Raw genomic sequence first — 114160 nt, 5'->3', positions numbered from 1 at the left:
ACACCATCGGCGTCGTCGCCATCCTCGGCGTCACGTACACCTGCGACTACGAGCCCGTCGCCGAGATCGCCGCCGAGCTCGACCGGATCCAGGCCGAGCACGGCTGGGACGTCCCCATCCACGTGGACGGTGCGAGCGGCGGGTTCGTGGCGCCCTTCCTCCACCCCGACGTGGTGTGGGACTTCCGGCTGGAGCGTGTCGCCTCCGTCAACACCTCCGGCCACAAGTACGGGCTCGCGCCGCTGGGAGTCGGCTGGATCGTCTGGCGCACCGCCGACCTGCTCCCCGCCGACCTCGTCTTCAACGTCGAGTACCTCGGCGGCGACATGCCGACCTTCGCCCTCAACTTCTCCCGCCCGGGCGGCGAGATCATTGCGCAGTACTACCTGTTCCTGCGCCTGGGCCGGGCCGGCTACCGGCGTGTCCAGGCGGCCTGCGCCGACACCGCCCAGTACCTCGCCCGGCAGATCGCCGACATGGGCGACTTCACCCTCCTCTACGACGGCCAGGGCGCCCTGCCCGCCGTCTCCTACACACTCGCCGACCCCGGCACCGCCGGATTCAGCCTCTACGACCTCTCCGACCGGCTGCGCATGCGCGGCTGGCAGGTGCCCTCGTACCCGCTGCCCGCCGACCGCGACGACACGGTCATCCAGCGCGTCCTCGTCCGGCACGGCGTGACCCGCGATCAGATGGCCCTGCTCGTCACCGACCTGCGCGCGGCCGTGGAACACCTGAAGGCCACGCCCCCGCCCGCACCGGCCGCCGCGCCGCGGTCCGGCTTCCACCACTGACACCGGGCCGGCGTACGGGGCCGGCGGACGGGGCCGCGCGGGCCGGGCCGAAGGCTGCGGGTGCCCGCCGGAAGCTGCCCCGGCGGACTCCCTTGATGATCCGGGTCCGCGAATGACACCGTGGTGATCATGAGTGACCATTTCGAGGACCACCGGCGCCTGCTGTTCGGCACGGCCTACCGCATGCTGGGCAGCGTCGCCGACGCCGAGGACATCGTGCAGGACGCCTGGCTCGCCTGGCACCGCACCGACCGCACGGCGGTCGAGAACCCCAGGGCCTACCTGGTGCGCACCGTCACCAACCTGAGCCTCAACCGGCTCAGGTCGGCCCAGGTCGTCCGCGAGGCGTACGTCGGACCCTGGCTCCCCGAACCCCTCCTCACCTCGCCCGACATCGCCGAGGAGGCCGAACTCGCCGACACGGTGTCCATGGCGGTCCTGGTCGTACTGGAGACCCTGACCCCGACCGAGCGCGCGGTCTTCATGCTCCGCGAGGTGTTCGGGTACTCCTACGCCGAGATCGCGGAGGTCGTCGGGAAGTCCGAGGCGAGCGTGCGCCAGTCCGCGCACCGGGCCCGCGAACACGTCCGGGCGCGCCGCCCCCGCTTCACCGCCAAGGCGGCCGAGCAGCGCGAGATCGTCGAGAAGTTCCGGCAGGCCTGCCTCGGCGGGGACCTCGGCGAGGTGCTCACGGTCCTCGCCCCCGACATCGTCTCCTGGGCCGACGGCGGCGGCGTCGTCACCGCTGCCCGCCGCCCGCTGCACGGAGCCGACCACGTGGCCCGCTGGTGGCTCGGCGTCCTGGCCAAGTCCGATGCCCGCGACGGGGCGATGCGCCCCGCGGAGATCAACGGCGAGCCCGGCCTGCTGCTCGTCCACAACGGCGCGACCGTCGGCGCCATGACCTTCGAGGCCGCCGACGGCCGGATCACCGCACTGCGCGTCACCGTCAACCCGGAGAAGCTGCGAGGCCTGCAGCCCTGACGGGACCCCGACGACGGGGCCGGGCGACCGCTCCGCCCTCTACCGCGCGCCGAAGTTCTGGGTCCACCAGGGGCCACCCGAGCTCTGGTGGATGCCCACCCCGATGTCCTTGAAGGAGCAGTTGAGGATGTTCGCCTTGTGGCCCGGGCTCTTCATCCAGGAGTCCATGACCGACTGGGCCGTCTGCTGGCCCCGCGCGATGTTCTCCCCGTACGTCGACCAGCGGTACCCGGCCGCGGTCGTCCGGTCGCCCGGGTCCTTGCCGTCGGGGCTGGTGTGATCGAAGTAGTCCCGGGCCGCCATGTCGTCGGAGTGCCCCTGAGCCGCCGCACGCAGCTGCGGGTCCTCCTTGAGGGGCCCGCAGCCGGCCGCCGCGCGCTCGTTGTTGACCAGGGCCACGACCTGACCGGCCATGCCCGAGGGCGGGGCAGGCGCCGGCTTGGCCGCCGAGGCCTTCGGGCTCGGGGACTTGCTCTTGGACTGCGTCGGGCTCGGGCTCGCCGACGGACTCGGCGAGGCGGAGGCCGACGGGGAGGGCGAGGCGGACGCGGAGGGGGAGGCCGACTCCGAGGGCGGAGCGGCGGATTCGGTCGCCGAGAGCGCGGCCAGCGGGCTCGCGGGCGCGGCGGCGCCCTCCTTCGTGTCACCGGAACCGGGCAGCCCCCCGAGGTAGACGAGCCCGCCGCCCGCGACGCAGGCGGCGAGCACCGCACCGCCGACCACCCGGCGGCGGCTCTGCCGGCGCTTGCGCAGCGCGCCGCGGCCACCGCCGCCCACGTCGGCCACCGGGGTGAGCTGGGTCGCGGCCTCGTCGAAGCCGCCGCCGAAGCCCCCGTCGTTACCTTGGGCGAAGGCAACGCTCGCGGGGGCGAAGCCGGCCGCCCCCGCCGTCTTCATTCCCGCCAGCAGGGCCGCCGAGACCGGTACCAGGGCCAGACCGGCCAGCAGTCCCTCCGCCGGAACCAGCCCGCTCCACAGGCCGGAGCAACGTACGCATTCACGGGCGTGCCGGGCTATTCGCTTGCGCCACAGCGCCGAGGGCTCCCCGTCCCAGCCCGCCATCACGGTCCGCAGCTCCTCGCACGCCGGGTGGGTGTCCAGCGCGCGCTCCACCACGCGGGCCGACTCCAGCTGCGCCTTCATCCGCTGCACCCGGACCGCCGTGTGCTGCGGGGACAGTTCCAGCGCGCTGGCCACCTCGGCCCGGGTCAGCTCCCCGGCGCACTCCAGCCACCACAGGGACAGCAGCGCCCGGTCCTCGGGCTCCAGCCAGCGGGTGGCCCGGGCCGTCTCGCGCCGCTGTCCGGCGAGCTGGAGGCGGGTGACGGTCAGGTCGACGAAGTCGGCACCCGGGTCGGCGACATCGCTCGCGGCCTCCAGCGTGCTCTCGCCGAAACCGCTCTGCCGGGCCTGCCAGTGCGCCCGCACGCGGTTCATCGCGATCGCCACCAGCCAGGACCGGAAGCTCTCGTCCACGCGCAGGCCGCCCAGCCCGTCGAGCGCCCGCAGCATCGTGTCCTGCACCACGTCGTCCACGTCGCAGGACCCGTTGAGGGCCCGCCCGACGATGTTGTAGACGAGCGGGAGATGGGTGCTGACGAGCTCGTCCTGCGCGCGCAGGTCGCCCGCGCGGGCCGCTGCCACAAGCGCTGCGGTGTGCTGAGTAGTCATGTGATGTTCCCTGTCCGTACCGGCGGTCGATGATGCCCGATACATGGGAGACCGTCGACGGGGGCGTCGATAACAGTTATCCGGAAGAATTTTCCCGAAGAGCTTTCCGGGGCCTTCCACCGGGGGTCACAGCAGCGGAGCCAGGGCCTCCGCGGCCGCTCGCAGGGCGGTCGCGCCGATCAGTTCCCGTACCTCCTCGGCGGGCAACAGAGCCAGGATGCTCGTGCCGATCGCGGTCGTGCGCAGCGGCATGCGCATGCCGACGCGGGAGGCCGTCCGGAAGCGCCGGTCCTCGTTCTCCAGCTTGCGGATGCAGGACATGGTCCGCCCGCTGTGCAGGGCCAGATGGACCATCTGGCCGGTGGCCCGCCGGAGTTCGCCGAGGACGCGCCCGATGCCGGCCGGTTCTCCGGCGCCGACCAGGGCGGAGAGCCCGCGCGCCCGCCCGCTGCCGCTCCGTCCATTGACACGAGGGCTCCTGGCGTGGGTAGGGTCTAGACCACATGGTTCCGCCATGCGGTACGCCGTTCCATCACGTGGAACAAGCGCGTGGAGTGAAGGGGAGGATCCGTTGCCCGATCACCCGTCAGGCCACGCGGCGGGGCACCTCTACGCGGTGCTGGCGGCCCAGCGCGTGCTGCCCGTGCTGCGCAACACCGACGCCGACGAGGCCGTCCGCCACACCACCGCCCTGCTCGCCGCCGGCTGCCGCGCGGTCGAGCTCACCACCTCCACGCCCGGCTGGGCCGCCGCCGTCACCCGCACCACCCCGCTGAGCGATGTCCACGGCCGACCGGCGCTCATCGGCGTCGGCACGGTCACCACCACCGCGCAGGCCGAGACGGCCCTCGACGCGGGCGCCGCCTTCCTGATCTCCCCCTATCCGGCCCCCGAGGTCCGCGCGGTGGCCGTACGCCGCGAAGCCGTATTCATCGAGGGCGGGTTCACCCCGGGCGAAATCGCCGCCGCCGTCCGGGCGGCCGGAGCCGCCAAGGTCTTCCCGGCGCACGTCGGCGGCCCCGGGTTCGTCCGCTCCCTCCGGGCCGTCCTGCCCGGAGCGGTCATCGTCCCGACCGGCGGCATCCGGCCCGCCGAGGTCCCGGACTGGCTCGCCGCCGGCGCGACCGCCGTCGGGATCGGCGGCGGCCTGCCGTCCGACCCGGGCGAGCTGGCCGCCGTGTTCGCCGGGGCGGCCACGCCGTGCCGCGTATCCTGCGACCCCGCCCCGGGGCACTGACCGTGGCCGGACGAGCCGACACGCGCTACGACGTCCTCGTACTCGGTGAGGTCCTGGTCGAGATCCACGCGGGCACCGCCCTGCACGAGGCCGCCGACGGCACCCCGGCCCGTATCTCCTACTCCGGGGACGCCCTCAACGCGGCGGCCGCCGCGGCCGCGGCCGGCGCCCGTACCGCCCTGCTCGCCGTGGTCGGCGACGACGAACTCAGCGTCCCGCTGCTGGACCGGGCCGCCGAACTCGGCGTGGACGTCTCCCACGTCCGCCGCGCCCCGCACCCCAACGGCGCCTACCTGCTCTCCGCCGACACCGACGGCGACCGCGCGTTCGTCTACTGGCGCACCCGCAGCGCGGGTTCCACCCTCGCGCCCCGCCACATCGCGTCCTGGCGCGAGCTGCTGACCCGCTGCGGAGCGCTCGTCACCAGCGGCGTCACCGGCGCCCTGTCGCCGAGCAGCCGCGACGCCGTACTGGCCGCCGCCCGCCTCGTGCACGGGGCGGGCGGGCACCTGACCTACGACCCCAACTTCCGCTCCCGGCTGACCGGCCGCGCCGAGGCACGCGAGCTCCTGGCCCGGATCGCGCCGCTGACCGGGCTGCTCAAGACCTCGTGCCCGGCCGACGCGCTGGCCCTCGTGGACACCGGCGACCCGCGCACCGCCGCAGCCCGCTGCCGGGCACTGGGCGCCCGTACGGTCGTGGTCACCGCGGGCGCCGACCGGCTGCTGCTGGACGACGGCACGCGGGCGGCGTACCACCCCGTGCCCGTCAACCCCGAGCCCGTGGACGCGACCGGGGCGGGGGACTGTTTCACCGGCACGACCACCGCCCGGCTCGCCCTCGGGGACACCCTCGCGGACGCGGTGGCGTACGGCACGGCCGCCGCCTCGCTCTCGGTCTCCGGCCGCGGCGGCACCGGGCGGGTCCCCGCCTTCAGCGAGACGGCGGCCCTGGCCGCCGCCCACCGCCGGTCCGGCCAGGACACCTAAGGGACGTCGGGCTCGGCCACCCAGCCGGCCGCCAGCACCAGCCGTGAGGTCCGGTGGACGGCCAGGAACCCGAACGGCCTGTCGAAGTACACCTCGGCCCGGCGCGCCCTGTACCTGGGCCGCGCCGGCGCCGCGCAGCCGGCCGCCACGCCGAAGGCGGTGACGGCGGCGGCCTCGAAGCCCTCGGCGTCGAACCGGGCCAGTGCGGACTGCCGTGCCGAAGCGATGGCCAGCGGCCGGGAGCTGACGCCGGGGAAGTGGCCGCGCTCGGTGTCGGTGGCGGTCTCCAGCCCGAACAGCCGGGCATGGTCCAGAAGGTCGTGCTCCGACCGCACTTCGAAGGCCACCGTCTCGATGTCCAGCCGGGGTTCGGGGGAGTGGGCGGCCACCGTGCCGACCGCCAGTCCCGGACCGGGGCGCCCGTCGGGGAGCAGGCTCGCTCCCGTGGCGGGCAGCGCCCTGGTGACGGCGGCGATCCCGGTGGTGAGCGTGTCACCGGCCGGCGCCCCGGGCTCGCCCAGCACGAGGTGGACGTCCACGCCCGCCGCCCCGACGACCTCCAGCAGGGTGACCGCACCGGAGGGGCCGTGCGCCACGCGGACCCGGTCGAGCAGCGAGGTGCTGCGGTGCAGTGTGCGCACGCGGCGCCCGGCCCACGGGCCGGTGTGCGGCTCCCCTTCCCCCTCGTCGAACGGCTGGATCCATCGCAGCCGCAGCGCGAGCGCGGAGGCGAGGACCATCAGGGTGCTTTCGTCCAGGAGCACCGGCATGCGCTCGATCAGCCCGTCCGTGCGGTCCGACGCCCACGCGTCGAGCGCCTTGGCATCGGCGTCCGGGTCCCCGGTCAGCGTCCCCCGGACGCCGGCCGGCAGCTTCGCCGACCAGTCCTCCTCCAGGGGGAGCCCGGCATCGGTCCACAGGCCGGTCGCCGTCCGAAGGCCCCGTACGCCGGCCAGTGCGGCCACCAGCTCCCGGGCAGCCTGGCCCGCGGCCTCGGCGGGTATGCCCAGGGACCGCGCCAGTTCGGCGCGGGCCGGGCCGCCCGAGCCGTCCGCGAGCAGGGCGAGCAGCGGCCAGATCCCGGCCGCGGTGAACACCGTGCCCACCGTGCCCGTGTTCCCGGCCGGGGTCTGCGCGGTCGCGGCCCAGTGCGTCGTCAGCCGATTGACCGCCCGTACGGTCGAGTTCCTCATGCGGGGGAGCGTACGTGGAGGGACGCCGCCGGGCCGGATGGTTTTCCGCGGCCCGGCGGCGCCGGTCGGTGGGCGGGTGGTGTCAGGGGTGGCCCCCGGTCAGCGGCCGCGCAGGCCCCGGTCGACCGCCGTCATCAGCTCGCCGTCCGCGGTGTCCGCGTCGAGCGACCAGAACATCGCACCGCCGAGGCCGTGTTCGCGGATGTACCCGGTCTTGGCGCGCAGCACCTGCGGGTCGTCGTACGTCCACAGGGTGGTGCCGTCGAAGAGCCAGGCGTGGCCGCCGCGCCGGTCCCGGTGGACCGTGTAGGTGCCGGAGTCGGCCAGCTTCTTCAGCGCTTTGTAGTCCTCGTACCCGGCGGACCAGGTGGCCGGTGCCGGGCCCGTGGCCGGCTGTCCCATGCCGTCCCCGCCACCGGTGACGCCGGTCCAGCCCTGTCCGTAGAACGGCATACCCATCACCAGCTTGTTCGCGGGCGCGCCGCGCCGGAGCCAGGCGTCCACCGTGCCGTCGACGCTGAAGTCGCCCCGGGCGCGGAGGGCGGACTGCTGGGCGGTCCGCGGCTCGCCGGAGACGTGGAAGTCGTACCCCTGGAGGGTCACGAAGTCGAGGTCGCGCATGATCCGGCGGACGTCGAAGCCCGCGTCGATCTTGGCGGGGGCGGTCGGGACGAAGGCGGTCAGCTCGTACGGGGTCTTCTTCTTCTGGCTCCGCGCGTACGCGTCGAGCTGGGTGCGGAACTCCTTGACGAGCGCGGTGAAGTTCTGCTTGTCCTCCGGCCGGTACTTCGTGTCGGTGTCACCCGCGGAGCCGGGCCACTCCCAGTCGAGGTCGATCCCGTCGAACACGCCGGCGGCCGCTCCCGGGCCGCCGCGGGCGCCGTCCCGCGGAAGATCGCCCTTGATGTAGAGGTCGATGCAGGACTCGACGAAGGCCTTGCGGGAGGCCGGGGTGAGCGCGGCGTCCGAGAAGTGTGTGGACCAGCTCCAGCCGCCCAGCGAGATCAGCACCTTGAGGCCGGGGTGCTCGGCCTTGAGCTCGCGCAGCTGGTTGAAGTTGCCGGCGAGCGGCTGCTCGCCGGTGTCGGCCACTCCGTCGACGGAATTCGCGGCGTCGAGCGGGCGCACGTAGTCGGCCCAGGCGTCGGCTTCACCGGGCACGTTCCCGGTGAAGCACCTGCCCTCGGGACTGACGTTGCCGAAGGCGTAGTTGATGTGCGTGAGCTTGCCGGCGGAGCCGTTCGCCTCCAGGTCCTGGACCTGGAAGTCCCGTCCGTAGACACCCCACTGGGTGAAGTAGCCGACCTTCTTGTACGGACGGTCGTGGCCACCGCCGGCCTGCGCGGCGGCGGCGGGCGCGAAGGCGGTCAGCAGGGAGAGGGAGCAGGCGGCGACGGCCAGCCTGCCGAGCATGCTGCGGCGCATGGGCTTCCTTTGCGGATGCGGGGAGCGGGGTGTGTGCGCGTGTGCTGTGCATGCCGGAAACTATTGGTCTGGACCAGAGCGGTCAAGGGGGCGGCCGGAACTCGCCCGCTACGAGAGCGGCAGGCTCCACTGGCCGACGTCGTCGGCGAGCCCGGTGTCGAGGGCGAACTGCACCGCGGCCGGCTCGGCGTCCGCCGGGATCCGGAAGGTGATGAAACCCTCCGTCGTGCCGCCGGGATCGAGCGTGACCGTCTCGGGGAAGACCGGCCCGGCGGTGGTGGGGACGTCATCGCCGGTGAACCGCTGCCCCGCGGTGTCCAGCAGATGCGCGGCCGGAGCGGGGGAGTCCTGGTAGACGGCGGTTCCCGTGTTCTCCAGGCGGAAGCGCGTCGCGACGAGCCGCTCGGTCCCGGTCGGCTCGGGACCTGCGGGACTCGCCGGGTCCACGACCTGCGTCAAGGTGACGTCGACCCGCAGGCCGGGCCCGTTCCCGGTGAGGGAGATCGTCTCGCCCGAACCGTCAGGGGCCGCGCCCAGCAGGGCGGGCGCGAGGAGCGCGAGCGCGAGGAGCGCGCCCCGCAACCGCACGCGCCCCGTTCGCCGGCTTCGGGGCATGACGGAACCTCCCGCTCCACGGGTCCCCACCACCCACCATCCTCCGCACCCCGCGGTCCCGCCACCCACGCCGGCCGGGCCGCGGCGCCCGCAGAGGCCATCCCATGTGGCGATTCGGCGGTAACAGGCGAGGAAGCTTTTAGGATCGCCGGCATGGCAACAAGACTTGTACAGATCAATATGAAGGCCCAGGACGACTCCGCGCTCGGCCGGTTCTGGGCGGAGGCACTCGGGTGGGGTATCGACAGCGAGGGACCCGGCGTGACGAACCTCGAACCCGTGGGCTTCGCCTACCCCGACCCTGCGGCCGTCTGCGTCGACATCATCGCCCGCCCGGAACCCAAAACGGTCAAGAACCGGGTACACCTCGATCTGGCCACCACCTCGGCCGCCCATCAGGCGGAGTTGGTAGCACGCCTGCAGGACCTGGGCGCGACGCTCGCCGACGTGGGCCAGCGCGACGTCCCCTGGACGGTGATGGCCGACCCGGAGGGCAACGAGTTCTGCGTCCTGGAACCCCGTCCGATCTACCAGGACACCGGGCCGATCGCCGCGGTGGTGGTCGACTGCACCGACCCGCGAGCGATGGCCCGGTTCTGGGGCGAGGCGATGGACTGGACGCTCCACGAGGTCACCGACGAGCACGCGTCCATGCGTTCCGCCAAGGGCGTCGGCCCCTACCTGGAGTTCGTCCGCACCCCCGACACCAAGAACGTGTGGAACCGCGTCCACCTCGACATCGCCCCCTACCGCGGTGACGACTTGGCAGCAGAGGAAGCCCGGCTGCGCGCCCTGGGTGCCACCGACCCCGGTATCGACCAGTCGGCGATCTCCTGGACGATCCTGGCCGACCCGGAGAGCAACGAGTTCTGCCTCCTCGCCCCGCGCTGACCTCGACCACGGCTCCGGCCGGTTTCGCCGGCCTTCGGCCACCTTGGACGACCGGCCCCGCCCCTGGAGGGTGATCGGCCGGTCGTCCACCGCCGGAACACACTCCGGCGAGGGACTCGCACCCGGTCGAGCGACGAATTGATTGGATCTCCCGGCCCGTTCGTGTCATGGTTGGTCCCACCGAAGGGGTGTAGCTCAGCTGGTCAGAGCGCCGGTCTCCAAAACCGAAGGCCGCAGGTTCGAATCCTGCCGCCCCTGCGACACCGACAGCACGCCTGTCGAGCACGCCCGGCCGGGAGCACGTCTCCCCGCCGGGCGTTGCCGTTCGCCCGGGCAGGGCCCCCCCACGACCGCGCCGGCCGCCTGGGACAGCAGGGGCACCGCGTCCTCACGGGCCGCCGTGCTCCCGCCGCGCGCATGCTCGGCCGAGGACTACTCGGCGCCCGGCTCCTGGTAGCCGTACGGACGCGTGATGATCTCCATCCCGTGGCCGCTCGGGTCCGTGAAGTACACCCCGCGGCCCCCGTCGTTGTGGTTGATCTCGCCGGGGTGCCGGCCGTGCGGGTCGGCGAAGTACGGGACCCGCGCCGACCGGATCTTCTCGAACGCCGCGTCGAACTCCTCCTCCGAGAGGAGGAACGCGTAGTGCTGCGGGGTGATGGACCCGGCCGGGGCGGTCGCGAAGTCCAGGGTGACGCCGTTCGCGGTGTCCACGGGGACGAAGGGCCCCCACTCGGTCCCGACCTCCAGGCCGAGGACGTGTGCCAGGAAGGTGGCGGACTCCCGGTTGTCGCGGGAGTGGATGATCGTGTGGTTCAGATGAACGGACATGGGTGAATGCCTCCGAAAGGCACTTCACGGCGCCTCCATGCCTCACCCGGACGGTGACCGACACGCGATGCCGTGATCACGATCCTAAACACCCTCTCCGGGCGAAGTCCACCCTCTTCGACCCGCACCCCACCCCCGGCCCGGTGGCCGTAGCGGCCTACGAACTCCCGTACACCGCCTTGACGTTGTCCTGCGCCGGGTGCGTCCGGCCGGCCGGACCCGCCGCGAACACCCGCAGGAGGTTCTCCGTCACCCGGGTGGTCAGCGCCCCCGCGCGCGCGTCCAGACCGTGGTTGCGTCCGCTGCGGCCGTCTCCGGTCGCGTCCAGGGCCTCCACCCACCGCATCGTGCCGGTCGCGAACACCCCCGCCCCGCTCGCCACCGTGTAGTAGGCCGTGTCCTGGTGGCTGGGCCGCCCCTCGCACACCACGGGGGAGTGGGCCAGGATCTCGATCGGCCGGGGCGTCGGGAATCCCGTGTTGACCTTGTCGTACTCGACGCCGACCAGGTGCTCGAAGCGGTCGCCCGCCTTCGCGCCGGTGCCTTCGAAGAGCCAGTGCCCGGGGTTGGTCACCACGTACGGGGCGTCCACCGGATAGCCGTCGTAGATCACGCCGAGCAGCGAGCTCTCCGGGTCCGCGCCGGGCGCGGAGCGGAAGTCCACCGTCGCGGGATGGCCGCGCTTGAACCCCGGGTCCTGCTCGTAGGACGACTTGTAGCAGACCAGCGTGCGGTCCGGCCCCAGGTCGGAGGGCTCCAGCCGGATCCGGCGGTAGCAGCAGTTCGCGCCCAGGATCGCGATGTTGGTACCTGCGTCGCGGGCGGCCGTGAAGTGGGCCCGCTGCTCCGGCGACCAGTACTCGTCGTGCCCGAGGGAGAGCACCGCCGCCGCCCCCTCCAGGAGCCGCTTCTCCCGTGCCACGTCGGTGGTGGTCGTGTAGGCGAGGGGTATGCCGAGCCGCTCGGCCAGCGCGATCAGCGGAGCCTCGTACACCAGGAACAGGCCCGCGCCGTCGTCGTACTCGTACGGCCGGTCGAAGCTCACGGCGAGCGAGCGGGAGGCGAAACCGCCGCCGGGGCCGTCGTAGCTGCCGTAGCCGCCCCACCGGTTGTACGCCTGCCAGGTGGCCACCGCGTTGACCACGACCGTACGGCCGGCGGTCGCCGCGGAGCGGACGGTGATCGGCACGAACCGCCGGCCCTCGCCGCCCTGCGCGTCCAGGCGCAGCAGGTAGCTGCCCTCCGGCCAGTCCTTCGTCTCGACCGTGGCGCTACGGGGCCACCGGGTGCGGACCATCCTGGTCCCGGCATCCACGGTGTGCTCGGGCTGCCGGGCCCCGGGCAGGGCCTCGGAGCGCCACACCAGCCGGGCCCGGGCCCCCCCGTACCAGCCCATCCGGTAGGCGGAGACGGTGAACCGGGGCGCGGTCGTCGACACGTGCAGCCCGAAGGACTCGCCGGGCAGGACGCTGACCTTGTCCGCGAACCCCTCGATGGCCCGCGCCGGACCGGCCTTGTCCACCGGCCAGTCGGCATGGCCCGGGCGGGCGTTCTCGGCCTTGACGTCGAGGCCCTGCGGCCCGGCCGCCGCCGGCTTCCCGCCCGGCGCGGCGGACTCCGACGCCGTCCCGGACCGCTGCGCCGACCCGGATCCGCCCTCGCCCGCGCCGTCGCCGTTCGTGCAACCGGCCAGGGTCCCGAGCCCCGCAGCCGTGGCCGCCCCCGCCGCGATCGCGAGGAACCGCCGCCTGCCTGCGTCTTCGCCGTCCGCGGCGGCCCCGGCCGAGTACATCTGATGCATGGAGAGCACGTTATGTGATGCTCTGGCCCGTGATTTCACCGGCCTGACCGGCACGACACCCCCTAGGCTGGCCCCCTGTTGTCACGGGCACCAACCGACGTCGGGGGAACGCGAGATGACGTACAGCACCACACACGCACCAGGCACGGTCCGGCAGCTGTGGCAGCTGCTCGAACCGGTCCACGCCGTCGTCTACTTCGCCCCCGAGGCCTACGAGGAGGCCGGCGCGCTCGGCTACGCCACCGACGACCGGTGGCCGATGTACTTCGCCTACCGGGCCGCACCCCTGGGCCCGGCCGGAGCGGGGCTCGTGAACGCCCTCTTCTACAGCTTCAGCCCCGGCATGGTGGACCACTACCTCGCCCGCTCCTGGCACACCGCCGAGCCCGCCCGCGTGCTCGCGGCCCGGGCCGCCGCCGCGGACCGCTCGCTGCACGCCCTGCTCGGTGAGCGCACCGCCTCCCCGGACCTGGCCGAGGCCGCCCGGCTCGCCCGGCGCGCCGCCGAGACCGCCACCACCGGCGGGCGCCCGCTGGCCGCCGCCAACGCCGCCCTGCCCTGGCCCACGGCCGCGCACACCGTGCTCTGGCACGCGGCGACGATCCTGCGCGAGCACCGCGGGGACGGCCACCTCGCCGCCCTTCAGGCCCACCACCTCGACCCGGTCGAGTCGCTGGTCCTCCAGTCGGGCGTGGGAGCCGCGCCCGCCGAGTGGTTCGAGAGCCGCCGGTGGTCCGCCGACGAGTGGGACACCGCCCGCGAGCGGCTCGCCTCCCGGGGCCTGCTGGCCGAGGACGGCACGGCCACCGAAGCAGGACTGGCGCTGCGCACCGGGGTCGAAAAGCTCACCGACGAACTCGCCTCGGGCCCGTGGTCGGCGCTGACCCCGCAGGAAGTGGCCCGGCTCGCGGAACTCCTCCTCCCGCCGGTCCTCGACATCGTCGGCGCCGGGATCCTCCCCGCCCAGGGCACCCTGGGCATCGGAGTGAAGTACGACTACGAGGACTGATCCACCGCCCGCCAGGAGCCTTCGCGACCGCCTGTGCGCCCCGGCACGCAGGCGCCCGGCCCGTTCTGCGGCCCGCCTCCGGACGGTCCAGGCCTCCATGGCCGAATCGGCGTTCTGACACAGAGGGGCCGGGCTGTGTTCAGCTGCTTGCCGGCACCTGTCGGGCGTCGTCGGCCTGGAGCGGCAACGCCCGCATGCACCCGCAGACTTGGGAGGGAACATGCCTCGTACCACCCGATCGGCGGCGGTCACCGCAGCCACCGCCGTCGCTTTCGCCGCAGCTCTGACCGGAACCGCCGGGGCCGAAGCCACCGGTGTGACTGCGACCCCCGCCCAGAGCGCACCCCAGCCCGTGTACTGGGCCGCGCCGCCCCAGGGCGTGACGGTCGCCGCGCCGCAGCGATTACTGAACCAGCCCGTGCGGATCACCAACGACTTCGCCAAACGCCCCACCACTCAGTGTCTGGACGTGGACGCGAACGGTGGCGGCAACGGCACGGTAGTCCAGGTCTGGCAGTGCAACGGCACCACCCAGCAGCGCTGGTACCTCTGGAACAACGGCGCGCTGGAGAGCTACCGCTTCCCGGGCAAGTGCCTGGACGCCGACCTCAACGGCGGCGGCCGCAACGGCACCAAGGTGCAGATCTGGGACTGCAACAACACCCCGCAGCAGAGCTGGTCCCACCCGTCGGGCGACCGCGCGATCTACAACGCACGCTTCTACGCCGGCGGCAACATCGTCATGGACCGCGACGCCAACGTCGTGGGCAACGGAGCCCGCATCCAGCTGTGGCAGAAGAACTTCCAGTCGCAGCAGTGGTGGGACGTCTGGGCCGACTGACCTCGTGTAACAGGAGCCGGCTCCGGGCGTGCGGATCGCGCCCCGCGGGCCGGTCCGACGGATGCCGAGCGGGAACGGCCGCGGCCGTTCCCGCCGGTCACCAACCGGCGTCCTCTTCGGGTTCGGGCGAAGCCGGCTCCGTGCTGAGCGGCCGGCGGAAACCGGCTTCGTGCAGCCCGCTCACCGCCACGTGATCATTCGCCACCAGCACCTGGGCCGGCCTGGCTGCCTCCGTCACCACGGCCGCCCCCGGACCCCCTGGCACGGCGGGACGGACGAGAACGAGATCATCGTTCTCGAACCGGAGCGCCCCGGCACCGAACTGCGCCTGCGCGACCGGCCCGACCCCGGCCGCACCACGGTCGTCACCCTGGAGTGAGAGAGTTCCTTCCGTGAAGCGCACGAGCACCCGCCTCGCCGACGGCCGCGAGATCTTCTACTACGACACCGGCGACGGCGCCGCCCGCGCCTTCCCCGACACGCGTCCGCTCGACGCGTCCGCCACCATGGGCAGCTCCGAGGTACGGCGCGATCCGCTGCTCGGCGACCCGGTCGTCATCGCCTCCCACCGGCAGGCCCGCACCTACCACCCGCCCGCCGACGCCTGCCCGCTGTGCCCCTCCACCGAGGGACGCGCCAGCGAGATCCCGGCCCCCGACTACGAGGTGGCCGTCTTCGAGAACCGCTTCCCCTCCCTCGCCGGCGACACCGGCCGCTGCGAGGTCATCTGCTTCACCCCCGACCACCTGACCTCCTTCGCCGAACTCGACGAGGAGCGCACCGCCCTCGTCCTCGCCGCCTGGAGCGACCGCACCGCCGGCCTCTCCGCCCGCGAGGGCGTCCAGCAGGTCTACTGCTTCGAGAACCGCGGCACCGAGATCGGCGTCACCCTCGCGCATCCGCACGGCCAGATCTACGCCTTCCCCTTCGTCACCCCGCGCACCACCCGGATGCTCGCCACCGTCGCCGCCCACCGCGAGCGCACCGGCGGCAACCTCTTCGAGGAGGTCCTGGCCGCCGAGCGCGCCGAAGGGACCCGCATCGTCCTCGAATCGGACCACTGGACCGCCTTCGTGCCCTACGCGGCGCGCTGGCCGTACGAGGTCCACCTCTACCCGCGCCACCGGGTCCCCGACCTGCCCGCCCTCGGCGACGAGGCCCGCGCCGAGTTCCCCCGGGTCTACCTGGAGCTGCTGCGCCGCTTCGACCGGCTCTTCGACCGGCCCGAGCCGACCCCGTACATCTCCGCCTGGCACCAGGCCCCGGCGGGCGAGGGCCGGGCCGACTTCGCGCTCCACCTGGAGCTCTTCACGATCCGCCGGACCGCGGACAAGCTGAAGTACCTGGCCGGGACCGAATCCGGCATGGAGGCCTACATGAACGACGTCCGGCCCGAGGCCGCGGCCGCGCGGCTGCGGGAGGTGGCGAGCGCATGAGCGGGTCGGCACCGGACGATTTCCAGCAGCTGTACGGGTACCCGCCCGAGGGGGTCTGGGCGGCCCCGGGCCGGGTCAACCTGATCGGCGAACACACCGACTACAACGACGGCTTCGTCCTGCCCTTCGCCCTCCCGCAGCGCACCGAGGTGGCCGTGGCCCGGCGCACCGACCGGATCCTGCGGGTGCACTCCGCCGACGCCCCCTCCGGCGCGGTCGCCCTCGACCTGGCCGACCTCGATCCGGCGCACCCTCCGCAGGGCGCCGCGAGCTGGGCCGCGTACCCCGCCGGGGTCGCCTGGGCCCTGCTGGACGCCGGACTTCCGGTCGGCGGCGCCGATCTGCACGTACGGTCCGACGTACCGACCGGCGCCGGCCTGTCCTCCTCCGCCGCCCTGGAGGTGGCCACCGGGCTGGCCCTCACCGACCTGTACGGGATCCCGCTCACCCGCCCCGAACTGGCCGTACTCGCCCAGCGCGCCGAGAACGCGTACGTCGGCGTCCCCTGCGGGATCATGGACCAGACGGCCTCGGCCTGCGCGACCGAGGGACACGCCCTCCACCTCGACACCCGCAGCCTCGAACAGCGCCACATCCCCTTCGACTGCACGGCGGCCGGCCTGCGCCTCCTCGTCATCGACACCCGGGTCAAGCACGCACTCGCCGACGGGGCCTACAGCCGGCGCCGGACCTCCTGCCACCGCGCGGCCGGGGCCCTGGGCCTGCCCGCCCTGCGCGACCTCCCGTACGAGGAGCTGGAACAGGCCCTGGCCCGCCTGGAGGACCCGGTGCAGCGGAAGCGGGTCCGGCACGTCGTGACCGAGAACGAACGGGTGCTGCGGATCGAGGAGTTGCTGCGGGCCGGCCGGCTGCGCGAGACGGGCCCGCTGCTCACGGAAGGCCACCTCTCGCTGCGCGACGACTACGAGGTGTCTTGCCCGGAGCTGGACCTGGCGGTCGCCACGGCGGACGCGGCGGGCGCGTACGGCTCCCGCATGACGGGCGGCGGCTTCGGCGGCTCGGCGCTGTCCCTGATCGACGCGGACGCCGAGCGGGCGGTGACCCGGGCGGTCACGGACGCCTTCCGCCGCGCGGGCTTCACACCACCCCGCGTCACGACGGCCTTCCCGTCATCGGGCGCCACCCGCCTCCTCTAGGAGGACTGGAGCGCCGGCGTGGCGCAGGGTGCCAGGGCGACGAACGTGGGGTCGTCCTGCCCAGCGGGTTCCATGGGCCCGATGTCGGCGACGGTCACGCCGGTACCGGGCCGGTCGGCTGGACCGACGGCCCCCTGGTGGGCGAGGCGCTCGGGAGGGGGCCGGGGCTCGCGCGTGTCACACGGCGTTCACAGCCCGCTGCCCGAAATCCGGTCCGGCGCCCGGGGCTGCCGCCTAGACTGAAAGTTCAGTTGATCATGTACTCGTCGAGCCGGAGGAACGAACCGCATGCGCTATCTCCCCCTGGGCAGTTCCGGACTGCAGGTCTCCGCCGTCGGCCTCGGCTGCAACAACTTCGGCGGCCGACTCGACGCCCAGGCCACCCGCGCCGTCGTCGACGCCGCCCTGGACGCGGGCATCACCCTTCTGGACACCGCCGACATCTACGGCGGCGCCGGCGGCTCCGAGGTCCACCTCGGGCTGGCCCTCAAGGGCCGTCGCGACCAGGTCGTCCTCGCCACCAAGTTCGGCTACGACGGCGTGGACATGAAGTACGGGCCCGCCGCCGGATCGCGTGGCGGCCGCGCCTACATCCGGCGTGCCGTCGAGGAGTCCCTGCGCCGCCTCGACACCGACCACATCGACCTCTTCCAGCTGCACAGCCCCGACCCGGCCACCCCCATCGCCGAGACCCTGGCCGCGCTCACCGAGCTCGTCGCCGAGGGCAAGGTCCGCTACATCGGTCACTCCAACCTCTCCGGCTGGCAGCTCGCCGAAGCCGCCCACGTCGCCCGCGAGACGGGCTCGGTCCCCTTCGTGTCGGCGCAGAACGAGTGGTCGCTGCTGGAGCGGTCGGCCGAGCGCGAGCTGGTCCCGGCCGCCCTCCACTACGGCGTCGGCGTCCTCCCGTACTTCCCGCTCGCCAACGGCCTGCTGACCGGCAAGATCCGCCGGGGTGCGCCCGTACCGGCCGGCTCCCGCCTCGAAGGCCGCGCCTCGTACCTCACCGAGGAACGCCTCGACGTCGTCGAAGCGCTGGCCGCGCTCGCCGAGAAGCACGACCGGACCGTCCTCGAGCTGGCCATCGGCTGGCTCTCCGCCCAGCCCGGCTGTGCCTCCGTCATCGCCGGAGCCACCTCCGCCGAGCAGGTACGGGCCAACGCGGCCGTCGCCGACCGTCCGCTGGACGCCGAGCTGCTCGCCGCGATCGATGCGATCCCGGGGGCGCGGCGGCCCGAGTGACGGCTCAGGCGGGCGCCCCCGTCAGGACGTCCACCTTGCCGGTGTCCAGCGAGTAGTAGGCACCGACGACGGCCAGGGCGCCCTTCTTCACGAGGGGCGCCAGGTCGGAGTTGGAGCGCAGATCGTCCGCGGTGACCCGGATCTGGCTGTGGATCATGGTGTCGACGGGGTCGGCGCCGGGGTTCCGGGCCGTCAGCCGGTACGCCGGCTCGGGTGCGGCGGTGGTCGATCGGACCGCAGCCAGACTCGGGCGCGGCCGCATTGCCACGGACGGCCCAGGGCCTACGGCCCACTGCCCGAGGTCACCCGGGCCGTGGGCCGTAGGCCGTGCGCGCCCGGTCAGGACACGATGTCCTTGCGGGAGAACCCGCGGAAGGCGAGCGCGAACAGCACCAGCGCGTACGACACCGACACCACCGCCCCCTTGACCATCCCGCCCCACTCCAGCTGCGGCTGCAGGGCGTCCGCCCACGCGAACTGCCAGTGCGCCGGCAGGAACTCCCGCCACGACCCGAGGGCCGTCACCGCGTCCAGCACATTGCCGACGATCGTCAGCCCGACCGCCCCGCCCACCGCGCCCAGCGGCGCGTCCGTCCGCGTCGACAGCCAGAACGCCAGCCCCGCCGTCACCAGCTGCGACACGAAGACGAAGGCCACCGCCAGCGCGAGCCGCGGCACGGTGTCACCGACCGCCAGCGCCCCGCCGGCCGGGAGCTTCAGCGGCCCCCACCCGTACGCGGCCGTGCCCGCCGCCAGCGCCACCACCGGCAGCAGCACCATCGCCGCCAGGCTGAAGCCCAGCGCCACCACCAGCTTGCTCCACAGCAGCCGCGCCCGGGGCACCGGCGAGGCCAGCAGGTAGCGCAGCGAGGACCAGCTGGCCTCCGAGGCCACCGTGTCCCCACAGAACAGCGCCACCGGCACCACCAGCAGGAAGCCGGCCGAGACGAACAGACAGGTCGCGGCGAAGTTCGCGCCCGAGGCCGTGGCCGTGTCGATCAGGGTGATGCGGCCGTTGCCGCCGCCCCGGCTGCCCGGCCCGCCGCCCACCGCGAACGCGATCATCAAGATGAAGGGCAGTGCGGCCAGCACCCCGCCCATCACCAGCGTCCGCCGTCGGCGCCACTGCCGCAGCGCCTCCACGCGCAGCGGCAGCGTACCCCTCGCCCGGTAGCCCGGAGCCACCTCCCGTACCGTCGTCGCCGTACTCACGCCGCACCTCCGATCAGGGTGAGGAACGCGTCCTCCAGTCGCCGGTGCGGTCCCACTCCGCTCACCGGCACCTCCAGCCGAACGAGTTCGGCGATCAGCCCCGCGGCCGTCGCGCCTTCGAGCCGTACGAGCAGCCCGTCATCGGCGGCCACCACGGAACCCACTCCCTCCAGCGCCGCCACCTTCTCGACGCTCACCTCGTCCACCGGCTCCGCCAGCGTCACCAGCAGCGTGTCCCCGCCGCCGGTGATCTCGGAGACCTCGCCCGCGGCGACCCGCTGCCCGCGGTCCATGACCACCAGGTGCGTACAGGACTGTTCCACCTCCGACAACAGGTGACTGGAGACGATGACCGTCCGCCCGCCCGCGGCGTAGCGGATCATCACGTCCCGCATCTCCCGGATCTGCGGCGGGTCCAGACCGTTCGTCGGCTCGTCGAGGATCAGCAGGTCCGGCATTCCGAGCATCGCCTGCGCGATCGCGAGGCGCTGGCGCATGCCCTGCGAGTACGTGCGTACCGCGCGCTCCAGCGCGTCGCCGAGCCCGGCGATCTCCAGGGCCTCGGCCATGTGCGAGTCCTCGGCCGGGCGGCCGGTGGCCTGCCAGTAGAGCTCCAGGTTGGCGCGGCCCGTCAGGTGCGGGAGGAATCCGGCACCCTCCACGAAGGCCCCGACCCGTGACAGCACGGGCGCCCCGGCCCGTACCGCGTGCCCGAACACCCGGATCTCCCCGGCGTCCGGCGAGATCAGCCCCATCAGCATCCGCAGGGTGGTGGTCTTCCCGGCCCCGTTGGGTCCGAGCAGTCCCAGTACCTGGCCCTTCTCGACGCTGAAGGACAGGTCCTTCACCGCGTACCGGTCCTGAGCCTTCGCGTAGCGCTTCGTCAGTCCGGTGATCTGCAGCGGCACGTCGGCCAGTGCCGCGTCCGGCTGCGCCGAGCCGGACCCCGGCCCGGTGGACCCCCGGCCGGTCCGCCGTACGCCCAGCAGCGCCGCGGCCAGCGCGATCGCGCCCAGCGGCAGCCACCAGGTCCAGGCGGGCAGCCCGGCCGAGGCGGTCCGCACCTGCGCGGCGACGGGCACGGCCAGCGGGCCCTCCACGGCGACGGTGTAGGCGGCCGGCGCAGCCGGGGTGGCGTAGCCGAGGTCGGTCGCGGCGATCACCAGCCGCAGCCGGTGCCCGGCCGCCACGGAGTGGTCGATCGTGGGCAGCCGCAGCCGCACGCTCGCGCCCTGCTGCGCGTTCTCGACCCGTACCGGGGCGACCAGCTGGCTCGGCAGCACCTGCTGACGGCCGTCGGGCCCCACGTCGTACACCTTGCCGAACAGGACGGCCGAGCCGTCGGCGGCTGTGGACCTCACCTTCAGGGTGAGAGTCGGGGTGCCGGTGATCGTCATGTCCTCGGCCAGCGGCGCCGACTCGAAGCGGGCGTTCTGCCCGGGGAAGTCCAGCGAGAGCCCGGCTCCGAAGGCGGCGAGCTGCCCGCCGATGCCCGGCAGCGCGGACAGGGCGGGAGGCGCGCCGCCCGCCGGATTGGCGAAGGTCTGCTCCGGCCCGGTCAGGGCGAACTCCCGCGGGCCGGATTCCAGCCCGGGGTACCGGTCACCGGTCGCGCCGCGCAGGGTGACCTCGCCGTCGGTGGAGTCGATGCCTCCGGAGCGCGTGACCCGGAATGCCGGGCCGGTGTCGGCGCCCTCGTCCCCCTTGAGGTGGCGGTCGAACCAGGAGGCCACCCGGGCCTCGACCCGGTCGGCCTCGCGCATCCCGCCGTCGTGGCCGCCGGCCGCCCAGTCCACGGAGACGGGCGCGCCGTTCGCCGCGATGGCCTCGGCCATGGCATCGGCCTGGTCCAGCGGGAACAGGGAGTCGTCCCGGCCCTGCACGATCAGGGTCGGCACCTTGATCCGGTCGCCGACGGCCGACGGACTGCGCTGCTCCAGCAGGGTGCGGGCCTCGGGGTCGGGCTTTCCCGCCACCGCTACGCGCTCGTACATCGCGCAGAGCTCGGGCTGGAACCGTCCGCAGCCCGGTGCGGCGGCCGCCGCACCGGGCCGCTGTCCCGGCAGGGCCTGCTGCGTCCCGTCGGTCGAGCCGCTGGTGAAGAAGATGCCGGACCAGAGCTTCTTGAAGACGCCGTTCGGGAAGAGGGCGTCCGCGAGGTTCCAGTAGGTGATCTGCGGGGCGATCGCGTCGACCCGCGGATCGTGACCGGCCGCGAGCAGCGAGATCGCGCCGCCGTAGGAGGCCCCGGAGACGCCGACGCGCGGATCGCCGGCCGCGTCGAGCCGCACCTCGGGCCGGGCCGCGAGCCAGTCGATGAGCCGGGAGACGTCCCTGACCTCGTACTCGGGGTCGTTCAGGCCGATCCGGCCCTCGGAGCGGCCGAAGCCGCGCGCCGACCAGGTCAGGACGGCGTACCCGTCCCGGGCGAGGCGCTCGGCCTGTTCGCGGACGTCGTCCTTGCTGCCGCCGAAGCCGTGCCCGAGGAGGACGGCGGGACGTTTTTCGGCTCCGCCGCCCGCGGTGAAATAGGAGGTGTCGATCCCGGCGCCGGGCATGTTCACGACCTGGTCCTGGCGGTGCACGGCGGGTTCGTCACCGGTCGCGGACGCGGCCGTCCACGTACCGGCCCCCGCCACGACCGCGAGCGCGGCGGCGCCCGCGAGCAGACGGTCTCGGCGGCGCCGGGGCATTCGGAGCTTCATACGGGCACCCTAAGGGCCCGTTCCCCGGGCTCCGAGCACCCACAGGCGGAACCGACCACCTTCTCCAGGACTAGGCCGGGGCCGGCGTGTACCGCAGCTGCGGTACACGCCCCGCGTCCCGGCCGGTCCCGGACCGGCCCGTTTCCGACCTGCGCGGCACCTCCGCGGGCGGGAGGATGGCCGCATGCTGCTGGCCGACGTCGCACGCGTGTCCCGGGAGGTCGCCGACACCTCCGCCCGGTCCCGCAAGAGCGCCCTGCTCGCCGAGCTCTTCGCCGCCGCGTCCCCCGAGGAGGCCGGCCTGGTCATCTCCTACCTCTCCGGGCGCCTCCCGCAGGGCCGCCCGGGCATCGGGTGGCGCACGCTCGCCCAGGAGATCGAACCGGCGGCCGACCCCGCCCTGACCGTCCGCGACGTCGATACGGCGGTGAGCGAACTGGCGACGGTGACGGGCACCGGGTCCGTGGAGCGGCGCGCCCGGATCCTCGCCGGCCTGCTGGGCCGGGCCACCGGGCCCGAGCAGGTGTTCCTGCGCGCGCTGCTGTCCGGCGAGGTGCGCCAGGGCGCGCTCGACGCGGTGGCGCTGGAGGGTGTGGCCGCGGCCGCCCAGGTACCGGCCGCCGCACTGCGCCGGGCGGTGATGCTGGACGGCTCGCTGCCCCGGGTGGCGGCGGCCGTACTGGCCGAAGGCGCGCAGGCCCTGCGCACGGTCACGCTGCGCGTGGGGCAGCCCGTCCAGCCGATGCTGGCGGGCACCGCCAAGTCGGTCGCCGAGGCGCTGACCCTGCTCGGGCCGTGCGCGGTGGAGGAGAAGCTGGACGGGATCCGGGTCCAGGTCCACCGCGAGGGCGACGACGTACGGATCTACACGCGCTCCCTGGACGAGATCACCGGGCGGCTGCCGGAGGTGGCGGAGCTGGCCCGGTCGCTGCCCGGGGAGCGGTTCATCCTCGACGGGGAGGTCATCGGACGGGCGGCGGACGGCCGCCCCGTCCCCTTCCAGGAGATCGCGAGCCGGGTCGGCTCCCGGGTCGACGTCGAGGCCGCCCGGCGGACCCTCCCGGTCGCCCCCTACTTCTTCGACGTCCTGGCCGTGGGCGAGGACGTCCTCCTCGACCTGCCGGTGCGCGAGCGGTACGCGGCCCTGACCGCGCTCGTCCCCGAGGACGCCCGGGTCCGCCGCCTCGTCGTCGAGGACCCGGGGGAGCAGGGCGCCGAGGCCGAGGAGTTCTGGGCGGAGACGCTGCGCCGCGGCCACGAGGGGGTCGTCGTCAAGTCGCTGGACTCGGCCTACGCGGCCGGCCGGCGCGGCAGACACTGGCTCAAGGTGAAACCGGTGCACACCCTCGACCTGGTGGTCCTCGCCGCCGAATGGGGCCACGGGCGGCGCACCGGCCTGCTGTCGAACCTGCACCTGGGGGCGCGTACCGGCGACGGGACGTACGCCATGCTCGGCAAGACCTTCAAGGGGCTCACCGACGAGATGCTGCACTGGCAGACGGAGCGGCTGCGCGGGCTGGCGGTCGAGGACGACGGCTTCACCGTCCGGGTCCGCCCGGAACTGGTCGTCGAGATCGCCTACGACGGCCTCCAGCGCTCCTCCCGCTACCCGGCCGGAGTGACCCTCCGCTTCGCCCGCGTCCTGCGCCACCGCCCGGACAAGCCCGCGACCGAGGCGGACACGGTGGCCACGGTCCTGGCGGCACACGCCGGCTAGGGGGTGTCCGGGCCGAGGGCCGGCCGCCCTACTCGTCGGCGAAGTCGCTGTCGTCCTCGCGCAGTCTGCGCCAGAGCCGGGTGCGGTGGAGCCGGCGAGCAGCCAGAAGACGGCCCGGCTCTCCAGCTCGTCCGTCAGGTAGGCGAAGTTCATGCCGAAGATCTCCGCCCGGGCCGATTCCTCCTTGCGCCCGAGCCATGCCGCCTGCTCGGCCCCAGACCGAGCAGGTGCGCGGCAAAGATTTGCCTCAGAGGCAAGATGGTTTGCCAGGCAGGCAAGAGTCTGGCTCAATCGGGGGTATGACACCCGGATCCGACACCGGCCCCGAAGGCGCGGCCGGTCCCGACGAACCGGCGGACGAGCTGACCGCCGTGGCCCCGCAGCTGCGGGACCTGCGCCGCCGCGCCGGACTCACCCTGGAGGCCGCCGCCGCACGGGCCCGGCTCTCGCCCGCCCACCTGTCCCGCCTGGAGACCGGCCGGCGCCAGCCCTCGCTGCCGCTCCTGCTCGGACTCGCCCGCACCTACGGTACGACCGTCTCCGAGCTGCTCGGCGAGACCCCCGCCGTCGCGGATCCCATCGTACGGGCCGGCGGTCCGGGTGCCCGCGAGGCCGACGGCTGGACGTACTGGCAGGCCGGTGGCTCCGGCCGGGGCATGCAGGCGCTGCGCGTCCACGTGCCTTACGGCCGCAGCCAGGGCGAGCTGGTCCGCGTACACCCCGGCGAGGAATGGCTGTACGTCCTGGAAGGGCGGCTGCGGCTGCACCTGGGAGAGGCCGAGCACCTGCTGGAGCCCGGGGACAGCGCGCACTTCGACTCGCTCACACCGCACCGGATCGGCGCGGCCTCCTCGGGCGGGGCCGACCTGCTCTTCGTCCACACCCTGCTGCAGAGCAGCCTCGCCGGGCTGTGCCTCGGCGGCGCCACCACGACCGCGCCCACCGCGCCCACGACGCCCACGACGCCCACGACCTCGCACCACCGATAGCGGAGGAGCCGTACCCATGTCCCGAGCCGAGAAGCCCGCGCCCGCGCCCACCACCACGACCGCGACCGTGCCCGCGACCATACGGGCCCGCTTCGAATCCAAGTTCCCGCGCGGCCTGATCATCCGGCTGATCGCCTACTTGTTCGTCGGTCACCTCTTCGCCTTCTTCGTCTACCTCCTCTTCGTCCTGGGGGGCCAGAACCAGTAGCGGGGGAAGACGGGCGAGTTCAGGCCGCGTGACTCTGGCAACGTCAAGGCCCTGTGGCTACCCTCCGCGCATGATTTCCACGGTTGTCTGGGGTACCGGCAACGTGGGCCGTCTGGCGATCCGTGCCGTCGAGGCCCATCCCGCGCTCCAACTCTGCGCAGTCATCGTCCACAATCCAGCCAAGGCCGGCCGCGACGCGGGAGAACTCGGCGGACTCGACCGCCTGTTGGGTGTCGAAGCCACCGACGACATCGAAGCCGTACTCGCCGCCCGCCCCCAGGCCGTGGTGTACGCCGCGTCCGGAGACATCCGGCCCGACGAGGCACTCGCCGACATCACCCGCGCCGTCAGGTCCGGCGCGGTCGTCGTCAGCCCGGCCCTGTACCCGCTCTACGACCACCGCAGCGCCCCGCCAGAGTTCCGCGACCCGGTGCTCGCCGCCGTCGCGGAGGGCGGCGGCTCGCTCTTCGCCTCCGGCGTCGACCCCGGGTGGGGCAACGACGTACTCCCGCTCCTGCTCAGCGGACTGGGCACCACCATCGACGTCATCCGCTGCCAGGAGATCTTCGACTACTCCACCTACGACCAGCCGGACTCCGTCCGCCATCTCGTCGGCATGGGCCAGCCCATGGACCACGAGCCGATGATGCTCATGCCCTCCGTCCCGACCATGGTGTGGGGCGGGCAGATACGGATGATGGCCCGCGCGCTCGGGGTCGAACTCGAGGAGATCCGTGAGACGTCGGACCGCCGCGCGCTCGACACCACGGTGACCACCAGGACCATGGGCGCGTTCGAGGCCGGCACCCAGGGCGCCATCCGCTTCGAGGTGCAGGGCATCGTCGAGGGCGAGCCCCGCATCGTCATCGAGCACGTCACCCGCATCCACGCCTCGTGCGCACCGGACTGGCCCGTGCCGCCCGGCGGCGGCGACGGCGCCCACCGGGTCGTCATCGAGGGCCGCCCGCGCATCGAGGTCACCATCGAGGCCACGGACGAGGGCGCGAACCGCTCGGCGGGCGGCAACGCCACCGCCGTCGGCCGCCTCGTCGGCGCCATCGACTGGCTGGTCGGGGCGGAACCCGGACTTTACGACGCCCTCGACATCCCGCTGCGCCCCGCCATCGGCAGACTCGGAAGGAAACAGTCATGAGGATCGACATCCCCGAAGGCCAGCACCCCATCGAGTACGTCTGGGGCGACATGGTCCCCGGCATCGGCATGGCCGCCGCGAACTTCTCCCTGTCGGTGTACGCCCACACCACCCTGGGCCTGCGCGAGTTCGAAGCGGCCCGGCTGCGCGTCGCGCAGATCAATGGGTGCGTCTTCTGCCTGGACTGGCGCACCGAGCGGGAGGGGGAGAAGGTCGAGGAGGAGTTCTCCGACGCGGTCACCGACTGGCGTACGACGGACGCGTTCGACGAGCGCACCCGGCTGGCGGCGGAGTACGCCGAGCGGTACACCCTCGACCACCACGGGCTCGACGAGGAGTTCTGGGACCGGATGACCGCGCACTACAGCCAGCTGGAGATCGTGGAGCTGACGATGAGCATCGGGTCCTGGCTGGCCTTCGGCCGGCTCAACCACGTGCTCGGCCTGGACAGTGTCTGCGTGCTGCCGGGGCACTGAGCGGCGGCGGGGCGCGGCACACAGCCAAAAGGGGCCGTTCGGGAGATCCGAACGGCCCCGGCCGCTGGGGGGGAGGACGCGGCTCTACGGAAGGTCGGTGGCGATGATCTTCTCTATGTTGCGTTCGGCGAGTGCCGTGATGGTGACGAAGGGATTCACGCTCGCGTTGCCGGGGATGAGCGCGCCGTCGATCACGTACAGGCCGGTGTAGCCGTGCAGGCGCCCGTAGTTGTCGGTCGCCTTGTTCAGGACCGCGCCGCCGAGCGGGTGGTAGGTGAGGGTGTCGTTCCAGATCTTGTTCCCACCGAACAGGTCGGTCCGGTAGATCGTGCCCTCCTTCGAGTTGATCTTGTCGAAGATCGTCTTGGCCATGGAGATGGAGGGCTGCTTCCAGGCGGTCTGCCAGCTCAGCTCGGCCGTGCCCGTCGCCGCGTTCCAGGTGAACTCGGCGCGGTTCGGGTTCTTGGTGATCGACAGGTAGAACGAGGCGTAGGTCTCGATCCCGGTGGGGAGCGGTGCGACCTCGGCGAACGCGCCGCCCGCGTCCCAGTTGTCGATGCCCGAACAGGGGATGGTCGACTGGAGCTTGCCGGTCGGGTCCCACAGGTGGTTGGCGCGGCCGCACATGACGTTGCCGTTCTCGCCCCAGCCCTTGCCGACCTCGGCGTTGAGGTCCGGCAGCGCTCCGGTCGCCTTCAGCTTGACCAGGAGCTTGCTGGTGCCGACGCTGCCGGCCGCGAAGAAGACCCGGTCCGCGGTCACCGACTTGGTGGCCACGGTGTCACCGGTGGCGTTGATCTGGTCGATGGTGACCGTGTAGCCGCCTCCCGCGGCCGGGGAGACCGAAGTCACCTTGTGCAGAGCGGAGATGGCGACCCGGCCGGTGGCCTTCGCCTGTGCGAGGTAGGTCTGGACGAGCGACTTCTTGCCGGCGTTGTTGCCGTAGAGGATCTCGCCGGCCAGGGCCGACCTGGTGGCGGTGCCGGCGGCCTCCCGCTTCATGTAGTCCCAGTCGTACACGTCGGGTACGAAGGTCCAGGCGAAGCCGGAGCGCTGGGCGTGCTTGCGGCCGACGCGCGAGAACTGGTAGCAGTCGGCGGTGTCGAACCAGGCCGGGTCGATCATGCCGACCCCGAGACCGGCGTTGGCCCTCGGGTAGTAGGTGGCGTACATCTCGTCGGCGTCCACCGAAGGAAGGACGGCGGCGAAGTTCGCGCGCTTGGGCGTGACCGCCATGCCGCCGTTGACCAGCGAACCGCCGCCGACCCCGCGGCCCTGGTAGACCGTGATGCCGGCGAAGTCCTCGGCGTCCAGGATCCCGGTGTACTTCGGGACGTCCTTGTCGATCGGGAAGCCGAGGAAGTTGCTCAGCGGCGCCTTGGTCCGGGTGCGCAGCCAGAAGGACCGGTAGTCCGGGCTGGTCACCTTGGGGAAGATCTTGCCGTCCGAGCCCGGCGTGTCCCAGGACATGCCCATCTCGATCATCTGCACGTCCACGCCGGCCTGCGCCAGCCGCAGGGCCGCCACCGACCCGCCGTAGCCGGTGCCGATGACCAAGGCCGGTACGCGGGCCCCGTCGGAGATCGGGCCGGGTGGGGCGGCCGCCTGGGCCGGGGTGATGTGGCCCGCCAGGGCCACGGCCCCGATAATAGAACCCGTTCTACCGAGAAATCCGCGACGGGAGATCCCGTTGGAGATCGTTCTGGACAGCGGTTTATCGCTCATGTGACGTTCCTCACTCGGCGACGGAATGGGAACGAGTTCTACTGCTGCCCGCGTGTGAAGTCACTACATACGTCTAGGTAACTTTCGGTCGATCACGTGACAGGGGAGCGGCGTACGGGCGCCGGACCCAGCCCCAGACCAGGAGCACTCGACGGCCGCGAGGGCACACCAGGTGGAGGCGAATTCCAGCCGCCACAGCGCTGAGCAGGCGGGCGCCCCCACCGCCGGCACCACACCGAGGGTCCCGAGCCGCCGGTCGCCCCCGAGCAGCAGGGAGCCCAGAGCGGCGAACAGGTAGCCCATCAGCACCAGCGGCATCCACGGAACATTCACGCCGTAGCCGATGGTGCGGCACCGGACCTCGGCGGTCACCGGCAGGTCAGCCGGACTCCTCACGGGGTTCGAGCGGCGGGGCCGACACCGCGCAGTACGTATGACACTGGGGATGGCACGCCTCGGGCACGGGGGAGCGTACGGTCGCCCAGGACAGGGCGGCGCCGGCCACGAACGCCCCGGTGCACCAGAGCATGGCCCGCCCGAAAGCGGCGTCGAACTGGGCCGCCGAGCGGTACGACTCCGGCCCCATTCCGGACAGCAGCGGCAGCGCCGCCACCGCGAGCAGCCCGGCGACGCGCGCCGCCGCGTTGTTGATGCCGCTGGCCAGGCCCGCCCGGCCGGGATCCACCGAGGCGAGCACGGTCGACGTCAGCGGGGCCACCAGGGCCACGAGGCCCATGCCCATGACGGCCATCGCGGGCAGCACGTCCCGTACGTACGAGGCCGCGGGCCCCACCCGCAGCATCAGCAGCGTCCCGCCCGCGCAGAGCAGCGGCCCCACCGTGAGCGGGATGCGCGGCCCGATCCGCTCCCCGAGCTCACCCGAGCGGGCCGACAGGAGGAGCATCAGGAGGGTCGTCGGCAGCATCGAGGCCCCGGCGGCCAGCGCCGAGTACCCGGAGACCACCTGGAGCTGGAGCACCGCGAGGAAGAAGAACCCGCCGATGGCCCCGTACACGCACAGGGTGACGAGGTTGACCGCGGTGAACAGCCGGGACGCGAAGATGTCCGGCGGCACCATCGGATCGGGCCGCCGCCGCTCCACGTGGACGAAGGCGATGCCCAGCAGGACCCCGAGCACCGCAGCGACGATCACCGCCGCCGATCCGGACCGGGCTTCGATCAGCGCGTAGGTGACCAGCCCCAGGGCGCTCGCGCCGAGCGCCGCCCCGGCCACGTCGAACCGCCCGTGCGCCTGCGGGTCCCGCGACTCCGGTACGTGCCGCAGCGCGACCGGCACGCACACCGCGGCCAGCGGAACGTTCAGCAGGAACACCCACCGCCAGCCCGGCCCGTCCACCAGCCAGCCGCCGAGGAACGGTCCCACGGCCGCGCCCACCCCGCCCAGCCCCGACCACAGGCCGATGGCCCGCCCCCGGTCCTCGGCGCGGATGGACGCCTGGATCAGGGCCAGGGAGCCCGGTGCCAGCAGCGCTCCGCCGATGCCCTGCAGGGCCCGGGCTGCGATCAGCACCCCGGCGTTCGGCGCGATGCCGCACAGCAGCGAGCCGACCGCGAACCACACCACGCCGAGCACGAAGATCCGGCGCCGCCCGAAACGGTCGCTCAGCGACCCGCCGACCAGGATCAGCCCGGCCAGGGTCAGCAGATAGGCGTTCACCGTCCACTGGAGCACCGCCAGATCGGCGTCGAGATCCTCCCCGATGCGCGGCAGCGCCACGTTCACCACGGTCCCGTCCAGCATGGCCATGGTCGACCCGAGCACGGTGGTCAGCAGGATCCACCGGCCACGCGCGGACGCGATCGGGACACCGGTTCCGGACGGCTCGGCGGGCGCAGTCATGTCTTCAGGCTGGCCCGCGCGGCCGGTACGGGCCACCGGGGCGGGCCGAGGACGGCCGAAAAGCCCCCCTTGTAATGAGCATGACGCCTCTATCACCATGACCCGCGCACGTCACGCGCACCCTTCCCGCACAACCCGCACACGGCGTACGAGGAGACAACACGTGGCCCAACGCGACAACCGGTCCCCACGAGCCTTACGGCCCACGAGGTCGGCAAGGCCCGCACGGTCCTTACGCACGGCGCTCGCCGCCCTCACCTCGGTCCTGCTCCTGCCGATCGGCGCCGGCGTCGCCGCGGCCGCGCCGGACCCCGGCCCCGCCGCCCCGACCGCGGCCGAGCGCAAGATCGAACCGCGGCTCCGCGCCCAGCTCGACGAGTCCGCCAAGGCGGCCTTCTGGGTCTACCTCGACAGCGCCGCCGACCTCACCGCCGCGGGGAAGCAGCAGACCCGCGCCGCCAAGGCCGAAACGGTTCTGCGGATCAAGAAGGACCACGCCGCGCGCAGCCAGGCCGAGGTCGTCAAGGCCCTGCAGGGCGCCGGCGCCGAGTACACCTCGTACTGGATCGTGAACGCCGTGCGCGTCGTCGGCAGCCAGAAGCTCGCCGGGACCCTCGCCCAGCGCCCCGAGGTCGCCCGGATCGACGCCGACGACAAGGTCGCCCTCCCCAAGCCCACCGAGGGCAAGCGGGAGAAGGCCGTCGCCGACGCCATCGAGTGGAACATCGACCGGATCAAGGCCCCGCAGGTCTGGGACCAGGTCGGGGTGCGCGGCGAGGGCATCGTCGTCGCCAACATCGACAGCGGCGTGGACTACACCCACCCTGCCGTGAACAACCAGTACCGCGGCAAGAAGGCGGACGGCACGTACGACCACGCCTACAACTGGTTCGACCCGGCGGGCGTGTGCACCACCGCGGCACCGTGCGACAACAACGACCACGGCACCCACACGATGGGCACGATGGTCGGCGACGACGGCGGCGCCAACAAGATCGGCGTGGCCCCCGGCGCCAAATGGATCGCGGCCAAGGGCTGCGAGTCGAACTCCTGCTCCGAGGCCTCCCTCCTCGCCTCGGGCCAGTGGATCGTCGCCCCGACCGATCCGAGCGGCCAGAACCCGCGCCCGGACCTCGCCCCGCACATCGTCAACAACTCCTGGGGCGGGAGCGGCGGCGACACCTGGTACCAGCAGATCGTCGACACCTGGCGGGCCGCCGGCATCTTCCCGGCCTTCTCCAACGGCAACGCCGGTCCGAGCTGCAACACCGCCGGCTCGCCCGGCGACTACGCCAGCTCCTACAGCTCCGGCGCCTTCGACATCAACAACGCCATCGCGTCCTTCTCCTCGCGCGGCGCCGGTCCCGGCGGCATCGTCAAGCCGAACATCGCCGCCCCCGGCGTGAACGTCCGGTCCTCCGTCCCCGGCGGCGGATACGAGGCCTTCTCCGGCACCTCGATGGCCTCACCGCACACCGCGGCCGCCGTCGCCCTGCTCTGGTCCGCCGCACCCGCGCTGGAAGGCGACATCGCGCAGACCGAGTCGCTCCTGGACGGCACCGCCCTGGACACCGACAGCAGCCAGTGCGGCGGCAACGCCGCCGACAACAACGTCTTCGGTGAAGGCCGCCTCGACGTCCTCGCCGCCGTGACCGCCGCCCCGCGCGGCGCCATCGGCGCGCTCGGCGGCACCGTACGCTCCGGCGACCAGCCCGTCGCGGGCGTCAAGATCACCGCCCACGGCCCCATCGACCGTACGACCACCACCGCGGCCGACGGCAGCTACCGCTTCGCCTCCCTCTCGGTCGGCGACTACACCCTGACCGCCGCCAAATTCGGCTACGGGCAGCAGACCGCCACGGCCACGGTCACCGAGAACGGCACCGCCACCGGTGACTTCACCCTCACCCAGGCGGCCTCCGGCAAGCTCACCGGCACCGTCTCCTCGGCCGCCGGCCCCGCCGCGGGCGCCTCCGTCACCATCGCGGACACCCCGGTGACCGCGACCGCCGACGCCCAGGGCCGGTTCGAGGTCACCCTGCCGCACGGCACGTACGACGTGAACGCCACCCACGCCTCCCGCTGCGTCACCGGCGGCACGGCCAAGGTCACCGTCGCCGGCGACACCACCGTCGCGGTGAACCTGCCCGAACGCACCGACGGCTACGGCTACGCCTGCGCCGCCGCGGGCGACCGCCCGTACACCGAGGGCACCCGCCAGCTCGGGCTCACCGGTGACAACACCACCGAGCGCGTCGACCTGCCCTTCCCGCTGCCCCTGTACGGCAAGACGTACGGCCAGGCCTGGATCGGCACCAACGGCACCGTCAGCTTCGGCGGCAACAACACCGGCGACATCAACGGGGACATCCCGAGCACGGCCACGCCCAACGCGGCCCTGTACCCGTTCTGGGACGACCTCGTCGTCGGGGCCGCGGGCAGCGGCTCCGGCGTCTTCACCGGCGTCACCGGCACCGCTCCGCACCGCAGCTACGTGATCGAGTGGCGCCAGGTGTCCCACTGGTCGGCGCAGGCCGACAAGTTCTCCTTCTCGGCCACGATCGGCGAGGACGGCACCGTCTCCTACTCCTACAAGGGGACCGGCGGCACCGGCATCAAGGGCGGCTCAACGGCCACCGTCGGTGTGGAGAACGCGGCCGGAACCGACGCCTTCAAGTACTCCTTCAACACCGCGGTCATCACGGACGGCCTCTCCATCGCCTTCCGCACCACCAAGAGCGGTGTGGTGGCCGGCCGGGTGCTCGACGCCAACGACGGCAACGGCGTCGCGGGCGCCACGGTGACCGTCGGCACGGGTGACACGGCGGTGTCGGCGACCACGGCCGCGGACGGCGCATACGTCGTCCAGAGCCCCTCGGGCTCGCTCCCCGTCTCGCTGGCGGCACCCCAGTACGAGTCCGCCACGGCGACGGTGAACGTCAAGGCCGCCGACGTCACGGCGGTCACGCAGTCCCTGCGCACCGGAAAGGTGACGGCGTCCAAGCCGTCCGTGGAGGTCGTCCTCCCCGCGAACCAGCAGCGGACCCGGACCCTGGAGCTGACCAACCCGGGCCTCGGCACGCAGTTCACGGTGTCCGAGGACGCTACCTGGCTGACCGCCACACCGGCGACCGGCACCCTCGCGACCGGCGCGAAGACCGCGCTCACCCTTTCGGTCGACACGACCGGACTGACCCCGGGCGCGGTCCTCACCGCCGACCTGAAGATCACCTCGGCGAGCGGCCGGACCCCGGTGCTCTCCGTCCCGGTCAAGGTCGTCGTCCCGCGCTACCAGGTCGGCCTGGACGCGGGATCCGGCTACACCACCACGGACAGCCTGGGTGACGCCTGGTCCCCGGACCGCAAGTACACGCCCGGCTCCTACGGCTACCAGGGCAACAGCACCGTGGAGGCCACCGGCCGCACCATCGCCGGCACGGACGAGCAGCGGCTCTTCCGCAACGCCCGCGAGGGCATGTACGAGTACCGCTTCGACAACGTCCCGAACGGTACCTACACGGTGGAGCTCGGCTTCGCGGAGCTCTCCTCCACCAAGCCCGACAAGCGCGTCTTCGACGTCCTGGCCGAGGGCACGCAGGTCCTGCCCTCGCTGGACATCTCCCTGGAGGCGGGCACCTACAAGGCCCTGACCCGTACGTACACGGTCACGGTCACGGACGGGGTCCTCAACGTCCGCTTCGTCACGCACAGCGGATTCGGCAAGCCCCTGCTGAACACCCTGCGGGTGACCGACCGCCCGGACCAGAGCCAGCCCGGCCGGTAGAACACGGGGCGGGGTGCCTTCGGGCGCCCCGCCCCTTCCCCGCTGCGGGGGCACGGGGCACGGGGTGCGCGGTGCGGGGGCATTCGGGTGGCGGGAGCGCGGACTCCGCGGCGGCCTGCCCCCGGGCCACCGCCCGGCTCGTTAACGTGGGTGACCATGACCTCCCTGTGCGACCAGGCAGCCGCCGTCCGGACCCTCGTGGAGTCCGCCGACCCCGGGGCGGTGTGGGCCGTCGGCGGAGCCGGGGGACCACAGTCGGGTTCGGACGGCGGGCACCCCGCCGACGCCGCCTTCGACGTGGACGCCCTCAGCGGCGTCCTCGCGCTCTGGCCGGTCATCGGCAGCCTCGTCGACGAGGGTGCACTGCGGCTGCACACGCCGCTCGCCGCCTACGGGGACACGGCCGCCGAGGGTGTCCCCGCCGGGACCACCGCCCACCACCTCCTCACGCACCCGGGCGGGACCGCCGCCCTCACCCACCTCACCCGCCTCGCCGAGCAGCTCTCCGGCAGCCCGCTCGCCGACCTGGCGGCCACCCGGGTCTGGCACCCCCTGGGCATGACCGGCACCCGCTTCGCCGACGGCACCCTCCGCGCGCCCCTGGCCGACCTCGTCCGCTTCCTGTGCCACCTCCTGGATCCGGGGGACCTGCGGGGCACGGCGGACCCGGCGGGCATCAGCCACGCCTGGACCACCGAGTCGCTCCGGATCCGCACCGGTGAGCTCACCCCCGCCCGCGGCCTGCTCTGGGACCCCGCCCCGCACGGGGTCTGGACCCACCACGCCCCGCAGGACGGCGGTCCGGCCCTCTGGGTCTCCCCCCGCCACCGCCGCTGGGCGGTCCTCCTGCCGACCGCCGGGCGAGGTATGCCGCGCACCGCCTTCCGCGAAGCGGCCTTCGCGTCAACTGCCACTGAATGAGGGCGTGTTGTGTGAGATCCTGAAGGCCGCCCCCAGGAGGTCGCGGCCGTATGAAGAAGACCCGACGGCGGGACCGGGACGTACCCGGGCCGTCTTCCCCGTGGGACGAGATCGCACCGGGCCTGTGGATGGGCGGCCACTACTGGACCGACCCGGCCGGTGAACTGTGGCCCGTCGTGGTGGAGGACGAGTTCGACCTCGTCATCAGCCTGTTCACCCGGACCGGCCACGGCCCGGGACCACGCGCCGAGCACGTCGTGGCAGAGCTGCCGGACGCCGCGCTCACCCCAGGCCAGCTCCACACGGTCCAGTGCCTCGCCCGCACCGCGGGACTGGCCCTCGATTCGGGCCTCACCACACTGGTCCGCTGCCACTCGGGCTACAACAGGTCCGGCCTCGTCGTCGCCCGGTGCCTCGTCGACCGGGGAATGGCACCCGCCGAGGCCATCGCCCGTGTGCGCCGCGGCCGCTCGCCCTGGGCCCTGCACAACGAGGCCTTCACTTCCTACCTCACCGCCGGGCTGGACATCGCGGCGCTGCTGGTCGGGCTGGACCCCTGACGTGGTCCTCGGGGCGCGGAGTGCGCAGGTGGGACGTACGGTGATGCCGTTGTCGCCGAGCGTTGTCGCTCCCGCCGCGGAGGTGCACGGATGCGTACGGTCCAAGGGGCCGCCCTCGATGGGCTCCGAGCCCGGGTACGGGCCCTCGCCGCCCGCCGCCGCCCCGAGCGAGCCGGTCGGTCACCCCGCGGTGAGGCACCGCTCGCGGACCGGGGGCCGGCCGTGCCGGGGCTGGGCGCGGGAGCCCCCGGCCGGCGGACGTCCGTAAAGGAATCGCTGCGGTACGCGGCCCCCGCCCCGGCCCCGGCCGCGGAAAGCACCGCCCGGTCGGCCCTCGCCGGCTTCGGGGTCCTGCTGCGCGGACTGACACGGCCCCGCCCCGGCGAGGTGCGCACCTCCGCCGCCGCGCTGCGTGCCCTGCGCGCCCGCCACGGGGACGCGCCCGCCCTGGTACGCACCCGCTCCGGGCGGACCGTCCTCGTCCTCCTCGACCCGCAGGACCTGCGCCGCTTTTACGCCGAACCCGTCAGCCTCCTCGCGGCCGCCCCGCCGGAAAAGTGCCGGGGCCCGAACCCCGAGGAGCCCGCCGACTCCGGCTGCTCCCGCGGCGAGCTCCGTGCGGAGCGGCGCGAGGTCAGCGCCGAGGTGCTGGCCGCGGGCCGGCCCGTGCACCCCTCCTGCGGGCCCTTCCTCGCGGCCCTCGCCGAGGAGGCCCGCCACCTGACCGCCCCCGCCTCCGCCTCCGCCGTTGTCACCCTCGACCTCGCCCGCGCCCGGTACGCCGTGCACCGCGCCGCCCGGCGGATCGTGCTCGGCGACGCGGCAGCCGCGGACGAGGAACTGAGCGGATGGCTCACCCAGCTGCGCACCGAGAGCAGGAGTTCGCGCGGCGGCCGGGTGCGCTCCGTGCGCACGGTGCGTTCCGCGCGCTCCGTGCACGACAAGGCCCGCGCCCGCATCGAGGAGTACGCCGCCCGGGCCGACGGCGACACCCTCGTCGGGCGGGCCGCCCGCCACGCCGACCCGGCCGGCACCCTCGACCCCGTCGGCCAGGCCCAGCACTGGCTGCTGGCCATGGACGCCGTCCCGGACACCCTGCTGCGCACCCTGCTGCTGCTCGGAGCGCACCCCGCGGAGCAGGGCCTGGCCACGGCCGAGGTGGCCGCCGAAGCCGCCGCCGGTGCGGACCGGGGCCAACTGCCCCGGCTGCGGGCCTGCGTGCGGGAGTCCCTGCGGCTGTACCCGGTGGTGCCCGACCTGATCCGCGTCACCCGCGCCGAGACCGAATGGCGGGGCGTGCGCTACCCGGCCGGCACCTCGGTGCTGGTGCCCGCCGCGTTCCATCAGCGCGACCCCGAACGGGTACCGGCCGCGCACGTGTTCGTGCCCGGCCGGTGGAAGAACCCGGGCGCGGACCAGGACATCCGGATGGCGCCCTTCAGCCACGGCGGCGGCCGCTGCCCCGGCGACCAGCTCGGCCTGATGGCCACCGCCGCGCTCTGCGCCGAGGTGCTGCGCGGCCATCGGGTCACGGGCACCCGGCCGGTGCTGGACCCGGTGGGACCGCTGCCGGCGACGCTCGATCCGCAGGGCATCCGGCTCAGGCTCACCCGCCGCTGAGGGCGCTCCGGGACCCGAGCCGGTCCCCGTTCGCACCCGGCCCTGTCCGACTCCGACTCCGATCTGTCCCTGCCTGTTCCGGTCGGACCCCCGACCCGGTCCGACCCGCCCGTTCCCGCCCGACCCTGCCCGTCTCCGAGCCCGTGCCGAACCCCACGAGGATCACATGCCCGACGCCGCGACCTCCGCGTCCACCGCCCCGGACATCGACCTGCTCGACGCCCCGTGCCGCGCCCTCGCCGAGGCCGCCGACGCGGTCGGTGGGGCCGCCCGCTACGCCTCCGGCCTGGCGTTCGGCGCCCGGCTGCCAGCGGCCGCCCTCGCCCGGGGCGGCCGTACCCGGCTGGGCTGGCGCACCCTGCTGCGTACGCTCACCGACCCGTCGGGGCTCGGCTGGGCCCCGCGCGGCCGGGGGGTGGCCCGTGCCGGGCGGCTCGCCGGAATCCTGGCGGGCCGGGAGAGCCTCGCGATCAGCATCGCCGTCTGCGGGCTGAAGGCCCGGATCCGGGCCGCGAGCGCGGGCCGCCCCGAACTGTTCGACGATCCCGGCGCGGCCGCGGTCCTGGGCGCCGTCCGAGCGGGCCGCCAGGGCGAGGCCGTCCGGCTGTTCCGCGCCATCATGCGCGAGCGCGGCGCCGAGCACGCCTTCGCGCTGCTGGCCCCGTCCTTCGCCGACATCCTCGCCTGGCACGCACTGACCGACGCGAACCCCTTCAACGACCACGCCGGCTGGCAGGTCGCCACCGGCCGGGCCGAGACCGCCGAACCGGTCCTCGGACTCGGCGCCGCCTTCTGGGCCTTCTGCGACCGGGGTCCGGCCCAGCCCGACGGGCCGGCCACGACGGGGGCCGCGCCCACCCCCGGCCCGGCCCGCCGCCGGGTCACGGACCGGCCGCCCCGGCCGGCGCCGCTGCCGCCGGACGGCGGCCTCGGCGGCCACGCGGCCGCGCTGCGCACGAACGCGGTCCGGCTGCGGGTCGCGGCCATGGCGCCCGGGTGGCAGGGCCAGGAGACCGAGGCCCTGCGGGCCGAGGTGACCAGGCTCGCGGCGCGCTGCGCCACGGCGGCGGGCGGGCTGGCGCTGGCCGCCGCCCAGCTAAAGGACCAGTGACAGCAGCAGCACGAGGCCCAGGCCGACCACCGAGATGATGGTCTCCATCACCGACCAGGTCTTCAGGGTCTGACCGACGGTCATCCCGAAGTACTCCTTGACCAGCCAGAAGCCGGCGTCGTTGACATGGCTGAAGAACAGCGAGCCGGCCCCGATGGCCAGGACCAGCAGTGCGGTCCCGGTGGTGGACATGTCCGCCGCGAGCGGGGCCACCAGCCCGGCCGCCGAAATGGTGGCCACCGTCGCCGACCCGGTGGCCAGACGGATGGCCACGGCGATCAGCCACGCCAGCAACAGGGTCGGCACGGCCCAGTTCTTGGAGACGTCCAGGATCATCTGACCCACGCCGACGTCGATCAGCGTCTGCTTGAAGCCACCGCCCGCGCCCACGATCAGCAGGATGCCCGCGATCGGGGCCAGGGATCTGTCCACCGTGGCCGAGATCCGGTCCCGGGTGAAGCCGGCCGCCCGGCCGAGCGTGAACATGCCCACCAGGACGGCCGCGAGCAGCGCGATCATCGGGGAGCCCGCGACATCGCTCACGTGCTGCACCGGGTCGGCAGGGTCGTCGACCACGATGTCGACGAGGGCCTTGATGAGCATCAGCGCCACCGGGAGCAGCACGGTGAACACCGTGGCCCCGAACCGGGGTCGGTGTTCCGACTCGGCCGAGGGGGGCTCCACGACCTTGTGCTCCGGCGCCGGGATGTCCACCCACCGCGCCGCGAAACGGGAGAACAGCGGCCCGGCGATGATCACCGTCGGGATCGCCACGAGCACCCCGAGCCCGAGGGTGACCCCGAGGTCCGCGTGGAGCGCGTCGATGGCGACGAGGGGTCCGGGGTGCGGCGGGACCAGCCCGTGCATCACCGACAGGCCGGCCAGCGCGGGGATGCCGATCCGCATCAGGGAGTAGTTGCCCCGCTTGGCGACCAGCAGCACCACCGGGATCAGCAGCACGATGCCGACCTCGAAGAAGAGCGGCAGCCCGATCACCGAGGCGATCAGCACCATCGCCCACGGCATGGCCCGGCCCTTGGCGCGGGCGAGGATCGTGTCCACGATCTCGTCCGCGCCGCCCGAGTCCGCCAGCAGCTTGCCGAGGATCGCGCCGAGCGCGATCAGTACGCCCACGCCCGCGACCGTGGCGCCGAGTCCGGCGCTGAAGCCGGCGATCGTCTTGGCGGGCGGTGCGCCCGCGAAGACCCCGAGGGCCAGCGAGCCGATCGTCAGGGCCAGGAAGGCGTGGAGTTCGAAGCGGGTGATGAGCAGGACTATGACGGCTATGCCCGCGAGGACGGCTATCCCCAGCTGGGTGTTCCCGGCCGAGGTGATCGGTCCGGTGGCGTCCGCTGCCAGAGTCTCGACGCTGAGACCGGTCACGGTGGGGATTCCTCAGTTCTCGTGTGCGGGGAGCTGACGCAGGGCGGCCAGCGCCCGTTCGGTGATGTCTTCCGGGGACCCGGACACGTCGACGACGACGCCGAGTTCGTCGTCCTGGAGCGGCTCGAGGGTGGCGAACTGCGAGTCCAGCAGGGTGGTGGGCATGAAATGGCCCTTGCGCTCCGCCATGCGCCTCTCGATCAGCGGGCGGTCACCGGCGAGGTGGACGAAGACGGCCCCGGGGGCAGCGGCGCGCAGCCGGTCGCGGTAGGCGCGCTTGAGGCACGAGGCGGCGATCACACCGCCGCGCAGGCCGGCGCGGTTGCGGATCCACTCGCCGATGGCGTCGAGCCACGGCCACCGGTCCGCGTCATCCAGCGGGATGCCGGCCGACATCTTGGCGACGTTGGCCGCCGGGTGGAAGGCGTCGCCCTCCGCGTACGGAATGCCGAGGGCCCCGGCGAGCAGTTGCCCCACGGTCGTCTTGCCCGTACCGGCCACGCCCATCACCACAATGACGCGCTGGGTGCTCACGCCTACCTCGCTGTCCTCGTCGACATCGGTTCGTGTGGCCCACTGAAGCGCATTAAGTACTACGTATTCAAGCCTCGGGTCGGAAACGTCACATCTTTTGTCGCCGGAAGCGTCACCGTACGCTTACGCCATGACCACCGAAGGCACTCCCGGCCAGGGGCCCGGGCTCCACACCCACGTGCTGGACACCCTCGGCCTCGCGATCACGGCGGGGGAGTACCCCCCGGGCAGCGTCCTGCGCACCGACGAGATCGCCGAACGCTTCGGCGCCTCCCGCACCGTCGTACGGGAGGTCGTGCGCGTCCTGGAGTCGATGCACCTGGTCGAGTCCCGCCGCCGGGTCGGTGTCACGGTGCGCCCCACCGACGAGTGGAACGTCTACGACCCGCGCGTGATCCGCTGGCGGCTGGCCGGCACCGACCGGCCCCGGCAACTGCGGTCCCTGACCGTGCTGCGCTCCGCGATCGAGCCGGTCGCGGCCGGGCTCGCCGCGACGCTGGCCACCCCGGAGCAGTGCGCCGAACTCACCGAAGCGGCCCTCGGTATGGTCCGCACCTCCCGCGGCCACCAGCTGGAGGGCTACCTGCGGCACGACATCGCCTTCCACCGCGTCGTGCTGAACGCCTCCGGCAACGAGATGTTCGCCCGCCTCGGGGACGTGGTCGCCGAGGTCCTGACCGGCCGTACCGAGCACGCGGTGATGTTCCACGACCCCGATCCCGCCGCCGTCACCCTGCACGTCCAGGTCGCCGAAGCGGTCCGCGAGGGCGACGCGGCGCGCGCCGAGGCACTGACCCGCCGGATCGCGGTGGGCGCGCTGGAGGAACTGGACGTCCTCGCGCCCTGAGCGCCGTGCCGCGGCCCGCAAGAGGCGGCCGCGGCACGGATTTCGCTACGGCCGCTTCCGGGGGCCGGGCGGCCGGCCCTCAGACATCGAGCGCGGCGAGTTCGATCGCGCCGAGACGCTCCGGTTCCGCCACGATGTCGATCTCGGTGATCAGGCCTTCCTCGATCGTGAAACCGAGCACCAGGAACAGGCGTCCCAGCGGGGCCATCGCCAGGCCGACCGTTCCGTCGACCAGGGCCGGCGCCGTGGACCGGGCCCGCTGCATCGCCGCCATCGCACCCGTGGCGACGGTGACGGCGCCGCGGATGAGGATCGGGGCGGGGGTGGGTCCGACGGCCTGGTCGGCCCGGAGCACCACGTCGGGGTGGAGCAGGGTGACGAGCGCGTCGAAGTTCCCGCCGCGGGTGGCGGCGAGGAAGGCGTCCACGACCCGGCGCTGCAGGGTCAGATCGGCCTCGGGCACCACCGGGGCCCCCTTGACCCGGCGCCGGGCGCGGCTGGCGAGCTGACGGGTCGCCGCCGTGGTTTTCTCGATCATCGGGGCGATCTCGTCGAAGGGCACGGCGAACAGGTCGTGCAGCACGAACGCGAGCCGCTCGGCCGGTGCCAGCTGGTCGAGCACCACCAGCAGCGCCAGCCCGACCGAGTCGGCCAGCAGGGCTTCCTGCTCTGGGTCCACGGTGTCCGCACGGCTGACGGCGGGGTCGGAGGGATACGCCTCCATGGGGTCCTCGCGCCGGGATTCGCGCGAGCGCAGCATGTTCAGGCAGACGCGCGACACCACCGTCGTCAGCCAGCCGCCGAGGTTCTCCACATCGCCGACGTCCGACCGGTTCAGGCGCAGCCAGGCCTCCTGGACGGCGTCATCGGCCTCGGCGAGCGAGCCGAGCATGCGGTAGGACACCGCTCGCAGATGAGAGCGGTGCTCTTCGAAGCGTTCTGTCAGTCCTGAATTCCCGTCCACCGGTCCCCCATGTCGAGTGCTCACACCAGAGCATCAACATAGATCACGCGGAAAAGGCCCTGGTGAGGGGGAGTTGACGGCGGCCCCGGCCGGGACCGGCCAGGCCGGACGACTGCTGGATAATGGCTCCCGAACAGCAGAAGCGAATGGAGACGCCGGATACACAGCGTGGTCCGGCAGGAGAGGGAGCCCCGATGGACGTGCAGCACTTCGAGCGGATCACCGCATTCATCGAGGCGCGGCTCACCCCGCTGTTCGACGAGGCGACGGGCAGCGAACATGGCTTCGCCATGGACGACACCTCCCGCGCCCTGCGCGCGCTGCGTAACGCCGTCCTGGAGGCCTCCGCCATCAAGGGCCTCGTCGAGAAGCGGGAATCCGCCGAGCCGGCCATGCGCCGCGTCATCGACCAGTCGGTGGAGCACAACTGGGACGTACTGCGCGGCATCGCCCGCCAGTGGGAGGACCACGCCGACTTCCGCCACGAGTTCAAGCACCACGCGTGGGAGCTCGACCACCACCACGCCGCCGCGGAAGCCTGAGCTCACCGCGGCGGTCCGAGGGCTCCGCGGGCGGCGACGGCCGCGCGCAGGAGCTCCGCCGTGGCGGCCTGCTGGGCGGGTGACGGCGACAGGACCCCGTTCTCGGTCATCAGGGAGTGGAACTGCTGCCGCTCGTACGGAACCCCGGGCGGCAGCGCCGCGATGTGCCAGTGCAGGTGGGAATTTCCCTGCTGGCTCCCCAGCGCGTACAGGTAGGTCCGCTCGCTGTCGAAGACGTCTTCGACAGCGAGCGCGACCTCCCGTACGACGAGCATCAGCCGGGTGTAGGCCGCCGCGTCCAGATCGCGCACGGCGTGCTCGACGTGCGCCTTGGGGGCCACCAGGACCTTTCCGGGGAGCGTGGGCCAGCGGTCGAGGAAGGCCACGTGGTGCTCGTCCTCGAAGACGGTCTCGTGCGCGTGGTCGGCATGCCCGGCGAGGAAGGCGCAGACGAAGCACGGTCCGCCGCGCGTCCGTTCGACGTAGGCCTCGAGATCCATCGGTTCACGGTCCATCGGCATCGGTGTCGCCATCGGCGCATCCTCCCACTCGGTCCAGCACCCGTCACGGGGACCCTGGCCGGCCAAGCCGTCAACAGGACTGCGGGCAAGGCGCTTTCCCGACCACGGCCACGCCCTGCCCTCGGCGGAACGTCCAGCCGGCGTTCCCGGAGGCGACGATCTAGGCGGGGCCCGCCGTCTTGCGGGGCGTGGTCTGCTGGACCGCCCAGCCGTTGCCGTCGGGGTCCGAGAAGTAGACGAAGGAGCCCCACGGCAGGTCCTGGATCTCCGTCACCTCCACCCCCCGGCCGCGCAGGTCCTCGTACGCCTCCTCGATGTCGCTGACGACGACCTGCATGTTGTCCAGCGACCCCGGGGTCATCCGGGTCAGCCCCTTGCCGATCGCGATCGAGCAGGCCGAGCCCGGCGGGGTCAGCTGGACGAAGCGGATGTCCTCGCTGACGGTGACGTCGTGGTCGGCGTTGAAGCCGAGCTTCTCGTAGAAGGCCTTGGCCCGGTCCACGTCGGTGACGGGGACGGCGACGAGCTCCAGTTTGATGTCCATCACAGCATCATGCTCCCGGCACCGGTGCCTCGCCGCCCGACACCGCGAACTGGGTGCGGTACAGCTCCTCGTACCGCCCGCCCGCCGCCAGCAGCTCGGTGTGCGTGCCCCGTTCCACGATCCGGCCCTCCTCGACCACCAGGATCTGGTCCGCCGCCTGTACGGTCGACAGCCGGTGCGCGATCACCACCGCGGTCCGGCCCGCCAGGGCCTCGCCCAGGGCCTCCTGCACCGCCGCCTCCGAGGTGGAGTCCAGGTGCGCGGTGGCCTCGTCGAGGATCACCACCCGCTGCCGGGCCAGCAGCAGCCGCGCGATGGTCAGCCGCTGCCGTTCCCCGCCCGAGAGCCGGTAGCCGCGCTCCCCGACCACCGTGTCCAGTCCGTCCGGCAGCGAGGCGACGAGCCCGTCCAGCCGCGAGCGGCGCAGGGCCTCCCAGATCTCCTCCTCGGAGGCCTCCGGGCGGGCCAGCAGCAGGTTGGCGCGTACCGACTCGTGGAAGAGGTGCCCGTCCTGGGTGACCATGCCGAGCGTCTCGCGGATCGAGTCGGCCGTGAGGTCCCGTACGTCGATCCCGCCGATGCGGACCGCGCCCGCGTCGGCGTCGTACAGCCGCGGCAGCAGCTGCGCGATGGTCGACTTGCCGGCGCCGGACGAGCCGACCAGGGCGATCATCCGGCCCGGCTCGGCCCGGAAGGACACCTCGTGCAGCACCTGCGTACCGCCCCGGGCGTCCAGGGTGGCGACCTCCTCCAGGGAGGCGAGCGAGACCTTGTCGGCGGCCGGGTAGCCGAAGGAGACCCGGTCGAACTCCACGGCCACCGGCCCCTGCGGCACCCGGCGGGCGTCCGGCTTCTGCGCGATGAGCGGCTTCAGGTCGAGGATCTCGAAGACCCGCTCGAAGCTCACCATCGCGCTCATCACCTCGACGCGGGCGCCGGCCAGTGCGGTCAGCGGGGCGTACAGCCGGGTCAGGAGGAGGGCGAGGGCGACGACGGAGCCGGCGTCCAGGGAACCGCGCAGGGCGTAGAACCCGCCCAGCCCGTACACGAGCGCGAGGGCCAGCGCCGAGACCAGGGTGAGGGCCGTGATGAAGGCCGACTGGGCCATCGCCGTACGGATCCCGATGTCCCGCACCCGCGCCGCCCGGGCCGCGAACTCCGCGGACTCGTCGGCGGGCCGCCCGAAGAGCTTGACCAGCGTCGCGCCGGGGGCGGAGAACCGCTCCGTCATCTGGGTGCCCATCGCGGCGTTCAGTGCGGAGGCCTCCCGCTGCATCGCCGCCATCCGCGCCCCCATCCGGCGGGCCGGCAGCACGAACACCGGCAGCAGCACCAGCGCCAGCAGGGTGATCTGCCAGGAGATGCTGAGCATCACGGTCAGGGTCAGCAGCAGGGTGACGGTATTGGCGACCACTCCCGACAGGGTGTTGCTGAAGGCCCGCTGGGCACCGATCACATCGTTGTTGAGGCGGCTGACCAGGGCACCCGTCCGGGTCCGGGTGAAGAAGGCGACCGGCATCCGCTGCACGTGGTCGAAGACCGCCGTCCGCAGATCCAGGATCAGCCCCTCGCCGAGGGTGGCCGAGAGTCTGCGGGTCAGCAGTCCGAGCCCGGCCTCCGCGACCGCGATCAGCGCGATGAGCAGGGCCAGCCGGGTGACCGCGGAGCTGTCGCGGCCGTCCACGATGGCCGTGACGACCCGGCTGGCGAGCACCGGAGTGGCCACCGCGAGCAGCGCGGTCACCACGCTCAGCAGAAGGAAGAGGGTGAGTCCGCGACGGTGCGGACGGGCGAAGGCTGCGACGCGGCGCAGACCGGCCCGGGAGAGCGGGCGGCGGTCCTGCTGGGCGTTGATCGCGCTGTGCAGCGAGGTCCAGGCGGTGACTTCCATGTCCATGGCCCGAACGCTAGGACCCCAACCAAACTTCAGGTCAAGCATCCGGTCCGGGATCGCCCGCACGGGGCGCCAACTCCCGCCCGCACGAGCGATTTTGCCGACCACCGTCCGTTGTCGGTGCCCGGTGGCATCATCGGTCCATGACGCAGGGATCCGAGTCCGTACGCTTCGGCAAACGAACCACCGACACCGTCCTGCACCGCTTCGAGCGGTGGGCCCGGGACACTCCCGGGGCCCGTGCCCTCATCGCCGGCCCGGAGGATCTCACCTACGGGGAACTGGACGCGCGCGCCGACCGGCTGGCGCACCGTCTGCTCGCCTCCGGCCCGCTGCCGCCCGGCGCACTCGTCGCCGTGGGCACCGCCCGCCAGACCCAACTGGTCGTCGCCCTCCTCGCCGTCCTCAAGGCCGGCGGGTCCTACACCGTCATCGACGTGGAGAGCCCGCGCTCCGGGCGCCGGCAACTGGCCGCGGCCGAGCCCCTCGTCCTGCTCACCGATGCCGCCCAGCACGCCGCCCTCGACAACGGCGGCGGCCATCGGGTGATCCGGATCGACGTGGACGCCGCGGTGATCGGCGGGCCGCGCACCGAACAGCCGGCGGACCGGCCCGCGGATCCGCCCCCGGACGCGCCCGCTGAGCCGCCCGCTGATGCGCCCGCGGACCGGCTTCCCGGGGCCGTCACCCCGCCGCCCGGCCGCACCGCCGCGGTCCTGTTCGCCGGGGCGGCCGAGCCGCGCGCGGTCCCCGTGAGCCACGGGATGCTCCTCGCCGCCCACGAGGGCTGGGCCGAGGTGGCCCGGCCGACCGCGCAGGACCGGCACCTGTTCACGGGCGGTCCGGACATCACCGCCTTCGCCGCGGGCTGGACCCGGGCCCTGTGCTCGGGCGGCGCCCTCGTCCTGTCCCCGCGTTCCGCCTGGAAGCCCGAGGACATCCGCGCGACCGTCGAGACCGACCGCGTCACCGTGCTGCACACCGATCCGGCCGGCGCCGCCCGACTGCTGATCGAGGACGCCGAACAGGGGAGCCTCACCCCGGCAGCCCATCTCGGGGCCGACCCTGCCTGCCGGTCCCTGCGGCTGCTCGCCGTCACGGGCGGCCGGCTCTACCTCGACGAGCAGGCGACCCTGCAGGTCCGGCTGCGCCCCGGTGCGCGCGTGCTCAACGTCTACGGCTCCGCCGAATGCGCCGGTATCGGCACCTGGTTCGAACTGCCGCAGCTGCCCCGCCCGTTGGACGACCCGGAACAGATCTCCCTGCTCGGCACCGCGTTCCCCGGCTTCCGGGCCGAGGTGCACGGCGGGCAGATCCGCCTCGTCCCGCCGGACGGCTCCGACCCGATACCGACCGGCGACCTCGGCCTCCTCCGCGAGGACGGGCTGCTGGAGTACGGCGGCCGGCTCCGGGACCGGATCACCCTGCCGGGCGGCCGCTGGCTCGACCCGTACCCCGTCGAATCCGCCATCCGCAGCCACGAGGGCATCGGCGCGGTCATCCTGAAGGGGGTCGACGGACCGCGCGGCCCGCGGCGGCTCGTCGCGTACGTGGCCCCACCGCCCGGCGGACGGACCGGGGCCGCCAGGGTCCCGCTGCCGGACATCGAGGAGCTGCGCGACCACCTGGCGGGCAAGGTGCTCCGCGAGGAGTCCCCGCGCACCGTCATCCGGCTGCGCGCCCTGCCCCGCACCACGGCGGGCCAGGAGGACCGGGACGCCCTGCCGCTGCCCATCCTGCCCGCGGCGGCGAAGGCTGCCGGAGCCAAGTCCGGCAAGTACGGGGCCGCCACGGGCACGAGCGAGACCCCGGCGGGCTGCGCGGCCGGCTGCGGGGGAGTCGGACTGGGCTTCGTCGCCATGATCCTGACGAACTTCCTCTGGCCCGGATCGACCGACCTCACCGGGGTGCCGCAGCCCTGGGCGTTCCTCTTCTCCCTGCTGTACCTGTTCGAGTGTGCCGCCTTCGGCGTCGGGGTGGTGTTCCTGTTCGGCGGTCGCGCCCGGATGCTGCGCCAACGCCGCAGCCCTTCCCTCACCGTGGCCGCCCATCTGGCCGTGTCCTACCTGCTGTTGTCCTGGTGGCCGCAGGACAACCTCTACCGGCTGGCCGCCAAACAGGACTGGCCGCGCCAGGCCGCCCTCGTCTACGCCTTCAACATCCCGCTGATGATCGCGGGCGTCCTCGTCGCGGCCTATGTCGTCAGCAAACCGGCCGACCCCTTCGACTTCCACGACCCCGTCGACGACTGGCCGGACCGCTGACCGGAGCTCTGGGCTCCGGCCGTAGATCGTGAGGGGGCGGGCACGGTTTGGTCCGATCGGTCAGATCTGCCGGTGGGTCGCGCCGGGACGTTCGGGGCGGTGACAAAGCCGAGGTTATGAATGAAATCGGATGACGGTTTCGTCATCTGACCATCCATGAGCATCAACCTCAGGAGCCACACGATGCGCCCCATCAGAGCGGTCTGTCTCGGTACGGCCACTGCGCTGGTCACCCTTCTCGCCTGGACCCCCGTCGCGGCCGCCGCCGCGACGGACACCGATTCCGCCCACGACAAGGGCAAGGAGCGGGTCATCACCCTGATCGGCCGGCTCGTGGAGCAGACGCGCTTCCCCGTCAACCCCGGCGGCGCCGCCGCCCAGGGCGACCGGACCGTCTTCCGCTCGAACCTCTTCGACGGGGCCGGCAACCAGGTCGGCGAGACCGGCGGCACCTGCACCACCACCCGGGTCGACAACGGCGGAGCGGAGCAGTGCGTCGTGACGTACACCCTCCCGGGCGGCCAGCTTTCCGTGCAGGGGATGGTCTTCGGCAATCTGGTCCCGGGGCCGCCCCCCTCGTTCGACAACGGAATCACCGGCGGTACCGGGGAATTCGACCGGGCTCGCGGCTTCGTCCACGCCGACACGATCGGCACGGGCACGAGGCGCTTCACGATCCACCTGAAGCACTGACCGGCCCTGCCCCCGCCCGGTGAGCAGGCCGGCCGTCCACGGCACTGCCCCACCGGCTCGATCGGTCCGACCGGCGACAACGCCACCGCGCTCGATCCCGGCCCATCCACGACCAGCGGCAAGCGCCGGGGCATGAAGATCACGATCTGCGGCCGGAGGACCGCGGCGGGCCGAACATCGCTCCGACCGCCAGGGCCTCGGCCCGCACCAGCGACTCGGCCGCGTCCAGCACCTCCCTGCTGCGCGCGGCCACCAGCACACCCAGCCAGGGCGCCGGTTCGAAGGCCCCGGTCGGGATCGCGGGGACGAACACCGCCCCGAGCTCCGCGCAGCCCCGGGCCAGCGCCGCGCACAACTCGTCCAGCTGGGCCTCGGGCAGCCGCGCGCCCAGCGCGACCCGGTCGGCGATACGTACGAGGTGCCCCGCGCCCCGCAGCGCGTCGAGCCGGGCCGCCACCATGAAGGCGATGGACGGCCCGGTCAGCCGCAGGTTCGTCTCGGTCGGCGCGAGCCGCCCCGCCCCGTCGGCGACGAAGTCCACGTCGAACCAGCCCCGGTAACCGGATTCCGCCAGCTCCCGGCCCACCGCCGTGCCGAAGGCGGTGAGGGACTTCGCCGCCCACGCGGGCACCACCCCGGGACCCACCGTGGCACCCCGGTAGCAGCCGTCCGCCACGTCCATCACCGCCCCGCCCACCTCGTGCGCGTGGCCCGCGTCGTCGACGAAGCCGTCGTACGTCAGATCCCGCGGCCCCTCGCCGGCGCCGGACGCCGGACCGCCGCCGACGTACTCCTCCACCAGCAGCGGCCCGCGCGGCAGCCGCCGCAGCACGGCCCGCGGCCCGCCCGCGGCGCGGACCCGCTCGGGGGTGACCACCGTGGTACCCGAACCCCCGACACCGTGCTCCGATTTCAGAACGGTGCTCTCGCCCGCCCTGGTCCTGGCCGCCAGCATCCGGGCCGCCGCCCACCGGCCGTCGGCCCGCCACTGGCGGGGAAGCACGATCCCGGGATGCCGGCCTTCCGCCAGGATCCGCCCGAAGAGGGCGTGCGCCGCGGACTTCGATTCGTAGCGCAGGTCCCCGGGCCGCCAGGGCCGGCCCGACAGCCGCGCGAACGGCCGGGTGCGCCCCCACGGTACGAGGGGCAGCCCGGCCCCGGTGAGCAGCGCGGCCAGCGCCGGCCGGGCCCGTACGGCATCGGCGAGGCCGGGATCCGCGTCCAGCAGGCCGTCGTACACCTCGACCCCGGTCCAGCCCAGTTGCCGGCACACCAGCTCGGTCCAGCCCCGGGGCACCGGCCGCGGGAGCACCAGCGCGGCCGGGTAGGGGCTGTAGAAGGCGGCGAGGCACGCGTAGTGGTGTGCGGGCCGCTGCTCCGGGTCCAGGGTGGCGTCGGCGAACTGCGCGTTGAACTCGCCGACGTTGCCCAGGTGCACGGCCCGCCCGCCACCGGTCCAGGCCCGCGCCCAGCCGGCGAGCGGGACGGGAGCCGCCTCGAACCGGACCAGGGACGGAGCGTCGGCCTCCGCGTCCGGTGCGGCCGCCGCGAGCGCGGCCACCGCCGCCACCGCGCCCATCGCCCGGTAGAACCCGGCCGCGTGCGGGTCGGAGTCGATCACCAGCCGGCGCACCCCCAGGTCCACGGCCCGCCTCAGCGCGTCCCGGTACAGCAGCCGGCCCACACCCTGGCCGATGGCGGACGGCTCCACGAAGAGCAGTCCGAGCGCCGCCAGCGGGGGAGTCCCCTCCAGCGAGGCGACCCCGAGCACCTCTCCCCGCCCGTTTTCGGCCACGACGATACGGCGGGCCGTCACGTCGGCGGCCCGGATCCGCAGTTCCGGCGCGCACGCGGCCAGGAAGGCGGCGTCGTACCCCCAGTGCGCCTTGGACCGCATCACCAGCCCGGTCAGGTCCTCCGCCTCGGCCGGCCGCGCTGCCCTGACCTTTACCAACTGCTGACCTCCCCATGGTCCGGGTCAAGGCCGTGCGATAGATTCGGCCTCCCCACGGCACATACTTTCCCACCCACGCGGAGACAGGCTTCTCAATGAGCGACATCATCAACGGACTTGGCCGCACCAGCGCCTACGGCGCCCTCGGCCTGGTGCTGCTGATCCTCGGCATCGTCCTCGTGGACGTGCTGACGCCCGGGAAGCTTCCCAAGCAGATCTGGGAGGAGCGCAACCGCAACGCGGCCCTCTTCCTCAGCTCCGCGCTCCTCGGCATCGGCGGCATCGTCTTCACCTCGATCTGGACGACGTACGCGGACTTCGGCAAGGGCCTGCTGTCCACCGCGGCCTTCGGCGTGCTCGGCCTGATCCTGATGGCGGTGGCCTTCCTCGTGCTCGACCTGGTGACCCCCGGCAAGCTCGGCGCCATCGTCGTGGACCCGGAGCCCCACCCGGCGGTCTGGGTCTCGGCCGCCTGCAACCTCGCCGTGGCCGCGATCGTCGCCGCCTCGATCGCCTGACGCGGAGCGCCCGTACGTGACGAGAGCGCCGCTCCCCGGAGGGAGCGGCGCTCTCGCCGCTAGGTCCTGTCGTCAAAGTCCCGTCGGGCCCGCGACGCCCGGCACCGCACCTCGCTGCGTTGTCGGAGCGCCCGAGAACGTCCAGTACACGGGCGCCCCTCCGCCTTGCGATGCACGGCACCGGACGCCGCGGGCCCTACCGACGCCACTTTGACGACAGGACCTAGCGGGATCCGGGACCCCGGATCCCGCTCAGGCCAGGCCCAAGGCGAACACCGCGAACCCCGCCGCCAGCAGCCCGGCCACGGTCCGGCGCAGCGCACCCGCCCGGCGCCCCTCGCGCGGCGGGGCCTCGAACCGCCGCGCGTAGCGGGCGAGAGCGACCAGCAGCGCCGCGAACACCGGCATCCACGCCAGCCGCGCCCCGATCCAGCCGAGGCTGTCCGGCGCCGTCGTGAGCCCGGCCAGTTCACCCACGAACGAGCCGGGCACGGCCGCGGCCAGCATCGCCGTCTGGTGCCAGCACAGGATCGTCATCGCCGACAGGTTGATCACGACCACCGGGGCCCACAGGGCGGGCCGCGCCAGCAGCTTCGCCAGCCGGTCGCGCAGCAGGATCGCCGCGCCCGACTGCGCCGAGGCCAGGGCCGGCACCAGCAGCGACGGAGGGTGCGAGTTGGTGCGCGCCGCACCCGGTACGCCCACCATCGACGCCGGATAGTGGAAGACCGTCAGCAGCGCGGCGAACAGCAGCGTCCCACCCGCCAGCAGCAGCCAGCCCCCGCGCCGCCCGATCCGCCGCTCGCCCCAGGAGACGCCCAGCTGGTACGCGAACAGCCAGCCCGGCAGGATGTTCACCACGGCGAGCCACGACGGTACGGAGTCGGCGAGCGGCCCGTAGCGCAGGAAGTCCACCACGGCGACGGAACCCAGCAGCGGGGCGGCCGCCCAGCCGCCGAGGCGCCGCGCCGCCCCCACGCAGTACGGGGTCAGCGCGGTGACCACCACGTACACCCCGACGAACCACAGCGGTTGGACCACCAGCGTCGCCCCGGTCCGCAGCGACGCCTCCGGCACCCCGGCCGCGTACAGCAGGGGCGCGGCCAGCGCCCACACCGCGGTCACCCCGAGCACCGGCCGCCCCAGCCGGACGACGCGGCCCTTCAGCCAGGCGCCCGTCGACCCGGTGCGGCGCCCGAAGGAGAGCGCCGAGGCGTACCCGCCGACGAGGAAGAAGATGCCCAGCATCTGGAGCACCCAGCTCGCCGGGGCCAGGCCGCCGAACGCGGACAGCGGGCTGGCGTTGTGCAGGCCGCCGTCGGAGGCGAGGGTGAAGCCGCCGAGCAGCCAGTGGCCGGTGGGTACGGCCAGCAGCGCCAGGGCGCGCAGCCCGTCGATCGCCCGGTCGCGGTGGGCGGGGGTCCGGCCGTCGATCCGCGCGGCGGCCTTGCGCAGCGGGGCCAGGGTGGCGGAGGCGCTCATCGGGCCTCTCCCTTCGCGATGGCGGCGAAGGCCGCCAGGGACTGGGTGCCGGGCATGAAGTAGCCGGTGTGGCCCTGTACGTCGGCCGCCGGTACCCGGCGGGCGCCGAAGGCCGCGGAGGTGGGGTCGGCGCCGTGGCCGATCCCGGCGAACTCGACGTTCGGGACGTCGGCGATCCAGTCGGAGGGGCCCCGCGCCGCCCAGACGCGGGCCCCGGTGTGCAGGGCGGCCGCGGTGTCGGCGCGCATTCCGGGGGTGCCGAAGGCCACGAGGTCGGCGGCGTCGGTGTGCCGGGCCGCGAGCCCGCACACCACCGAGCCGTAGCTGTGGCAGAACAGCACCGGGTCGGGCGCGCCGACCGCGTCGAGTCCCGCCGTGAAACGGGCCAGCCGGGCGGCTCCGGCCCGGGCGAGGCGGCCGTCGGCAGCGTCCAGGCCGACGCCGACCGGGGTGGTGTAACCGATCCACGCGACGACGGCGGCGGGCCCGCCGGACCCGGTCCCTGTTCCGGTCGCTTCGCGCAGGGCGCGCGCCATCCCGGCCGGGGCCGTGTAGGCCTTGCGCGGGACGTCGTAGGTGGCTGCGTCGTTGTCCGAACCCGGCACGATCACCGAGACGTGCTCCGCACGCGCCAGGTCCCCGAACACCTCGGCCACCTGACCCCGGCCGCGCGGGTCGAAGGCCAGGATCTGCCGGTCCGGCGCGGCGAGGGAGGCGTAGCGTGCCTCACCCGTGGCGGCCACGGCGATCCGGTTGGCCTCGTACCGCAGGGGGAGCGGCGCCCCCTCCAGGTTGCCCACCACCAGCGGGTGGGACCGCAGCAGCTCCCGGCGGGCCGCGTCGTCCAGCCTGGCGAAGAAGGCGGCCACCTCGCGCGGCGCGGCGGTCGCCGGATCGGGCAGCGGCCGGCCGGACGCCGTGTCGGCCCGCCAGGCGGCGGTGCCCGGCGGCGGTCCGGTGACCGCTGCCTGGCTGTCGCCCGAGGCCCACCCGGCGGTCCCCCCGACGAGGGCCACCGCCAGCGCAGCCGCGACCATCGTCCTTCCGAAGCGGCGCATGCCCCTTCTCCTCTCCTCGTGACGAGGTGGAAGGTAGGTAGGGGGTATCCGCGCCCACGTCCGACCGTGGAGCCAAGTCGGATGTCATACCCCGGTAGGGGGTGGAGGAGACGGCGCCCTCAGCCGGCCCCTGACAGGTCCGCCCGCGCGCCCCGGCGTTGCTCCATGGGTGCGATCCGTGTCAGCCGTCTGCCCGAGCCCGCCCGTGTGTCGGCGTCACCGAGGCCCATGCCCCGACTAGTTATGGCGATAGTCCGACTAATTGCGGCAAAGGGAGTACCGACGATGCCCCACCCGGAACATCAGCGTGCGGCCGGGCCGGGACAGCGCCCGCGCCGGGTGGCCGCCGCCGGCCTTGCCTGCGCCCTGGCCGCCGGATCCGTCGTCCTCCTCGGTACCGGGGACGTCAGCGCACGGGCGGTGACCTGCTTCGGCGTCCCCGCCACCCTCGTCGTCGCCACCCCCGGCGCCACCACCGACGGAACCCCGGGCGACGACGTCATCGTCGGTACTCCGGGACCCGACACGATCCACGGCCAGGGCGGCAACGACCTGATCTGCGGGCTCGCGGGCGACGACATCCTGATCGGCGGACTCGGCAACGACACCGTCGACGGCTCCGCCGGTGCCGACCAGCTGCGCGGCGACAGCTTCAGCCCGACCGGCAACGCCTCGGGCGGCGGCAACGACCGCCTCCTCGGAGGCGACGGGGACGACCAGTTCACCGGCGACAGCTACGCCCCCGGAGGCAACGCCACGGGCGGCGGCGACGATCAGCTGACCGGCGGCCCCGGCAACGACCGGATGACGGGGGACAGCAGAGGACTGAGCGCGGTGGGCGGCGGAGCCGACCGGATCGACGGCGGCCCCGGCGACGACGCCCTGCTCGGTGACTCCGGGGCTTTCGCCGGCAACGCCACGGGCGCCGGGAGCGACGTACTGCTCGGAGGGCCCGGGGCCGAGACCATGACCGGGGACAGCGAGGCCGCGCGGAACGCCATCGGCAGCGGCGGCGACGACCTGCTGGACCTGGGCGCCGACGGCGGGATCTCGGCGATCGGCGACCACACCGTCACCAACCCGGCGGGCGGCCGCGCGACCGGCGCCGGGAACGACCGGATCATCGGCGGCGCCGCCGACGAGTTCCTCGTCGGCGACAGCGGCCCGGCCGACGCGCGCCGCACCGCCGCCGGCGACGACACCATCAGCGGTGGCGCCGGGAACGACCGCGTCTTCGGCGACAACGTCGACCTCACCGGCACGGCGAGCGCGGGAACGGCGGGAGGCGCCGACTTCCTCGACGGCGGCGAGGGCGTCGACACCCTCGAGGCGGGCCCCGCCGGCGACTTCCTCACCGGGGGCCCGGCCGGCCCGGACGGCCCCGACGCCTGCGACGGCGAAGGCGGAACCGACTTCGCCACTGCCTGCGAATCCCTGGCCGCCCTGCCCTAGGGCGTGTCCTGGCGGTGCCCGAGGTGGTGACCGGTGCGCCCGGGGACCGGCGAACTCAGCCGGAGTCGCCCGGCCGCACCAGCCCCGCCTCGTACGCGAAGATCACGGCCTGAGCCCGGTCCCGCAGGTCCAGCTTGGCCAGCACCCGGCCGATGTGCGTCTTCACCGTCTGCTCCGCCAGCACCAGGTGCCCCGCGATCTCCTGGTTCGACAGCCCGCGCGCGATGAGCTCCAACACCTCGGTCTCGCGCGGGGTGAGCCCCTTCAGCCGCAGCGCGGGGTCCTTGCGCGGCGCCGGGCGCTGCTGGACGAAGTCCGCGATCAGCCGTCGGGTCACCGAGGGCGCCAGCAGCGCCTCGCCCGAGGCGACCACCCGGACCGCCGCGATCAGATCGGCCGGCGGGGCGTCCTTGAGCAGGAACCCGGAGGCTCCCGCGCGCAGCGCCTCGTACACGTAGTCGTCGATGTCGAAGGTGGTCAGCATCAGCACCTTCGGCCGGTGCACCACCCCGGGCGGGGGATCGAGGATCTCCCGGGCGGCCGTGAGCCCGTCCATCTCCGGCATCCGCACGTCCATCAGCACCACATCGGGGTGCGTGGAGCGCGACACCTGTACCCCCTGCCGCCCGTCGGGGGCCTCGCCCACCACGTCGATGTCGGCCTGCGCCGACAGCAGGGCGGCGAACCCGGCCCGCACCATGGCCTGGTCGTCGACGATGATCACGCGGATGGTCACATCGAGTCCTCGGTCGGATCGTTCAGGGGCAGCCGGGCGGCGACCCGGAAGCCGCCGTCGGGCAGCGGGCCCGTGTCGAGCGTGCCGCCGGTCAACCGTACGCGCTCGCGCATCCCCACCAGACCGTGCCCCGTGCCCGAACTCTCCAGCTCCACCACGGCGTCCCGCGCCGGACCGTTGACCACGAGCACGAGGACCTCGTCCTCGTCCACGGTCACCGAGACCCGGGTGGGGGCGCCGGGCGCGTGCCGCACCACATTGGCCAGGGCCTCCTGCACGATCCGGTACGCCGACAGGTCCACCGCCGGCGGCGCCGCCCCGGCCGCCCCGGCCGCCAGCGACAGCTCCACCGGCTGCCCGGCCCGTACGGTCGCCTCCACCAGCTGCTGGAGCCGGTCGATCCCCGGCTGCGGGGCCCGCTCACGGTCGGCGCCGTCCGCCCCGCCCGCGCCGTCGCCGCGCAGTACGGTCAACAGCCGCCGCATCTCGCCCAGCGACTCCCGCGCGCTCGCCGCGATCGCCGCGAACTCCTCCCGTACGGGCTCCGACATGCCCGGAACCCGGTACGGCGCCGAATCGGCCTGCACGGTGATCACCGACATGTGGTGGGCCACCACATCGTGCAACTCACGCGCGATCCGGGCCCGTTCCTCCAGCAGGGTCCGCCGCGACCGCTCCGCCTCGCTGATGCTCTCCTGCTCGGCGACCCGCTGCTGCGCGTCGCCGAGCCCACGCAGCGCGCCCGTCAGGACCAGCATGACGCCGCTGAGCACGAAGAGCAGGGCGTTGGTGTTCATCACGCCCGCTGGCTCGGAGAAGCCCAGCACCGTACCGACGACGCCGGTCACCAGCCACACCCCGACCAGGATCCGGACGGGCTCGCGCAGCCCCAGGCAGGCCATCAGCACCAGGTAGCCGACGATGGTCATCGGCGGCCACGGCCAGGAATGCCCGGCCACCTTGTCGGCGCCGATCAGCAGCACCGCGGCGACGATGTCGGCGGTCAGGACGACGACCCAGGCCTGCAGCGGCCGGGTCAGCGCGAGGAGCAGCGGCACGGTCTGCGCCACCCCCAGCGCGCCCGCCCAGCCGCGGCCCGCCCCGTAGTCGTTGGACAGCACCGCGATCGTCACCGGCAGCAGGGTGACGACGAAGATGCCGACGACGACGAACGGCAGCGCCCGCTGCCACCGCCTGGGCGCCTGCCCGAACAAGGGCTGCGCCGCCCCGGCGGGCGTGCGCAGCACCACGGCGAGCCGCGTCAGCGCGCCGGGCACCCGGGCACCGGCCGCCGAGGAGGTACGAATGCGTCCGCGGGTGCGGCTGCGCGGCGGAGTGCGGGGTTCGTCGCTCATGATCGGACCAGCCTATGCTCCGCAGGGCCGGGAGGGCTCGGAAGGCTCGGAGACGGGTGGGGCTAGGCTGCTTCCTGTCGATCATGGGGGATGCGGGCATGGGTGGCGCGGCGGCGTTGGAGAAACTGGTACCGGTGCTGATGGCGTTCGGCGGAGGGGTGCTGCTCGCCCGCCGGAAGATCGTTCCGGCCGAGGCCTCGAAGGTCTTCTCCGACTACGCCTTCCTCTTCGCCGTCCCCTGCTACCTCTTCGGCAACATCTACGCCAGCGACCTCGGAGCCCTCTTCAACTGGCGGGCCATCGGCGGCTATGCCGCGGCCGCGACCCTCGCCGTGGTGGCGGTGACCGTGGCGGCGGTCGCCCACGGCCTGCGCGAGCCCCGTGACGTGGCGCTGCGCGTGATGGCGGGAGTCCAGGTCAACACCGCCTACTTCGCCGTCCCCGTCTTCATCACCGTGTTCGGGACGGCGGCGCCGATCTTCCCGATCCTGCTCTTCCAGGTCTGCGTCCTGTCCCTGGTCGTCATCGCCCTCATGGAACTGGGCCGCGCGGGCCCGGCGGCCGGCGGTCCGGGCCGCCGCCTCTCCCGCGCCGTCGGCGCCTCGCTCGCGACACCGCTGGTCCTCGCCTGCAATGCGGGGATCCTGCTCAACCTGCTCTCGGTACGGGTCCCCGCCGTCGTCCTGGACGGCGCCGCGTTCGTCGGGGACAGCGCCTCCCCGGTGGCCCTGTTCGCCCTCGGCCTCCACCTGGGCGGCCTCGGCCTCCACCTGCGGGGCACCACGCGCGAGGAACTCGCCCTCATAGGCTTCAAGTGCCTGGCGTTCCCGCTGCTGACCTGGGCGGTGTGCGGGCTGCTCTTCGGTGTGCGGGGCGAGTGGCTCGCGTACCTCGTCCTGATCGCGGCGATGCCGACCCCGCAGAACCTGTTCATCTTCGCCCAGCGCTACGACGTCGGCGTCGACCTCTCCGCCTCGATCGTGATCAAGAGTTCGCTCGTGTCGCTCCTGCTGCTGCCCCTGTGGCTGCAGACGGTGGCCGTATGAAAGCCGCCGCCTCAGGGTGGAACCGGCTCCCCGACGGGGTCCGACGCAGCCTGCAAGCGGGGGACGGCCGCGAGCTCCCCGCAGGCCCTGCCGCGCTCGAACCGTGCTGAGGCGGCCTGCCCCTCCTGGCTACCGGGCTTCCGTCGAGACGGGGTCGAGGAAGAAGACGCACTGGGCCGCGTTGAATTCGCCCACCTCGGCGACGAAGTGGAACGTATCGCCCGCGCCGACGGTGGCCGGGATCTTCTTGCCGGTCAGTTTCAGGCCGAAGATGTTGACGTCCTCGTACTTGAAGGCCGGGCCGACCCCCGTCTTCGGCCCCTTGTCGCCCGGGCCCAGGAGGAAGTCGTAGCGGGTGTCGTAGTCACCGTGGGGTGCCATGCTCACGATCGACCCGTCGAACGCGACCGTCCGGCCCTTGTGCCTGGTCGCGAAGTCCAGGTTCGCGTTGTCGCACGAGTCCGGCTTCAGCAGCAGCGCCGCGAACTCCGGGTTGTTCTGAGGCGTGATCACCTCAGTGGCAGCCGACCCGGTCGCAGTCGCAGTCGCAGTCGCAGTCGCAGTCGCAGTCGCACTCGACGTAGCGGAAGGCTTGTCGCTCGCAATGGCCGGCGACTTGTCCGACCGGTCCTTCTTCTCGCCTCCGTCGCCGAGTGCAGCGGCGGTACCGATGACGATGGCCAGGATCACGAGGGCGGCGGCCACCGCGCCGATCAGGAGCCACGGCTGAGGCTTCTTGGGCCGACGGAAGTCGAGGGTGGAGCGCAGCGTGCTGTGAGCCTGTTCCACGAGCTCCCAGCCGTCCTTCTGCAACTTCGAGATCACCAAGCCGTCGGTGCCGCGAACTGTCTTCACCGTCTTGTACTCGTACTCGATCTCGTCAGCCATGCGGCTCCGTGTCCCCCTCGATGGACTCTCCGTATCAGATGCCCCGCGAGCATAGGGGACTCCGCGAGGAACTCGGCCTCACCGATGTCAGTTGGAGTTCAGCAGAGTGGAACCGAGATGGGTCAGCGTGTGAAGGGCAGCCTTTCGCTCCCGGGCGAGGGCGGTCAGCCCGGCGCCGCGCAGCGTGGTGGCGTGCTCGCTCGCGCTGGCCGGTGAAATGCCCGCCCTCTGGGCGAGCTGCGTAGTGGTGCACGCCGGATGGTCGGCTATCACGCACAACACGACCGCCCTGGTGCGGCCGAGGAGCGCGGACAGAGCCGGTGGTACCGGAGAATCGACCTGGCGTGCATCGGTGGGGGGAGCCCACAGACCGGCCGCCTCCAACGGGTCGTTCAGCGCCGGATACACCATGACGACCGTGTCTGACTGGGGGCCGGCGAACAACTGCGGAACGGGGCCGCAGAACACCGAGGGGGCCAGAACGAGCGGACGACCCGCCAGGTGGAAGTCGGCCTCCGGGGGGTGGACCAGCGGCCGGTAGCCCGGGATCTCCAGCACGGGCGACTTCCACACGGCGATCGGGCGCAGGCTGTCGAGCAATGCCCCCACCCCGCCCTCCACCATGAGCCGCCCCCGCCGAGCCACTTCCCCGACCAGGTGCTGGTGGATTCGCCCCCAGTACGGGGCCACCGCGACGCGGTGGCAGTCCTGCAGCGAGGCGACCAGCCTTCGCACGGCCCGCGGGTCGGCATTCATCGCCTCGGTCAGCCACGGCGCCCGCCACCTGTCCGTGCACGGAAGCACGGCGAACTCCGCGCGCAGCCGACGCTCCGGCGTCCTGCTCAGCCGCTCCACTCCCTCGTCCATGGAGCCTGCCGCGCCCACCAGAGTGAACAGATCCACCAGCCCCCCGGCAGGTCGGCTGAGGAACCGAGCCGTGTCCGGCCCATCGCTGGTGACCAACGGGCCCGTGCGCGTACGCCAGCCACCGAACAGCGCCTTGCCGTCACGCCGCTGCAGGTTCCACAAGCTCAGCTGTGTCTCCGCGAACGGACCCAGAACAGTGACCCTTACCAGCGCCAGATCCTCTGCAGCGAAGTGAAACCGCAGCACGCCCGCCTCCTCGCCCCCGCCCCTGCAGACGATGCTCCCCACCACCCTCGTTTCGGGACAGACCGAAACGAGTCGACTCCTCCTCCGGCCCGGGCGAATCCTGCTCAGCAGCGGCAGCAGCGGCAGCAGCGGCGCCCAGCCGGGGGCACCCCGCCGCTCGTTGCCTGAACCCGGAGGGACGAACCATGCAGATCGGCCGACGCTTTGCCCACACCCTGTTCACAGCCGCGCTCGTCGGGGGCGCGCTCGTGGCCGCGCCGACTGCCCAGGCTCGGACGCCCGAGTCGGCAGCATCGTGCTTCGACTCCTCGACCAGCTACTCCAAGCCCGCCGGAGACACGGACCTCCCGGCCGGCCGCCTCTTCTCCGCCTCGAGCGCCTGCACCGACATCAACATCAGGCCCCACACGAACCGATACATCAAGGTCTGCTTCGAGACCCAGGGACGGCTGGAGTGCCAGCCGAACTACACGCTCGCCTACGGGGGCCAGTGGAACACGATCGCGACGAACGTACGGGACGGCGCCCTGTTCGCCTTCTCCTTCCGCTCCGAGGCGTCGTCCACCGGCCGCTGGGCCGCCTGACACGAAACGAGGCTCATCCATGAACGGCAAGCACGGACCCCGTCGCCACCGGGCCAAACGCGCCCTTCTCACGGCGGCCGTCGCGCTGGTGACTCCCATCGCGTTGGCCACCTCCGCCCAGGCCGCCGGCTTCGAACAGGACTGGGGCAAGCTGACCACGCAGGAAGGCTGTCCGGACATCATCCGCATGGGCGTCGGCCCCGACAGCGGGTGGGGGTGCTTCCAACGGTACGGCGACCGGTTCTTCGTATACGCCGGTAACACCGTCGACGGAAGCCCGCGTGTCTACTGGACCAACCAGCTCAAGGACCGCAGCGACCGCTGGGTGGACTACCGCGAGGGCGTCTGCTACGGCGAGTACTACCGCCAGTCAACGGTCGTGTGCAACAAGGACTTCTACGAGGACAGCACATCCCCCAACGCAAAAGGCGGACAGGGAAGCCGGATCACGTTCAGTTACTACGACGCGGCCGGCACGACAGCCGAGTTCACCGTTCTGAACAACCAGTAGCACCGGATCCGCTCGACGTCGAGCAGCGCAGAAGCGCACTGCCGCCGTACGGCAGCGGCGAGGGCGGCGGGACGGGCCATGAAGATCAAGGAAGGCGCTCGCCCCGGCATGATCGGCCAGTGGGGCTTGGCCCGTTGCGGACCGGCAGGTGGCCGAACGCAAACGCCAGGCCCCGCGCCGCAGTCATGACTTCGGCACGGTGTTGACGTAGCCGGTGCCGGAACTGTAGAAGCCGTCCACCGTTTTCTGGACCTCCGCGTGGGAGACAGCCTCACCGGCCTTGTAGTAGAACCAGTTGACCTTCATGTCCCATGTGCGCGGACCACCGGTGAAGGGAAGGTCGATGAACCAGTTGCTGAAATGGATGTCCATCTTCTCGCGCGGGACGTACTTGCCGGAGCTGGTGAAAAGGTCTTTGCCGTCCAGGGAATAGGTGACCTTTCCGTTCACCGCGGTGATCATCATGATGTGCCAACCCTCGAGGTGCTGCTTGGACGTGTGGCTGACCCGGTCCGGCGGATCGGCCTTGTACCAGCTGACGTTGTCGAGTTGCGAACCCACCGAACCCCAGCCGCCGTTGGGCAGATATTCGTGGTCGAGTTCGCTGTAGTTCTCCGAGGATTCCGAGGAGGAGATCGGAAAGAAGGTCTGGACGACGTGGTCGCCGTCGCGACCGGTCGTGGGCCTGCCGCTGAGATGGACCCGAGCCGCGTAGGTCCCCGTGAAGAGGGCTGTGCCTGTGCTCTGCACCTCGACCTGCTTGGTGCCCTGCCTGGTGCCGTCGGTGGAGGACTGCAGTTGCAGGACCCTGCCTCCTTGGGCGGTCGGGTCGGAGGGGAAGCCGGCGCCGGCACTGGACCAGGTGTCCTTGATCCCCGGGCTGCCCGCGCCGTTACGGACCTCCCAGCCGTTGGCGGTGAGCGAGGGGTCGTCGGGGCCGCTGTACTGGAAGCTGTCGAACAGGGTTCCCGGCGGTCCGAACGGGGTCGGCGAGGCGCCGGGGGCCGCGGCATCGGCAGCCCCGCCGGACGCGGGGCCACCGGAACACGCGGCGAGTACGCACAGCAGGGCGGGCAGCGTGAGCACGGTCCACACGCGGTGACGAGAGGTGCGGCGGGACTGGCTCACACGGGCTCCTTGGGGCGTAGAGGCGGTACCTGGACACGCCCTTTTGTAAATGAGGATCAAACGACTGATCACACGAGGGGGGCATCTTAGCGCCGGCTCGGAGGGTGTCTCGCAGGCGGCCTACGACTATCTGGAGGCCCTTCGTCTCGCCTACTGATCGGTACGTCCAATTGGCATTTCGATCCGATTACAACACCTGAGCAGATCACTCCAAATGCAGACATCGGTCCGCATTCGAATCGGTCCGGTGTACTAGCGTTCGCTCTGCTGTGCCGCGGTCTACGTACCCTGCACCCAAATGGTGCGCAAGGTGCGCGCAATCATCAATTCCATCGACCGCTGACCGGCGCACCCGGCGGAGCCTGACATGTCTGAGTCAAAATTTCGAGAGTCCGCTCCCGCACCGGTATTCGTCGACCAGTCGGGTCTGCGCGGCCGTGTGCTGCGAGGCCTCTGCTGGCCGGTCTCCCTGATCGGCGCGGTCCTGGCGGTCGCCATGGGCAGCAGCCTGATCGGTGTGCAGGCGGACGCCCCGGCGATGGGCATACCCGTGCAGCCCTCACGGCAGGCCGCTCCGCCGCCCTCACCCGTGCCGTCGCTGTCGCCCGGCCCGTCGTCCTCGTCGTCCGCGCCCCGGACCGCCACGCGGTCTGCGACACCCCAGGCGAAGACCGCGGCCACCACCACGAAGACCGCGGCCACCACGCCGAAGACCATGGCCGCCACGCCGAAGAACGCGGCCACCACGGCGAAGAACGCGACCACCGCGCCGCGCGGCACCGCGCCCCCCGGCCGGCCGGCGAAGCACCCCTGATCGTCCGCACCACCCATCTCCAGGAGCGTCATTGCCTCGCCACCAGCGCCGTCGGCAGTCCCTGCTCAGGCCGCGCCGACTGGCCGCGCCACCGCTGCGCTTCTTCATGCCGCTGTCCCTGCTGGCCTGCCTGCTCGCGCTCCTCGTCCTGCGCGGCCTCGCCACCAACGAGGCGTTCCACGACTCGCGGATCGCGATCTCGGTCGACAAGACGACCGTGCCGGACAACCTGCTCAAGGGGGGCCCGATCATCGACGCGCGGGGAACCAGGAACGAGCACCCCGTGAGCTATCACATCCCCGACCGCACCGTGGTTCTGAGCTTCGACGACGGTCCCTCGCCGGAGTGGACTCCGAAGGTCCTGGAGGTGCTCGCGGCCCGCAACATCCGTGCGGACTTCTTCGTGACCGGCGCGATGACCACGCGCAACCCGGAGCTGATCCGGCAGATCGTCGCGGGCGGCCACGAACTCGGCGTGCACACCTTCACCCACCCCGATCTGGTGTACCAGTCCCACGCCCGGATCAGCTGGGAGATGGCGCAGACGCAGCTGGCGCTGGCCGGTGTCGCGGGCGTCCACAGCGCGCTGTTCCGCCCGCCGTACTCCTCCGATGCCTCGGCGCTGGACGACTGGAACTACCCGGTGATCAAGTACGTGGGTGCGCGCGGCTACCTCACCGCGTTCATCGACCGCGACACCGACGACTGGAAGCGTCCCGGCGTCGAGCAGATAGTCAAGGCTGCGATGCCGTCCAAGCCCGGTGCGGGAGAGCTGATCCTGCTGCACGACGCGGGTGGCGACCGTACCCAGACCATCGCCGCGCTCGTACAGATCATCGACAAGCTGCAGGCCCAGGGCTACCGCTTCACCACCATCTCCGAGGCACTCGGCGCCTCCAGCGCTACCGTGCCGGTGCACGGTTTCCAGCTGTGGGCCGGCAAGGGATTCATCTGGGCCACCGGGTTCGCCGTGCACACGCTGCCGGTGCTGGTCGCGCTGCTGGCCCTCGTCGGCTTCCTCAACTTCGGCCGGTTCGCGCTGATGCTCGTTCTCGCACCGATCCACGCCCGCCGCTCCAAGCGGCGGGATGCCTGGGGGCTGCCGGTGACCGAGCCGGTCACCGTACTGGTCCCGGCCTACAACGAGCGCGAGTGCATAGCCAACACCCTCAAATCCCTGGCCGCCGGTGACCATCCCATCGAGGTGATCGTCATCGACGACGGCTCGACGGACGGCACCGCGGACATCGTCGAGGAGATGGACCTGCCGTTCGTCCGGCTGATCCGCCAGGTCAACGGCGGCAAGTCCAGCGCGCTCAACACCGGCATCGCGGCAGCCTCGTACGAGATCATCGTGATGATGGACGGCGACACCGTCTTCGAGCCGTCCACCGTACGCGAGCTGGTCCAGCCCTTCGGCGACCCGGCGATCGGCGCGGTCGCGGGCAACGCCAAGGTCGGCAACCGGGAGAGCCTGATCGGCGCCTGGCAGCACATCGAGTACGTCCTCGGCCACAACCTGGACCGCCGGATGTACGACATGCTGGGCGTCATCCCGACCATCCCCGGCGCGGTCGGTGCCTTTCGCAAGGAGGCCCTGCAGCAGGTCGGCGGGATGAGCGACGACACCCTTGCCGAGGACACCGACATCACCATCGCGGTGCTCTGCGACGGCTGGCGGATCGTCTACGCCGAGCACGCCCGCGCCTGGACCGAGGCTCCCGCCAGCCTCCAGCAGCTCTGGTCCCAGCGGTACCGCTGGAGCTACGGCAGCATGCAGGCGATGTGGAAGCACCGCGGCGCCGTGACCTCCCGCGGCCCGGCCGGGCGCTTCGGCCGACTCGGGCTGCCGCTCGTCGTGCTGTTCGGCGTGGTCGCCCCGCTGCTGGCGCCGCTGGTCGACATGTTCCTGCTGTACGGCGTGCTGTTCGGGGACGCCCCGATCACCCTCACCAGCTGGGGCGGCTTCATTCTGCTCCAGGCCGCGCTGTCCTGGTACGCCTTCCGGCTCGACGGCGAGAAGCCCTGGCATCTGATCAGCCTGCCGATCCAGCAACTCGTCTACCGGCAGCTCATGTACATCGTCCTGCTGCAGTCCGCGATCACGGCGATGACCGGTGGCCGGCTGCGGTGGCAGAAGCTCCGCCGCACCGGCGAGGTCGCCGTACCCGTGGAGGCCTGACCGTGACCGCACCCATCGAGCTCGGGCGCACCTGCGACACCGTCCAGCTGAGGGTCCCCGCCGTGCTGCGACAGGAGCCGGAGCGGGACCCGGAGCCGGGGCGGGAGCAGGACGCACCGCCCGAGCGCAAGGGCGGCCGGGACCGCTATTTCGACCTGCTGCGCGCGCTGGCGCTGGGCCGCGTGGTGCTTTACCACAACTTCGGCTGGTTCTGGCTGCCCCTCGTCTTCCCGTCGATGGGCGTGATGTTCGCGCTGGCCGGCTCGCTGATGGCCCGCTCGCTCAGCCGTCCCGCTCCCGGTGTGATCCGCAGCCGACTGCGTCGGCTGCTGCCGCCGATGTGGCTGTTCGGCGCCGTCGTGATCGCCCTCCAGATCCTCGACGGCTGGGGCCCCCACTCCGAGGGCCACCCCAGCTGGTGGTGGGCCAAGCTGGCCTTCTGGATCCTGCCGCTGAGCACCCCGCCCTACGCGGACGAGCTGGCCGGCTTCCACCATCACGTGGAACACACCTGGGCCGCGCAGATCATCGTCCCGCTCTGGTACCTCCGGGCCTACCTCTGGTACGTGCTGCTCTCACCGCTGATGCTCCGGGCACTGCGCCGGTTTCCGGTGGTGACGCTGTCCATGCCCCTGGCGCTGACGATCGTCATGAACACGTTCTTCGCCGACCAGGAATTCATCTACAGCCGGGTGTGGGAGACCGCCAACGACTTCACGATGTTCGGCTCCTGCTGGATCCTCGGCATGGCCCACCAGGAGGGGCTGCTCAAGAAGATCCCGCAGTACGTACTGCCGTCCATCGCACCGCTGATCATGGTGGCCGGCCTCTGGTACCTGCAGACCCGGCCGGTCGATCCCACCGAACCGACCGACATCGAGTCCTGGCCGATCGCCCAGGCCCTGTGGTCCTTCGGGTTCGTTGCCATCCTGCTCCACGTCAGCCCGTCCTGGGCGCAGTGGCCCGGACCGCTGGCACGCTGGAACGGCCTCGTCCGCCTCCTCAACGCACGCGCCGTCAGCGTCTACCTCTGGCACGAGGCGGCGCTGGTGGTCGCCGTCCCCCTGATCGACCCCCTGTGGAGCGTCCACTTCTTCTACACGAACCTCCAGTGGCTGCTGGCCAGCCAATGGTTCACGCTGCTGGTGGCGATTCCGCTGCTCGGCCTGCTGGTGCTGACCTTCGGCTGGGTCGAGGACCTGGCCGCCAAACGCCCGCCACGACTCTTCCCGTACCCGCGCCGCCGACGGGGCAGGCGCCGGGCCGCCGACTGACGGCGCTGCGCATCGCAGGAGCCGCCGGCACGGCCTACGTCACCACCGACCTGCGCCGCTCCCGCGACCACCGCCCCCACGACGGCCACGTACTGGCCCGCTGACCGGCGTCCGGTCCCACACGCAGGTGTTCACGTACGAGGGCCGCCGGCGCCGGCGGGCGACAGGGTCAGGCGGAGGTGAAGAGCAGGGCGGCGTTGTGGCCGCCGAAGCCGAAGGCGTTCGCCAGTGCGGCGGGCACCGGCATCCGGCGGGGGCCGCCCGCGACCACGTCCAGGCCGACCTCCGGGTCCGGAGACTCCAGGTTGCGGGTCGCCGGGACCACCCCCTCGTACACCGACCGCACCGCCGCGATGGCCCCCAACGCGCCCGCCGCCCCGAACAGGTGCCCCGTCATGGACTTGGTCGCCGTCACCGCGGCGTGCGTACCCACCGCCTCGGCGATCGACCGCGCCTCCACCAGGTCGCCCGCCTGCGTCGACGTCGCATGCGCGTACACGAGCGCGACGTCGGCGGGGGAGAGCCCGGCCGAGGCCAGCGCCGTCCGTATCGCGCGTACCTGTCCCGGCGCGTGGGCGGCGGTGATGTGGTGGGCGTCCGAGGTCACCCCCGACCCCGCCAGCCGTGCGTACACCCGCGCCCCGCGCGCGGCCGCGAACTCCGCCCGCTCCAGGACCACCAGCCCCGCGCCCTCGCCGATGACGAAGCCGTCGCGGCCGGTGTCGAAGGGACGGGAGGCCGCCGCCGGGTCGTCGTTGCGCGTCGAGTGGGCCTTGGCCTGCGCGAACCCGGCCAGCGGCAGCGGGTGCACACAGGCCTCCGTACCGCCGGCCACCACCACGTCGGCCCGTCCGAGCCGGATCAGGTCCAGGGCGAGCGAGAGGGCTTCCCCGCCCGAGGCGCAGGCGCTGACCGGGGTGTGCGCGCCGCCGCGCGCGCCGAGCTCGATGGACACCCAGGCCGCCGGACCGTTGGCCATCAGCATCGGAACGGTGTGCGGGGAGACCTTGCGCACGCCGGAGGCCTCCAGGACGTCGTCCTGCCCCAGCAGGGTCAGCGCCCCGCCCGTCCCGGTGCCGATGACCACGGCGAGCCGCTCCGGATCCACCTGCGGCCGCCCCGCGTCCGCCCACGCCTCGCGGGCGGCCACCAGCGCGAGCTGCTCGCAGCGGTCCAGGCGCCGCGCCTGCACCCGGTCCAGCACCTCGGCCGGATCCTGCAGCACCCGCCCGGCGATGCGTACGGGGAGGGACGCGGCCCACTCCTCCTCGATGGCGCGGATGCCGTTCTCGCCGCGCAGCATCGCCTGCCAGGTGGTGTCCGCGTCGCCGCCGAGCGGGGTGGTGGCCCCCAGGCCGGTGACGGCAACTCCGGTGATGCCCGTACCCATGACGGTTCCCCCTTGTAGTGATCTCACAGTCGGTCGGACTGGCTCTGTCACCACTGTGTCAAGCGAGGGCCTGACTCATGAGCGGGGTGATCAATCGATTCATGATCATGAATTTGTAGGGTTCGGCCATGGCGATCCGGCTCCCGGGCGGAGCGGCCCTGAGCCGTGGTCAGTTCGGCTCGGCCGCGCGCTCTGCCTGCAGAGTGCGCAGGAGGTCGAAGGCAGGGGCGTCCACCGGGCGCCGCGTGTTGCCGAGGGCGACGACGGCGAGCCGTTTCTCCGGGTCGAACCCGATGAAGGAGGAGAAGCCCCCTGTTCCTCCGTTGTGCCAGACCTGGAGGTGGCCCCCCTGCCGGGGGTGCAGGTGGTGGGCCATCCAGCCGAGGTGCACCCAGGCGAAGGAGCTCCTGCGGTACTCGACCGCACGGCTCAGGCGGATCGCCTCGGCGAGCTCTGCCGGGCCGCCGTCCAACTGGGCCCGTACGAAGGCCACCAGGTCCGTCGCCGTCGAATGCAGGCCTCCCGCTCCCGCCAGGTCGGCGAGATGCCAGCGTGCGGCGGGCCGCCCGCGGCGTGCGTGGCCCTGCGCGGAGCGGTCCGAGCGGGTGCCGTCCACCGTCACGGCGGTGTCGGTCATGCCCAAGGGGGCGCAGATCTCACGGGTGATGAGGGCCTCGTAATCGGTGCCCGCCCGGCGGGCGAGGGCCAGCCCCAGCAGGCCCGCTCCGAGGTTGGAGTACCGGAACCGCTTCCCCGGAGTGGCCCCCAGACGGGTCCGCGCCAGCCCGGACAGCAGGACGTCGGCCGTGCAGCCGGCGTACGGATCCGGTTTCGACGGGTGGAGCAGAGCCTGGAGCAGCATGCCTTTCGGCAGTCGCGGCAGGCCGGAGGTGTGGGTGGCCAGATGCTCCAGGGAGATCGGCCGGCCGTCCCGTGACGGAACGGCCGTCCCGGCGGGCAGCAGATCGGCGAGCGGCTCGTCCAGGCCCACCGTGCCGGCGGACGCCAGGCGCGCCAGGGCCAGGGCGGTGAACGCCTTGGTCACCGAACCGATCTCGAACAGGGTGCCGGGGCCGGGGACACCGCCGTGGTTCGCTCCGGTGCTTCCGGCACCCCGTATCTCCACGAGGTCATCCGCCACCGCGGCCACCACCACGCCGACGTGCTGCTCGGCCAGCCGGTCCGCGGTCTGCTGGGCGAGCGCTGCGAGTTCTTGTGCCATGACGGACATCATTGCCGCCTCCCCCCTTCCGGCCGGTGCGCCCTGATGATGATTTCCGGCGCCGGCACTGCGACCTGAGCAGTACGGCGAGGAGGGGAGCGTGATCGTCCGTCCGGACGGGGACTTCCCGCCGCAGCTGGGGCGTGCGGTCAGGTGCGGGCAGGTAGGTGCAGGGCGAAGCGGCGGACGGCATCCGTGAAGGCATCGGGATCGTCGAAGTTGGCGAGGTGTCTCGCCCGCGGGATCAGTTCGATGCGGGCGTCCGGATGAGCCCGGACGAAGTCCGTCTCGCCGGACCGGAAGACGGTGTCCTTCTCGCCGTTCAGGATGAGTACGGGAGCCGACACATGGCGCATGTCATCCGCGTCGAAGCGGCCCAGTACCTCGCCCCAGGCGGCCGGCAGCGTGTGGAAGGCGTAACCGGCGCGGATGGTGGCGCCCACGACCTCGGGTGAGTAGAGCCGACGTAGGAACCTGTCGTTCCAGCGGGTCAGCCGGTCCGCCGGTAGGCGAGGGACAAGCCCGGCGATCAACCGGTACGGCGTGGCCCACGGACCGCTCGTCGAGGCGCTGGCCCCCGCGAGAACCAGCCCCCGCAGCTGCTCCGGGCAGCGTCGTGCGAACTCCAGCGAGGCGTACCCGCCGAGCGAGTGTCCGACGACCAGAGCGGGTCCGCGGCCGAGTGAGTCCACCGCAGAAGAAATGATCTCCGTCGCCGCGTCCAGACTCCAGGGCTGAGCGGAGCGCGCGCCGTGGCCTGGCAGGTCGACGGCGGCCACCTGAAAGTCTTTCCGGAGAACGGTGAGCTGAGAGCTCCATTGCCCCGCGCTGAACCGCGTCCCATGGACGAAGACGATGGGTGGTGCATCCGTAGCTGTCATGAGTCCCCCCGGATCCGCGTGCTCTCCGGACCGACTCTACCGCCGGGCGGTGGCGATGGACTTCCGCACCCCCCTTCAGCACCTCGGTGGCCGCCCGTACGTACCCCGGGCGGTATCGGCTCGTTGACCCGGCATGGAACTGCCGACCATCGCGGCGCCGGGCGTCGGTGAACGGGCCGACGCCGTGGCCGATGCCGCATGCCACCTCTACGACACCATCGCCCCCTGGGGAACCGGCGCGCCCGGCGGTTGGAGCCGGGCCGCCGCCGAGGACGCCGCCGAGGCGATCGAGACCACCGCGCACGCCCTCGCGTCCGCCGACCCGGGCGCCGAGGTGGTCCTCGCGCCCGTCCACGCGGCCCTCGCCGACCTGCGCCGACGGCTCGGCCTCGCGCCCGCCGACGCGCTGAGCGGCGGCGGGCTTCCGGTGACACCGCGTACGGTCGGCAACCCGCGCCGGACCCGCCGGGTGCGGGTGCTCACCGCCGCGCCTTCGCCCCGGCAACCGCCTTCTCGTACAACTTCCTGATGTCCGCGCCGAAGTAGGAGCTGTACGAGGTGTCGGCCTTGTCCCCGCCGGTCTTCCAGCCGCCGATGACCCCCACCACGTCACCGGTCCCGGTGCGCGTGTCGTAGCCGGTCAGGAACGGACCGCCGCTGGTCCCGCCCGGATAGCCGGTGCAGTTGATCCGCAGGAACGATCCCGGGATCCGCGCGTCGGCACTGGTGAACTTCGTCGTCCGGTTGACGCACACACGCGGCCGGGCGGCGGAGGCGGGGTAGCCGATCAACCTGACCCGCGCGTGCGCGTAACCGGCGCCGGTCACCAGCCGGTTCCCGCCGACCACCGCCTCGACCGGGAAGCCGCGGGCGTCCGGACCGACCTGGGCGAAGGCCACGTCGAGGGTGGCCGCGCGGTCGACGCCCTGGGCGCGGTAGCGCGGGTCGATCCAGATCTTGGAGCGCCCGCCCGCGTCCCGCAGGACCGGGAACATGCCGTACGGCTGCGGCTTCGCCCGCGTGTACTGCGGTACGAAGGCCACTTGCTGGGTGTCGGAGCCGAGCAGGCAGTGCGCCGCGGTGAGCACCAGGTTGCGGCCGGGGGAGGAGACCACGCTCGCGGTGCAGAAGTAGGCCCCGCCACCCTTGACGAGGTACAGCCGGCCGGCGACCGGGATGCCGTCGAAATTCTGCCCGATGCCGGGGGTGAGGGCCGGCAGCCGTGGAACGGCCGGGCGTGCCGGGGCCGGAAGCGTGGCCGGAGACGGAGACGGAGACGGCGACGGAGACGGAGACGGAGCCGATGGGGCGCGGGTGGGCGTGGGAACGGCACCAGGTGTGCGTGTGGGAGCGGCGGTGGGAGCGGCTGTGGGCGTGGGGGTGGGGGCCGGAGTTGCGGACGGTACCGGGAGCCCTGTCACGACGGGGGTCGGCGTGGTGGCGGGGATCTCCTCGGCGGGCTCGGCCGGTTCGACGGGTTCGGCCGACTCCGGCGGTTCGGGCAGCTCGGGCGGTGCAAGATCCACGAGTTCGGGCGGCACGGGCGGCAACGGGGCGGCGGCGGCCATCCGTTCGGCGGTCCAGAAGGACTGCGCCTCGCGCGCCGACCAGCGGCCGACGGCCGCCGGGGCGGCGGCGCTCCCGGTCGCGGCCACGGACAGCGGCCCTGCCGGCGCCAGCAGGGCGGCCGCCATCACGGCCATCGTCAACGTACGTCGCATGCCGGACACTCCCTAAAGGGCCTGGGGGAAACGGAAGAGCCGGTCCGGGTCGTAGACACGCCGGACCTCCTGGAGGCGCGCGAGGTTCGGGCCGTAGTAGGCCTCGCGCCAGCCCGTGAGCTTGGGGTCGGTGTAGTTCTGGTAGGCGCGGCCGCTCACCCAGGGGCGCAGGGCCTGCCAGAGCCCGTCGAGCCAGCCCTGGTGCCGGGCCACCTCGGCGGCCGGTGCGGATCCGGGCCAGTAGACGAGGTACTGGGCGAGGAAGGCGCTGTCGCGGTGAACGAAGGCGGTGGAGCCGGCCGGGACGCGGTTCACCGCACCGCCGCAGACCCCGTCGAACTGGACCACGCCCAGGCCGCCCCGGGGCACGCTCGTCCCGTACCGCCGCGCGGCGTCCAGGACCGCGCCGATCGCCGCGTCCGGCAGCCCGCCGCCGGCCCAGAAGTCGGAGCGTGCGGCGTACGAGTCCCGGCCGAGCCGTCCCTGCGGGTCCCGGCCCGGCAGCGTGCCCGGCAGCCGGCACTGCGCGGGACTCAGCTCCAGGCAGCCGGACATGGCCCGGACGGTGTCCTCATGGCTGCGTACGGCGATCCAGCTGTCCCGCGGCGCCCCGCCGACCAGGTCGGACAGCCGGGTCAACTGCCGCTCCAGCTCCTGGCGGCCGTCGAGGCACACCACCCGCACCGCCGGCGGCGCCCCGGCCCCGGCGCCCACCTCGACGGTGAACTCCACCTGGCTCCAGAACGGGTCCGGCAGCCCGGCCAGCCAGCGCTGCCAGCCGCGCAGCACGGCCGCGGAGTCGCCGCCGGGCCAGTGGAGTTCGGCGTAGGCGCACGCGCCGACCGGGTGCGTGCGGAAACGGAATTCGGTGACCACGCCGAAGTTGCCGCCGCCACCGCCGCGCAGCGCCCAGAAGAGTTCCGGTTCCCGGTCGGCGGAGACCTCGCGGACGATCCCGTCGGGGGTGACCACCCGGGCCCCGGTGAGCCGGTCGGCGGTGGTCCCGTACGCCCGCGAGGCCAGGCCCAGCCCGCCGCCGAGGGTGAGTCCGGCGATGCCGACGGAGGGGCACAGCCCGGTCGGGACGGACCGGCCGTTCCCGGCGAGGGCCGCGTGCACGTCCCCGAGCCGGGCCCCGGCGCCGATCCGTACGTCGCCGTCGCCGTCGCTGCCGCCCTCGACCGACACCGCGGCCATGGCCCCGGTGTCGACGACCAGCCCGGCGGATCGCGTGGACCAGCCGGCGTAGCTGTGCCCGCCGCCGCGCGGAACCACGGGCACGGCCGAGCGGCGGGCGAAGTCCAGGCAGACGGCCACGTCCCCGGCGTGCGCGGGATAGGCGACCGCGGCCGGGGCGACCGCGTCGTACCGGGGTTGGAACAGCCGGCGGGCCTCCGGGTAGTCCCGGTCCCCGGGGAGCACCAGGCGCCCGTCGATCCCGCGTGCCAGCGCGCCGTAGTCCGGGGTCCGGGCCGCCGCCCCGACGGTGGCGAGGACGGCCGCGGCCGCGCTGCCCAGGACTTGGCGGCGATGGAGGCTCATACCTCCTTCCTGCCACCGCCCGGGCCGATAGGCGTGCAGGCAGGTCCCACAGGTACCGGGGTGCCCCCTGAACGGCGCACAGCCGAAACGGTTCGGTTTGTCCTATGGCCGTACCGCGATCCGCCCTCCGCGATCCGACCTGTGATCCGAAAATCCGTTCCGCGACCCGCGAACGGCCGCCGTACGCTGCCGTCATGGCCCTCGTGGATCTCAGCGCGCGCGCCGACGCGTTCAACGCCGACCCGTACCCCTTCTACGACGCGCTGCGCACCGCCGGCCCCGTCCACCGGCTGGTGCTGGGCGGCGAACGCACCTGGCTGGTCGTCGGCCACGAGGAGGCCCGGCAGGCCCTCGCCCATCCGGGACTGTCGAAGAACTGGCTCGGCTCCGAGCTGTTCACGAACACCACGCCCGTCCCCGCCGTCGCCACCGGCATGCTGGACACCGATCCGCCCCACCACACCCGGCTGCGCCGCCTGGTGGCCCGGGAGTTCACCGCCCGCCGCGTGGAGTCCCTGCGCCCGCGCGTCCAGCAGATCACCGACGAGCTGCTCGACGCGATGGCGGTCCGGCCCGACCGCCGGGCCGACCTGATCGCGTCCTTCGCCGTACCGCTGCCGATGACCGTCATCTGCGAACTCCTCGGCGTCCCGGGCCTGGACCGGCAGCGCTTCCGCTACTGGTCCGGGGAGATCGTCGCCCCGCTCGACGGCGTCGGCGCGGACCCCCGGGCCGTGGACGGGATGACCGCATACCTCCGCGAACTCGTGGCGGCCAAGGCCGAGGATCCCGGGGAGGACCTGCTGAGCGCCCTGATCCGCACCCGCGACGAGGACGGCGGCCGGCTCTCCCCGGACGAGCTGATCGGGATGGCCTTCCTGCTGCTGGTCGCGGGCCACGAGACCACCGTCAACCTGATCGGCAACGGCGTACGGGCCCTGCTCGCGCACCCCGCCCAGCTCGCCGCGCTGCGCGCAGACCCGGACGGGCTGATCGACGGGGCGGTGGAGGAGATGCTCCGCTACGACGGCCCGGTCCAGCACGCCACGTACCGCTTCGCCGCCGCGGACCTGGAGCTGGGCGGCGTCACCATCACGGCCGGATCCTCCGTCCTGGTGGCCCTCGCCGCGGCGGACCGCGATCCGGCGCGCTTCACGCAGCCCGCGCCGGACGTCTTCGACATCCGCCGCACCGGCCCGGGCCACCTCGCCTTCGGTCACGGCATCCACTTCTGCCTCGGCGCCCCGCTCGCCCGCATGGAGGGCCGCATCGCGGTCCGGGCCCTGCTGGAGCGCTTCCCGGACCTCGCCGGGGACCCGGACGCGGGCCCGCCCGACTGGCTTCCGGGCACCCTGATGCGGGGCGTGACGCGGCTGCCGCTGCGCTGGTGAGCGCCGGGCGAGCCCGGCGCGATCGGCAAGACACCCCCTCGGTGCGCGCCCGAGTACGGTCCAGTACACGGGCGGCCCTCCGCCTTGCGAGGCACGGCACCCAGACGCCGGGGGCCCGCCCCGCGGGCGCCGGCGCTACTTTGCGGACACGCCCTGGCCCTTGCGTGCCAGCAGGAAGCCCTGGGCGGACTTCTCGTCGGGGCCCGGCTCGCGGACCAGGCGGGCCACCTCGGTCAGTCCGGCCCCGGCCAGCAGGGCCGCGATCAGCTCGGGCGGTGTCCGGTACACGTCGAGGTCGACCGGATGCCCGTACGCGTGGTCCAGCCGGATCCGGTCGTCGCCCGCCTTGAAGGCGATCAGGAGGTGGCCGCCCGGCGCCAGCACCCGGGCGAACTCCGCGAACAGCGCAGGCAGTCCGGAGGGCGGGGTGTGCACGGTGGAATACCAGGCCAGCACCCCGCCCAGGACACCGTCGGCCACGTCCAGGGCGGCCATCGACCCCACCTCGAAGCGCAGCCCCGGATACGTCCGGCGGGCCACCGCCACCATCGCCGGGGACAGGTCGACGCCGAAGGCCCTTACGCCCAGCCCGTCCAGATGCGCCGTCACCCGGCCCGGGCCGCAGCCCAGGTCGGCCACCGCCCGGCCCCCGCCGCCCGCGTCGTCGCGCACGTACTCCGCGAAGGCCGCCAACATGGCCCGGTCCAGCGGCTTTCCGGCCAGTTCGGCGCTGAGCAGCCGCGCGTAGTCGACGGCGACGGCGTCGTAGGACGCCCGTACGGAGCTGAGGTACGAGGTCTCTGTCATGCCCCTGAACAGTAGCCTCCAGAGCCCCTCCGAGGGGAAACCGGCCGAGTGCTCCCGCTCACCCCCCGACCAGCGGATTGGGCAGTTCCGCCCACTGATCACCCGGAATCCCGGGACTCAGCCGCATCAGGGTGAGCGCCTTGGTGGGCAGCGGCCCGGTCAGCAGAGCTTCGGTGTCGGCGGTGGCCGGCAGGGCGGTCACCTCCGTGAGGGCCTCGGCGAAGGCCCCGGCCGAACCCGCCGTGGCCCCGAGCGCCCCCGTCAGCAAGGACCCGAAGAGCTTGCGCCGCAGCACGGCCACGTCGTCCGTGACCAGCCTGCCGGACAGGGGCGGCACCGGCAGGCCGTGCCGGGCCAGCCGGGCCGGGCTGATCCGGATGTCGGCGAGGTCGCGGTAGACCAGCCGCAGCGGGGCGCCGGCGGGGGAGAGGACGACGAGGAGGTTCTGGCCGTGGGCCTCCAGGGCCACCCCGAGCTCCAGCACCCGCAGGCACACCGAGAGCGCGAGCCGGGCGAACTCGGCCCGCCAGGCCGCCGAGCGCGCCGGGCCGAAGGAGGCCAGGGCGGCCACCGGCAGCACCCGCTCACCGGCGGCGGCGTCCGCGTACACCTCCGGCGGCTCGCGCAGCACGGCCGCCAGGTCCGGACTGTGCGCGGTCGTGGCGCCCAGCGTGCGGGTGATGTGCAGCCGGCCGTTCAGCCGCTCGGACAGGCCCTGGGCGAAGGCCGAGACCGCCGCCGCCGTCTCGATGGAGTAGACGGAGATGTCCCGCACGGACGAGGTCAGCCGCGCGCTCAGCGCGGTCTTCACGTGCGCCCCGCCGTCGGTGGGGGCCAGGGTGCGCAGGGCCATCAGCGGGTGCGCCGCGAAACCGGGCCGCACCCGCTCGTGCTTCAGGACGTGCGCCGCCTGCCACGGGTGGACGGGGACCAGGACCCGTCCCGCGTCCCGCAGCTCCTCCGGCCAGTCGCCGGTGACCAGGCATTCCTCGGCCCGTACGGCGACCAGCCCGAGTTCCACCACCGGCCGGTGCTCGGGCGCGTACGCCAGCTGCTCGGCCACCGAGAAACCGGGCCGGGAACGGCAGTTCGGGTGGTAGGGGTGCCCGTCGACCACCCGCTGCTCCCATTCCCAGGTGGTCAGCGGGGCGGGGTCCTCCCCGGCCGGCGGCTGACCGGCCCGGGAGAGCGCGAGGGAGGCCGTACAGGCGTCCAGCTCGGCGGCGAACCCCTCCCCGTGCGGCACCCCGAGGGCCGCCACCAGCCGCGCCGCCTGCCGGTAGGGCCTGCCGTCCAGCAGCAGCTCGCTCACGTAGGGGCCGGTCGCGTACGGATCCGGCAGCGGGCCCTCCAGCCGGGCGCCCCCGGCCAGCAGCAGCGCCAGGCCGTCGGACCCGTGCTCGCGGGCGAGGACCCAGGGCAGGGGCTCGTAGGCCAGGGCCCGCCACAGCCGGGTCAGCACGGCCGCCCGGGCACCGCCGAGCGCGGCGGCGTACGAGGCTCCGAGCGACGGGCGTACGCCGGCCAGCTCGGCGGCGACGGCTTTTTCGGCCGGGGAGGGGGAAAGGTGCATGCTGAGGCTCCGGCATCGGAATATCGCTTTACGGGATGATCAAGTAATGATTGCGGATACTGAAGATCACGACTGGTGGTTACGCCCTGCGAACCTCCGGCGCACCGGATGGACCGAATGGAACCAGTGGACCTCAACGCCGCCGCCGACGCGTACGCCGCCGCCCCGCTCCTGAACTGCCTGCTCAGGGAGGCGGCCGAACCCGCCGCGGGGTCCGGCGCGGGCGCGGGAACAGATCTGCGCGTCCACCGGCTGCGCGGCAGCGGGCGGCTGCTCCGGGTGCGCGGCGGGCGCCGGCCCGCACGCCCCGAACTGCGCACGGCGGACGGCTGGCACCCGCTCAGCCACCCCGAACTGGCCAAACTCGTCTCCGACGAACTGGGCCGGTTCACCGGTGTCCCCAACGACGAGCTCCCCGTCGAGATCACCGACAGCCGCGACGCGATCGCCGCGCTGCTGGCCGCCCGGGTCACCGCCGAACCCCCGGCGGACCCGTACCTCCTCTCCGAGCAGTCCCTGGTCATGGGCCACCCCCACCACCCCGCCCCCAAGGCCCGCGGCGGGGCGCCGGCCGGGAGCTGGCTGCCGTACGCGCCCGAGGCGTACGCCCGTTTCCCGCTGGTCTTCCTGGGGCTGCGCGAGGACCAGAGCGTAGAGGAGGGCGGCCCGGCCGCGTCCGCCGCGATCGACGCCCTCGCCGACGCCCTCGACGGGCCGCGCGCTCCCGCCGGATACCGGCTGCTGCCCGCCCACCCCTGGCAGCTCGACCTCGTCGGCGAGCGGCCCGCGGTGCGCGAGGCCTTCGCCGACGGGCGGCTGCTGCGGCTCGGAGCGACCCGGCGGCCGGCCTGGCCGACCGCCTCGATCCGGACCCTGTACGTACCGGACGCGGCGGCCGACCTCTTCGTGAAGTTCAGCCTCGACGTCCGGATCACCAACGACGTGCGCCGGCTGTGGCGCCACGACCTGCTGAAGCTGCGCCGTACCGACGCGGCCGTCGAGGCCGGTTTCGCCGCCCTGCGCCGGACCGGCGCGGCCGCGGCCTGGCTCCCCGACCGCGGCTACCGCACCGCCGCCTTCGCCTTCGAGGAGCTCGCCGTCCTGGTCCGCGACGGCTTGCACGCGCACACCGTGCCCGGGGCCACGCCGCTGCTGGCAGCCGCGCTCGCGGAGGGCTACCCGGGGAGCCCTCCGGCCGGGACCGCCGACCCGGTCCGCTGGTGGCGGGCGTACCTGCGCCAGGTCGTGCCGCCGGTGCTGGAACTGTTCGCCCGGCACGGCATCGTTCTGGAGGCCCACCTCCAGAACACCCTGGTCGCCGTCGACGCGGACGGCCTGCCGGTACAGGCCCTCTTCCGGGACGCGGAGGGGGTCAAACTGCCGGCGGACCTGCCGCGGGCAGATGCCTGGCAGCGCCTGGTCTACTGCCTGGTCGTCAACAACCTCACGGAGATCGCGGGCGCGCTGTCCGGACGGCACCCGGACATCGCGCCGCTGCTGTGGCCGGCCGCACGGGAGGAGTTCCTGCGCTACGACGCCACCCGCGGGCTCCCCGAGATCGCGGAACTGCTGGCCGCCGCAACCCTGCCCGGCAAGACCAACCTGCTGCTGCGCTGGACACGGGCGGACGGCGCGGACGCCCGCTACCTGCCCCTGCCGAACCCGCTCGGAGGCTAGCGGCGGAAGTGGGCGCGGTGCTCGTGGAGGAAGGCGTCGAGCGTGCGGGGCGGGCGGCCCAGGATGTCGCTGACGGTGGTGGTGGGGGCTTCGGGCCGGGTGACGGTGAGCTGCTGGATCTCCGTCACGTGGTCGGCGAGCCAGGCGGGCATGTGGGCGTTGCGGATGAGGTGTTCGCGCAGTTCGTCCGGGGTGAGGTCGACGTAGCGGATCCGATGGCCGGTCAGGGCGGTCAGCCGTGAGGAGACTTCGGGGTAGGAGACGGCTTCGGGTCCGGTCAGCGTGTAGGTGCCGCCGGCGATGTCGGGCCGGGTGAGGGCGGCGGCGGCGACGTCGCCGATGTCGCGGCAGTCGATGTAGTTGCAGGGCGCGTCGCCCGTCGTGCCGAGGATGACCCCCTGGGCGACGGTGGGAGCCAGGCGCAGGAGGTTCTGCGTGAACGCGTAGGGGCGCAGGACGGTGTGGGTGACGCCGACTGCGCGCAGGTGTTCCTCGACGGCGTGGTGTCCGCGGGAGACGGCGACCGGTGAGTCGGGTTCGGCGGCGGGTGCGGAGATCTTGACGATGTGTCCGATGCCCGCGTCGGCGGCGGTGTCGATGACGCGGGTTTCGAGTTCGACCTGTGCGGGGCCGTTGGCCATGGCGAGGAAGAGCTGACCGGCGCCTTCGAAGGCGGTGCGCAGGGAGTGGGGGTCGGTGGCGTCGGCGTACCGGACCTCGACGGGAGGCCGGTGAGCGCCGGCTGCGCCGGGGACCGGCCGGTGCGGGGTACGGGTCAGTGCGCGTACGGGCGTGCCGGCCGCGGCCAGGCTGTGGAGCAGGGCGTTCCCGGTCGCTCCGGTCGCTCCCATGACAACGATCATCGTGTGCTCATTCCTTGGTGACTGTGACTGTGACTGTGGTGACGGTGACTGCGACTGTGAGTGCCCGGCGACGGATGCCGCCGCGCCGCCTATGCCGTGGTGGTGCTGCTGCGCCAGCGCAGGGTGACGATGGTGGTGGCGAGCGCCGCGGAGACGGGCAGGTCCACGCGCAGGCGCTCCAGCCACGGGGTGGCGGGGACCGGGGTGTGGGTGGGTATCCACTGGGCGGTGAACCACCCCAGCAGGGCCGCCGCGCCGACGGCGGTGATGACGAGTACGGCGGTCAGGACGCCGCGCGGCATGGAGAGGGTCCACCGCCGGGGCCGCCCGCCGTGCCGCAGCCAGGTGCCGACCAGGAACGCCACCACGGCGGAGGTACCGGCGATGGAGGTGCAGGCGGCCACGGCCAGGTCCCGCTGCCCGGTGACGACTCCGGCGGCACCGGCTGTCAGCGCGGGCGCGGCGTACGCGGTCAGGACCTCGCGCCACAGGGCGAACGGCCGAGACGGCCGGGGCCGCCGGGATGGCCGGGAGGCTGTTCGGTCCGGGCTGGTCCTGTGCTTCGGTGACGCGGGCATGCTGGCCTCTTTCTCGGTCGGGTCGGGTCGGGTCGGGGAAGCGAAGGGGTGCGTGCGGTGCGGTGGCGGAGCCGCAATGCCCGCTCCGCGAAGATAATTAGGCGGCTAACTATTGCGGCGTGAAAAGGGCCCCTGCCCAGAGAGCGGGGCCGATATGGCTGTGGGTCGGGTCAGTCCGCCGTCAGGGCCACACTGCCGCGCACGACGCGGGCGAGCAGGTCCAGGAACACCGCACGCTCCTCCACGGAAAGCCCGCCCACCATCGCCTCCAGCCGCCCGAAATGCTCGGACGCCATGTCGCGCAGGCGCTGCGCCCCGCGCGCGGTCAGGACGGCCACCGTGCCCCGGCCGTCCTCCGTGGACGGGCGGCGGGCGATCAGTCCTTCGCGTTCCAGGCCGTCCAGCAGGCCGGTGACCGTGGCCCTGGAGACGCCGAGGTCGACCGCGAGGCGTGAGGGAGACTTCTCCCCGCCGTGGTCCTCGAGGTCCGCGAGCAGGCGGTATCGCCCCGTCGACAGGCCGAACCGGGCGAAGTGCGCCTCGGCCGCCCGGCCGACCCGCGCACCTGCCGAGATCAGGCGCACCGCGACCAGGACCGCCTGCGGGTCGACCTCCAGGCCGTAGTGCTCGACCTGCCGCCTGGCCTGGTCCAGCGTGGGTGCCTCGCCGTCGGTGCCGTCCCTCGTCATGAAAGTAATATGGCGGCTAATCAGTTCCCTTGTCAAGGCGCCCGGACCCCCGGGGGGAGCGTGGGGGTGAAATCGGCCAATCCGGGCCGGGTGCCCGATCCGCCTCACAGAAAGGTATAGACCAATGCTACGTTGGTCGGGCAGACCGCGCAGTCCTTGACCACCCGTCAGAGGAGAAGCCATGCCCTCCCCTTCGCGGGGCGGCGGCCAGGCCGCCATGCCCAAGTACCAGCGGATCGCCGCAGCGCTGCGCCGCGATCTCGACCGCGCCGCGCACACTCCGGGCGGCCGGCTGCCGTCCGAACGCAGCCTCGCCGCCCGCTACCAGGTCAACCGGCAGACCATCAGGGCTGCCCTCCAGTACCTGCGCGAGGACGGCCTCGTCGTCACCGGCCGCCGCGGCACCCGCCCCGCAGTCCCCGCCGTCCCCACTCTCGCAGCCGTTCCCACCCTCGCCACCGTCTCCGTCGTCCCGGCCGCGGCCCCCTCCGCCGGACGTGCGCCGGCCCGGAGCTGGGTCACCTTCGTCACCGTCCCGCCCTCGCTCGGCACGCTCCTCGGCATGGCCGGCGGAGATCGCACCCTGGTCCATCACCACCGCGAACGCGGCCCGGCCGGTGAGACCCTGCGGGACGCCGTCACCTACTTCAGCCCCGGAGCCGTCGCGCGCAGTCCTGAGCTGGCGGCCCTCCGGCCCCGGACGGCGGCGGCGACGACCGTCCGCGAGCAGGACCTGACCCCCCTGCACCGCTGGCTCGACCGCGCCGCCGCCGTGGGCCGGGTCGCCGAGACCCTCACCATGACCCGCGTCACCCACCCGCAGTCCACCGTCCCGGCCTGCGGCCTGACCGTGCGCCGCACCCTGCACGACAGCTCCGGCCGACTGCTGGCCGTCACCGACCTGGCCTTTCCCACCTGGGACCGCCTCACCTTCCACCGCGACCGCCGCGACCACGCGACCACCGGTTTCCGCATCACGTAACGGCCGGGCCTGCGCTGTGGCCTCGGCCACAGCGCGGGCGGCGGCGCACCGGGCCCGGCGGCCGGACCGGCCGCCGGGCCGCCGCCCCAACGCCCCTCCCGGGGGAGGGCGTACCCGACCGCGGCCCTGGGCGACCTCCCGCCCATGTGCGCGGATCCGCCCGCGGGGCCCTCGTGCCCCGTAAGTGAGGAGGGTCACCCCGGCGTTTGCGCAGGTGAATGCAGGGCATCGGCGCTGCTGGAGCGGAACCATGTCCTCCGGCCCATCGGGTCGCAGGACACGGCGCACACGGGCAGATCCCGTCCCGCTCCACGGCCCGCCGGTCCGCCGGCGCGCGCCGTACTTGGTACGACCCGTGAGGTGTATGTGTCCACGCTCCAGGCCGAGCACGTCTACAAGGTGTTCGGGAGGTGTCCCGCCGACAGCGCTGCCGCCGTCCGCGCGCTCGAAAGCGGCGCCGGTCGCGACGAGTTGCGCGCCGACGGGACCACCGCTGCCGTGATCGACGCCTCCTTCGACGTCCGGCCCGGCCAGATCTTCGTCGTCATGGGTCTGTCGGGATCGGGCAAGTCCACTCTGCTGCGCATGCTGAACGGCCTGCTGGAACCCACCGCGGGACGCATCCTTTTCGGCGGCCAGGACCTCACCGCGCTGAGCGCGAGTGAGCTGCGCCACGTACGGTCCACGAAGATCTCCATGGTCTTCCAGCACTTCGCGCTGTTCCCGCACCGCAACGTGCTGGAGAACGCCGGCTACGGGCTCGAGGTGCAGGGCGTGCCCCGCCCCGAGCGCGAGCGGCGCGCCGCCGAGGCCCTTGCCCTGTGCGGACTGGAAGGCTGGGAGCAGTCCTGGCCCGACGAGCTCTCCGGCGGTATGCAGCAGCGGGTCGGCCTCGCCCGGGCCCTGGCCACCGACGCCGACCTCCTGCTGATGGACGAGTCCTTCAGCGCGCTGGACCCGCTGATCCGCCGCGACATGCAGGACCAGCTGCTGGAGCTCCAGAAGCGCCTGAAGAAGACCATCGTCTTCATCACCCACGACCTCAACGAGGCCATGCGCCTCGGCGACGGCATCGCCGTCATGCGCGACGGCCGCATCGTCCAGCAGGGCACCGCCGAGGACATCCTCACCCGTCCCGCGGACGACTACGTCGCCTCCTTCATCCAGGACGTGGACCGCTCCCGGGTCCTGACGGCCGACGCCGTCATGGACGATCCGGAGCCGGCCGCCGACGCCTGCGACTGCCCCACCGTCACCGCCGGGACCCCGCTCGCCGACCTGTGCGCCGTCAGCGCCCGCGTCCCGCACGCGGTCGCCGTCACCGGCGCGGACGGCTCCGTCATCGGCTCCGTACCCCAGGACCGCCTCATCGCGTTCATCGGCGACGAACAGCGGCCTCCGATGTACTGCGCGGAGGTGGCCGCCTGATGCCCCGCCTGCACCTCGGCGCCTGGGTCGACAGCGGAGTCGACTTCCTCCAGAGCCGTCTCTCCTGGCTGTTCGAGGCCATCAGCGCTCTCGTCACCGGCCTCTACGACGGCATCGACGCCGTCCTCTCCGCCCCCGCCCCGCTGCTGTTCGCGGGCATCCTGGCCGTCGCCGCCTGGTGGCTGCGCGGTCTGCTGGCCGGCCTGCTCGCCTTCGCGGGCTTCGCGCTGGTCGACTCCCTCGGCCTGTGGGAGGACGCCATGTCCACCCTGTCCCTGGTCCTGGTCGCCACCCTCGTCACCCTGGCGTTCGCGATCCCGCTCGGCATCTGGGCCTCCAGATCCGACCGGGTCAGCGCCCTCTTGCGGCCGGTCCTGGACTTCATGCAGACCATGCCGGCCATGGTCTACCTGATCCCCGGCATCATTTTCTTCGGGGTCGGCGTGGTGCCCGGCATCATCGCGACCATCATCTTCTCGCTGCCTCCGGGCGTGCGGATGACCGAGCTCGGCATCCGCCAGGTCGACGGGGAACTGGTCGAGGCCGCCGAGGCCTTCGGCACCGGCCCGCGCGACACCCTCCTACGCGTCCAGCTCCCGCTGGCCCTGCCCACCGTCATGGCGGGCATCAACCAGGTCATCATGCTGGGCCTGTCCATGGTCGTCATCGCCGGCATGGTCGGCGGCGGCGGACTCGGCGGCGCCGTCTACAAGGCCATAGGCAACGTCGACATCGGCCTCGGTTTCGAGGCGGGCGTCTCCATCGTCATCCTCGCCATGTACCTGGACCGGATGACCGGCGCGCTCGGCCGCCAGGTCTCCCCGATCGGCCGCCGTACGCTCGCCAAGGCGCGGGCCGCCGCGACGGGTGCCGCCAAGCTGTGGAACCACCGCCCCCAGCCCGCGTACGCGATCGGCGGCGCCGTGGTCCTGGCGCTCGTCGCGGGCGGCCTGAACACCTTCGGCGGCTCCGCAGCCGAGGAGGGCCCGGCCGGGGCCGCGAACATCGGCAAGGGCCGCACCCTCTCCGTCGGCTACATCCCGTGGGACGACGGCATCGCCTCCACCTTCCTGTGGAAGGAGCTCCTGGAGCGCCGCGGCTACAAGGTCGACGCCCGCCAGCTGGAGGCCGGAGCGCTGTACACCGGCCTGGCCGGCGGCCAGCTCGACTTCCAGACCGACGCCTGGCTGCCCGTCACCCACTCCAAGTACTGGGAGAAGTACGGGAACAAGCTGGAGGACCTCGGCTCCTGGTACAGCCCCACCTCGCTGGAGCTGTCCGTGCCCTCCTACGTGAAGGACGTGCGCTCGCTCGCCGACCTCAAGGGCAAGGCGGACCAGTTCAAGGGCCGGATCATCGGCATCGAGCCGAGCGCCGGCGAGATGTCGATCCTCAAGGACAAGGTCCTGAAGGAGTACGGCCTCGACGGCGAGTACAAGGTCGTCGACGGCTCCACGCCCGGCATGCTCGCCGAGCTGAAGCGGGCCTACGAGAAGAAGGAGCCCGTCGCGGTCGTGCTCTGGTCCCCGCACTGGGCGTACTCCTCCTACGAGCTGACCAAGCTCGAGGACCCCGAGGGAGCCTGGGGCAAGGGCGACGGTATCCACACCGTGGCCCGCAAGGGCTTCGCGGAGGACGAGCCGAAGGTCGCCGAGTGGCTGAAGTCCTTCAAGCTCACCGAGGAGCAGCTGACCGGCCTGGAAGCGAAGATCCAGGAGACCGGGAAGGGCAAGGAACAGCAGGCGGTCCGCGCCTGGCTGCAGGACCACCCCGAGATCGACCGGCTCGCGTAGGCCAAAGCCCGGGCCGCCTCTTCACGAAGGCGCCGCCGCGCGCAGGACCCGTACCGTCGTACGGTCCTGCGCGCGGCGGCGCCTTCCGTATGTGCGGCGCGGCTCAGCCGACCAGCACCCGGTCCGGGGTCCGCCGCGGGTCCGGGTCGGTGTCCCGCGTGCGGCGGCGCGGGCGCACCGGCCACCACATGGACCGGCCCAGGAGGGTGGCCAGCGCGGGCACCAGCACGATCGACAGGACGAACGCGGACAGCATGATCCCGAGGGCCGTCGCGAAACCGATCTGCTGGGTGGACGGGGCGGGAGTGACGGCCAGACTCCCGAAGGAGGCGGCCAGCACCAGGCCCGCCGTGGCGATGGCGGGTGCCGTATGGCGCACGGCGCGGCCCACCGCGGCGCGGGCCGGACCGGGCCGGGCCATCTCCTCCCGGATCCGGTCGCTCATCAGGATGTTGTAGTCGGTGCCCAGCGCGACCACGAACAGGAACAGCACGAGCGGCAGGGTGAAGTCCACCCCGGGCCGGTCCAGCGCGTGCTGGAACACCAGCGTCGATGCACCGAGGGTGGCGGCGAAGCCGAGCCCGACCGAGGCCAGCAGGATCACCGGTGCCAGCAGGCTGCGCAGCAGGGCGAGCAGGATCAGAGCGATGAGCGCCGCCGCCACCGGGAAGACCACCCGCAGGTCCTTGTCCACCGCCGTCGCGATGTCGGCGAAGACCGCCGCGGTGCCGCCCACGTACGCCTGCGTACCTTCGGGAGCCTGAGCCAGGGCCGTGGCCCGGACCGGACCCGTCACCAGGTCACGCGCCTCCTGCCGCTGCGGGTCGGAGGTGAGGAACAGATCGATCCGCGCCGCCCGCCGGTCCTCGCTGAGCACCGTGTCCGCGACCTGGCCCACCCCGCCGACCCCGGCGAGCGCCCTGGACAGCCCGCCGAGGCGTTCGGCGGTCAGGGCGGAGCCGTCGGAAGCGGTCACGAAGACGCTGGTCGGATCCGACACCCCGGCCGGCAGGGCGCGGGATATCTCGGCCGCGGTGGCCACGGCGGCGGTGCGCTCGCCGCCCCCACCGCCCTGCCCGTAGTCCATGCGCATCCCCACGACCCCGGCGGCCAGCGTGCCGAGCAGCGCCACCGAGGCCAGGACCAGCACGAACGGGCGGCGCGCCACCCGGTCGCCCATCCGCGCGGCGGACCCGGGCCGGGGCTCGCGCCTCAGGGCGCGGGAAGGCCAGAACATCTTGCGGCCGGTGACCGCCAGCAGGGCCGGCATCAGGGTCAGGCTGCCCAGCAGCATCACCAGCACGGACAGCGCGATGGCCGGTCCGAGGACCCGGAACTGGCCGAAGGAGGCGACCCCGAGCGTGGCGAAGGCGGCGACGATGGTCAGGGCCGCGGAGGTGATGGCCGTACCCACCCGGCCGGCGACGTGGGCGGCCGCTTCACGCCCGGACTGCTCGGGGTGTTCGCGCAGTTGCTCCCGGAAGCGGAAGAGAAGGAACAGGAAGTAGTCGATACCGATGCCCATCAGAACCACACTGATCAGGCTCGGTGTGGATTCGGACAGCCCGATCCCGGTCAGCAGCGCGGCGCCGACCACCGCGCCCGCCGCGGCGCCCCCGATGACGCTGACCGCGAGCAGGGGCAGCAGGGCCGCCAGGGCGCTGCGGAAGACGAGGACGTGCAACAGGAGGATGACCGCGAGCATCGCGATGCCGACGACCGTCGAACGGGTCTTCTCCGCGTCCGTCGTGTCCACCCGGTCGGCGATCCCGCCGGTGAAGCCGGTGCGCAGGCCGTCTTCCGCCAGCGCGTCCCGGGCCGACTCCCGGAAAGCCCGGTAGGTGTCCTGAACCCCGCGATCGGCGGGGTTCCCCGTCAGTTCGACGGACAGCAGCCGGAAGGAGCGGTCGGGCGCCGTCATGGCCGGGCTGACCCGGGGGACCTGAGAGTGGTCCTGTGCGAGCGGCATCGTCTCCTCGGTCCTCGGCATGACGATGCGCTTGCGGGACAACCGCTCGGCCTGCGCGTCGATGCGCTGCTCGTCGGAGGCGGTGAGCGGCGCCCCGTCCGACCGGGCCACCAGCACGGTCAGGAGGTTGGCGTCCGGCTTCGCCCCGAACCGCTCCTCGGCGATCTTCAGAGCGGCCGCCGAGTCGTACTGCGCGGGAAGGAACCCGGCGTTGCCGGTCTGGACGGCGCGGAAGACGAACGCCTGGCCCAGGACGGTCGCCGCCAATCCCAGGACCGCCCACAGGGCGATCACCTTCCAGGGACTTCTCGTCGAGAATCCGGTCAGGGCGCGGATCACATTTCCTCCGGTCTGTGCGGTGCCGGCCGGGGGTTCCCGGCCTGACCCCAGACCATCAGGGGGGAACGGGCGAAACGTCGGGTCGGGGGAGGATCCGCACCCCGGGACCAGGGTCCGGCCGTCCGCGCCGACCAGGACTCCGGTCCTGGTACGGGCCCCGACCGTGGTCGGGTGGCACGGGCGGCGCCCGGTGCCAGAATGGATCACCGGGGGACAGGACGGGCGGCATGGGGGTGGGCATGGGCGCGGGTACGCGTACGGGCACGGCGACGCATTCGGCTACGACTACGGCTACGACTGCGGCCGCGGGAGCGGACAGGGGCGGCGAGCGGGGGCCGTGGACGCGCAACGACGCGCTCGTGGCGATAGCGGCCGGAGCCACCGACCTCGTCGGCTTCTCCCTGGCAACCCTGACCGAGGGCGGGTCCCTCGGCGTCACCACGGCCGCCCTGCTGGTCGTCTCGGCGATGACCCTGCTCGCCCGGCGCGACCACCCCCTGCCGGTCCTCGGCGCCGTACTGGCCCTGGGCGCCCTGCTGAACGTGGCCGCACCGCTGTCCCCGCACTTCACCCTCAGCCTCACGGTCGCCCTCTACTCGGTGGCCAGGGTGAGCCGCCCCGCCGTGGTCGCGGTGACGGTGGTCGCGACGGTCCCGCTCGTCTCCGCGGGCCAGAGCGGCTGGCCGCTGCCCTACGGCTGGTGGGGTCTGGCCGGAAACGCGGTGGCCGCCCTCATCACCGTCACCGCGGCCGTGGTGGTCAACCGCCGGCAACGGGAGGCCGAGGCCCAGCGGACGCGGCTCGCCGACCGGGCGGTGGCCGAGGAGCGCCGCCGGATCGCGCGCGAACTGCACGACATCGTCGCCCACCACATCACCACCATGCAGCTGATGGCCGGCGGGGCACGGGCCAACCTGGCGTACGACCCCGAGGTGTCCCGGGAGGCGCTGGTCACCCTGGAGGACTCCGGGCGGATGGCGCTGCGCGAGATGCGCCAACTTCTCGACGTGCTACGGGCCGGGGAGGAACCGGAACAGACCCCGCCGGCGCCGCAGCCCGGGGCGGACGATCTCGGCCGGATCATCACCGAGTCCCGGCTGGCCGGAACGGAGACCGAGTTCACCGTCGACGGGCCGGTCCGCCCGCTCCCGCCGACCGTGGGCCTCACCGTCTTCCGGATCGTCCAGGAGGCCCTGACCAACACCCGCAAGCACGCGGGCAAGGCGCGGGCCCACGTACGGCTCACGTACCACGGGGACGAGGTGGGCGTGGAGGTGCGTGACGACGGAGCGGGAGCGCAGGCACCGCCCGCACGCCCCACGGCGCGCTCCGGGTACGGTCTGATCGGTATGCACGAGCGGGTCGCCCTGCAGGGCGGAACCCTGGAGGCCGCCGCCCTCGCCGGTGGCGGATTCCGGGTGGCGGCCCGGATCCCTCTCCCGGTCCAAGATCCCGCCTGAAGAGAGGAACCGCACGGATGATCCGAGTACTCATCGCCGACGACCAGCCGCTGGTCCGGCGCGGCCTGGCCCTGATCCTGGGCCCCGACCCGGAGTTCGAGGTCGTGGGAGAGGCCGAGGACGGAGCCCGGGCCGTGGCCCTCGCCCACGAGGTACGGCCCGACGTGGTCGTCATGGACATCCGGATGCCGGTCATGGACGGCGTCAAGGCCACCGGGGAACTCGCGCGCACGCTCCCCGAGACCCGCGTCCTGGCGCTCAGCACCTTCGACATGGACGAGTACGTGGTCGCCGCCCTGCGCGCCGGCGCGTACGGCTTCCTGCCCAAGGACATCTCCCCGGAGGAGCTGATCGCCGCGGTCCGCATCGTCCACACCGGCGAGGCGGCCGTCGCGCCGCGGCTGCTCAGCCGGCTCCTCTCCGCCTACGTACGGACCCCCGCGCGGCCGCGGTCGTGGGCGGCCGAGACCCCCCTCGAACTCACCCCGCGCGAGCTGGAGATCTGGCGGCTCCTGGCCACCGGCCGGGGCAACGCCGAGATCGCCGCGGACCTGGACATCAGCATCTCCACGGTCAAAAACCACATCACCGGCATCTTCGGCAAGCTGGGCGTCCGCGACCGGGCGCAAGCGGTGATCGCGGCGTACGAATCGGGCCTGGTGGAGGCCGGCAGCGCGAGCGGTTGATCACCAAGTGCCCCCAAGAGGACCGGATTCCTCCTGCTGACCGCACCTCTGACCAGCCAGAACACTGGACGATACGCCCATGCGCACACGGGCCCGTCCATGGCACAGTGCGATCAGCCCAACCGCACGACGAGGGAGCCTTCATGCGCGATCAGCACGCCACGCCGCTCACGGCCGCCCCCGAGTGCCTGCCGGACCCCCGCCCGCTGCCCTGCTGTCCGGTGTGCGCGGACGCACCGGAACGCATCTCCTGGCGCCAGCGCCCGGGGCGGCCGGTGATCCTGGTCTTCGACCCCTGCGGCCACCGCTGGTCCTCCCCGGCCCCACCGGTCCTGGCCGTCGACCCACCGCAGGCCTAGTCAAGGCCTGCCCCGCACTCCATCCAGGCCGTATCGCCGCCTGATGGATGCTCAAAGATGCGCGAGGGGAGTCGGCTTCGAGCACCATCTTTCACCGATGGCCGCCGGAGCGCTATCTTGCCGGGAGCATGCCAAGGAGCTGTGTCCGTGTCCCGGACCGCACGAGGAGCTGCCCCATGAGACTGCCCAGCATCCGCAGGAGCCAGGGTCGGCAAGGCCCGTCAGGGAACCGGGTCCACAGGGCGCGGCGGCGGCCCGGGCGGCGCACCCCGGCCGTCGCCCTGCTCGCCGCCGCCCTCGCCGTGGCGGGTCTGGCCGCCGCCGGACCGGTCGCCTTACCCGCCTCGGCCACCCCTGCCGCCCCCGCCGGAGCCACGGTGACGGCGGGCGACGTCACCGGTTTCACCCGGTCCGGGAACACCTTCACCGTCACGGCCTCCGGTGGAGCCAAGGCCCGCGTGGTGGTCGCCCGCGCCGACATCTTCCGCCTCTGGCTCTCACCCGACGGATCCTTCACCGACGACCCGGCCGGCACCGACCTCGCGCCCACCACCGACTTCGGTCCGGTGACCACGAGTTCCTCGGACGCGGGCGCCTACTACCGGATCACCACCGGATCCCTCTCCATCCGGGTCAACAAGAAGCCCCTCCAGTTCTCCGTCTACCGCGCCGACAACTCCACCCCCGTCTGGCAGGAGACCCGGCCCACCAGCTGGACCGGCAACCGGACCACCCAGTACCTGGCCCGCGGCGCCGACGAGCAGTTCTACGGCACCGGCCTGCGCCTGGGCGAGTGGGCGCTGCGCGGCAAGACCGTACCGATCGCCGTCGACAACAAGTGGCGCGAGAACGACAACGCCAGCCCCGCCCCCTTCTACATGTCCACCAACGGCTACGGCGTCATGCGCAACACCTGGGCCCCGGGCTCCTACGCCTTCGGCGCGCCCACCACCCTCACCCACGACGAGAAGCGCTTCGACGCCTGGTACTTCACCGGCGACTCCCTCAAGTCCGTGCTGGGCGCGTACACCGACGTCAGCGGGAAGCCGTTCATGGCGCCGATGTGGGGTTTCGAGCTCGGCAACGCCGACTGCTTCAACGCCTCCAACCCCGACTACCAGGGCGATCACGACCGGCTCCGCCACCAGACCACCCCCGACGTCGTCGGGTACGCCGCCGACGCCCGGGCCGCCGACATGCCCTCGGGCTGGTTCCTGCCGAACGACGGCTACGGCTGCGGCTACACCGCGCCCCTCAAGGCGACGGTGGACGCCCTCAAGGCCAAGGGCTTCCAGACGGGCCTGTGGACCTCCACCGGCCTCGGCTCCATCGCCGACGAGGTGGGCACGGCCGGCAGCCGGGGCGTGAAGACCGACGTGGCCTGGATCGGCAGCGGCTACAAATACGCCTTCGACGGCGTACGGCAGGCCGTGGACGGGATCGAGAAGTATTCCGACGCCCGCCGCTTCGTCTGGACCGTCGACGGCTGGGCGGGCACCCAGCGCAACGCCGTCGTCTGGACCGGCGACACGTACGGCACCTGGGAGGACATGCGCTGGCACGTCCCCGCCATCACCGGAGCGGGTCTCTCCGGGCTCAACTACGCGGCCGGCGACATCGACGGCATCTTCGGCGGCAGCCCGCAGACGTACACCCGGGACCTCCAGTGGAAGGCCTTCACCCCGGCCTTCATGACGATGTCCGGCTGGGGCGCGACCGGCCCGTCCGCCGGCTACCAGGACAAGCAGCCCTGGCGGTTCGCCGAGCCGTACCTGTCCGTCAACCGCAAGTACCTGCAGCTCAAGATGCGGTTGATGCCGTACCTGTACACGATGAGCCGCGTCGCCCACGAGAGCGGCGTACCCAGCACCCGCGCCATGGTCCTGGAGTACCCCGACGACCCGGTGGCCCGCGGCAACCTCACCAGCGGCCAGTTCATGGCCGGTGACTCCCTCCTCGTCGCGCCCGTCGTCTCCGACACCTCGGTCCGCGACGGCATCTACCTCCCCGCCGGGACCTGGACCGACTACTGGACGGGCCGCACGTACGCGGGCCCGGGGTGGCTGAACGGCTACCAGGCACCGCTCGACACCCTGCCGCTCTTCGCCAAGGGCGGCGCCGTCGTACCCATGTGGCCGCAGATGAACCACAGCGGCGAGAAGCCGGTCTCCACCCTCACCTACGACATCCACCCGCGCGGCACCTCCTCCTTCAGCCTCTACGAGGACGACGGCCGCACCCGCGCGTACCGGTCCGGCGCCTACGCCCGCCAGCGGGTCGACGTCACCGCCCCGACGGCCGGCTCCGGCACGGTCACCGTCTCCGTGGGCGCCCCCACCGGCGACTACACCGGGAAACCGGCCTCCCGCGGCTACGAGTTCACCCTGCACGTGGCCACCGCACCCGCCACCGTCACCCTGGACGGGAGCCCCGTTCCGGGCCTGGCCTCCAAGGCCGCCTACGACTCCGCCGCGTCCGGCTGGTACTTCGACCCGGCGGACCGCTCCGGAATCCTGTGGATCAAGTCGCCCGGCACGGCACGCGCGTTCAGCGTCTCGGCCACCGGCACCAGCGTCCCCGCGGCGGCCGCCCTGCCCTCGTCCGCCCCGATCGACCGGTCGGCCTGGACCCTGGTCCACGCCGACAGCCAGGAGACCGCCGCCGAGAACGGCGCGGCCGTGCGCGCCTTCGACGGGAATCCGGCGACCCTGTGGCACTCGGCCTGGTCCTCGGCGAAGCCCGCCCCGCTCCCGCACGAGATCCAGATCGACCTCGGTGCCCGCTACGCGGTGGACGGCCTCGGCTACCTGCCCCGCCAGGACGGCGGCGTCAACGGCCGGATCGGCGGCTACGAGGTCTACCTCTCCGACACCACCGCCGACTGGGGGCCACCCGTGGCGAGCGGTACCTTCGCCGACACCGCGGCCGCCAAGACCGCGGCCCTCGCCCCGAAGAGCGGCCGCTACCTCCGCCTGAAAGCACTGACCGAGGCGGGCGGCCGCGGCCCCTGGACCAGCGCCGCCGAGATCACCCTCACCGGCCGCCCCGCCCCCTGACCCCTCAACCCTCCAGGTCGCCGAGCACGGCCCGGCACTCCCGCCGGGCCGGCTCGCTCAGCAGTCCGCGCAACCGCGTGAACAGAGCGAGGAGTTCGCCGCCCCACGCCGCGCGGAAGGCGGGATCGATCCGCGCAAGGTCGAGCTCGTTGGCCGCCGACAGCTCGGCGAGGTCCCGCCGGAGTGCCAGGGCGGGGGAGTGCACGCGGCCGCTGAACCGGTCCCGGAAGGCCGCCTCCCCGCAGGCGAGCGTCGGATACGAAGCCGCGCGGTCGCAGGCGGCGTACCCGTACACGATCGCCTCGGCCTCGTCGCCGATCACCGCGGCCAGTTCGGCCCGCCGGGCGAGCGGCAGCAGGGCGGTGGGGAAACCGTCCGTGCCGTAGAACGCGTGGCACAGGCCCGCCCGCCGGAGCGCGGGCCGCGCCCCCCAGGACGCGAGCAGTCCCTGTACGCGCTCGAGGTGTGCGAGGAGGGTCCCGCCCGGGTGGGCGATCTCCTGCGCACCGAGCTCCCGCAGCCATGCGACGGCGTGATCCGACACCGGCGTGTCCCTCCGGTCGACGTGGACGGGCAGAACGGGTCGACACCCGGCCCCGCCCGCGCCTGGGTTCCGGACCCCGTGGCGCAGGCAGGGACGGGTTGCCGCCCAGGCCCTGCATTGATCGTGATCCCATCCAAAACCCAAGTCAATCCTCCGATTTACTCTCCACATCCAAGCGATACCTTGGGTCTCATGACTCTCGATGATCTTCGTGTGTTCGTGGCCGTCTGCCGCGCCGGCAGCCTCAGTGCCGTGGCCCGCGACCTCGGCTGCACCCAGTCGGCCGTCAGCCAGCACGTCCGCCGCCTCGAAAAGCAGACCGGCACGAGCCTCCTGGAGCGCCACGCCCGCGGCGTCGTACCCACCGAGGCCGGCCGCATCCTCCAGGCGGCCGCCGCCGACGGCATCGCCGGACTCGACGGCGCCCTGCGCCGCGTGGACGACCTCGTCCGGGGCGGCGGCGGCACGGTCCGCGTCACCACCGGCGCGACGACCGTGCGGCACTTCATGTCCGAGGCCGTCGTCACCTTCCGCCGCCGCCACCCCGAGGTGAGCCTGGAGTTCCAGACCGAGAACTCCAGCCGCAGCTGCTTCGACGCCCTCGCCGCCGACGACCTCGACCTCGCCTGGATCACCATCGGCGGCCCGGTCCGCGGCATCGAGCTGCGCCCCGTCATGGAACTGCCCTGGGTGCTCGCCGTCGGCGCGGACGACCCCCTCGCCGCCCGTGCCCGCATCGACCCCGCCGACCTCGCCGGCATCCGCCACATCCGGCTGCCCGAGAACTCCGCCTCCCGCGCCCACCTCGACGCCGCCTTCGCCGAATCCGGCATCCGGGTCAGCTCCGACACCAGCGTGGCCGACTGGGACACCGCCCTGCTGCTCGCCGAACTAGGCCTCGGACACGCCGTCGTGCCCGCGCTGCCCGGCTGGCAGGTCCCCGGCTCCGGCGGCCCGCTGCGCCTCGTGCCGATCCCCGCCCTGCCGCCGCTCGCGGTCGGCTGGGCCGTCCGCCGCTGGGCCGCCCTCGCCCCGCCCGCCCTGGTCTTCGCCGACGAGGTCGCCCGCAGCTGCCGGGCGCGCGCCGCCGGGCAGCAGTGACGCCGCCACCAGTCCTACGGCCGTCAGCACGGCCAGCGCCACCAGCGGCGAGCCGTGCGGACCGGCGCTCGCGGCGACCGCGATCCCGAGGACAGGGCCGACGTTCATCGCCGTCTGCTTGAGCCCCCCGACGACCCCGGCGTACCCGGCCGGGGCCTCGCCGACCACGGCCCCGGTGGCCGTGACCATGACGGTGGTGAACCCGGCGCCGAGCACCCCGAAGGCCACCGCGGACGCGGAGTCCAGCCCGGCGATCCCGGCGACGACCAGCCCCGTACCGGCCAGCGCGGTCCTGCGCGCACCGAACCGGCGCAGTGCCAGGCCCGCCACCGGCGCCCCCGCCACCATCAGCGCCGTCAGCGGCAGCACCCGTACACCGGTGGCGAGCGGGTCCAGCCCCTCGACGTCCTGGAGGTGGAACGTGGCCGTGAACAGTGCCCCGAACATGCCCGCGGAGACGATCAGCAGCAGCCCCATCGAAGCCGTCACTGCCCTGGACCGGGCCACCGCGCGCGGTACGAACGGCTGCGCGGCCCGCCGCTCACGGCGTACGAACAGGGCCGCGAGCCCGGCGGCGGCCCCGAAGCCGATGACGGTGGGCGCGGCGGTCCACCCGTACCCGGGCACGCCGACCAGCGCGTGCACGAACACCGCGAGGGAGGCGGCGAGCAGGGCGGCGCCCGTGAGCGCCGGCCGGCCGCCCTCCGTCCGCGGCGGCGCGGGAGCCCGTACGGCGAGCGTCAGCGCGGCGATCACCAGGGCCACCGGCACATTGATCACGAACACCGCGCGCCAGTCCCAGCGCGCGACCAGCACGCCGCCGAGCAGCGGACCGGCCGCGGCGGCCAGTCCGATCGCGCTGGTCCGCACGGCGACCGGAGCGGCGAGCCGGTCGGGCGGGTAGGCGAGCCGCAGCAGCGCCAGCGTCGCCGGCTGCAGCAGCGCGCCGAACACGCCCTGCGCGGCACGCAGCGCGATCACCCAGCCCACGCCAGGCGCGAACACGATGCCGGCCGAGGCCGCGGCGAAGCCGAGGACGCCGACGAGGAGCAGCCGCGGGTGCCCGTACCGGTCACCGAGGCGCCCGGCCACGACCAGGAACGCGGCCACGGCCAGCAGATAGGCGGTACTGGTCCACTGGACCTGCGCCACGCTCGCCCCGAGGTCGCGCCGAAGACTCGGCTGCGCCACGGTCAGTACGGTGCCGTCCAGCGCGACGAGCATGGCTCCCGCGACGCTGACGAGCAGTGATGTCCGCTGCCTCATACGGGCTCCGGACCGAGGTGCGCGTCGACGGCGGCGCCGACGAGCCGTTCGACGCCGTCGGCCGGCGCGCCGCCGAGGACCAGGGGCAGGCTGCCCCAGCGCCACAACTGCGCCACGCCGTGCAGGTTGGCCCACAACGCGGCGGCGGTGACGGAGGGTTCGGCCACCCCGCACCGGCGAACGAGCGTCACGAGGAGATCGAACATCGGGAGGGTCGACTCCCGCAGCCGCGGCCCCTCGGAGGGGCCCTGGCCCGTACTGTCCAGCAGGTCGTGCCGGAACAACAGCGCGAACATCCCCGCGTGCTCCAGCGCGTAGCCGACGTACGCGCACCCGATCGTCCGCACCCGCTGCCGCGGGGACAGCTCAGGCGCACCGGCCGTCGCCGCGATGCGCGCCCCGAGATCCTCGAACCCGCGCCGGGCGATGGCCGACAGCAGGGACTGGTGGGTGGGGAAGTGCCGGCGCGGCGCCCCGTGCGAGACACCCGCCCGGCGGGCGATCTCCCGCAGCCCGACAGCACCGGCGCCCTCGCTCATGACGAGTTCCACACCTACGTCGATCAGCCGCTCCCGGAGCGGTCTCTCCTGGTCCATGATCACTGTCTATCAGGATGCGTAGACAGTGTCTACTCACTCCTCCGTGCAGTCGGCGTCGTTCATCGGCGAGGCCTGTCGGCGCGGCGAGGGGCGGGAGTTGGGGGACGGCTGGCCCGGAGGGATGTGTCCGGGCCGCGAGGTAGCGCTCTAGACTTCAGGTCAACGTTTCGCAAAGCCATGTACGGCGCGGGGGAGCTCCCGTACACGACGATGGGGTAGCCAGTGCTTCTGAAAACGTTCGGCTGGTCGTTCGCGGTCACCGCGCTCGGCCTGATCGCGGCGGTGTTATACGGGGGGTGGGCGGGCTTAGGGATCGTGGCGATCCTGTCCGTCCTCGAAATCTCGGTGTCCTTCGACAACGCCGTGGTCAACGCCGGGATCCTGAAGAAGATGAGTGCCTTCTGGCAGAAGGTCTTCCTCACCGTCGGTGTCCTGATCGCGGTCTTCGGCATGCGACTGGTCTTCCCCGTCGTGATCGTCGCCGTCAGTGCCAGGATCGGTCCGATCGAAGCGGTGCAGCTCGCGCTGGACGAGCAGGACACGTACCAGCAGCTGGTGACCGACGCCCACCCGTCGATCGCCGCCTTCGGCGGCATGTTCCTGCTGATGATCTTCCTTGACTTCGTCTTCGAGGACCGCGAGTTCAAGTGGCTCGCGTGGCTGGAGCGTCCGCTCGCCAAGCTCGGCAAGATCGAGATGCTCTCCGTCTGTATCGCGCTCGTCGTGCTGCTCGTCGCCGCGACGACCTTCGCCACCCACGCTCACCAGTACGGCGGCATCCACGTGGACAAGGCGGAGACCGTCCTGATCGCCGGCATCGCGGGCCTGATCACCTACCTGGTCGTCGGCGGTCTCTCCGGGTACTTCGAGAACAAGCTCGAGGAAGAGGAGGAGCGCGAGCACGAGGCGGAGGAAGCGGCCAGGACGAGCGGCACGAAGGTCCCGGCGGTCGTGGTGGCCGGCAAGGCCGCGTTCTTCCTGTTCCTCTACCTGGAGGTCCTGGACGCGTCCTTCTCCTTCGACGGCGTCATCGCCGCCTTCGCGATCACCAACGACATCGTCCTGATGTCGCTCGGCCTCGGCATCGGCGCGATGTACGTCCGGTCGCTGACGGTCTACCTGGTCCGCCAGGGCACCCTCGACGACTACGTCTACCTGGAGCACGGCGCGCACTACGCGATCGGCGCCCTCGCCGTGATCCTGCTCGTCACCATCCAGTACGAGATCCACGAGGTCATCACGGGCCTCGTCGGCGTCGTCCTGATCGGCTGGTCCTTCATTTCCTCGGTCCGGCGCAACCGCAGGCTGGCGGCGGCCGAGGTGAAGGGCGCGGGGTCCGACGAGAAGGCCGCGATCCCCTCCAGCGTCTGAGCCGGCCTGCCGACGGCATCGCGCCCGGCCCCGGAGGCCCTGTTCCGTGGTGCGGGGGATGATGGAGTGGCCGGGGAGGTAGGCCAAGTCTGATCCCGCGGCCCGGCGGAGGAGGTGCACGTGCCATGACGGAGCACGACGGCGGCCCGTCGGCGCAGAAACTGGAGGAGGGCCGGCTGCTCAAGGAGCTGGAGGCCATCCACCGCACGCGCCACGAGACCCTGTTGCACGGGTCCGACGACGCCCTGGTCACCCACACGAAGCGGATGAACGAGCTGGAGCACGAGTACGTGCGCCGCCACCCGCAGCGGGCCCAGACCGCGAGCCGCACCCGCTCAGGAGCCCGCGCCCGCGGCACCGGCGACTAGGGGTTCCGGCGATGACGGCGGGCGGGGTCAGGCCTTGCTCCCGTAGCGGCGCTGGAAGCGCTCGACGCGGCCGGCGGTGTCCAGGACGCGGGCGGTGCCGGTGTAGAAGGGGTGGCTCCGCGGGGAGATCTCGACGTCGATGACGGGGTAGGTCCGGCCGTCCTCCCACTCGACCCTCCTGTCGCTCGTGGCGGTCGACCGGCTGAGGAAGGCGAAGTCGGCGGTCTTGGTTGGAGCCTCCTTTGCCTCGAATGAGACATTCTTGTATCGTTCGAGGCGAAGGGGGTTCAGCCGTGATGAACGAAGAAGAACTGCTGGACGGCGCCGCCCGCGTCCTCGCCGGCGATCACAGCGCCTCGATGGTGCAGATCGCCGCCGGCATCGGCACCAGCCGCGCCACGCTGAGCCGCCGTTACGCGACCCGTGAGGCCCTGCTCAAGGCCGTCGCCGTCCGGGCGATCGAGGTCGTCGACGGGTGCCTGGCCCCGCTCGACCTGACGCAGAGCGCCGACGCGGCCGCCTTCGACACCGCCATCGAGGAACTGGTCATCGCCCTGATGCCCGCCGCGCACCTCTACGGCTTCACCTCGCGCGACGCCACCGTCCTCGCGGACCCGGAGTTCCGGGCCGGCGTGGACCGGCAGGACCAGCAGGCCGTGGCTTTCATCGCCCTCGGCCAGCGGCTCGGCCGGCTGCGCGCGGACCTGCCGCCGTACTGGATCTGGTACTCGCTCTGGGGCCTGCTCGACGCGGCCGCCGAGGGTGTGCGCGACGGCCACTTCGCCCCGCGCCAGATCGGCCACCTGGTGCTGACCTCCTTCCTCAGCGGGACGCGGCCGCTCGGGCAGCCCCCCGCCGGCGCTCCCGCGCCCTAAAGCTCCTCTCCACCCGTGCGCACCATGCGCACCTCTGAACGGAACCTCATGCACACCCCCGCGCAGGCTTCCCATAGGTGGATCGTCCTGGCGATCCTCTCCGGCAGCCTCCTGCTCATCTCGATGGACACCACGATCCTCAACGTGGCCTTCCCCTCGCTCGTCGGCGACCTCCAGCCGGGCGCCGTACAGCAGCTGTGGATCATCGACGTCTACGCGCTCGCCCTGTCCGGACTACTGGTCACCGCCGGTGCGCTCGGTGACCGTTGGGGGCGCAAGCGGCTGCTCATGGCGGGCTTCGGCATCTTCTCGCTCGCCTCGCTCATCGCCGTGCTCTCCACCGAGGCCTGGCACGTCATAGCGGCCCGCGCCCTGCTCGGCATCGGCGGCGCGGCCATCATGCCCGCCACCGTGTCGATCCTGCGCACCGTCTTCACCGACGCCAAGGAGCGCGCCTTCGCGCTCGCCGTCTGGGCGGCCGTCTTCGGCGGCGGCATGGCCTTCGGGCCGGTCGTCGGCGGACTCCTGGTCCAGGACTACGGCTGGCACTCCGCCTTCCTCCTCAACCTCCCCATCGCCGCCGTCATCGTCGCGGCCGGCCTGCGCTACCTGCCCGAATCGCGTTCCCCGCGCAGCAGCGGCACGTGGGACTGGTGGGGCGTCGGCCAGTCCGTCGTCGGCATGCTCGCCCTCGCGGGCGGAATCAAGCAGCTCGGCAAGAGCGGAATGACCGACCCGCTGCCCTGGGCCCTGCTCCTGATCGCCGCCGCCCTGCTGACCGTCTTCGTACGCCGCCAGCTGCGCCTGGACGACCCGCTGCTGCAGGTACGGCTGTTCGCCAAGCCCGCCTTCAGCGTCGCGGCCACCGCGATCTTCCTGCCCATGGTCGGCATGGGCGCGATCCTGTTCCTCGTCACCCAGTGGTTCCAGTACGGCGAGGGCTACACCCCGCTGGAGGCCGGGGTGCGCCTGCTGCCGGCCCCGCTCGCGCTGATCGCCGCCTCGATGGCGGCCCCCACGCTGATGCACCGCTTCGCCATCCGCCACGTGCTCGGCGCCGGGCTGGTCGTCCTGGCCGCCGGCATGGCGCTGCCCTGGACCTTCCAGCAGTTCACCGACCTCGGCTACCCGGCCTTCGCCGCTGCCCTGACCGTGATGGGCCTGGGCGCCGGGCTCGCCACCACCGTGGCCTCGGTGACCCTGGTCTCCGCCGCGCCCGCCGCCGAGGTCTCCAGCGCCGCCGCCATCGAGGAGACCTGCTACGAACTCGGCTCGGCCATGGGCGTCGCCGTCCTCGGCTCCACCGCGGCGGCGCTCTACCGGGGCAACCTGCCCGCCCTGGAACTGGACGGCCCGAGCGCCGCCGCCGTACAGGGCTCCGTCGGCGAGGCCGCGCACACCGCCGAACGCATCGGCGGCGCCGTCGGCCAGGCCCTGCTCGACACCGCCTCGCACGCCTACACCCTGGCGATCACTCCGGCCTTCCTGCTGGCCGCCGTACTCGCGGTCGCCGCGGCTGCCACGACCTGGACGCTCATTCCGCGGGACCTGCAGCCCACCGAGAACCACTGACCCGGGCGGGCCGCAGCGCGGGCGCGGCGGGCGCCGGGCCCAGCGTGGTGGTGCCGGGCGCCGCCCGGTGCCCCAGACCCGTGCGGTACGCGTCCATGGCCGCCTCGACCCGGCCCGTACGCCGCAGCAGATCCCCCAGCAGCCGGCACAGGTCCGCGAGATCACCCGACGCCCCGCTGCGCTCCAGCAGCGCCAGGGCCTGCACGTAGTGCTCCTCGGCCGACTCCGGCTCGCCGCGCTCCTCGGCCATCAGGCCGAGGAGCCGGTGTGCGCCGCCCGCGTGCACGGCGCCGTGGCTGTCACCCAGCTCCAGCAGTGCCGAGAGCAGCCCGGCGGCCTCCTCGTACCGCCCGAGCTGGCGCAGTACGTCGGCCAGCTCCACCTCCACCTGCGCCGTGTAGAGCCCGGCACGACGGGCCGACAGCATGTCCCGGGCGATGCGCAGCTCCCGCTCGGCCGAGGTCAGTTCGCCGTTCTGCGCCTGTACGTAGCCGCGCATCCAGTGGCAGTGCGCCAGATCGGTCCGCAGCCGCAGCTGCCCGTAGATCTCCTGGGCCTTCGCCAGTGAGGCGTCGGCGTCGGCCACCCGCCCCCCGGCCAGGAAGGTCCGGGCCACCTGCCGGTGCATGCCCGCCACCAGTGCCGGATCGCTGACCTGCGGAGCCAGCGCGAGCGCGAGCTCGGCGGCCCGGGCGGCGCGGGCATGGGCCCCCATGTCGAGGTACGGCCCGATGATCGCGGCATTGAGCAGCACCAGCGCCTCGGGATCGGCCAGCCCGCTCGCGTCCAGCTCGTCGATGGTGGATTCGAGCAGGTAGCAGGCGTAGCGCAGCTCGCCGGCGAGCAGGTGTGCGACCGCCCGGCCGCGGATCGGCCGGGCGCGGCGAGGCAGCGGCAAGTCCGCGAGGAGGCGTTCCGCCGCCTCGAAGTGGCCGATCGCCTCCGGCAGTTCACCGGACTCCAGCGCGCAGTCACCGAGACCGAGCCGGGCCTCCGCCTGCTCGGGGGTCAGCCCGAGCTCCTCGGCCTCGGCGAGCAGCCGCCGGTAGCGCGCGGCGGCCTCGTCGGCCGCCCCCGTGGCGAGCGTCTGCTGGGCGTCGGTGAGGGCGAGCCGCAGCTCGGTGGCCAGGTGGGCGGGGCGGCCGGTGGTGAGCTCCTCGTACGAGGTGCCCAGGCGGGCGGCGAGGAAGCGAAGTGCGGTCTCGGAGGGCCGGACCTTGCCCGACTCCAGTGTGGAGATGTAGGCCGAGGTGTAGGAAGGCTCTGCCAACTGCCGCTGGGTCAGGCCGAGTTCACCACGCATGCGCTGCACCCTGCGGCCGATCCGGGCCGGTTCGTCCATGAAGTCCCCCTGGTCACTCGAACTCCCCAGTATTCAGCGGGAGCAGGCATTGCGCACGTCCCCCGCGCCACCTAGTTTAAGCAACCGATTCACCGTGCTTAACAAATCACTTAACTTCCGTTACCGGGGGAGTACTTCATGGATCCAGTCAGAGGTTCGGGCCGGCGTCCGGGCAGGCGCCCGGCCGTACGACCGGCGTTGCGCGCGGCCGTCGCGACGCTCTGCGCGACCGCCGCGCTGGTGGCCGCAGGACCCGCCGGCGCGGCAGGCGCGGCCGCCGCCCCGGCGGGGCACCGGATCGAGGTCGAGATACCCGGTCCGGAGCACGGTGGTGACGCCGGATCGGGCCACGCCCGCGTACCGGCCGCCGGCAGCCCCGCCAAGGCCTCGGGCCGGCTGTCCCCGGCCGAGCGGTCCGCCGACGGCCAGGTCACCAAGATGATCGACAACGGCTCCACCGCCGACCGCCTCGACGTCGTGGTCATCGGAGACGGGTACACCGCCGCCGAACTGGCCCGGTTCCACACCGACGCCGCGCAGAAATGGGCCGAGGTGACCGCCGTCGAGCCCTACACCACGTACCGGAACCTCTTCAACGTCTGGACGGTCGACGCCGTCTCGCACGACTCCGGCGTCTCCGGTGACCCCGACCCGGCCACCGTCCGCGACACCGCCCTCGGCTCCTACTTCTGGTGCGAGAACATCGAGCGGCTGCTCTGCGTCGACCAGCCCAAGGTGGACACGTACGTGGCGAAGGCGCCCGCCGCCGACCTCGTCATCGTCCTGGCCAACAGCGCCAAGTACGGCGGAGCGGGCTACAACGAGCCCAGCGCCACCCTCGGATACGAGGGGATATCGACGGCCTCCGCGGGCCACCCGAAGTCCGGCCAGGTCGCCATCCACGAGACCGGCCACTCCCTCGGCAAGCTCGCCGACGAGTACTTCTACCCGGGTGTCCCGGAGTACGAGAAGTACACCGGCCCCGAGCCCGGCGAATCCAACAGCTCGGCCCTGCCGGCCGACCGCATGGCCGCGCAGCGGGCCAAGTGGTACCGCTGGCTCGGCGAGGAATCACCCGACGGGGGCACGGTCGGCGCGTACGAGGGCGGCAACTACTTCGTGACCGGGCTGTACCGGCCCACCGACAACTCCCTCATGCGGGTCCTGGGCAAGCCCTTCAACCTGCCCGGCGTCGAATCGATGATCGCCGGGTTCTACCAGCACGCGCGGATCGTCACCCCGCTCACCCCGACCGACCGCACCCTGCGGCTGCGCCACAAGGCGAAGGCCTCCGTACCGAAGCTGGCCGGCGCGGACGGCCGGCAGCTCGTGGTCCGCTGGTACCTCGACGGCCGGGAGCTGAAGCGCTTCGAGGGCCGCACCGAGGTGTCGGTGGCCCAGCTGTGGCTCCTCGACCTCCGCACGCACCGCCTGACGGTCACGGCAGAGGACCGCACCCCGTCGGTACGCGACCCGAAGGTGGTGCGCACCCTGCGCTCCTCGGCCGACTGGAACGTCCGGCTCTGATCCCCCTGCGACGACGGCAGGAACCGCGGCTCAGCTCGGCCCGGACGACCGCACTCCGCGGGGGACCCGGCGAAATACACCTCGCCGGGGCCCTGCCGCCGTTAAGGTGATGCGGCTGAACACGGGGGCATGAACGGCTGGTGACTGTCCGTCAGGGGACGGTCCGGCATGCGAGGGGGAGTCGTGGCGGCCGTCTTTGTCGACCGGACCGAGCACATCGAAGCGTCCGACGCGTTCCTGCGGGCGGTGGCCGGCGGCGCGGGTGGTGTGCTCGTCGTCCGGGGCGAGCAGGGCATGGGCAAGTCCTCGCTGCTCCGGGAGGTGACACGGAACGGTCGGGCACCGCAGGGCGACCCCGAATGCCACTTCGTCCAGGCTCGCTGCATCGATCGGATCGGCACGAACAACGCCTACGGGCCGGTGATCGACATCCTGGCCGCGCTCCGGCCGCCGCCCCGCCGGTCCCTGCTCCGCCGCCTCGGCCGGTCCACCCGGCAGGCTGCGCCCGAACTCGTCTCTCTGGTGCCGGCGTTGGGGCCCCTGCTGAAGGCCGCCGCGCAGATCGTGCAAACCACGATCGACTCTCCCTCCGCCCAGCCGGACAGCATGGCGCCGCTGATGCAAGGCGTCGCCCGCACGGTGGCCGCGGCGCTGGAAGAGGCGGCGACCGCGTGCGGCCCGACCGTCATCGTCCTGGACGACATCCAGTGGCTGGATCCCAGCAGCCTGCTGGTCCTCGAGCACCTCGTGGAACGGCTCCACCGGGAGGAGCTCGCTCTCGGCCTGCTCCTCGGCCACCGCACCGATCCGGGAGCGGACTCCGGGGTCGTCTGCGACGTGCTCGCCCAGTGGGAGCTCCACGGGTGGTGCAGCACGCGCACGCTCACGGGTCTGCCCCAGGAAGCGGTCGCCGACCTCGTGCGGCAGCACCACGCGGGCCCGGTGGCCCCCTCGCTTCCAGCCCGGCTGAGTGAACTGACCAAGGGACATCCGGTGTTCGTCACCCAGTGCCTGGGCATGCTCAGCGCGGACGGCGACATCCGGGGCCCCCTTCCGGATGCGGTGGGGCCCCTGATCCGCCGCCGCCTGGACGGGCTCGACCCGGAGATCCTGGAGCTGCTCGTCACCGGGGCGACGCAGGGGGAGACCTTCGACTCCGCCGTCGTGGCCGGCGCGAGCGGGCAGCCCCCCGGCGTGGTGGCAGGGCGGCTGCACCGACTGAGCCGTCGGCAGGGCCTGATCCGGGCGGTGCCACCGCATCCCTGGGCCCAGGACCCGTCAGCCGACCACTACCGCTTCGAGAACGCCCTGCTGCACATGGCCGTGCTTGACGAGCAAAGTGCCGGGCAGGCTCGGGAAACACACGCAAGGATCGCCGCTGCACTGTCCGGAGAGGGGACCGATCGCGATGACCTGCCCATACCCGTACAGCTGGAAATCGCCCGCCACCACCACCTCGCCCAGCGGTGGGACGACGCCGCACGGGCACAATTCACGCTCGCCCGGAAGCTGGCGGTGAGCGGTATGTCGTTCTCCGAAGCGGAGGCCCTGAGCCGCCAGGCCGTCGAGAGCATCCGCCGGCTGCCCCCGACAGCGGTCGACCGTGACCTTCGGCTCGCCCGCGCCATCGAGCTGCTGCTCTCCCTCACCGAAGCCCGCTGGCAGTGTCGGCCCGGCACGGCGCAGGCGCGGGATCTGGAGGGGCAGGCACGTGAGGCGGAGGAAGCGGCCCGCCGTAGCGGCGATGCGGTGCTGACGGCCCGGACGGTCCTGCTCCACGGCCGGGTCCTCCTCCACACCCGGGGCCTGTGGCCCTCCCTCGACAAGCTCCGGGAGGCCGTGGAGCTCGCCCAGGAGTGCGCCGACCCGGCCGTCCTGTTCGCCGCCCTGTCCTCGTACGGCGGCCAGCTCACCAAGCAGGATCTGGCCGCCGGCCTGCACGTGCAGCTCCAGGCAGAGAGGCTGTTCGAGGACAATCCCGCCCTACGCGAAGGCGACGACCCCGTACGGCAGGTCCGCAACCAGAGCCGCGAGCTGCAGCTCGGGGTCAACCTCTTCGACGCGGGCTACCTCGACCAGGCCCGGAACCGGTTGACCCGGTGCGTCGAACAGCTGCGCAGCGACCCGCTGAACGCCAACCTGCCGAACGCCCTCAACTATCTGGCCCAGCTGTACGTCGCCATGGGCCTGGAGGGCGAAGCTGTCACGGCCCTGTGCGAGGCACGCGACTTCGACGAGGCGCAGGGCGGCCCGAGCGGCTGGCACGCCTACAACACCGCACTTCTCGCCCTGCTCCTCAGCCGGGACTCCCGTGACCCCGAGGAGAGGTCGCGCAGCCGGGTACTGGCTGAGGAGGCCTGGCGCGAAACGGAACAGACCTGGCTGGTCGACCTGGTCCCCATCGTCCGCAACCTGTACGCGGAGGTCGTGGTGGCCTTGGCGGACGGCGACGCGGCCGAGCTGGACCTGGCGGGGCGGCTCACCGACGAGACGCTCCGTGAGACGTCCCTGACCGGGATGGTCCGCAGCGAGGTGGCCGCCCTCTCTCTGCGCAGCCGCATTCACCTGCGGCAAGGGGACACCGCAGCGGCGTCCCGGCTCGCCCGGCAGGCGATCACGGTCCTGGAGGAGGTCGGCGACCTGCCTGCGCTGCGCACCGAGGAGGTACTCCACCACGCGGCGGTCGTCCTGAGGGCGACGGACGGCGCCGCCGAGGCGGATGAGTTGGCCCGGCAGGCCCGAGAGGTGGTGGCCCGCAAGGCGGACCTGATCCACAGCCCGACGGACCGGGACCGGTTCCTGCGGGACGTACCGCTCAATCGGGAGATCCTTGACGGGGGACAGACGGGCCTGCAGGCGGACCTCCCGACCGGCTGACCCGCTGCAGCGCGGCACCGCCCCCGTCGCAGGGCGCGCAGGAGTTCAGAGCGGCAGCTGTTCGACCACGCTCGTGCCGCTGCCCTTCTGGGACTCCCAGGTCCACGTCTCCTCCAGGCGCAGGCGGCCGTCGGGGAGCTGTGTCAGGAGTGAGGTGCAATGCCCGGACGCGGTCGTGCCGTCGAGGCGGAGCTGGACGTAGCGGAAGTCGATGGTGCGGCCGGCCCGGGTGCCGACGAGGTAGCCCATGGCCACGTCGCCGCCCCGGTATTCGGCCCAGACCCGGTCGTCCTGCTCGTGGTACTCGAACCGGGTCTGCCGGCCGACCTGGCCGGGGGACTGGTCGGCCACGGGGGCGAAGACGAGGCCGTCGAGCGAGCGTGGCACTGGTGACTCCTGGAGGAAGGCGATCCGGGGTACGAGCTTGGAACTGCACGGGGTCGTCCCGGCCGGCCTCAGGTCGGCTTGCGCCACACGGAGATGTGCTTCGCGGAGTCCTGGGTGAACGGCGCCCCGTCCCAGTCCGCGACGCGGCGTTCCCTCTCGAGCCCGGCGATCCGTGCCATCAGGTCCAGCTCGGCCGGCCAGGCGTAGCGGTGCCGGGAGTGGTCGCGGCGGTAGCGGCCGTCGTCGCCGTCGCGGGTGAAGTGGTGCGAGACGAGAACCTGCTCGACGAGGTCGAAGGTGTCGAAGCCCAGATGCTGCTCGGAGACGTCGAACGGCACCGCGACCTGTCCGGGCGGCAGGAACCGCAGCGGCGGCACGCCCAGCTCGATGACGAACCGGCCGCCGGGCTCCAGATGACGTGCGGCGTTGCGGAAGCACTCGACCTGCTCGTCCTGCGTGAGCAGGTTCGTGATGGTGTTGTAGACGAGATAGACCAGGGCGAATTTCCCGGGAACGACCGTGGTGGCCATGTCCCCGATGACCACCGGGAGCGTGTCCTCGTCGATCTTGCGCCGCAGCACCGCTGCCATGTGCTCGGACAGTTCGATGCCCACGACCGGCACGCCGCGTTGGCGGAGCGGGACGCCCACTCGTCCGGTCCCGATGGCGAACTCCAGTGCCCGGCCGTTTCCGGCGAGCTCGGCGAGGAAGGCGAGAGCCGGTCCGAGAGCGGCGGCCGAGGACGTTTCGGTCTCCTCGGCGTCGTAGCGTTCGGCGGTCGCACGGGTCCACAGCTCACTGCTCGTCACGGGCGGCCACTCTGCCGGGTACCGAGGGGTGCTGTCGACGCATTTACCTTCCGCCGGCTCCGATCGGACACCGCCACCGGCCGGTGGCCGCGGCGACGGGGATCGCGGCGGACACCGGCCGGTGGGTGCGTGGGGGAGGCGTACGGGCTACATGGGGTCCATGCCCCGGTCGTCCATACGGCCCTCCTGCTCGCTCTGCTCCTGGAGGCGGCGGGCCTTCTCCTTCAGCCGGCGGCGCTCTTCCGGGTCGGTGGACCGCTCGGCCGCGTCGTTCAGCTCCTTGGCCTTGGCGCGCATCTGCTGGGACCGGCCGCGGGACTCACCTGAAACGCTCATGATCGCTCCTTGGATCTGTGGGGGAGAGCGGGCGGATTCAGCGAACCAGTCCTGCCGTGCCCTCGCATCTCGAGGCGTCACCGAGTGTGAGTCGCCCCCCAGGCCTGCGACGGACGCGGGCGGTCAGTCCGTGTCCGACCCGAGGGCGGTCGTGAGGGTGAACAGGGCCCCGTCCGGGTCGCGGAGCGTCACCCACCGCTCCACGGCGTTCGAGGTGACGTCCGAAACGGCCCGCCCGCCCAGCGAGACGGCCGCCTCCACCGCCGGACGGAGCTTCGGCACCCGGAAGTGGACGTGCCAGCGCGGCCGGGTGTGCGGGGAGTAGGAGGCGATCTCCACTGGGCCGCTGTTCAGGCGGGCGACGGGTTCGCCGTCCTGCCGCAGCACGACCTGATCCTCCTCGTACGAGACCTCGCAGCAGCCGGCCCGGCCGGTCGCCCACTCCAGCACCGCGCCGTAGAACATCGCCGCGTCCAGCGCGTTCCTGGTGCGCAGTTCCAGCCAGGCGGGTGACGGGCCCCTGCCCACCCGCCAGTCCGCCTCCACGTTGCCCTCCCAGATCCCGAAGACGGCGCCGTCCGGGTCGGCGACGAGCGCGGCGCGTCCGGCGGAGCCGAAGGAGACCGGGCCGACCGCGATCGTGCCCGTCCGCTCCCGGATCCGGTCCACCGCCACATCGGCGTCGTCCACGGCGAAGTAGGGGGTCCAGGCCGCGGCGACCCCCAGGTCCGCGGCCAGCGCGCCGATGCCCGCGACCGGCACCCGGCCCTGGAACGCCACCGAGAACGCCTCGCCGAGCCGGGCCGGGCGGAACCTCCAGCCCACGACCGCGCCGTAGAAATGCTGGGCCGTACCGAGGTCGCGCGTCATCAGGCTCACCCAGCACGGGGCCCCGAAGACCTCCTTCGTCGAAATCTCCACCGTTCGCTCCGTCCCTGATGAGCCACCGCTACCCCTCCCATTCTGGTGCTTTTCATGACGATCTTCGCGCTCCACGGCCGCGAACGCGCACAGAAAGTGTCCAATAATCACGCTCCGTGGCGATCCCCTCCGGTGGCGCGCGGCGATAGCCTCGGTCCCGGACGCGCCCGCAGCCCCGGAAGGCAGGTCTCCCATGGCCGGATCCCAGATTCCCGTGATCGATCTCGGGCCGTGGCGGTCCGGCGGACCCGAGGCGCGCGCCCGCACGGCCGCCCGCGTCGACGAGGCCCTGCGCGCGGCTGGCTTCCTTCTGGTGACCGGGCACGGCGTGGACCCCTCGCTGCCCGCGCGGATCCGGGAGGCGGCGGGTGAGTTCTTCCGGCTGCCCGTGAGCGCGAAGGAGCCGTACGCCGTCACCGTCGGCGGCCGGGGCTGGCTCGGCCCCGGCGCGGAGGCCAACAGCTACGCCGAGGGCGCGGCCTCGCCGCCGGACCTCAAGGAGTCGTGGTCCTTCGCGGCCGAGGACCCCACCGGGATCTCCTCCGTGGACGCCGAATGGTTCGTGCCCAATGTCTGGCCCGCCGAAGTGCCGCAGCTGAGGCCGCTGGTGACGGAATACCTGCGCCTGATGCGGGCGCTCTCCGACGAACTGCTGGAACTCCTCGCCGTCGCGCTGGGCCTGGCCGAGGACTACTTCACCCGCCACACGTCACACCCCACCTGGGGGTTCAACCTCAACTGGTACCCGGGCACCGAGGTCGTGGGCCCGCCCCTGCCCGGCCAGTTCCGCATCGGGGCGCACACCGACTTCGGCACGGTCACGGTCCTCGACCGGCAGCTGGGCGCGGGCGGGCTCCAGATCCACACCGACGCCGACGGCTGGCAGGACGCGCCCTTCGACCCCGCGGCGCTCACCGTCAACATCGGCGACCTGATGGCCCGCTGGACGGGCGACCGCTGGCGCGCGGGCCGCCACCGCGTACTGCCTCCGCCCGCCGACACACCCGCCGAGGAGCTGATCTCCCTCGTCTACTTCTACGAATGCGATCCGCACACCCGGGTGGAGTCCCTGCCCGCCCCCGTCGGACGGGTGGTGCACGATCCCGTCGACTCCCACACGTACCTGCGGGGCAAACTCGACGCCATCAGCGTGGCTACGACTCAGGACTGACCCGGTGCCTCCGCCTCCCTCCGGGGGCTGACGGCCGGTCCACCTCACAGGCTGACGCTCCACCAGAACCGCGCGCATAGCGTGACGTTCATGAAGAACCGCAGAACCGCCGCAGCCCTGACCCTGGCCGCGATCCTCCTGCCCCTCCCGCTCGCCACCGCCGGCACCTCGGCCGCCGCGGACACCTCCGTCAGTGCCGGCCCGGTGGGGACCGACGACCGCCGCACCACGACCACGGTGGAACTCCCGCGCCCCACCGGCCGTTTCGCGGTCGGCCGGGAGGACCTGCACCTGGTGGACCGCAGCCGCACCGACCCCTGGGCCGCCTCCGGTCCGCGCGAGCTGATGGTCACCATGCGCTACCCGGCGCGCCACGACACCGGCCGGACCACCCGCTACCTCACCTCCGAGGAGGCCCGCCTGCTGCTCGTCGACCGCGGGCTGGACCAGGTGATCCCGGTCGAGACCCTGACCGGCACCCGGACCCACGGCCGGACGGGCGCCCGCCCGGTCGCCGGGCGCTACCCGCTGATCGTGCTCTCCCCGGGCTTCACCGTCCACCGGTCCACGCTCACCGCGCTCGCCGAGGACCTGGCCTCCCGCGGCTACGTCGTCGCCGCGGTGGACCACGCGTACGAGAGCGTGGGGACCGCCTTCCCCGGCGGGCGCGTGCTGACGTGCCTGGCCTGCGAGAAGGTCCAGGACGAGGCCGGCTACCGGACCGTGGGTGAAACCCGGGCCCGTGACGTGTCCTTCCTCCTGGACCGTCTCACCGGACGCAACCCCGCCTGGCGCCACGCCGGACTCATCGACAAGGGCCGCATCGCGATGGCCGGCCACTCCATCGGCGGCTCCTCGACCGCCGCCGCGATGGCGGCCGACGGCAGGATCCGGGCCGGGATCAACATGGACGGCGGCTTCTCCACCCCGGTCCCCGCGGCCGGCCTCGGCGGGCGCCCCTTCATGCTGCTCGGCGCCCAGGAGCGTGGCCCCGGCGGCAATGCCAGCTGGGACCGCGACTGGCCGCTGCTCGACGGCTGGAAGCGCTGGATCACCTTCGCCGGCTCCGGCCACTTCACCTTCACCGACTTCCCGGCGATCGGCCAGCAGCTGGGCCTGCCCGACGAGGAGGCCCCGCTGCCCGGCGCCCGCTCCGTCGAACTGACCCGCCGCTACGCCGCCGCCTTCTTCGACCAGCACCTGGGAGGCCGCCCGCAGCCCGTGCTCGACGGCCCGTCCCCCGATGCGCCGGAGGTCCGCTTCCACACCCCCTGACCCGGTGGGCGAGGGGGCCGGTCAGACCACCGTCACCGGGTGGCGCACCACCGCGTCGAAGAGGTAGCCCTCCGGAACCACCAGGCGGACCGGCCCGCCGTGGTCGGGCGGCAGCGGCTGCCCGTTCATCTCGTAGGCCAGCAGGACGTCGTCCAGCGCCTTGGAGACCGGCAGCGGGCGCCGCACCCGGCCCAGGTTCACCCCGTGCGCCACCACCTGGTCGTCCAGGGCGTCACACCAGCAAGGGACCGCCGCAGCGTTCGGCGCCGTCCTTCATCGCGATCAGATTGGCCACCACGTAAGAGATCTGGTTCCGGGAGTGCCACTCGGTCGGGAAGTAGGTGACCAGACGTGAGTTCTGGAATCGGGCCTGGATCTCCGGTACGAAGGCACGGTACTGATCGTCGGTGTAGTACCAGAACGAGTTCTCGTTGTAGTAGGCGACATGTGTCGGGTCCTGGTAGGCGCCCCGGCCGTCGGAGCTGGGAGTGAGGGTGAGGAGCATGCCGCCCGGTGCCAGCAGCCGGTACAACTCATTGATCAGTGGAACCTTCGCGGGTACGTGCTCCAGGAAGTCCACCGCCCTGAGCAGACCGACCGAGTCGTCCGGGAGGTCCAGGGGTGCGGGCAGCGTCGCAATGATGTCGACGCCGTCCCGTGCGTACTGGTCCACTCCCAGGTAGCCGGGCTGCTTGCGGTGCGCGGCGCCGAGGTCCAGCGCGAGCAGCCCGCGCCGCTTGGTCCAGGCGAGCGCGTTGGGCTCGATGTACTTGTCGTACAGGGCGACGGTCTCGCGCTGAATGTGCGCGTTGATCTCGGTGTCGCGCTGGGTGTTTTCGGGATGCATGCGTTGCATGTACAGGCATCGCGGGATGCGGTGGAAGTCACCGGCTTGGAAGAGACGGCACATCAAGTCCTGGTCGTCCAGCACCGTGCGCGTGGCGTCGTACCCGCCGACCTGCTCGTACGCCTCCCTGCGGAACGCCCGCACATGGTTGGGGGCGTACCAGATGTACGAGACGTTGTGCGGCGTCGGTGCCATGGCGACGGCTTGCAGGAGGCGGCGACCGTCGACGTCCACCTCCTCGTACTGCCAGCCGTTCGCCTCGTTGAACCGTGTGTCGTCCCGGCTTCCGTCCTCGGTGATCTGAGCGGTGTGGCTGTAGACGAAGACGACGTCGGGATGCTCGTCGAAGGCCTTCGCCAGTTCCGCCAGGCAGTCCTTCGCCAGCAGGTCGTCGTGGTCGAGCTCGACAAGGATCTCGCCGCGTGCCACTTCGCAGGCACGGCGTTTGGCGGCTCCAACCCCCCGGATGTCGTCCGCGATCTCCAACCGGACACGGTCGTCAGGGCGTTCCGGCCGCCACCGCGCGCCGTTGTTCAGGAGGACGATCCACTCCCAGTCGGAGCAGGTCTGCGCTTGCAGGGTCGCGAGGCATTCGTCCAGGAAACGCGGTCGGTGGCTGGGGGTGAAGACGGAGAACCTCGGGGTCGGGGAAGAAGTCATTCCGTGGTACCTACCTGAGTGTCTGTCAGTGCTGCGCTCGCGGAATCCCGGAACTCCTCCGGGACGAACTGTAGAAGCGATGGGTCGGCGCGGACGGCGAGGCCGAAGGTGTCCTTGGCCTCGTCTTCCAGGCCCTTCTTCGCCAGGGCCTGTCCAAGGTGCAGATGGGCCGTGGCGGCCTTCGGGTCGGCCCCCACGATGTGCCGCAGGATCGCGATGGCCTGGTCGGGGTGGTTCGACTCGATCAGGAGCGCCTTGTTGTAGAGGGCCGATTCGAAATTCGGGTCGATCTTGAGGGCGTGGTCGTAGGCCGTGCGTGCGTCGGCTGTCCTGTTGCCGTGCTGGGCGATGACGCCGAGGTTGTACCAGGCGAGTTTGGCGGCGGGGTTCACGTTCAGGTCCAGGACCTGTCGGAAGCTCTGCGTCGCCCCGGAGAAATCCTTGTTCTCACCCTGCTTGATGCCCACTCGGAGCAGTGCCTCCGCCCGCGCGGCACGCTTGGCCACGGGAGATTCGGGCCCGGACGCAGTCGCAGGGCTGGCCTTGGGGTCTCCTGCGAGCAGCTGAACCCAACCGGTCGCAGCATTGGAGACCACGACTGCCGCGGCGAGTCCGGTCCACAGTACGATCCGCATTTTCACAGGGGGTCTACCTCACCGATCCGGTAACGCGACTGGAGCGGGCGGCATGAGCAAGCACCGTCGACTGCGCGGACGATGCTCGCGGGGGGCGTCGCCCAGTGCGGCCGTGCGCGCCGGCCGGCCGGGCAGGAGCCTTCACGGCTCCGGGGCTCACGGCGCGCATACCGCGTAGACGGTGATGGTGCGTACGTCGTCCGCGGTGGCCTGCCAGCCGGTAGCCGGAGAACCCCCGGTAGGACGGCTGATGATCATCTTGAGGCCGCCTGCCCCGTTGGTCAGGAAGCCGCCGCCGACGGCGAATTTACCGGCGGGGCACAGGACAACGGCGTTGCCCGTGACGCTGGTAGCCGTGACGACCGAGCTCTGCGCCCCGGAGCTCGTGCCCTGGAACCCTTGGAAGCCCTGGTTGCCCTGAGTGCCCTGCGCACCGGGGCCGCCCTGACTTCCCTGGGCACCGGCACCGCCCTGGAATCCCTGCGTGCCCTGCGGACCGACGTTGCCTTGGCTGCCTTGCGTGCCGGTGCTGCCCTGGGCGCCCTGCGCGCCCGCAGCTCCTTGGCCGCCCTGTGCTCCGGTGCCGCCCTGGAAGCCCTGGAAGCCTTGGAAGCCCTGGGTGCCCTGGGATCCGGCTCCGCCCTGGGAGCCCTGATTGCCCTGGGTGCCTTGCGTGCCGACGCTGCCCTGGGTGCCTTGCGTGCCGGTGCTGCCCTGGGCGCCCTGCGCGCCCGCAACTCCTTGGCCGCCCTGTGCTCCGGTGCCGCCCTGGAAGCCCTGGAAGCCTTGGAAGCCCTGGGTGCCCTGGGATCCGGCTCCGCCCTGGGAGCCC

99 protein-coding genes, 1 tRNA gene and 4 pseudogenes (1 of these 104 only partly in view) are annotated in these 114160 nt (G+C 72.8%); 53 read left to right on the top strand and 51 right to left on the bottom strand.

Annotation, left to right across the window (positions count from 1 at the left end):
• Positions 1-794, top strand: the 3' portion of a protein-coding gene (locus ACZ573_RS08945) for a glutamate decarboxylase (protein WP_471301110.1). 598 nt of this gene lie to the left of the window's left edge; 794 of the gene's 1392 nt are visible here — the last part of the coding sequence; the start codon falls outside the window, past its left edge; it ends in the stop codon at positions 792-794.
• A 129-nt stretch (positions 795-923) separates the two neighbouring features.
• Positions 924-1778, top strand: coding sequence for an RNA polymerase sigma-70 factor (locus tag ACZ573_RS08940; protein WP_471301107.1), 855 nt, complete (start codon positions 924-926; stop codon positions 1776-1778).
• A gap of 39 nt (positions 1779-1817) precedes the next feature.
• Here ACZ573_RS08940 and ACZ573_RS08935 read toward each other — a convergent pair whose 3' ends face one another.
• Both ACZ573_RS08935 and ACZ573_RS08930 read right to left on the bottom strand, forming a co-directional pair.
• Positions 1818-3449 (bottom strand): sigma-70 family RNA polymerase sigma factor, encoded by a 1632-nt coding sequence (locus ACZ573_RS08935; protein ID WP_471301104.1) that lies wholly within the window; start codon positions 3447-3449, stop codon positions 1818-1820.
• 126 nt (positions 3450-3575) lie between these two features.
• Complete coding sequence (locus ACZ573_RS08930) at positions 3576-3965, bottom strand: IclR family transcriptional regulator domain-containing protein (RefSeq protein ID WP_471301101.1); 390 nt, start codon at positions 3963-3965, stop codon at positions 3576-3578.
• A gap of 55 nt (positions 3966-4020) precedes the next feature.
• Here ACZ573_RS08930 and ACZ573_RS08925 point away from each other — a divergent pair, with 55 nt between their 5' ends.
• On the top strand, positions 4021-4686 hold the full coding sequence (locus ACZ573_RS08925) for a bifunctional 4-hydroxy-2-oxoglutarate aldolase/2-dehydro-3-deoxy-phosphogluconate aldolase (protein WP_471301099.1): 666 nt from the start codon (positions 4021-4023) through the stop codon (positions 4684-4686).
• A 2-nt stretch (positions 4687-4688) separates the two neighbouring features.
• Positions 4689-5675, top strand: a complete 987-nt coding sequence (locus ACZ573_RS08920; RefSeq protein ID WP_471301097.1) for a PfkB family carbohydrate kinase — start codon at positions 4689-4691, stop codon at positions 5673-5675.
• Here ACZ573_RS08920 and ACZ573_RS08915 read toward each other — a convergent pair.
• The 3 genes from ACZ573_RS08915 to ACZ573_RS08905 all read right to left on the bottom strand — a co-directional run bounded on the left by ACZ573_RS08915 (position 5672) and on the right by ACZ573_RS08905 (position 8908).
• Positions 5672-6868: a serpin family protein gene (locus ACZ573_RS08915; protein WP_471301094.1), complete on the bottom strand. Its 1197-nt coding sequence runs from the start codon at positions 6866-6868 to the stop codon at positions 5672-5674. The two genes, ACZ573_RS08920 and ACZ573_RS08915, sit on opposite strands and share 4 nt — an antisense overlap.
• A 99-nt stretch (positions 6869-6967) precedes the next feature.
• Positions 6968-8293 (bottom strand): glycoside hydrolase family 18 protein, encoded by a 1326-nt coding sequence (locus ACZ573_RS08910; protein ID WP_471301091.1) that lies wholly within the window; start codon positions 8291-8293, stop codon positions 6968-6970.
• Between the two features lie 108 nt (positions 8294-8401).
• Positions 8402-8908 (bottom strand): DUF4352 domain-containing protein, encoded by a 507-nt coding sequence (locus tag ACZ573_RS08905; protein ID WP_471301088.1) that lies wholly within the window; start codon positions 8906-8908, stop codon positions 8402-8404.
• Positions 8909-9061: 153 nt separating this feature from the next.
• Between ACZ573_RS08905 and ACZ573_RS08900 the strand changes: the two genes are divergently transcribed.
• Both ACZ573_RS08900 and ACZ573_RS08895 read left to right on the top strand, forming a co-directional pair.
• Positions 9062-9799, top strand: a complete 738-nt coding sequence (locus ACZ573_RS08900) for a VOC family protein (protein WP_471301086.1) — start codon at positions 9062-9064, stop codon at positions 9797-9799.
• A 184-nt stretch (positions 9800-9983) separates the two neighbouring features.
• Positions 9984-10057 (top strand) — tRNA-Trp (locus ACZ573_RS08895).
• Positions 10058-10231: 174 nt separating this feature from the next.
• On the opposite strand, the gene ACZ573_RS08890 is transcribed toward ACZ573_RS08895, so the two are convergent.
• Both ACZ573_RS08890 and ACZ573_RS08885 read right to left on the bottom strand, forming a co-directional pair.
• Entirely contained in the window at positions 10232-10630 is a 399-nt protein-coding gene (locus ACZ573_RS08890) for a VOC family protein (RefSeq protein ID WP_471301083.1), read from the bottom strand.
• Positions 10631-10787: 157 nt separating this feature from the next.
• The gene (locus ACZ573_RS08885) at positions 10788-12431 is read right to left on the bottom strand and encodes a N,N-dimethylformamidase beta subunit family domain-containing protein (RefSeq protein WP_471301080.1); all 1644 of its coding nucleotides are present in this window, start codon (positions 12429-12431) and stop codon (positions 10788-10790) included.
• 115 nt (positions 12432-12546) lie between these two features.
• Between ACZ573_RS08885 and ACZ573_RS08880 the strand changes: the two genes are divergently transcribed.
• From ACZ573_RS08880 to ACZ573_RS08855, 6 genes are all read left to right on the top strand, one after another.
• Positions 12547-13440, top strand: a complete 894-nt coding sequence (locus ACZ573_RS08880) for an SCO6745 family protein (protein WP_471301077.1) — start codon at positions 12547-12549, stop codon at positions 13438-13440.
• 220 nt (positions 13441-13660) lie between these two features.
• Positions 13661-14281 (top strand): RICIN domain-containing protein, encoded by a 621-nt coding sequence (locus tag ACZ573_RS08875; protein WP_471301075.1) that lies wholly within the window; start codon positions 13661-13663, stop codon positions 14279-14281.
• A gap of 169 nt (positions 14282-14450) precedes the next feature.
• A complete protein-coding gene (locus ACZ573_RS08870) occupies positions 14451-14660 on the top strand; it encodes a hypothetical protein (RefSeq protein ID WP_471301073.1) in 210 nt (69 codons plus the stop codon).
• Positions 14661-14673: 13 nt separating this feature from the next.
• Positions 14674-15717 (top strand): galactose-1-phosphate uridylyltransferase, encoded by a 1044-nt coding sequence (galT, locus tag ACZ573_RS08865; protein WP_471301070.1) that lies wholly within the window; start codon positions 14674-14676, stop codon positions 15715-15717.
• Entirely contained in the window at positions 15714-16874 is a 1161-nt protein-coding gene (gene galK, locus ACZ573_RS08860; protein WP_471301068.1) for a galactokinase, read from the top strand. Before galT ends, galK begins: the two co-directional genes overlap by 4 nt.
• A gap of 288 nt (positions 16875-17162) precedes the next feature.
• Complete coding sequence (locus tag ACZ573_RS08855; RefSeq protein ID WP_471301065.1) at positions 17163-18116, top strand: aldo/keto reductase; 954 nt, start codon at positions 17163-17165, stop codon at positions 18114-18116.
• Positions 18117-18120: 4 nt separating this feature from the next.
• Here the strand turns inward: ACZ573_RS08855 and ACZ573_RS08850 are convergent, their stop codons facing one another.
• The 3 genes from ACZ573_RS08850 to ACZ573_RS08840 form a co-directional block, all read right to left on the bottom strand.
• On the bottom strand, positions 18121-18273 hold the full coding sequence (locus ACZ573_RS08850; protein WP_471301063.1) for a hypothetical protein: 153 nt from the start codon (positions 18271-18273) through the stop codon (positions 18121-18123).
• A gap of 182 nt (positions 18274-18455) precedes the next feature.
• Positions 18456-19328, bottom strand: coding sequence for an ABC transporter permease (locus ACZ573_RS08845; protein ID WP_471301060.1), 873 nt, complete (start codon positions 19326-19328; stop codon positions 18456-18458).
• Entirely contained in the window at positions 19325-22033 is a 2709-nt protein-coding gene (locus ACZ573_RS08840; protein WP_471301057.1) for an alpha/beta fold hydrolase, read from the bottom strand. Before ACZ573_RS08840 ends, ACZ573_RS08845 begins: the two co-directional genes overlap by 4 nt.
• A 184-nt stretch (positions 22034-22217) precedes the next feature.
• On the opposite strand from ACZ573_RS08840, the gene ACZ573_RS08835 reads away from it, so the two are divergent.
• The 5 genes from ACZ573_RS08835 to ACZ573_RS08815 all read left to right on the top strand — a co-directional run bounded on the left by ACZ573_RS08835 (position 22218) and on the right by ACZ573_RS08815 (position 26576).
• The gene (locus ACZ573_RS08835) at positions 22218-23750 is read left to right on the top strand and encodes an ATP-dependent DNA ligase (protein ID WP_471301054.1); all 1533 of its coding nucleotides are present in this window, start codon (positions 22218-22220) and stop codon (positions 23748-23750) included.
• A 299-nt stretch (positions 23751-24049) separates the two neighbouring features.
• Entirely contained in the window at positions 24050-24739 is a 690-nt protein-coding gene (locus tag ACZ573_RS08830) for a helix-turn-helix domain-containing protein (protein ID WP_471301052.1), read from the top strand.
• 16 nt (positions 24740-24755) lie between these two features.
• Entirely contained in the window at positions 24756-24947 is a 192-nt protein-coding gene (locus tag ACZ573_RS08825) for a DUF6126 family protein (RefSeq protein ID WP_471301049.1), read from the top strand.
• Positions 24948-25017: 70 nt separating this feature from the next.
• On the top strand, positions 25018-26100 hold the full coding sequence (locus ACZ573_RS08820) for an NAD(P)H-dependent amine dehydrogenase family protein (RefSeq protein WP_471301047.1): 1083 nt from the start codon (positions 25018-25020) through the stop codon (positions 26098-26100).
• Positions 26097-26576, top strand: a complete 480-nt coding sequence (locus tag ACZ573_RS08815) for a carboxymuconolactone decarboxylase family protein (RefSeq protein ID WP_471301045.1) — start codon at positions 26097-26099, stop codon at positions 26574-26576. The genes ACZ573_RS08820 and ACZ573_RS08815 overlap by 4 nt, the downstream gene beginning before the upstream one ends.
• A gap of 84 nt (positions 26577-26660) precedes the next feature.
• Here ACZ573_RS08815 and ACZ573_RS08810 read toward each other — a convergent pair whose 3' ends face one another.
• The 3 genes from ACZ573_RS08810 to ACZ573_RS08800 all read right to left on the bottom strand — a co-directional run bounded on the left by ACZ573_RS08810 (position 26661) and on the right by ACZ573_RS08800 (position 30162).
• A complete protein-coding gene (locus ACZ573_RS08810) occupies positions 26661-28301 on the bottom strand; it encodes a GMC oxidoreductase (RefSeq protein WP_471301042.1) in 1641 nt (546 codons plus the stop codon).
• 63 nt (positions 28302-28364) lie between these two features.
• Entirely contained in the window at positions 28365-28634 is a 270-nt protein-coding gene (locus tag ACZ573_RS08805) for a DUF6629 family protein (protein ID WP_471301040.1), read from the bottom strand.
• 46 nt (positions 28635-28680) lie between these two features.
• Positions 28681-30162, bottom strand: a complete 1482-nt coding sequence (locus ACZ573_RS08800; RefSeq protein WP_471301038.1) for an MFS transporter — start codon at positions 30160-30162, stop codon at positions 28681-28683.
• 163 nt (positions 30163-30325) lie between these two features.
• Here ACZ573_RS08800 and ACZ573_RS08795 point away from each other — a divergent pair, with 163 nt between their 5' ends.
• From ACZ573_RS08795 to ACZ573_RS08775, 5 genes are all read left to right on the top strand, one after another.
• Complete coding sequence (locus ACZ573_RS08795) at positions 30326-33946, top strand: S8 family serine peptidase (protein ID WP_471301035.1); 3621 nt, start codon at positions 30326-30328, stop codon at positions 33944-33946.
• Positions 33947-34102: 156 nt separating this feature from the next.
• Complete coding sequence (locus ACZ573_RS08790) at positions 34103-34867, top strand: serine hydrolase domain-containing protein (protein WP_471301033.1); 765 nt, start codon at positions 34103-34105, stop codon at positions 34865-34867.
• A gap of 50 nt (positions 34868-34917) precedes the next feature.
• Positions 34918-35427 (top strand): protein-tyrosine phosphatase family protein, encoded by a 510-nt coding sequence (locus ACZ573_RS08785; RefSeq protein WP_471301031.1) that lies wholly within the window; start codon positions 34918-34920, stop codon positions 35425-35427.
• 90 nt (positions 35428-35517) lie between these two features.
• Complete coding sequence (locus tag ACZ573_RS08780) at positions 35518-37047, top strand: cytochrome P450 (protein WP_471301028.1); 1530 nt, start codon at positions 35518-35520, stop codon at positions 37045-37047.
• Between the two features lie 166 nt (positions 37048-37213).
• Positions 37214-38158 (top strand): hypothetical protein, encoded by a 945-nt coding sequence (locus ACZ573_RS08775; protein ID WP_471301026.1) that lies wholly within the window; start codon positions 37214-37216, stop codon positions 38156-38158.
• Here the strand turns inward: ACZ573_RS08775 and ACZ573_RS08770 are convergent.
• Together ACZ573_RS08770 and ACZ573_RS08765 are read right to left on the bottom strand one after the other, a co-directional pair.
• Positions 38144-39541: a GntT/GntP/DsdX family permease gene (locus tag ACZ573_RS08770; protein WP_471301023.1), complete on the bottom strand. Its 1398-nt coding sequence runs from the start codon at positions 39539-39541 to the stop codon at positions 38144-38146. The genes ACZ573_RS08775 and ACZ573_RS08770 overlap by 15 nt on opposite strands.
• 12 nt (positions 39542-39553) lie before the next feature.
• Positions 39554-40075 carry a gluconokinase gene (locus ACZ573_RS08765; RefSeq protein ID WP_471301022.1) on the bottom strand — a complete coding sequence of 174 codons (522 nt, stop codon included), beginning with the start codon at positions 40073-40075 and terminating at the stop codon, positions 39554-39556.
• 130 nt (positions 40076-40205) lie between these two features.
• Between ACZ573_RS08765 and ACZ573_RS08760 the strand changes: the two genes are divergently transcribed.
• Complete coding sequence (locus tag ACZ573_RS08760; RefSeq protein ID WP_471301020.1) at positions 40206-40922, top strand: FadR/GntR family transcriptional regulator; 717 nt, start codon at positions 40206-40208, stop codon at positions 40920-40922.
• A 79-nt stretch (positions 40923-41001) separates the two neighbouring features.
• Here ACZ573_RS08760 and ACZ573_RS08755 read toward each other — a convergent pair whose 3' ends face one another.
• On the bottom strand, positions 41002-41886 hold the full coding sequence (locus ACZ573_RS08755) for a sigma-70 family RNA polymerase sigma factor (protein WP_471301017.1): 885 nt from the start codon (positions 41884-41886) through the stop codon (positions 41002-41004).
• Between the two features lie 194 nt (positions 41887-42080).
• Here ACZ573_RS08755 and ACZ573_RS08750 point away from each other — a divergent pair, with 194 nt between their 5' ends.
• Positions 42081-42428 (top strand): hypothetical protein, encoded by a 348-nt coding sequence (locus ACZ573_RS08750; protein ID WP_471301015.1) that lies wholly within the window; start codon positions 42081-42083, stop codon positions 42426-42428.
• 2 nt (positions 42429-42430) lie between these two features.
• Here ACZ573_RS08750 and ACZ573_RS08745 read toward each other — a convergent pair whose 3' ends face one another.
• From ACZ573_RS08745 to ACZ573_RS08735, 3 genes are all read right to left on the bottom strand, one after another.
• Positions 42431-42961: an HIT family protein gene (locus tag ACZ573_RS08745; protein ID WP_471301011.1), complete on the bottom strand. Its 531-nt coding sequence runs from the start codon at positions 42959-42961 to the stop codon at positions 42431-42433.
• Between the two features lie 148 nt (positions 42962-43109).
• Positions 43110-43493: a VOC family protein gene (locus ACZ573_RS08740; protein WP_471301008.1), complete on the bottom strand. Its 384-nt coding sequence runs from the start codon at positions 43491-43493 to the stop codon at positions 43110-43112.
• A gap of 7 nt (positions 43494-43500) precedes the next feature.
• A complete protein-coding gene (locus ACZ573_RS08735; RefSeq protein ID WP_471301005.1) occupies positions 43501-45390 on the bottom strand; it encodes an ABC transporter ATP-binding protein in 1890 nt (629 codons plus the stop codon).
• A gap of 140 nt (positions 45391-45530) precedes the next feature.
• Here ACZ573_RS08735 and ACZ573_RS08730 point away from each other — a divergent pair, with 140 nt between their 5' ends.
• Positions 45531-47651, top strand: a complete 2121-nt coding sequence (locus tag ACZ573_RS08730; protein WP_471301003.1) for an AMP-binding protein — start codon at positions 45531-45533, stop codon at positions 47649-47651.
• Positions 47652-47834: 183 nt separating this feature from the next.
• Positions 47835-48344 (top strand): allene oxide cyclase barrel-like domain-containing protein, encoded by a 510-nt coding sequence (locus tag ACZ573_RS08725; RefSeq protein WP_471301001.1) that lies wholly within the window; start codon positions 47835-47837, stop codon positions 48342-48344.
• Positions 48345-48483: 139 nt separating this feature from the next.
• Here ACZ573_RS08725 and ACZ573_RS08720 read toward each other — a convergent pair whose 3' ends face one another.
• A complete protein-coding gene (locus tag ACZ573_RS08720) occupies positions 48484-50298 on the bottom strand; it encodes a GNAT family N-acetyltransferase (protein WP_471300999.1) in 1815 nt (604 codons plus the stop codon).
• Between the two features lie 95 nt (positions 50299-50393).
• On the opposite strand from ACZ573_RS08720, the gene ACZ573_RS08715 reads away from it, so the two are divergent.
• A complete protein-coding gene (locus tag ACZ573_RS08715) occupies positions 50394-50816 on the top strand; it encodes a DUF350 domain-containing protein (protein ID WP_030717969.1) in 423 nt (140 codons plus the stop codon).
• 252 nt (positions 50817-51068) lie between these two features.
• Here ACZ573_RS08715 and ACZ573_RS08710 read toward each other — a convergent pair whose 3' ends face one another.
• Entirely contained in the window at positions 51069-52298 is a 1230-nt protein-coding gene (locus tag ACZ573_RS08710) for an acyltransferase family protein (protein ID WP_471300996.1), read from the bottom strand.
• Positions 52295-53356: an alpha/beta hydrolase gene (locus ACZ573_RS08705; RefSeq protein WP_471300993.1), complete on the bottom strand. Its 1062-nt coding sequence runs from the start codon at positions 53354-53356 to the stop codon at positions 52295-52297. Before ACZ573_RS08705 ends, ACZ573_RS08710 begins: the two co-directional genes overlap by 4 nt.
• A gap of 285 nt (positions 53357-53641) precedes the next feature.
• On the opposite strand from ACZ573_RS08705, the gene ACZ573_RS08700 reads away from it, so the two are divergent.
• Positions 53642-54808 carry a calcium-binding protein gene (locus ACZ573_RS08700; RefSeq protein WP_471300991.1) on the top strand — a complete coding sequence of 389 codons (1167 nt, stop codon included), beginning with the start codon at positions 53642-53644 and terminating at the stop codon, positions 54806-54808.
• A gap of 55 nt (positions 54809-54863) precedes the next feature.
• Here ACZ573_RS08700 and ACZ573_RS08695 read toward each other — a convergent pair whose 3' ends face one another.
• A complete protein-coding gene (locus tag ACZ573_RS08695) occupies positions 54864-55544 on the bottom strand; it encodes a response regulator (protein ID WP_030384870.1) in 681 nt (226 codons plus the stop codon).
• Positions 55541-56899, bottom strand: coding sequence for a sensor histidine kinase (locus tag ACZ573_RS08690; RefSeq protein ID WP_471300990.1), 1359 nt, complete (start codon positions 56897-56899; stop codon positions 55541-55543). Before ACZ573_RS08690 ends, ACZ573_RS08695 begins: the two co-directional genes overlap by 4 nt.
• 98 nt (positions 56900-56997) lie before the next feature.
• Between ACZ573_RS08690 and ACZ573_RS08685 the strand changes: the two genes are divergently transcribed.
• A complete protein-coding gene (locus ACZ573_RS08685; RefSeq protein ID WP_471300987.1) occupies positions 56998-57945 on the top strand; it encodes an AEC family transporter in 948 nt (315 codons plus the stop codon).
• A gap of 129 nt (positions 57946-58074) precedes the next feature.
• On the opposite strand, the gene ACZ573_RS08680 is transcribed toward ACZ573_RS08685, so the two are convergent.
• Both ACZ573_RS08680 and ACZ573_RS08675 read right to left on the bottom strand, forming a co-directional pair.
• Positions 58075-58833, bottom strand: a complete 759-nt coding sequence (locus ACZ573_RS08680; RefSeq protein WP_471300985.1) for a DUF4839 domain-containing protein — start codon at positions 58831-58833, stop codon at positions 58075-58077.
• 87 nt (positions 58834-58920) lie between these two features.
• Positions 58921-59946, bottom strand: a complete 1026-nt coding sequence (locus ACZ573_RS08675) for a winged helix-turn-helix domain-containing protein (RefSeq protein WP_471300983.1) — start codon at positions 59944-59946, stop codon at positions 58921-58923.
• A 185-nt stretch (positions 59947-60131) separates the two neighbouring features.
• Here ACZ573_RS08675 and ACZ573_RS08670 point away from each other — a divergent pair, with 185 nt between their 5' ends.
• Together ACZ573_RS08670 and ACZ573_RS08665 are read left to right on the top strand one after the other, a co-directional pair.
• Positions 60132-60530: a hypothetical protein gene (locus ACZ573_RS08670; protein WP_471300980.1), complete on the top strand. Its 399-nt coding sequence runs from the start codon at positions 60132-60134 to the stop codon at positions 60528-60530.
• Between the two features lie 19 nt (positions 60531-60549).
• On the top strand, positions 60550-61041 hold the full coding sequence (locus ACZ573_RS08665) for a hypothetical protein (RefSeq protein ID WP_471300977.1): 492 nt from the start codon (positions 60550-60552) through the stop codon (positions 61039-61041).
• A 183-nt stretch (positions 61042-61224) separates the two neighbouring features.
• On the opposite strand, the gene ACZ573_RS08660 is transcribed toward ACZ573_RS08665, so the two are convergent.
• Positions 61225-62169 (bottom strand): LamG domain-containing protein, encoded by a 945-nt coding sequence (locus tag ACZ573_RS08660; protein ID WP_471300975.1) that lies wholly within the window; start codon positions 62167-62169, stop codon positions 61225-61227.
• A 439-nt stretch (positions 62170-62608) separates the two neighbouring features.
• On the opposite strand from ACZ573_RS08660, the gene ACZ573_RS08655 reads away from it, so the two are divergent.
• The 3 genes from ACZ573_RS08655 to ACZ573_RS08645 all read left to right on the top strand — a co-directional run bounded on the left by ACZ573_RS08655 (position 62609) and on the right by ACZ573_RS08645 (position 66439).
• A complete protein-coding gene (locus tag ACZ573_RS08655) occupies positions 62609-62983 on the top strand; it encodes a hypothetical protein (protein ID WP_471300974.1) in 375 nt (124 codons plus the stop codon).
• A gap of 94 nt (positions 62984-63077) precedes the next feature.
• The gene (locus ACZ573_RS08650) at positions 63078-65165 is read left to right on the top strand and encodes a bifunctional polysaccharide deacetylase/glycosyltransferase family 2 protein (RefSeq protein ID WP_471301762.1); all 2088 of its coding nucleotides are present in this window, start codon (positions 63078-63080) and stop codon (positions 65163-65165) included.
• 2 nt (positions 65166-65167) lie between these two features.
• Entirely contained in the window at positions 65168-66439 is a 1272-nt protein-coding gene (locus ACZ573_RS08645) for an acyltransferase family protein (protein ID WP_471300971.1), read from the top strand.
• A gap of 169 nt (positions 66440-66608) precedes the next feature.
• Here ACZ573_RS08645 and ACZ573_RS08640 read toward each other — a convergent pair whose 3' ends face one another.
• The 3 genes from ACZ573_RS08640 to ACZ573_RS08630 all read right to left on the bottom strand — a co-directional run bounded on the left by ACZ573_RS08640 (position 66609) and on the right by ACZ573_RS08630 (position 69932).
• Complete coding sequence (locus ACZ573_RS08640; protein WP_471300969.1) at positions 66609-67829, bottom strand: beta-ketoacyl-[acyl-carrier-protein] synthase family protein; 1221 nt, start codon at positions 67827-67829, stop codon at positions 66609-66611.
• 169 nt (positions 67830-67998) lie between these two features.
• The gene (locus ACZ573_RS08635; RefSeq protein WP_471300967.1) at positions 67999-69051 is read right to left on the bottom strand and encodes a serine hydrolase domain-containing protein; all 1053 of its coding nucleotides are present in this window, start codon (positions 69049-69051) and stop codon (positions 67999-68001) included.
• A gap of 149 nt (positions 69052-69200) precedes the next feature.
• Entirely contained in the window at positions 69201-69932 is a 732-nt protein-coding gene (locus ACZ573_RS08630) for an alpha/beta fold hydrolase (RefSeq protein WP_471300964.1), read from the bottom strand.
• A gap of 133 nt (positions 69933-70065) precedes the next feature.
• Here ACZ573_RS08630 and ACZ573_RS08625 point away from each other — a divergent pair, with 133 nt between their 5' ends.
• Positions 70066-70461: a hypothetical protein gene (locus tag ACZ573_RS08625; RefSeq protein ID WP_471300962.1), complete on the top strand. Its 396-nt coding sequence runs from the start codon at positions 70066-70068 to the stop codon at positions 70459-70461.
• On the opposite strand, the gene ACZ573_RS08620 is transcribed toward ACZ573_RS08625, so the two are convergent.
• Both ACZ573_RS08620 and ACZ573_RS08615 read right to left on the bottom strand, forming a co-directional pair.
• Positions 70412-71653 (bottom strand): trypsin-like serine peptidase, encoded by a 1242-nt coding sequence (locus tag ACZ573_RS08620; protein ID WP_471300960.1) that lies wholly within the window; start codon positions 71651-71653, stop codon positions 70412-70414. The genes ACZ573_RS08625 and ACZ573_RS08620 overlap by 50 nt on opposite strands.
• 12 nt (positions 71654-71665) lie before the next feature.
• Positions 71666-73195, bottom strand: coding sequence for an FAD-binding oxidoreductase (locus ACZ573_RS08615; protein ID WP_471300958.1), 1530 nt, complete (start codon positions 73193-73195; stop codon positions 71666-71668).
• A gap of 194 nt (positions 73196-73389) precedes the next feature.
• On the opposite strand from ACZ573_RS08615, the gene ACZ573_RS08610 reads away from it, so the two are divergent.
• The gene (locus tag ACZ573_RS08610; RefSeq protein ID WP_471300956.1) at positions 73390-74586 is read left to right on the top strand and encodes a cytochrome P450 family protein; all 1197 of its coding nucleotides are present in this window, start codon (positions 73390-73392) and stop codon (positions 74584-74586) included.
• Between the two features lie 135 nt (positions 74587-74721).
• On the opposite strand, the gene ACZ573_RS08605 is transcribed toward ACZ573_RS08610, so the two are convergent.
• Together ACZ573_RS08605 and ACZ573_RS08600 are read right to left on the bottom strand one after the other, a co-directional pair.
• Positions 74722-75393: a class I SAM-dependent DNA methyltransferase gene (locus tag ACZ573_RS08605; protein WP_471300954.1), complete on the bottom strand. Its 672-nt coding sequence runs from the start codon at positions 75391-75393 to the stop codon at positions 74722-74724.
• Between the two features lie 58 nt (positions 75394-75451).
• Positions 75452-76966, bottom strand: a complete 1515-nt coding sequence (locus ACZ573_RS08600; RefSeq protein WP_471300951.1) for an IucA/IucC family protein — start codon at positions 76964-76966, stop codon at positions 75452-75454.
• A 108-nt stretch (positions 76967-77074) separates the two neighbouring features.
• On the opposite strand from ACZ573_RS08600, the gene ACZ573_RS08595 reads away from it, so the two are divergent.
• Positions 77075-78643, top strand: coding sequence for an IucA/IucC family protein (locus ACZ573_RS08595; RefSeq protein ID WP_471300948.1), 1569 nt, complete (start codon positions 77075-77077; stop codon positions 78641-78643).
• Here ACZ573_RS08595 and ACZ573_RS08590 read toward each other — a convergent pair.
• The 3 genes from ACZ573_RS08590 to ACZ573_RS08580 form a co-directional block, all read right to left on the bottom strand.
• Positions 78640-79506 (bottom strand): NmrA family NAD(P)-binding protein, encoded by an 867-nt coding sequence (locus ACZ573_RS08590; RefSeq protein ID WP_471300945.1) that lies wholly within the window; start codon positions 79504-79506, stop codon positions 78640-78642. The two genes, ACZ573_RS08595 and ACZ573_RS08590, sit on opposite strands and share 4 nt — an antisense overlap.
• An 89-nt stretch (positions 79507-79595) precedes the next feature.
• Positions 79596-80084 carry a hypothetical protein gene (locus ACZ573_RS08585; protein ID WP_471300942.1) on the bottom strand — a complete coding sequence of 163 codons (489 nt, stop codon included), beginning with the start codon at positions 80082-80084 and terminating at the stop codon, positions 79596-79598.
• Positions 80085-80254: 170 nt separating this feature from the next.
• Complete coding sequence (locus ACZ573_RS08580) at positions 80255-80773, bottom strand: MarR family winged helix-turn-helix transcriptional regulator (protein ID WP_471300939.1); 519 nt, start codon at positions 80771-80773, stop codon at positions 80255-80257.
• Between the two features lie 181 nt (positions 80774-80954).
• On the opposite strand from ACZ573_RS08580, the gene ACZ573_RS08575 reads away from it, so the two are divergent.
• From ACZ573_RS08575 to ACZ573_RS08565, 3 genes are all read left to right on the top strand, one after another.
• On the top strand, positions 80955-81755 hold the full coding sequence (locus ACZ573_RS08575; protein WP_471300936.1) for a GntR family transcriptional regulator: 801 nt from the start codon (positions 80955-80957) through the stop codon (positions 81753-81755).
• A gap of 366 nt (positions 81756-82121) precedes the next feature.
• Positions 82122-83183 carry a quaternary amine ABC transporter ATP-binding protein gene (locus ACZ573_RS08570; RefSeq protein WP_471300933.1) on the top strand — a complete coding sequence of 354 codons (1062 nt, stop codon included), beginning with the start codon at positions 82122-82124 and terminating at the stop codon, positions 83181-83183.
• The gene (locus tag ACZ573_RS08565; protein ID WP_471300930.1) at positions 83183-84976 is read left to right on the top strand and encodes an ABC transporter permease/substrate binding protein; all 1794 of its coding nucleotides are present in this window, start codon (positions 83183-83185) and stop codon (positions 84974-84976) included. The genes ACZ573_RS08570 and ACZ573_RS08565 overlap by 1 nt, the downstream gene beginning before the upstream one ends.
• A 103-nt stretch (positions 84977-85079) precedes the next feature.
• On the opposite strand, the gene ACZ573_RS08560 is transcribed toward ACZ573_RS08565, so the two are convergent.
• Positions 85080-87284: an MMPL family transporter gene (locus tag ACZ573_RS08560; protein WP_471300927.1), complete on the bottom strand. Its 2205-nt coding sequence runs from the start codon at positions 87282-87284 to the stop codon at positions 85080-85082.
• 359 nt (positions 87285-87643) lie between these two features.
• Here ACZ573_RS08560 and ACZ573_RS08555 point away from each other — a divergent pair, with 359 nt between their 5' ends.
• The 4 genes from ACZ573_RS08555 to ACZ573_RS08540 all read left to right on the top strand — a co-directional run bounded on the left by ACZ573_RS08555 (position 87644) and on the right by ACZ573_RS08540 (position 92845).
• The gene (locus tag ACZ573_RS08555) at positions 87644-88744 is read left to right on the top strand and encodes a sensor histidine kinase (RefSeq protein ID WP_471300924.1); all 1101 of its coding nucleotides are present in this window, start codon (positions 87644-87646) and stop codon (positions 88742-88744) included.
• A 17-nt stretch (positions 88745-88761) separates the two neighbouring features.
• On the top strand, positions 88762-89430 hold the full coding sequence (locus ACZ573_RS08550; protein ID WP_471300921.1) for a response regulator: 669 nt from the start codon (positions 88762-88764) through the stop codon (positions 89428-89430).
• 143 nt (positions 89431-89573) lie between these two features.
• On the top strand, positions 89574-89789 hold the full coding sequence (locus ACZ573_RS08545) for a hypothetical protein (RefSeq protein ID WP_471300918.1): 216 nt from the start codon (positions 89574-89576) through the stop codon (positions 89787-89789).
• Positions 89790-89965: 176 nt separating this feature from the next.
• Positions 89966-92845, top strand: coding sequence for a TIM-barrel domain-containing protein (locus ACZ573_RS08540; RefSeq protein ID WP_471300915.1), 2880 nt, complete (start codon positions 89966-89968; stop codon positions 92843-92845).
• Positions 92846-92849: 4 nt separating this feature from the next.
• Here ACZ573_RS08540 and ACZ573_RS08535 read toward each other — a convergent pair whose 3' ends face one another.
• A complete protein-coding gene (locus tag ACZ573_RS08535; RefSeq protein WP_471300912.1) occupies positions 92850-93389 on the bottom strand; it encodes a DUF6817 domain-containing protein in 540 nt (179 codons plus the stop codon).
• A 192-nt stretch (positions 93390-93581) separates the two neighbouring features.
• Between ACZ573_RS08535 and ACZ573_RS08530 the strand changes: the two genes are divergently transcribed.
• Positions 93582-94490, top strand: a complete 909-nt coding sequence (locus ACZ573_RS08530; RefSeq protein WP_471300909.1) for a LysR family transcriptional regulator — start codon at positions 93582-93584, stop codon at positions 94488-94490.
• Here the strand turns inward: ACZ573_RS08530 and ACZ573_RS08525 are convergent.
• Together ACZ573_RS08525 and ACZ573_RS08520 are read right to left on the bottom strand one after the other, a co-directional pair.
• A pseudogene (locus ACZ573_RS08525) lies at positions 94458-95756 on the bottom strand (MFS transporter); the annotation flags it as partial. The gene ACZ573_RS08530 and the pseudogene ACZ573_RS08525 sit on opposite strands and share 33 nt — an antisense overlap.
• Positions 95753-96352, bottom strand: coding sequence for a TetR/AcrR family transcriptional regulator (locus ACZ573_RS08520; RefSeq protein ID WP_471300904.1), 600 nt, complete (start codon positions 96350-96352; stop codon positions 95753-95755). The pseudogene ACZ573_RS08525 and the gene ACZ573_RS08520, both read right to left, overlap by 4 nt.
• A gap of 225 nt (positions 96353-96577) precedes the next feature.
• On the opposite strand from ACZ573_RS08520, the gene ACZ573_RS08515 reads away from it, so the two are divergent.
• Together ACZ573_RS08515 and ACZ573_RS08510 are read left to right on the top strand one after the other, a co-directional pair.
• A complete protein-coding gene (locus ACZ573_RS08515) occupies positions 96578-97726 on the top strand; it encodes a DUF475 domain-containing protein (RefSeq protein ID WP_471300901.1) in 1149 nt (382 codons plus the stop codon).
• A gap of 125 nt (positions 97727-97851) precedes the next feature.
• Positions 97852-98094: a DUF6158 family protein gene (locus ACZ573_RS08510; protein ID WP_373040314.1), complete on the top strand. Its 243-nt coding sequence runs from the start codon at positions 97852-97854 to the stop codon at positions 98092-98094.
• A gap of 27 nt (positions 98095-98121) precedes the next feature.
• On the opposite strand, the pseudogene ACZ573_RS08505 reads toward ACZ573_RS08510, so the two are convergent.
• Positions 98122-98322 (bottom strand): annotated as a pseudogene (locus ACZ573_RS08505) (type B 50S ribosomal protein L31); the annotation flags it as partial.
• A 68-nt stretch (positions 98323-98390) separates the two neighbouring features.
• On the opposite strand from ACZ573_RS08505, the gene ACZ573_RS08500 reads away from it, so the two are divergent.
• Both ACZ573_RS08500 and ACZ573_RS08495 read left to right on the top strand, forming a co-directional pair.
• Positions 98391-98969, top strand: a complete 579-nt coding sequence (locus tag ACZ573_RS08500; RefSeq protein WP_390797780.1) for a TetR/AcrR family transcriptional regulator — start codon at positions 98391-98393, stop codon at positions 98967-98969.
• Between the two features lie 24 nt (positions 98970-98993).
• On the top strand, positions 98994-100541 hold the full coding sequence (locus ACZ573_RS08495) for an MFS transporter (protein ID WP_471300899.1): 1548 nt from the start codon (positions 98994-98996) through the stop codon (positions 100539-100541).
• On the opposite strand, the gene ACZ573_RS08490 is transcribed toward ACZ573_RS08495, so the two are convergent.
• Entirely contained in the window at positions 100504-101883 is a 1380-nt protein-coding gene (locus ACZ573_RS08490; protein ID WP_471300895.1) for a tetratricopeptide repeat protein, read from the bottom strand. The two genes, ACZ573_RS08495 and ACZ573_RS08490, sit on opposite strands and share 38 nt — an antisense overlap.
• 138 nt (positions 101884-102021) lie before the next feature.
• On the opposite strand from ACZ573_RS08490, the gene ACZ573_RS08485 reads away from it, so the two are divergent.
• Together ACZ573_RS08485 and ACZ573_RS08480 are read left to right on the top strand one after the other, a co-directional pair.
• A complete protein-coding gene (locus tag ACZ573_RS08485; protein WP_471300892.1) occupies positions 102022-103410 on the top strand; it encodes a M64 family metallopeptidase in 1389 nt (462 codons plus the stop codon).
• Positions 103411-103593: 183 nt separating this feature from the next.
• Entirely contained in the window at positions 103594-106287 is a 2694-nt protein-coding gene (locus ACZ573_RS08480; protein ID WP_471300889.1) for an ATP-binding protein, read from the top strand.
• 45 nt (positions 106288-106332) lie between these two features.
• Here ACZ573_RS08480 and ACZ573_RS08475 read toward each other — a convergent pair whose 3' ends face one another.
• From ACZ573_RS08475 to ACZ573_RS08460, 4 genes are all read right to left on the bottom strand, one after another.
• Positions 106333-106674 (bottom strand): avidin-fold protein, encoded by a 342-nt coding sequence (locus ACZ573_RS08475; protein WP_471300887.1) that lies wholly within the window; start codon positions 106672-106674, stop codon positions 106333-106335.
• Positions 106675-106742: 68 nt separating this feature from the next.
• Positions 106743-107483: a class I SAM-dependent DNA methyltransferase gene (locus ACZ573_RS08470; protein ID WP_471300884.1), complete on the bottom strand. Its 741-nt coding sequence runs from the start codon at positions 107481-107483 to the stop codon at positions 106743-106745.
• Positions 107484-107630: 147 nt separating this feature from the next.
• Positions 107631-107819 (bottom strand): DUF6381 family protein, encoded by a 189-nt coding sequence (locus tag ACZ573_RS08465; protein ID WP_030718106.1) that lies wholly within the window; start codon positions 107817-107819, stop codon positions 107631-107633.
• 123 nt (positions 107820-107942) lie between these two features.
• Positions 107943-108689 carry a VOC family protein gene (locus ACZ573_RS08460; RefSeq protein ID WP_471301759.1) on the bottom strand — a complete coding sequence of 249 codons (747 nt, stop codon included), beginning with the start codon at positions 108687-108689 and terminating at the stop codon, positions 107943-107945.
• A gap of 244 nt (positions 108690-108933) precedes the next feature.
• On the opposite strand from ACZ573_RS08460, the gene ACZ573_RS08455 reads away from it, so the two are divergent.
• Both ACZ573_RS08455 and ACZ573_RS08450 read left to right on the top strand, forming a co-directional pair.
• Positions 108934-109911 (top strand): isopenicillin N synthase family dioxygenase, encoded by a 978-nt coding sequence (locus ACZ573_RS08455; protein WP_471300881.1) that lies wholly within the window; start codon positions 108934-108936, stop codon positions 109909-109911.
• A gap of 90 nt (positions 109912-110001) precedes the next feature.
• Complete coding sequence (locus ACZ573_RS08450) at positions 110002-111186, top strand: alpha/beta hydrolase family protein (RefSeq protein WP_471300879.1); 1185 nt, start codon at positions 110002-110004, stop codon at positions 111184-111186.
• 72 nt (positions 111187-111258) lie between these two features.
• Here ACZ573_RS08450 and ACZ573_RS08445 read toward each other — a convergent pair.
• From ACZ573_RS08445 to ACZ573_RS08430, 4 genes and pseudogenes are all read right to left on the bottom strand, one after another.
• Positions 111259-111414, bottom strand: a pseudogene (locus tag ACZ573_RS08445) (molybdopterin-dependent oxidoreductase); the annotation flags it as partial.
• A 4-nt stretch (positions 111415-111418) separates the two neighbouring features.
• Complete coding sequence (locus ACZ573_RS08440) at positions 111419-112693, bottom strand: glycosyltransferase (RefSeq protein ID WP_471300876.1); 1275 nt, start codon at positions 112691-112693, stop codon at positions 111419-111421.
• Positions 112690-113199, bottom strand: coding sequence for a tetratricopeptide repeat protein (locus ACZ573_RS08435; protein WP_471300873.1), 510 nt, complete (start codon positions 113197-113199; stop codon positions 112690-112692). Before ACZ573_RS08435 ends, ACZ573_RS08440 begins: the two co-directional genes overlap by 4 nt.
• A 285-nt stretch (positions 113200-113484) precedes the next feature.
• Positions 113485-114160: pseudogene (locus ACZ573_RS08430) on the bottom strand (collagen-like protein); the annotation flags it as partial.

It is taken from the genome of Streptomyces sp. NPDC040545 (assembly GCF_055595065.1).
This window is presented reverse-complemented; position numbering and strand designations above follow the sequence as displayed.

Bases quoted from the DNA above. Each gene is read 5' to 3' on its own strand.
- ACZ573_RS08940 (WP_471301107.1), top strand. From the start codon at position 924: ATGAGTGACCATTTCGAGGACCACCGGCGCCTGCTGTTCGGCACGGCC.
- ACZ573_RS08935 (WP_471301104.1), bottom strand. From the start codon at position 3,449: ATGACTACTCAGCACACCGCAGCGCTTGTGGCAGCGGCCCGCGCGGGC.
- ACZ573_RS08930 (WP_471301101.1), bottom strand. From the start codon at position 3,965: ATGGCGGAACCATGTGGTCTAGACCCTACCCACGCCAGGAGCCCTCGT.
- ACZ573_RS08915 (WP_471301094.1), bottom strand. From the start codon at position 6,868: ATGAGGAACTCGACCGTACGGGCGGTCAATCGGCTGACGACGCACTGG.
- ACZ573_RS08910 (WP_471301091.1), bottom strand. From the start codon at position 8,293: ATGCGCCGCAGCATGCTCGGCAGGCTGGCCGTCGCCGCCTGCTCCCTC.
- ACZ573_RS08905 (WP_471301088.1), bottom strand. From the start codon at position 8,908: ATGCCCCGAAGCCGGCGAACGGGGCGCGTGCGGTTGCGGGGCGCGCTC.
- ACZ573_RS08900 (WP_471301086.1), top strand. From the start codon at position 9,062: ATGGCAACAAGACTTGTACAGATCAATATGAAGGCCCAGGACGACTCC.
- ACZ573_RS08890 (WP_471301083.1), bottom strand. From the start codon at position 10,630: ATGTCCGTTCATCTGAACCACACGATCATCCACTCCCGCGACAACCGG.
- ACZ573_RS08885 (WP_471301080.1), bottom strand. From the start codon at position 12,431: ATGCATCAGATGTACTCGGCCGGGGCCGCCGCGGACGGCGAAGACGCA.
- ACZ573_RS08880 (WP_471301077.1), top strand. From the start codon at position 12,547: ATGACGTACAGCACCACACACGCACCAGGCACGGTCCGGCAGCTGTGG.
- ACZ573_RS08875 (WP_471301075.1), top strand. From the start codon at position 13,661: ATGCCTCGTACCACCCGATCGGCGGCGGTCACCGCAGCCACCGCCGTC.
- galK (WP_471301068.1), top strand. From the start codon at position 15,714: ATGAGCGGGTCGGCACCGGACGATTTCCAGCAGCTGTACGGGTACCCG.
- ACZ573_RS08855 (WP_471301065.1), top strand. From the start codon at position 17,163: ATGCGCTATCTCCCCCTGGGCAGTTCCGGACTGCAGGTCTCCGCCGTC.
- ACZ573_RS08850 (WP_471301063.1), bottom strand. From the start codon at position 18,273: ATGATCCACAGCCAGATCCGGGTCACCGCGGACGATCTGCGCTCCAAC.
- ACZ573_RS08840 (WP_471301057.1), bottom strand. From the start codon at position 22,033: ATGAAGCTCCGAATGCCCCGGCGCCGCCGAGACCGTCTGCTCGCGGGC.
- ACZ573_RS08835 (WP_471301054.1), top strand. From the start codon at position 22,218: ATGCTGCTGGCCGACGTCGCACGCGTGTCCCGGGAGGTCGCCGACACC.
- ACZ573_RS08830 (WP_471301052.1), top strand. From the start codon at position 24,050: ATGACACCCGGATCCGACACCGGCCCCGAAGGCGCGGCCGGTCCCGAC.
- ACZ573_RS08825 (WP_471301049.1), top strand. From the start codon at position 24,756: ATGTCCCGAGCCGAGAAGCCCGCGCCCGCGCCCACCACCACGACCGCG.
- ACZ573_RS08820 (WP_471301047.1), top strand. From the start codon at position 25,018: ATGATTTCCACGGTTGTCTGGGGTACCGGCAACGTGGGCCGTCTGGCG.
- ACZ573_RS08815 (WP_471301045.1), top strand. From the start codon at position 26,097: ATGAGGATCGACATCCCCGAAGGCCAGCACCCCATCGAGTACGTCTGG.
- ACZ573_RS08810 (WP_471301042.1), bottom strand. From the start codon at position 28,301: ATGAGCGATAAACCGCTGTCCAGAACGATCTCCAACGGGATCTCCCGT.
- ACZ573_RS08800 (WP_471301038.1), bottom strand. From the start codon at position 30,162: ATGACTGCGCCCGCCGAGCCGTCCGGAACCGGTGTCCCGATCGCGTCC.
- ACZ573_RS08790 (WP_471301033.1), top strand. From the start codon at position 34,103: ATGACCTCCCTGTGCGACCAGGCAGCCGCCGTCCGGACCCTCGTGGAG.
- ACZ573_RS08785 (WP_471301031.1), top strand. From the start codon at position 34,918: ATGAAGAAGACCCGACGGCGGGACCGGGACGTACCCGGGCCGTCTTCC.
- ACZ573_RS08780 (WP_471301028.1), top strand. From the start codon at position 35,518: ATGCGTACGGTCCAAGGGGCCGCCCTCGATGGGCTCCGAGCCCGGGTA.
- ACZ573_RS08775 (WP_471301026.1), top strand. From the start codon at position 37,214: ATGCCCGACGCCGCGACCTCCGCGTCCACCGCCCCGGACATCGACCTG.
- ACZ573_RS08760 (WP_471301020.1), top strand. From the start codon at position 40,206: ATGACCACCGAAGGCACTCCCGGCCAGGGGCCCGGGCTCCACACCCAC.
- ACZ573_RS08750 (WP_471301015.1), top strand. From the start codon at position 42,081: ATGGACGTGCAGCACTTCGAGCGGATCACCGCATTCATCGAGGCGCGG.
- ACZ573_RS08745 (WP_471301011.1), bottom strand. From the start codon at position 42,961: ATGGCGACACCGATGCCGATGGACCGTGAACCGATGGATCTCGAGGCC.
- ACZ573_RS08740 (WP_471301008.1), bottom strand. From the start codon at position 43,493: ATGGACATCAAACTGGAGCTCGTCGCCGTCCCCGTCACCGACGTGGAC.
- ACZ573_RS08735 (WP_471301005.1), bottom strand. From the start codon at position 45,390: ATGGACATGGAAGTCACCGCCTGGACCTCGCTGCACAGCGCGATCAAC.
- ACZ573_RS08730 (WP_471301003.1), top strand. From the start codon at position 45,531: ATGACGCAGGGATCCGAGTCCGTACGCTTCGGCAAACGAACCACCGAC.
- ACZ573_RS08725 (WP_471301001.1), top strand. From the start codon at position 47,835: ATGCGCCCCATCAGAGCGGTCTGTCTCGGTACGGCCACTGCGCTGGTC.
- ACZ573_RS08715 (WP_030717969.1), top strand. From the start codon at position 50,394: ATGAGCGACATCATCAACGGACTTGGCCGCACCAGCGCCTACGGCGCC.
- ACZ573_RS08710 (WP_471300996.1), bottom strand. From the start codon at position 52,298: ATGAGCGCCTCCGCCACCCTGGCCCCGCTGCGCAAGGCCGCCGCGCGG.
- ACZ573_RS08705 (WP_471300993.1), bottom strand. From the start codon at position 53,356: ATGCGCCGCTTCGGAAGGACGATGGTCGCGGCTGCGCTGGCGGTGGCC.
- ACZ573_RS08700 (WP_471300991.1), top strand. From the start codon at position 53,642: ATGCCCCACCCGGAACATCAGCGTGCGGCCGGGCCGGGACAGCGCCCG.
- ACZ573_RS08690 (WP_471300990.1), bottom strand. From the start codon at position 56,899: ATGAGCGACGAACCCCGCACTCCGCCGCGCAGCCGCACCCGCGGACGC.
- ACZ573_RS08685 (WP_471300987.1), top strand. From the start codon at position 56,998: ATGGGTGGCGCGGCGGCGTTGGAGAAACTGGTACCGGTGCTGATGGCG.
- ACZ573_RS08680 (WP_471300985.1), bottom strand. From the start codon at position 58,833: ATGGCTGACGAGATCGAGTACGAGTACAAGACGGTGAAGACAGTTCGC.
- ACZ573_RS08670 (WP_471300980.1), top strand. From the start codon at position 60,132: ATGCAGATCGGCCGACGCTTTGCCCACACCCTGTTCACAGCCGCGCTC.
- ACZ573_RS08665 (WP_471300977.1), top strand. From the start codon at position 60,550: ATGAACGGCAAGCACGGACCCCGTCGCCACCGGGCCAAACGCGCCCTT.
- ACZ573_RS08640 (WP_471300969.1), bottom strand. From the start codon at position 67,829: ATGGGTACGGGCATCACCGGAGTTGCCGTCACCGGCCTGGGGGCCACC.
- ACZ573_RS08635 (WP_471300967.1), bottom strand. From the start codon at position 69,051: ATGGCACAAGAACTCGCAGCGCTCGCCCAGCAGACCGCGGACCGGCTG.
- ACZ573_RS08630 (WP_471300964.1), bottom strand. From the start codon at position 69,932: ATGACAGCTACGGATGCACCACCCATCGTCTTCGTCCATGGGACGCGG.
- ACZ573_RS08625 (WP_471300962.1), top strand. From the start codon at position 70,066: ATGGAACTGCCGACCATCGCGGCGCCGGGCGTCGGTGAACGGGCCGAC.
- ACZ573_RS08620 (WP_471300960.1), bottom strand. From the start codon at position 71,653: ATGCGACGTACGTTGACGATGGCCGTGATGGCGGCCGCCCTGCTGGCG.
- ACZ573_RS08615 (WP_471300958.1), bottom strand. From the start codon at position 73,195: ATGAGCCTCCATCGCCGCCAAGTCCTGGGCAGCGCGGCCGCGGCCGTC.
- ACZ573_RS08610 (WP_471300956.1), top strand. From the start codon at position 73,390: ATGGCCCTCGTGGATCTCAGCGCGCGCGCCGACGCGTTCAACGCCGAC.
- ACZ573_RS08605 (WP_471300954.1), bottom strand. From the start codon at position 75,393: ATGACAGAGACCTCGTACCTCAGCTCCGTACGGGCGTCCTACGACGCC.
- ACZ573_RS08600 (WP_471300951.1), bottom strand. From the start codon at position 76,966: ATGCACCTTTCCCCCTCCCCGGCCGAAAAAGCCGTCGCCGCCGAGCTG.
- ACZ573_RS08595 (WP_471300948.1), top strand. From the start codon at position 77,075: ATGGACCGAATGGAACCAGTGGACCTCAACGCCGCCGCCGACGCGTAC.
- ACZ573_RS08590 (WP_471300945.1), bottom strand. From the start codon at position 79,506: ATGATCGTTGTCATGGGAGCGACCGGAGCGACCGGGAACGCCCTGCTC.
- ACZ573_RS08585 (WP_471300942.1), bottom strand. From the start codon at position 80,084: ATGCCCGCGTCACCGAAGCACAGGACCAGCCCGGACCGAACAGCCTCC.
- ACZ573_RS08580 (WP_471300939.1), bottom strand. From the start codon at position 80,773: ATGACGAGGGACGGCACCGACGGCGAGGCACCCACGCTGGACCAGGCC.
- ACZ573_RS08575 (WP_471300936.1), top strand. From the start codon at position 80,955: ATGCCCTCCCCTTCGCGGGGCGGCGGCCAGGCCGCCATGCCCAAGTAC.
- ACZ573_RS08565 (WP_471300930.1), top strand. From the start codon at position 83,183: ATGCCCCGCCTGCACCTCGGCGCCTGGGTCGACAGCGGAGTCGACTTC.
- ACZ573_RS08550 (WP_471300921.1), top strand. From the start codon at position 88,762: ATGATCCGAGTACTCATCGCCGACGACCAGCCGCTGGTCCGGCGCGGC.
- ACZ573_RS08545 (WP_471300918.1), top strand. From the start codon at position 89,574: ATGCGCGATCAGCACGCCACGCCGCTCACGGCCGCCCCCGAGTGCCTG.
- ACZ573_RS08540 (WP_471300915.1), top strand. From the start codon at position 89,966: ATGAGACTGCCCAGCATCCGCAGGAGCCAGGGTCGGCAAGGCCCGTCA.
- ACZ573_RS08530 (WP_471300909.1), top strand. From the start codon at position 93,582: ATGACTCTCGATGATCTTCGTGTGTTCGTGGCCGTCTGCCGCGCCGGC.
- ACZ573_RS08520 (WP_471300904.1), bottom strand. From the start codon at position 96,352: ATGGACCAGGAGAGACCGCTCCGGGAGCGGCTGATCGACGTAGGTGTG.
- ACZ573_RS08510 (WP_373040314.1), top strand. From the start codon at position 97,852: ATGACGGAGCACGACGGCGGCCCGTCGGCGCAGAAACTGGAGGAGGGC.
- ACZ573_RS08500 (WP_390797780.1), top strand. From the start codon at position 98,391: ATGAACGAAGAAGAACTGCTGGACGGCGCCGCCCGCGTCCTCGCCGGC.
- ACZ573_RS08495 (WP_471300899.1), top strand. From the start codon at position 98,994: ATGCGCACCTCTGAACGGAACCTCATGCACACCCCCGCGCAGGCTTCC.
- ACZ573_RS08490 (WP_471300895.1), bottom strand. From the start codon at position 101,883: ATGGACGAACCGGCCCGGATCGGCCGCAGGGTGCAGCGCATGCGTGGT.
- ACZ573_RS08485 (WP_471300892.1), top strand. From the start codon at position 102,022: ATGGATCCAGTCAGAGGTTCGGGCCGGCGTCCGGGCAGGCGCCCGGCC.
- ACZ573_RS08465 (WP_030718106.1), bottom strand. From the start codon at position 107,819: ATGAGCGTTTCAGGTGAGTCCCGCGGCCGGTCCCAGCAGATGCGCGCC.
- ACZ573_RS08460 (WP_471301759.1), bottom strand. From the start codon at position 108,689: ATGACGCGCGACCTCGGTACGGCCCAGCATTTCTACGGCGCGGTCGTG.
- ACZ573_RS08455 (WP_471300881.1), top strand. From the start codon at position 108,934: ATGGCCGGATCCCAGATTCCCGTGATCGATCTCGGGCCGTGGCGGTCC.
- ACZ573_RS08450 (WP_471300879.1), top strand. From the start codon at position 110,002: ATGAAGAACCGCAGAACCGCCGCAGCCCTGACCCTGGCCGCGATCCTC.
- ACZ573_RS08440 (WP_471300876.1), bottom strand. From the start codon at position 112,693: ATGACTTCTTCCCCGACCCCGAGGTTCTCCGTCTTCACCCCCAGCCAC.